Origin of the sequence: Luteibacter aegosomaticola, assembly GCF_023078475.1 — a bacterium.
GTDB classification, from domain to species: domain Bacteria; phylum Pseudomonadota; class Gammaproteobacteria; order Xanthomonadales; family Rhodanobacteraceae; genus Luteibacter; species Luteibacter aegosomaticola.
Genome location: NZ_CP095741.1, coordinates 227,469 through 338,622, shown reverse-complemented (window position 1 = coordinate 338,622; position 111,154 = coordinate 227,469). Strand labels below are relative to the sequence as shown.

111 protein-coding genes and 2 tRNA genes (1 of these 113 running past the window's edge) are annotated in these 111,154 nt (G+C 64.5%); 56 read left to right on the top strand and 57 right to left on the bottom strand.

All coding sequences use genetic code 11. The annotated features are described in order from the left end of the window. The first annotated feature begins 107 nt into the window (after positions 1–107). Together aceB and aceA are read left to right on the top strand one after the other, a co-directional pair. Entirely contained in the window at positions 108–1,706 is a 1,599-nt protein-coding gene (aceB, locus tag L2Y96_RS01560) for a malate synthase A (protein WP_247331370.1), read from the top strand. Positions 1,707–1,730: 24 nt separating this feature from the next. Further along, positions 1,731–3,020, top strand: coding sequence for an isocitrate lyase (gene aceA / locus L2Y96_RS01555; RefSeq protein ID WP_247331368.1), 1,290 nt, complete (start codon positions 1,731–1,733; stop codon positions 3,018–3,020). A gap of 13 nt (positions 3,021–3,033) precedes the next feature. Here aceA and L2Y96_RS01550 read toward each other — a convergent pair whose 3' ends face one another. Beyond that, positions 3,034–4,821, bottom strand: a complete 1,788-nt coding sequence (locus L2Y96_RS01550; protein ID WP_247331366.1) for a cation:proton antiporter — start codon at positions 4,819–4,821, stop codon at positions 3,034–3,036. Positions 4,822–5,144: 323 nt separating this feature from the next. Here L2Y96_RS01550 and L2Y96_RS01545 point away from each other — a divergent pair, with 323 nt between their 5' ends. Continuing rightward, positions 5,145–5,738, top strand: coding sequence for a DUF6338 family protein (locus L2Y96_RS01545; RefSeq protein WP_247331364.1), 594 nt, complete (start codon positions 5,145–5,147; stop codon positions 5,736–5,738). A gap of 200 nt (positions 5,739–5,938) precedes the next feature. Here the strand turns inward: L2Y96_RS01545 and L2Y96_RS01540 are convergent, their stop codons facing one another. The 3 genes from L2Y96_RS01540 to L2Y96_RS01530 form a co-directional block, all read right to left on the bottom strand. After that, complete coding sequence (locus L2Y96_RS01540; RefSeq protein WP_247331362.1) at positions 5,939–6,286, bottom strand: GFA family protein; 348 nt, start codon at positions 6,284–6,286, stop codon at positions 5,939–5,941. Positions 6,287–6,435: 149 nt separating this feature from the next. Beyond that, on the bottom strand, positions 6,436–7,935 hold the full coding sequence (locus tag L2Y96_RS01535; RefSeq protein WP_247331360.1) for a YifB family Mg chelatase-like AAA ATPase: 1,500 nt from the start codon (positions 7,933–7,935) through the stop codon (positions 6,436–6,438). A 179-nt stretch (positions 7,936–8,114) separates the two neighbouring features. Further along, complete coding sequence (locus tag L2Y96_RS01530; protein ID WP_247331359.1) at positions 8,115–8,369, bottom strand: accessory factor UbiK family protein; 255 nt, start codon at positions 8,367–8,369, stop codon at positions 8,115–8,117. A 178-nt stretch (positions 8,370–8,547) separates the two neighbouring features. Between L2Y96_RS01530 and glnK the strand changes: the two genes are divergently transcribed. Then, a complete protein-coding gene (glnK, locus tag L2Y96_RS01525) occupies positions 8,548–8,886 on the top strand; it encodes a P-II family nitrogen regulator (RefSeq protein ID WP_247331357.1) in 339 nt (112 codons plus the stop codon). 13 nt (positions 8,887–8,899) lie between these two features. Here glnK and L2Y96_RS01520 read toward each other — a convergent pair whose 3' ends face one another. After that, positions 8,900–9,451, bottom strand: coding sequence for a CcdC protein domain-containing protein (locus tag L2Y96_RS01520; RefSeq protein ID WP_247331355.1), 552 nt, complete (start codon positions 9,449–9,451; stop codon positions 8,900–8,902). Positions 9,452–9,566: 115 nt separating this feature from the next. Next, positions 9,567–10,307 carry a 2,3-diphosphoglycerate-dependent phosphoglycerate mutase gene (gpmA, locus tag L2Y96_RS01515; RefSeq protein WP_247331353.1) on the bottom strand — a complete coding sequence of 247 codons (741 nt, stop codon included), beginning with the start codon at positions 10,305–10,307 and terminating at the stop codon, positions 9,567–9,569. A gap of 148 nt (positions 10,308–10,455) precedes the next feature. Between gpmA and L2Y96_RS01510 the strand changes: the two genes are divergently transcribed. Beyond that, complete coding sequence (locus L2Y96_RS01510) at positions 10,456–11,109, top strand: DUF4097 family beta strand repeat-containing protein (RefSeq protein WP_247331351.1); 654 nt, start codon at positions 10,456–10,458, stop codon at positions 11,107–11,109. A 25-nt stretch (positions 11,110–11,134) separates the two neighbouring features. Here the strand turns inward: L2Y96_RS01510 and hemF are convergent, their stop codons facing one another. Together hemF and L2Y96_RS01500 are read right to left on the bottom strand one after the other, a co-directional pair. After that, on the bottom strand, positions 11,135–12,037 hold the full coding sequence (hemF, locus tag L2Y96_RS01505) for an oxygen-dependent coproporphyrinogen oxidase (RefSeq protein WP_247331349.1): 903 nt from the start codon (positions 12,035–12,037) through the stop codon (positions 11,135–11,137). A gap of 90 nt (positions 12,038–12,127) precedes the next feature. Further along, the gene (locus tag L2Y96_RS01500; protein ID WP_247331348.1) at positions 12,128–12,829 is read right to left on the bottom strand and encodes a YdcF family protein; all 702 of its coding nucleotides are present in this window, start codon (positions 12,827–12,829) and stop codon (positions 12,128–12,130) included. A 77-nt stretch (positions 12,830–12,906) separates the two neighbouring features. Between L2Y96_RS01500 and L2Y96_RS01495 the strand changes: the two genes are divergently transcribed. The 4 genes from L2Y96_RS01495 to L2Y96_RS01480 are packed head-to-tail and all read left to right on the top strand — an operon-like array spanning position 12,907 to position 17,271. Continuing rightward, positions 12,907–14,097 (top strand): beta-ketoacyl-[acyl-carrier-protein] synthase family protein, encoded by a 1,191-nt coding sequence (locus tag L2Y96_RS01495; RefSeq protein ID WP_247331346.1) that lies wholly within the window; start codon positions 12,907–12,909, stop codon positions 14,095–14,097. After that, positions 14,094–14,894, top strand: a complete 801-nt coding sequence (locus tag L2Y96_RS01490; RefSeq protein ID WP_247331344.1) for a beta-ketoacyl synthase chain length factor — start codon at positions 14,094–14,096, stop codon at positions 14,892–14,894. The genes L2Y96_RS01495 and L2Y96_RS01490 overlap by 4 nt, the downstream gene beginning before the upstream one ends. Further along, the gene (locus L2Y96_RS01485; protein ID WP_247331342.1) at positions 14,891–15,652 is read left to right on the top strand and encodes a glycosyltransferase family 2 protein; all 762 of its coding nucleotides are present in this window, start codon (positions 14,891–14,893) and stop codon (positions 15,650–15,652) included. Before L2Y96_RS01490 ends, L2Y96_RS01485 begins: the two co-directional genes overlap by 4 nt. 23 nt (positions 15,653–15,675) lie before the next feature. Continuing rightward, positions 15,676–17,271 (top strand): NAD(P)/FAD-dependent oxidoreductase, encoded by a 1,596-nt coding sequence (locus L2Y96_RS01480; protein WP_247331340.1) that lies wholly within the window; start codon positions 15,676–15,678, stop codon positions 17,269–17,271. Between the two features lie 10 nt (positions 17,272–17,281). Here L2Y96_RS01480 and L2Y96_RS01475 read toward each other — a convergent pair whose 3' ends face one another. From L2Y96_RS01475 to L2Y96_RS01460, 4 genes are all read right to left on the bottom strand, one after another. Then, positions 17,282–17,737 carry a hotdog family protein gene (locus tag L2Y96_RS01475; RefSeq protein ID WP_247331338.1) on the bottom strand — a complete coding sequence of 152 codons (456 nt, stop codon included), beginning with the start codon at positions 17,735–17,737 and terminating at the stop codon, positions 17,282–17,284. Next, the gene (locus tag L2Y96_RS01470; protein WP_247331336.1) at positions 17,730–18,677 is read right to left on the bottom strand and encodes a lysophospholipid acyltransferase family protein; all 948 of its coding nucleotides are present in this window, start codon (positions 18,675–18,677) and stop codon (positions 17,730–17,732) included. Before L2Y96_RS01470 ends, L2Y96_RS01475 begins: the two co-directional genes overlap by 8 nt. After that, complete coding sequence (locus L2Y96_RS01465; protein WP_247331335.1) at positions 18,674–18,985, bottom strand: ApeI family dehydratase; 312 nt, start codon at positions 18,983–18,985, stop codon at positions 18,674–18,676. The genes L2Y96_RS01470 and L2Y96_RS01465 overlap by 4 nt, the downstream gene beginning before the upstream one ends. A 62-nt stretch (positions 18,986–19,047) precedes the next feature. Beyond that, positions 19,048–19,320 (bottom strand): phosphopantetheine-binding protein, encoded by a 273-nt coding sequence (locus L2Y96_RS01460; protein ID WP_247331333.1) that lies wholly within the window; start codon positions 19,318–19,320, stop codon positions 19,048–19,050. 177 nt (positions 19,321–19,497) lie between these two features. Between L2Y96_RS01460 and L2Y96_RS01455 the strand changes: the two genes are divergently transcribed. Further along, positions 19,498–20,484, top strand: a complete 987-nt coding sequence (locus L2Y96_RS01455; protein ID WP_247331332.1) for a chorismate transformation FkbO/Hyg5 family protein — start codon at positions 19,498–19,500, stop codon at positions 20,482–20,484. Here the strand turns inward: L2Y96_RS01455 and glmU are convergent. The 13 genes from glmU to queD form a co-directional block, all read right to left on the bottom strand. Then, positions 20,481–21,860, bottom strand: a complete 1,380-nt coding sequence (gene glmU / locus L2Y96_RS01450; protein WP_247331330.1) for a bifunctional UDP-N-acetylglucosamine diphosphorylase/glucosamine-1-phosphate N-acetyltransferase GlmU — start codon at positions 21,858–21,860, stop codon at positions 20,481–20,483. The genes L2Y96_RS01455 and glmU overlap by 4 nt on opposite strands. A gap of 88 nt (positions 21,861–21,948) precedes the next feature. Then, a complete protein-coding gene (locus L2Y96_RS01445; RefSeq protein WP_247331328.1) occupies positions 21,949–23,031 on the bottom strand; it encodes an AsmA family protein in 1,083 nt (360 codons plus the stop codon). Between the two features lie 102 nt (positions 23,032–23,133). Beyond that, positions 23,134–23,559 carry a F0F1 ATP synthase subunit epsilon gene (locus L2Y96_RS01440; RefSeq protein WP_247331326.1) on the bottom strand — a complete coding sequence of 142 codons (426 nt, stop codon included), beginning with the start codon at positions 23,557–23,559 and terminating at the stop codon, positions 23,134–23,136. A gap of 42 nt (positions 23,560–23,601) precedes the next feature. Then, a complete protein-coding gene (atpD, locus tag L2Y96_RS01435; RefSeq protein ID WP_247331324.1) occupies positions 23,602–25,014 on the bottom strand; it encodes a F0F1 ATP synthase subunit beta in 1,413 nt (470 codons plus the stop codon). A 75-nt stretch (positions 25,015–25,089) separates the two neighbouring features. Further along, on the bottom strand, positions 25,090–25,998 hold the full coding sequence (atpG, locus tag L2Y96_RS01430; RefSeq protein WP_247331323.1) for a F0F1 ATP synthase subunit gamma: 909 nt from the start codon (positions 25,996–25,998) through the stop codon (positions 25,090–25,092). Positions 25,999–26,060: 62 nt separating this feature from the next. Next, positions 26,061–27,611, bottom strand: coding sequence for a F0F1 ATP synthase subunit alpha (gene atpA, locus L2Y96_RS01425; RefSeq protein ID WP_247331322.1), 1,551 nt, complete (start codon positions 27,609–27,611; stop codon positions 26,061–26,063). A 58-nt stretch (positions 27,612–27,669) separates the two neighbouring features. Then, on the bottom strand, positions 27,670–28,203 hold the full coding sequence (locus L2Y96_RS01420; protein WP_247331320.1) for a F0F1 ATP synthase subunit delta: 534 nt from the start codon (positions 28,201–28,203) through the stop codon (positions 27,670–27,672). Positions 28,204–28,205: 2 nt separating this feature from the next. After that, entirely contained in the window at positions 28,206–28,676 is a 471-nt protein-coding gene (locus tag L2Y96_RS01415; protein ID WP_247331318.1) for a F0F1 ATP synthase subunit B, read from the bottom strand. A gap of 85 nt (positions 28,677–28,761) precedes the next feature. Next, complete coding sequence (gene atpE, locus L2Y96_RS01410; RefSeq protein ID WP_247331317.1) at positions 28,762–29,049, bottom strand: F0F1 ATP synthase subunit C; 288 nt, start codon at positions 29,047–29,049, stop codon at positions 28,762–28,764. Between the two features lie 76 nt (positions 29,050–29,125). Beyond that, entirely contained in the window at positions 29,126–29,965 is an 840-nt protein-coding gene (gene atpB / locus L2Y96_RS01405; protein WP_247331315.1) for a F0F1 ATP synthase subunit A, read from the bottom strand. Positions 29,966–29,968: 3 nt separating this feature from the next. After that, positions 29,969–30,334 carry an ATP synthase subunit I gene (locus L2Y96_RS01400; protein WP_247331313.1) on the bottom strand — a complete coding sequence of 122 codons (366 nt, stop codon included), beginning with the start codon at positions 30,332–30,334 and terminating at the stop codon, positions 29,969–29,971. A gap of 170 nt (positions 30,335–30,504) precedes the next feature. Further along, a complete protein-coding gene (locus L2Y96_RS01395) occupies positions 30,505–30,831 on the bottom strand; it encodes a phasin family protein (RefSeq protein ID WP_247331311.1) in 327 nt (108 codons plus the stop codon). Between the two features lie 115 nt (positions 30,832–30,946). Next, positions 30,947–31,300: a 6-carboxytetrahydropterin synthase QueD gene (gene queD, locus L2Y96_RS01390; protein WP_247331310.1), complete on the bottom strand. Its 354-nt coding sequence runs from the start codon at positions 31,298–31,300 to the stop codon at positions 30,947–30,949. Positions 31,301–31,510: 210 nt separating this feature from the next. Here queD and L2Y96_RS01385 point away from each other — a divergent pair, with 210 nt between their 5' ends. Then, on the top strand, positions 31,511–32,110 hold the full coding sequence (locus L2Y96_RS01385) for a response regulator transcription factor (protein ID WP_247331308.1): 600 nt from the start codon (positions 31,511–31,513) through the stop codon (positions 32,108–32,110). A 207-nt stretch (positions 32,111–32,317) separates the two neighbouring features. On the opposite strand, the gene L2Y96_RS01380 is transcribed toward L2Y96_RS01385, so the two are convergent. Continuing rightward, positions 32,318–32,394, bottom strand: a tRNA-Met gene (locus L2Y96_RS01380). 139 nt (positions 32,395–32,533) lie between these two features. On the opposite strand from L2Y96_RS01380, the gene L2Y96_RS01375 reads away from it, so the two are divergent. From L2Y96_RS01375 to L2Y96_RS01335, 9 genes are all read left to right on the top strand, one after another. Then, positions 32,534–33,079 carry an RNA pyrophosphohydrolase gene (locus tag L2Y96_RS01375; protein ID WP_247331306.1) on the top strand — a complete coding sequence of 182 codons (546 nt, stop codon included), beginning with the start codon at positions 32,534–32,536 and terminating at the stop codon, positions 33,077–33,079. A gap of 115 nt (positions 33,080–33,194) precedes the next feature. Beyond that, positions 33,195–33,398, top strand: a complete 204-nt coding sequence (locus L2Y96_RS01370; protein WP_247331305.1) for a (2Fe-2S)-binding protein — start codon at positions 33,195–33,197, stop codon at positions 33,396–33,398. Positions 33,399–33,500: 102 nt separating this feature from the next. Continuing rightward, positions 33,501–33,983, top strand: coding sequence for a bacterioferritin (gene bfr, locus L2Y96_RS01365; protein WP_247331303.1), 483 nt, complete (start codon positions 33,501–33,503; stop codon positions 33,981–33,983). 117 nt (positions 33,984–34,100) lie between these two features. Beyond that, positions 34,101–34,850 carry a DUF6776 family protein gene (locus L2Y96_RS01360; RefSeq protein ID WP_247331301.1) on the top strand — a complete coding sequence of 250 codons (750 nt, stop codon included), beginning with the start codon at positions 34,101–34,103 and terminating at the stop codon, positions 34,848–34,850. Next, positions 34,831–35,256, top strand: coding sequence for a bactofilin family protein (locus L2Y96_RS01355; protein ID WP_247331300.1), 426 nt, complete (start codon positions 34,831–34,833; stop codon positions 35,254–35,256). The genes L2Y96_RS01360 and L2Y96_RS01355 overlap by 20 nt, the downstream gene beginning before the upstream one ends. 57 nt (positions 35,257–35,313) lie before the next feature. Next, positions 35,314–35,679, top strand: coding sequence for an iron-sulfur cluster insertion protein ErpA (erpA, locus tag L2Y96_RS01350; protein WP_425492500.1), 366 nt, complete (start codon positions 35,314–35,316; stop codon positions 35,677–35,679). A 13-nt stretch (positions 35,680–35,692) separates the two neighbouring features. Beyond that, the gene (gene nudC / locus L2Y96_RS01345) at positions 35,693–36,679 is read left to right on the top strand and encodes an NAD(+) diphosphatase (RefSeq protein WP_247331296.1); all 987 of its coding nucleotides are present in this window, start codon (positions 35,693–35,695) and stop codon (positions 36,677–36,679) included. Between the two features lie 47 nt (positions 36,680–36,726). Beyond that, the gene (locus tag L2Y96_RS01340; protein WP_247331295.1) at positions 36,727–37,593 is read left to right on the top strand and encodes a cobalamin biosynthesis protein; all 867 of its coding nucleotides are present in this window, start codon (positions 36,727–36,729) and stop codon (positions 37,591–37,593) included. 129 nt (positions 37,594–37,722) lie between these two features. Next, on the top strand, positions 37,723–39,744 hold the full coding sequence (locus tag L2Y96_RS01335) for an RICIN domain-containing protein (RefSeq protein ID WP_247331293.1): 2,022 nt from the start codon (positions 37,723–37,725) through the stop codon (positions 39,742–39,744). Between the two features lie 38 nt (positions 39,745–39,782). Here L2Y96_RS01335 and L2Y96_RS01330 read toward each other — a convergent pair whose 3' ends face one another. The 7 genes from L2Y96_RS01330 to L2Y96_RS01300 form a co-directional block, all read right to left on the bottom strand. Then, complete coding sequence (locus L2Y96_RS01330) at positions 39,783–41,657, bottom strand: MFS transporter (protein ID WP_247331291.1); 1,875 nt, start codon at positions 41,655–41,657, stop codon at positions 39,783–39,785. A 46-nt stretch (positions 41,658–41,703) separates the two neighbouring features. Then, positions 41,704–42,987, bottom strand: a complete 1,284-nt coding sequence (purD, locus tag L2Y96_RS01325) for a phosphoribosylamine--glycine ligase (protein WP_247331290.1) — start codon at positions 42,985–42,987, stop codon at positions 41,704–41,706. 39 nt (positions 42,988–43,026) lie between these two features. Next, the gene (locus L2Y96_RS01320; protein WP_283248858.1) at positions 43,027–44,385 is read right to left on the bottom strand and encodes an AMP-binding protein; all 1,359 of its coding nucleotides are present in this window, start codon (positions 44,383–44,385) and stop codon (positions 43,027–43,029) included. 19 nt (positions 44,386–44,404) lie between these two features. Beyond that, complete coding sequence (gene tsaC, locus L2Y96_RS01315) at positions 44,405–44,968, bottom strand: L-threonylcarbamoyladenylate synthase type 1 TsaC (RefSeq protein WP_425492638.1); 564 nt, start codon at positions 44,966–44,968, stop codon at positions 44,405–44,407. A 7-nt stretch (positions 44,969–44,975) separates the two neighbouring features. After that, positions 44,976–47,510, bottom strand: coding sequence for a DNA topoisomerase I (locus L2Y96_RS01310; RefSeq protein WP_247331286.1), 2,535 nt, complete (start codon positions 47,508–47,510; stop codon positions 44,976–44,978). Between the two features lie 96 nt (positions 47,511–47,606). Beyond that, on the bottom strand, positions 47,607–48,743 hold the full coding sequence (dprA, locus tag L2Y96_RS01305) for a DNA-processing protein DprA (protein ID WP_247331284.1): 1,137 nt from the start codon (positions 48,741–48,743) through the stop codon (positions 47,607–47,609). Between the two features lie 111 nt (positions 48,744–48,854). Beyond that, positions 48,855–50,009 (bottom strand): LysM peptidoglycan-binding domain-containing protein, encoded by a 1,155-nt coding sequence (locus L2Y96_RS01300; protein ID WP_247331283.1) that lies wholly within the window; start codon positions 50,007–50,009, stop codon positions 48,855–48,857. A 207-nt stretch (positions 50,010–50,216) separates the two neighbouring features. Between L2Y96_RS01300 and def the strand changes: the two genes are divergently transcribed. The 3 genes from def to rsmB are packed head-to-tail and all read left to right on the top strand — an operon-like array spanning position 50,217 to position 52,975. Then, positions 50,217–50,720: a peptide deformylase gene (gene def / locus L2Y96_RS01295; protein WP_247331281.1), complete on the top strand. Its 504-nt coding sequence runs from the start codon at positions 50,217–50,219 to the stop codon at positions 50,718–50,720. An 18-nt stretch (positions 50,721–50,738) separates the two neighbouring features. Further along, positions 50,739–51,668, top strand: a complete 930-nt coding sequence (fmt, locus tag L2Y96_RS01290; RefSeq protein ID WP_247337232.1) for a methionyl-tRNA formyltransferase — start codon at positions 50,739–50,741, stop codon at positions 51,666–51,668. After that, positions 51,665–52,975 carry a 16S rRNA (cytosine(967)-C(5))-methyltransferase RsmB gene (gene rsmB, locus L2Y96_RS01285; protein WP_247331280.1) on the top strand — a complete coding sequence of 437 codons (1,311 nt, stop codon included), beginning with the start codon at positions 51,665–51,667 and terminating at the stop codon, positions 52,973–52,975. Before fmt ends, rsmB begins: the two co-directional genes overlap by 4 nt. Here rsmB and L2Y96_RS01280 read toward each other — a convergent pair. Beyond that, the gene (locus L2Y96_RS01280; protein WP_247331278.1) at positions 52,945–54,072 is read right to left on the bottom strand and encodes a glycosyltransferase; all 1,128 of its coding nucleotides are present in this window, start codon (positions 54,070–54,072) and stop codon (positions 52,945–52,947) included. The genes rsmB and L2Y96_RS01280 overlap by 31 nt on opposite strands. Before the next feature lie 129 nt (positions 54,073–54,201). Here L2Y96_RS01280 and L2Y96_RS01275 point away from each other — a divergent pair, with 129 nt between their 5' ends. The 4 genes from L2Y96_RS01275 (at position 54,202) to L2Y96_RS01260 (ending at position 58,841) form a co-directional block, all read left to right on the top strand. After that, entirely contained in the window at positions 54,202–55,458 is a 1,257-nt protein-coding gene (locus L2Y96_RS01275; protein ID WP_247331277.1) for an O-antigen ligase family protein, read from the top strand. Between the two features lie 3 nt (positions 55,459–55,461). Further along, complete coding sequence (locus L2Y96_RS01270; RefSeq protein WP_247331275.1) at positions 55,462–56,463, top strand: glycosyltransferase; 1,002 nt, start codon at positions 55,462–55,464, stop codon at positions 56,461–56,463. Positions 56,464–56,577: 114 nt separating this feature from the next. Next, positions 56,578–58,521, top strand: coding sequence for an ArnT family glycosyltransferase (locus tag L2Y96_RS01265; RefSeq protein ID WP_247331273.1), 1,944 nt, complete (start codon positions 56,578–56,580; stop codon positions 58,519–58,521). After that, the gene (locus tag L2Y96_RS01260; protein ID WP_247331271.1) at positions 58,518–58,841 is read left to right on the top strand and encodes a tetratricopeptide repeat protein; all 324 of its coding nucleotides are present in this window, start codon (positions 58,518–58,520) and stop codon (positions 58,839–58,841) included. The genes L2Y96_RS01265 and L2Y96_RS01260 overlap by 4 nt, the downstream gene beginning before the upstream one ends. Here L2Y96_RS01260 and L2Y96_RS01255 read toward each other — a convergent pair. Continuing rightward, the gene (locus L2Y96_RS01255; RefSeq protein WP_247331269.1) at positions 58,816–59,721 is read right to left on the bottom strand and encodes an LpxL/LpxP family acyltransferase; all 906 of its coding nucleotides are present in this window, start codon (positions 59,719–59,721) and stop codon (positions 58,816–58,818) included. The two genes, L2Y96_RS01260 and L2Y96_RS01255, sit on opposite strands and share 26 nt — an antisense overlap. Positions 59,722–59,801: 80 nt before the next feature. On the opposite strand from L2Y96_RS01255, the gene dtd reads away from it, so the two are divergent. The 4 genes from dtd to L2Y96_RS01235 all read left to right on the top strand — a co-directional run bounded on the left by dtd (position 59,802) and on the right by L2Y96_RS01235 (position 63,249). Then, positions 59,802–60,278 carry a D-aminoacyl-tRNA deacylase gene (gene dtd, locus L2Y96_RS01250; RefSeq protein ID WP_247331267.1) on the top strand — a complete coding sequence of 159 codons (477 nt, stop codon included), beginning with the start codon at positions 59,802–59,804 and terminating at the stop codon, positions 60,276–60,278. A gap of 113 nt (positions 60,279–60,391) precedes the next feature. After that, on the top strand, positions 60,392–62,263 hold the full coding sequence (rpoD, locus tag L2Y96_RS01245) for an RNA polymerase sigma factor RpoD (RefSeq protein WP_247331266.1): 1,872 nt from the start codon (positions 60,392–60,394) through the stop codon (positions 62,261–62,263). A 94-nt stretch (positions 62,264–62,357) separates the two neighbouring features. Further along, complete coding sequence (locus L2Y96_RS01240) at positions 62,358–62,807, top strand: helix-turn-helix transcriptional regulator (protein WP_247331264.1); 450 nt, start codon at positions 62,358–62,360, stop codon at positions 62,805–62,807. Between the two features lie 31 nt (positions 62,808–62,838). After that, complete coding sequence (locus L2Y96_RS01235) at positions 62,839–63,249, top strand: VOC family protein (RefSeq protein ID WP_247331262.1); 411 nt, start codon at positions 62,839–62,841, stop codon at positions 63,247–63,249. Between the two features lie 457 nt (positions 63,250–63,706). On the opposite strand, the gene L2Y96_RS01230 is transcribed toward L2Y96_RS01235, so the two are convergent. Genes L2Y96_RS01230 through L2Y96_RS01215 form a run of 4 tightly spaced genes read right to left on the bottom strand, consistent with a single transcriptional unit; the run spans position 63,707 to position 67,880 of the window. Then, a complete protein-coding gene (locus tag L2Y96_RS01230) occupies positions 63,707–64,105 on the bottom strand; it encodes a DUF2894 domain-containing protein (protein WP_247331260.1) in 399 nt (132 codons plus the stop codon). Continuing rightward, positions 64,095–64,745 (bottom strand): OmpA family protein, encoded by a 651-nt coding sequence (locus L2Y96_RS01225; RefSeq protein WP_247331258.1) that lies wholly within the window; start codon positions 64,743–64,745, stop codon positions 64,095–64,097. The genes L2Y96_RS01230 and L2Y96_RS01225 overlap by 11 nt, the downstream gene beginning before the upstream one ends. Then, positions 64,742–67,162, bottom strand: a complete 2,421-nt coding sequence (locus L2Y96_RS01220) for a DUF802 domain-containing protein (RefSeq protein ID WP_247331257.1) — start codon at positions 67,160–67,162, stop codon at positions 64,742–64,744. Before L2Y96_RS01220 ends, L2Y96_RS01225 begins: the two co-directional genes overlap by 4 nt. Before the next feature lie 10 nt (positions 67,163–67,172). Next, a complete protein-coding gene (locus L2Y96_RS01215) occupies positions 67,173–67,880 on the bottom strand; it encodes a DUF3348 domain-containing protein (protein ID WP_247331255.1) in 708 nt (235 codons plus the stop codon). Positions 67,881–68,036: 156 nt separating this feature from the next. Between L2Y96_RS01215 and L2Y96_RS01210 the strand changes: the two genes are divergently transcribed. The 9 genes from L2Y96_RS01210 (at position 68,037) to L2Y96_RS01170 (ending at position 78,140) form a co-directional block, all read left to right on the top strand. Next, positions 68,037–68,567: a hypothetical protein gene (locus tag L2Y96_RS01210; RefSeq protein ID WP_247331253.1), complete on the top strand. Its 531-nt coding sequence runs from the start codon at positions 68,037–68,039 to the stop codon at positions 68,565–68,567. A 34-nt stretch (positions 68,568–68,601) separates the two neighbouring features. Continuing rightward, positions 68,602–68,677 (top strand) — tRNA-Ile (locus L2Y96_RS01205). 163 nt (positions 68,678–68,840) lie between these two features. Then, entirely contained in the window at positions 68,841–69,872 is a 1,032-nt protein-coding gene (locus L2Y96_RS01200; RefSeq protein ID WP_247331251.1) for an SPFH domain-containing protein, read from the top strand. A 4-nt stretch (positions 69,873–69,876) separates the two neighbouring features. Then, positions 69,877–70,815 carry a diacylglycerol kinase catalytic domain-containing protein gene (locus tag L2Y96_RS01195; RefSeq protein WP_247331250.1) on the top strand — a complete coding sequence of 313 codons (939 nt, stop codon included), beginning with the start codon at positions 69,877–69,879 and terminating at the stop codon, positions 70,813–70,815. A 153-nt stretch (positions 70,816–70,968) separates the two neighbouring features. After that, positions 70,969–71,766 (top strand): hypothetical protein, encoded by a 798-nt coding sequence (locus L2Y96_RS01190; RefSeq protein WP_247331248.1) that lies wholly within the window; start codon positions 70,969–70,971, stop codon positions 71,764–71,766. A 93-nt stretch (positions 71,767–71,859) separates the two neighbouring features. Next, positions 71,860–73,050, top strand: a complete 1,191-nt coding sequence (locus L2Y96_RS01185; protein WP_247331246.1) for a M48 family metalloprotease — start codon at positions 71,860–71,862, stop codon at positions 73,048–73,050. 716 nt (positions 73,051–73,766) lie between these two features. Next, complete coding sequence (locus L2Y96_RS01180; protein ID WP_247331245.1) at positions 73,767–75,410, top strand: multicopper oxidase family protein; 1,644 nt, start codon at positions 73,767–73,769, stop codon at positions 75,408–75,410. A gap of 181 nt (positions 75,411–75,591) precedes the next feature. After that, positions 75,592–77,628 carry an alkaline phosphatase family protein gene (locus L2Y96_RS01175; RefSeq protein ID WP_247331243.1) on the top strand — a complete coding sequence of 679 codons (2,037 nt, stop codon included), beginning with the start codon at positions 75,592–75,594 and terminating at the stop codon, positions 77,626–77,628. Positions 77,629–77,699: 71 nt separating this feature from the next. Continuing rightward, on the top strand, positions 77,700–78,140 hold the full coding sequence (locus L2Y96_RS01170; protein WP_247331241.1) for a DUF3617 domain-containing protein: 441 nt from the start codon (positions 77,700–77,702) through the stop codon (positions 78,138–78,140). Positions 78,141–78,219: 79 nt separating this feature from the next. Here the strand turns inward: L2Y96_RS01170 and L2Y96_RS01165 are convergent, their stop codons facing one another. From L2Y96_RS01165 to L2Y96_RS01155, 3 genes are all read right to left on the bottom strand, one after another. Beyond that, positions 78,220–79,038 (bottom strand): alpha/beta fold hydrolase, encoded by an 819-nt coding sequence (locus tag L2Y96_RS01165; protein ID WP_247331239.1) that lies wholly within the window; start codon positions 79,036–79,038, stop codon positions 78,220–78,222. A 141-nt stretch (positions 79,039–79,179) separates the two neighbouring features. Beyond that, positions 79,180–80,628 (bottom strand): DUF1254 domain-containing protein, encoded by a 1,449-nt coding sequence (locus L2Y96_RS01160; RefSeq protein ID WP_247331237.1) that lies wholly within the window; start codon positions 80,626–80,628, stop codon positions 79,180–79,182. Between the two features lie 117 nt (positions 80,629–80,745). Beyond that, complete coding sequence (locus L2Y96_RS01155) at positions 80,746–81,840, bottom strand: hypothetical protein (RefSeq protein WP_247331236.1); 1,095 nt, start codon at positions 81,838–81,840, stop codon at positions 80,746–80,748. Between the two features lie 189 nt (positions 81,841–82,029). Between L2Y96_RS01155 and L2Y96_RS01150 the strand changes: the two genes are divergently transcribed. Genes L2Y96_RS01150 through L2Y96_RS01140 form a run of 3 tightly spaced genes read left to right on the top strand, consistent with a single transcriptional unit; the run spans position 82,030 to position 84,206 of the window. Continuing rightward, a complete protein-coding gene (locus L2Y96_RS01150) occupies positions 82,030–83,610 on the top strand; it encodes a Gfo/Idh/MocA family protein (protein ID WP_247331234.1) in 1,581 nt (526 codons plus the stop codon). Positions 83,611–83,622: 12 nt separating this feature from the next. Next, positions 83,623–83,964, top strand: a complete 342-nt coding sequence (locus tag L2Y96_RS01145; protein ID WP_247331232.1) for a YciI family protein — start codon at positions 83,623–83,625, stop codon at positions 83,962–83,964. A gap of 14 nt (positions 83,965–83,978) precedes the next feature. Continuing rightward, positions 83,979–84,206: a DUF3820 family protein gene (locus L2Y96_RS01140; RefSeq protein ID WP_247331231.1), complete on the top strand. Its 228-nt coding sequence runs from the start codon at positions 83,979–83,981 to the stop codon at positions 84,204–84,206. Between the two features lie 27 nt (positions 84,207–84,233). Here L2Y96_RS01140 and L2Y96_RS01135 read toward each other — a convergent pair whose 3' ends face one another. After that, positions 84,234–85,298: a LacI family DNA-binding transcriptional regulator gene (locus L2Y96_RS01135; RefSeq protein WP_247331229.1), complete on the bottom strand. Its 1,065-nt coding sequence runs from the start codon at positions 85,296–85,298 to the stop codon at positions 84,234–84,236. A gap of 294 nt (positions 85,299–85,592) precedes the next feature. On the opposite strand from L2Y96_RS01135, the gene L2Y96_RS01130 reads away from it, so the two are divergent. The 10 genes from L2Y96_RS01130 (at position 85,593) to L2Y96_RS01085 (ending at position 96,056) form a co-directional block, all read left to right on the top strand. Beyond that, a complete protein-coding gene (locus L2Y96_RS01130; protein WP_247331227.1) occupies positions 85,593–86,783 on the top strand; it encodes a Gfo/Idh/MocA family protein in 1,191 nt (396 codons plus the stop codon). Continuing rightward, positions 86,780–87,985: a nucleoside permease gene (locus tag L2Y96_RS01125; RefSeq protein ID WP_247331225.1), complete on the top strand. Its 1,206-nt coding sequence runs from the start codon at positions 86,780–86,782 to the stop codon at positions 87,983–87,985. The genes L2Y96_RS01130 and L2Y96_RS01125 overlap by 4 nt, the downstream gene beginning before the upstream one ends. A gap of 14 nt (positions 87,986–87,999) precedes the next feature. Next, on the top strand, positions 88,000–88,872 hold the full coding sequence (locus L2Y96_RS01120; RefSeq protein WP_247331223.1) for a sugar phosphate isomerase/epimerase family protein: 873 nt from the start codon (positions 88,000–88,002) through the stop codon (positions 88,870–88,872). Between the two features lie 9 nt (positions 88,873–88,881). Further along, a complete protein-coding gene (locus L2Y96_RS01115) occupies positions 88,882–90,573 on the top strand; it encodes a GMC oxidoreductase (protein ID WP_247331221.1) in 1,692 nt (563 codons plus the stop codon). A 10-nt stretch (positions 90,574–90,583) separates the two neighbouring features. Next, positions 90,584–91,174, top strand: a complete 591-nt coding sequence (locus tag L2Y96_RS01110; RefSeq protein WP_247331220.1) for a gluconate 2-dehydrogenase subunit 3 family protein — start codon at positions 90,584–90,586, stop codon at positions 91,172–91,174. A gap of 1 nt (position 91,175) precedes the next feature. Beyond that, on the top strand, positions 91,176–92,231 hold the full coding sequence (locus tag L2Y96_RS01105; RefSeq protein WP_247331218.1) for a sugar phosphate isomerase/epimerase family protein: 1,056 nt from the start codon (positions 91,176–91,178) through the stop codon (positions 92,229–92,231). Positions 92,232–92,233: 2 nt separating this feature from the next. Next, complete coding sequence (locus L2Y96_RS01100; RefSeq protein ID WP_247331216.1) at positions 92,234–93,139, top strand: hydroxypyruvate isomerase family protein; 906 nt, start codon at positions 92,234–92,236, stop codon at positions 93,137–93,139. 20 nt (positions 93,140–93,159) lie between these two features. After that, entirely contained in the window at positions 93,160–93,936 is a 777-nt protein-coding gene (locus L2Y96_RS01095; RefSeq protein WP_247331215.1) for a 3-keto-disaccharide hydrolase, read from the top strand. A 162-nt stretch (positions 93,937–94,098) separates the two neighbouring features. Beyond that, positions 94,099–94,467 (top strand): BlaI/MecI/CopY family transcriptional regulator, encoded by a 369-nt coding sequence (locus tag L2Y96_RS01090; RefSeq protein ID WP_247331213.1) that lies wholly within the window; start codon positions 94,099–94,101, stop codon positions 94,465–94,467. Between the two features lie 140 nt (positions 94,468–94,607). Further along, positions 94,608–96,056 (top strand): M56 family metallopeptidase, encoded by a 1,449-nt coding sequence (locus tag L2Y96_RS01085; RefSeq protein WP_247331211.1) that lies wholly within the window; start codon positions 94,608–94,610, stop codon positions 96,054–96,056. A 5-nt stretch (positions 96,057–96,061) separates the two neighbouring features. Here the strand turns inward: L2Y96_RS01085 and L2Y96_RS01080 are convergent, their stop codons facing one another. From L2Y96_RS01080 to L2Y96_RS01070, 3 genes are all read right to left on the bottom strand, one after another. Beyond that, on the bottom strand, positions 96,062–96,676 hold the full coding sequence (locus tag L2Y96_RS01080) for a trimeric intracellular cation channel family protein (protein ID WP_247331209.1): 615 nt from the start codon (positions 96,674–96,676) through the stop codon (positions 96,062–96,064). Then, on the bottom strand, positions 96,666–98,243 hold the full coding sequence (locus L2Y96_RS01075) for a glycoside hydrolase family 30 protein (protein ID WP_247331208.1): 1,578 nt from the start codon (positions 98,241–98,243) through the stop codon (positions 96,666–96,668). The genes L2Y96_RS01080 and L2Y96_RS01075 overlap by 11 nt, the downstream gene beginning before the upstream one ends. 153 nt (positions 98,244–98,396) lie before the next feature. Then, positions 98,397–98,933, bottom strand: a complete 537-nt coding sequence (locus L2Y96_RS01070) for a carboxymuconolactone decarboxylase family protein (protein ID WP_247331206.1) — start codon at positions 98,931–98,933, stop codon at positions 98,397–98,399. 120 nt (positions 98,934–99,053) lie between these two features. Between L2Y96_RS01070 and L2Y96_RS01065 the strand changes: the two genes are divergently transcribed. Then, positions 99,054–99,965: an AraC family transcriptional regulator gene (locus L2Y96_RS01065; protein ID WP_247331204.1), complete on the top strand. Its 912-nt coding sequence runs from the start codon at positions 99,054–99,056 to the stop codon at positions 99,963–99,965. Here the strand turns inward: L2Y96_RS01065 and L2Y96_RS01060 are convergent. Beyond that, positions 99,928–100,641 (bottom strand): type 1 glutamine amidotransferase, encoded by a 714-nt coding sequence (locus L2Y96_RS01060; RefSeq protein ID WP_247331203.1) that lies wholly within the window; start codon positions 100,639–100,641, stop codon positions 99,928–99,930. The two genes, L2Y96_RS01065 and L2Y96_RS01060, sit on opposite strands and share 38 nt — an antisense overlap. Before the next feature lie 26 nt (positions 100,642–100,667). Next, entirely contained in the window at positions 100,668–101,930 is a 1,263-nt protein-coding gene (ptsJ, locus tag L2Y96_RS01055) for a MocR-like B6 salvage transcription factor PtsJ (protein ID WP_247331201.1), read from the bottom strand. 187 nt (positions 101,931–102,117) lie between these two features. Here ptsJ and L2Y96_RS01050 point away from each other — a divergent pair, with 187 nt between their 5' ends. After that, positions 102,118–102,843 (top strand): YggS family pyridoxal phosphate-dependent enzyme, encoded by a 726-nt coding sequence (locus tag L2Y96_RS01050; RefSeq protein WP_247337229.1) that lies wholly within the window; start codon positions 102,118–102,120, stop codon positions 102,841–102,843. A gap of 12 nt (positions 102,844–102,855) precedes the next feature. Further along, positions 102,856–103,083, top strand: a complete 228-nt coding sequence (locus tag L2Y96_RS01045) for a cytoplasmic protein (RefSeq protein ID WP_247331199.1) — start codon at positions 102,856–102,858, stop codon at positions 103,081–103,083. Here L2Y96_RS01045 and L2Y96_RS01040 read toward each other — a convergent pair. The 9 genes from L2Y96_RS01040 to L2Y96_RS01000 form a co-directional block, all read right to left on the bottom strand. Further along, positions 103,080–103,781 carry an NYN domain-containing protein gene (locus tag L2Y96_RS01040; RefSeq protein ID WP_247331197.1) on the bottom strand — a complete coding sequence of 234 codons (702 nt, stop codon included), beginning with the start codon at positions 103,779–103,781 and terminating at the stop codon, positions 103,080–103,082. The two genes, L2Y96_RS01045 and L2Y96_RS01040, sit on opposite strands and share 4 nt — an antisense overlap. A 175-nt stretch (positions 103,782–103,956) precedes the next feature. After that, entirely contained in the window at positions 103,957–104,397 is a 441-nt protein-coding gene (locus tag L2Y96_RS01035) for an SRPBCC family protein (protein ID WP_247331195.1), read from the bottom strand. 101 nt (positions 104,398–104,498) lie between these two features. Further along, positions 104,499–105,224, bottom strand: coding sequence for an SEL1-like repeat protein (locus tag L2Y96_RS01030; RefSeq protein WP_247331193.1), 726 nt, complete (start codon positions 105,222–105,224; stop codon positions 104,499–104,501). Positions 105,225–105,327: 103 nt separating this feature from the next. Then, positions 105,328–106,755 carry a TolC family protein gene (locus tag L2Y96_RS01025; RefSeq protein WP_247331191.1) on the bottom strand — a complete coding sequence of 476 codons (1,428 nt, stop codon included), beginning with the start codon at positions 106,753–106,755 and terminating at the stop codon, positions 105,328–105,330. Next, positions 106,752–107,633: an HlyD family secretion protein gene (locus L2Y96_RS01020; protein ID WP_247331189.1), complete on the bottom strand. Its 882-nt coding sequence runs from the start codon at positions 107,631–107,633 to the stop codon at positions 106,752–106,754. The genes L2Y96_RS01025 and L2Y96_RS01020 overlap by 4 nt, the downstream gene beginning before the upstream one ends. After that, positions 107,626–107,784: a DUF1656 domain-containing protein gene (locus L2Y96_RS01015; protein WP_247337226.1), complete on the bottom strand. Its 159-nt coding sequence runs from the start codon at positions 107,782–107,784 to the stop codon at positions 107,626–107,628. The genes L2Y96_RS01020 and L2Y96_RS01015 overlap by 8 nt, the downstream gene beginning before the upstream one ends. 62 nt (positions 107,785–107,846) lie before the next feature. Beyond that, positions 107,847–109,883, bottom strand: a complete 2,037-nt coding sequence (locus L2Y96_RS01010) for an FUSC family protein (RefSeq protein ID WP_247331187.1) — start codon at positions 109,881–109,883, stop codon at positions 107,847–107,849. A gap of 6 nt (positions 109,884–109,889) precedes the next feature. After that, the gene (locus L2Y96_RS01005) at positions 109,890–110,351 is read right to left on the bottom strand and encodes a MarR family winged helix-turn-helix transcriptional regulator (protein ID WP_247331185.1); all 462 of its coding nucleotides are present in this window, start codon (positions 110,349–110,351) and stop codon (positions 109,890–109,892) included. A 72-nt stretch (positions 110,352–110,423) separates the two neighbouring features. Continuing rightward, a protein-coding gene (locus tag L2Y96_RS01000; protein WP_247331183.1) for a bestrophin-like domain crosses the window boundary here: on the bottom strand, positions 110,424–111,154 show its 3' portion. 37 nt of this gene lie beyond the right edge of the window; the window shows 731 of its 768 coding nt (coding positions 38–768); its start codon lies off the right edge, out of view; it ends in the stop codon at positions 110,424–110,426.

Here is a 111,154-nt window from a genome sequence, read left to right as displayed (position 1 = left end):
AATTCGGCATTAGCGTTATTAATGATATGAATTGAAACATATGCTTTGTCAACATGATGCTATCGGCCGTAGCGTGAACTCCAGACCCGTAGCTGGAGGCAGCACCCATGGCCGTTCCCAAGAGCGTCATCAATCCCCTCGCTGGCGTCAGCCTGCACGGGGCCGACGAAGCATTCGCTGACGTCCTTACCCCGGCCGCGTTGGCTTTCGTAGCCGACCTGCACCGCCGCTTCGATAGCCGCCGTCTCGCCCTGCTGGCAGAGCGCACTGCCCGGCAGCTGCGCTACGACGCCGGCGAGCTCCCGGATTTCCGTACGGACACCCAGGCGATTCGCGACGGCGAATGGAAGGTCGGCGACATCCCCGCCGTGTTGCAGGACCGCCGCGTGGAAATCACCGGCCCCGTGGAACGCAAGATGATCATCAACGCGCTGAACTCGGGTGCGAAGGTGTTCATGGCCGACTTCGAGGATTCGAGCGCCCCGACCTGGACGAACCAGGTGGAAGGTCAGCGCAACCTGCGCGATGCCGTCGAAGGGACCATCGAGTTCACCAACGCCGAAGGCAAGCGCTACAGCGTGGGAGAGAACCCGGCCGTGCTCGTGGTGCGCCCGCGTGGCTGGCACCTTCCCGAACGCCATGTCGAAGTGGATGGCGATGTCCTCAGTGGCTCGCTGCTGGACTTCGGCTTGTTCGCCTTCCACAACGCTGCCGCGCTCTTCGCACAGGATCGCGGCCCGTACTTCTACCTGCCCAAGCTGCAGTCGATGGAAGAAGCCGCGCTGTGGGACGACGTCATGGCGCATGCCGAGGAGGCGCTCGCTCTTCCGCGTGGTTGCATGAAGGCAACGGTGCTGATCGAGACCCTTCCGGCCGTGTTCCAGATGGACGAGATCCTGCACGCGTTACGCACGCGCGTTGTCGGCCTCAACTGCGGCCGCTGGGACTACATCTTTTCGTACCTGAAAACGTTCCGCGCACATGCCGACCGGCTCCTTCCCGAACGCGGCCAGGTGGTGATGACCGTGCCGTTCCTGAAGGCGTACTCAGAGCTGCTCATCAAGACCTGCCACCGCCGCGGTGCCTTCGCCATGGGTGGCATGGCAGCGCAGATCCCGATTCGCGGCGATGACGAAGCGAACGACGCCGCGATGGCCAAGGTGCGCGCCGACAAGCTCCGCGAAGTCACGGCAGGGCACGACGGCACGTGGGTAGCCCACCCCGCGCTGGTCCCCGTCGCCATGGCGATCTTCGACGAACACATGCCGACACCGAACCAGCTGCACGTGACCCGCGATGACTTGATCGCGAAACGCGATGCACTGATCGCGCCGGCGAACGGCACGGTGACCCGTGGCGGCTTCGACAACAACGTGGAGGTGTGCCTGCGCTACACCGCCGCGTGGCTGGAAGGCCAGGGCTGCGTGCCGATCCACCACCTGATGGAAGACGCCGCCACCGCCGAAATCGCACGCGCCCAGCTTTGGCAATGGCTCCATCACGGCCCCGTGGAGTTCAGCGACCACGCGCCGATCACGATGCCGCTGTTCGACCAGGCACTCACTGCGCACGCCCACCGACTGCGCGGGTCGTCGCTCCCCGGCGCCACGCGCGCCGACGAGGCCGCCGCGCTGATCCGTGCCCTGACCCACGCGAATGAACTGCGCGACTTCCTCACCCTACCCGCCTACGAACAGCTGGCCTGAATCCGATTCCCAAGGAGTACGACGATGAAGACGCACACCGCCGAACAGATCACGCTCGACTGGAAGAACAACGATCGCTGGAACAGCGTCGAACGTCCCTATAGCGCGGACGATGTGGTCCGCCTGCGCGGCACGGTCCAGGTGGAATACACGCTCGCCCGCCGTGGCGCCGAGCGCCTGTGGCGTTCGATCCATGAGCGCCCCTACGTGAATGCGCTCGGTGCGCTGACAGGCAACCAGGCCATGCAGCAGGTGAAGGCTGGGCTCCAGGCGATTTATCTCTCGGGCTGGCAGGTCGCTGCCGATGCGAACACCGCCGGCACCATGTATCCCGACCAGTCGCTCTACCCCGTCGATTCCGTACCGAACGTGGTCCGCAAGATCAACAAGACGCTGCTGCGCGCCGACCAGATCCACCATGCCGAGGGCAAGGACGGTCTGGATTGGCTGGTACCGATCGTCGCCGATGCGGAAGCTGGCTTTGGCGGCGTGCTGAATGCCTACGAGCTGATGATGCACATGATCGAATCGGGCGCAGCCGGCGTGCATTTCGAAGACCAGCTAGCCAGCGCGAAGAAGTGCGGCCACATGGGTGGCAAGGTGTTGGTCCCGACACAGGAAGCCGTGCAGAAGCTCGTCGCGGCGCGACTCGCCGCCGATGTCGCCGGCGTGCCTACACTGATCGTGGCGCGCACCGACGCCATGGGTGCTGGCCTCGTCACGTCGGATATCGACGACAACGACAAGCCATTCCTTACCGGCAAGCGCACCGTGGAAGGCTTCTATGAAACCGAACAGGGCATCGACCAGGCGATCAGCCGTGGGCTGGCGTATGCACCGTATGCCGACCTGATCTGGTGCGAGACCTCGACGCCGAGCATGGATGAAGCACGCCGCTTCGCCGAGGCGATCCATGCGAAGTTCCCGGGCAAGAAGCTCGCGTACAACTGTTCGCCCAGCTTTAACTGGAAGAAGAACCTCGACGAGAAGACCATCGCGAGTTTCCAGGATGAACTGGGCAAGCTGGGCTACGCCTTCCAGTTCATTACCCTGGCCGGCTTCCACGCGCTGAACTACTCGATGTTCCAGCTGGCCCGCGGCTACCGCGACCACCAGATGGAAGCCTACGTGGCCTTGCAGGAAGCCGAGTTCGCCGCGGAGAAGGATGGCTACACCGCGGCGAAGCACCAGCGCGAAGTGGGAACCGGCTACTTCGACCGGGTGAACCAGGTGATCTCGGGTTCGCTGAGTTCGCTGTCGGCTCTCTCCGGTTCCACCGAAGAAAGCCAGTTCCACCCCGCCTCGGCGGCTTGATCGTAGCGGGCGGTCAGGGCGCCGGAGGGACTAGCGCCAGGACCGTCCAGCCCGCCTTCGGCTCAAGCGGATGCTGCCCCGTGGCGATACGGAGTTCGCCACGGGCTTCCACACCAAACAGAGGTACGACCTCACTGCCGTATTGCTCAGTGAAGCGGGACCAGTCGAACGCTTCGCTCAAGCGCGTCGTCTTGATACGCCACCCGGCCTGTAATAGTTCGTCGAAGCGCGCATGCGTCATGTCTTCAGCGAATAGGGCCGGCGCCAGCAAGCTACCCGCCAACGAGACGCGGCCATGGCTTTCTTCCGGGGAGAGGTTGCGCAGGCGGAAGACCTTTTCGCGACCGAATTCTTCGCGGTAATGCACGCTCACCAACGAGTTGAGCTCGCGATGTGTCGACATCGCCATGAGGTGGCCGATGCCCGCGAGATCGAGGCTCCGGTCCGCCGCCTGCGAAGCGGGGTTACCAAAGAAGGTCGCAAGGCCTTCCATGCGCGCGGTGCGGATGCCGTGCCAGTCATCATCGGCCACGACGACACGCAGCCCGTCGATCGCATGCAACGCCCGCGCGATCTCCAGTGCAACGCCATTCGCGCCATACACCAGGACACCGCGGGGCTCCGGCTCCGCTACGCGCAACCAGCGCGCGAGCGGCCGGGCGGTTGCGCCCTGGAAGACGACGGTGCCGATAATCATGAGGAAGACCAGCGGCACGAGCCTATCGGCGCCGACCATGCCGGTGCCTTCGAGGCGTATGGCAAACAGCGCCGATACCGAGGCCGCCACGATGCCGCGCGGTGCGACCCACGCGACCAGTGCGCGCTCCCGCCACGTCAGCCCACTGCCGATGCTGGAGATCCAGACCGTGAGCGGACGAATCACGAGCTGCGCAACAGCAAAGATCAACAGACCGGCTAGCAGCGTGCCATCAGGCAGCGGCCAGTTCAGGCGCGCGGCGAGCAGGATGAACAGCGTGGAGACAAGCAGCGTGGTCAGGTGCTCCTTGAAGTCCATGATGTCGTCGATATGCACATCGCGCATGTTGCCCAGCGCGATACCCATGATCGTCACTGCGAGCAGACCCGATTCGTGGGCGATCGTGTTGGATACGCTGAAGGCCAGCAACACCGCAGCGAGCGTGCCGAAGTTCTGCAGGTATTCGGGTATCCAGTGACGGCGCAGCAGGTTGCCGTGGACGAACGCGGCGACGGCGCCTACGGCGGCACCACACGCCACGGTGCCGAGGAACACCTGCAACGAATGCCCTTCGCGGTGCGAAGCAATCGCCTCATAGACGAGCACCGCAAACAGCGCGCCGATCGGATCGATGACGATGCCTTCCCAGCGCAGCACGTTGGCGATACGGGCGTTGGGCCGCACGGTACGCAACATGGGCGCGATCACCGTAGGCCCCGTGACGCAGGTCAGCGCACCAAACAGAAAGGACAGCGCCCACCCCAGGCCACCGATGTAGTGCGCGGCCGTCGCCAGCAAACCGAGCGCGATAACCGCCCCATACGTGACGAGGCCACGCACGGCATGTCCGATCCCCTTCAATTCGTGGAAGCGGAGCGTGAGGCTGCCTTCGAACAGGATGACGGCCACCGCCAGCGAGACCACGGGAAACAGAAGCTCCCCCATGACCTTGTCCGGCTGGAGCAAGCCGGTGACCGGGCCGGCCACGATGCCCGCAAGCAGCAGGAAGAGGATGGCCGGTAAGCGCACGCGCCACGCCAGCCACTGGCAGGCGAACCCGATGCCAAGCATCAAGGCCAGGAGCAGTCCAAGTTCGATATGCATGCAGACCCTTGAATACGCGCAAAAAAATCGGCCTTCACCAAGATGGTGGGCCGATGAATTAGAAGCTTATAGAAGGGGATGTGAAGCTAAAGGCCGGCCCCGGTGCTGGCGCGGGGGGAGGGAGGGGTATCCAGCACCGGAGCAAGGCAGGCAGCCATTAGCGAACCGCCTAGTACAGAATTCTCCTCCTCCCCTACCCCATTTGTCAACCAGTCAGTACATGAAATAAGTATTAACTCTGACGGGGGATGTCGGCATGGGCTGTTGCCAGTCGGCGCCGCATGCATAGCATGGGTAGTCCGCCCATCAACCGGAACGGACGCATGCCGGAAATCTCTCAGGAAGTCGTCACGCTGCTCCAGTACCTCTTACCGGGGTTCGCGATGGCGGCTGTGTACTACGGACTGACATCTCACCCACGGCCGTCACAGTTCGAGCGCGTCGTGCAGGCACTGCTGTTCACCGTCGTTGTTCAGGCGCTGGTCGACGGCATCGGGTTGATCATCGTGCGATGCGCACCTGGCGCCGCCGCGATCTGGACGACTGAAGCAGATCTTGTCGCCAAGCTGATCGTGGCTTCACTCGCCGGTATCGCGGTCAGCGCACTATCCAACAGCGATGCGGTACACACGAAACTTCGCAAGCTCGGTATCACGCATCGTTCCGCATATCCTGGCGAATGGCACACCGTATTTGCCCTGCGCCGACGCCTCGTTATCCTTTACCTAAAGGATGGATCGTGCGTTGCTGGCTGGCCGGCAAAATGGCCGCCAGACGCGCAAACTGGGCACCTTTACCTCACACATTGCGCGTGGCTGGTGCGGCGCGCACCGATCTACGGGGGTGAAGTTGAGGGCATTCTCATAAGTACGACCGACATCGTGCATGTCGAATTCATCAATGGAGAAAACGCATGACGTTATTCAACACCGATCCCCCCGAGGAGCCCACTCGACGCCTGACACGTATGCACAACTTTAATCCACCACCGACGTTCCCTCTTCCGGCGTGGCTGCAGGAACTTCGCGATCAACGTGCGCAAACCAAAGGCCCCATGAATCCGGTCCCCGAAATGCTCCCCAAAGCGTGAGGCGATGGCGGCAGCGGCTACCTCGGCTCAATCCAACGCCGAACCCGCCGTCGCCCGCACCGGAATACCTACAGGGTCGCAGCCTTCCAGGCAGTAGACGTTAACGCCGTAGTGGTTCGGCGTGATCCGCTTCCTGTGGAAGGTGTAGATCCCGCAGACCTTGCAGAAGAAGTGTCGGGCGGTGCCCGTGTGGAACCGGTACTCGGTGAGCATCGCCTCACCCGCGAGCAGCCGGAAGCGGCTCTCATGCACCTTGACCATCAGCGCATTCTTCTTGCGGCAGATCGAGCAATCGCAGGTGGTCAACTCGGGGAAATCCGTTTCGATTTCGAAGCGGATCTCGCCGCAGTGGCAGGTGCCCACGTACGTCTTCATGAAACGCATCGTCATTGACTGAGCCCCGTGACCGATCACGCCGGTGACCGCGCCGGCGGATCATAGCAATCGGAAACAACCGGCATCAGTAGCTAATCGGCAGATACGCGTGTCGCCCGGATACGCGCGGCGCCGGGTGCCCTACCCGATCAGAACCGCCGGTAGTGCATCGCCTCGGCGAGATGTACCTGCTCGACGCAGCCGGTGCCACCTTCGATATCGGCGATGGTGCGTGCCACGCGCAGGATGCGGTGGTAGGCACGGGCCGATGCGCCCAACTTGTCGAGCGCGCTCTCCAGCCATTCGCGCTCTGCGGGCGGCAGCGCACAGTCACGCTCAAGGTTCACGACACTGAGATCCGAGTTTGGCTGGCCTGCCCGGAGCAGCGCCTTTTCGCGCGCGGCGATGACGCGCTTGCGCACCGTGGCGCTGTCGTCATCGTGCGGGCCGCGCGGCGTGGAAAGCTCAGCGATCGGTACACGCGGTACTTCGACGCAAAGATCGATGCGATCGAGCAGCGGCCCGGAGATCTTCGCTTTGTACCGCGCGACCTGGTCGGGCGTGCAACGGCATTCGTGCTGCGGGTCGCCCTGGAAGCCACACGGGCACGGGTTCATCGCAGCGACCAGCTGGAATTCCGCCGGGAAGGTCGACTGGCGGGCCGCACGCGAAATGACGATCTGCCCCGATTCGAGCGGCTCGCGCAGCACTTCCAGCACGTGGCGGCTGAACTCGGGCAGCTCGTCGAGGAAGAGCACGCCATTATGGGCGAGCGAGATTTCACCGGGGCGCGGTGAAGAGCCCCCGCCGACCAGCGCCGGGCCGGAGGCGGTGTGGTGCGGCGCCCGGAACGGACGGCGGCGCCAGCCTGCGGGATCGATCGTTTCGCCGGCCAGCGAACGGATGGCGCAGCTTTCCAGCGCCTCGGATTCCGTCATGCCGGGAAGGATGCCCGGCAGCCGCTCGGCGAGCATGGTCTTGCCCGTGCCAGGTGGCCCGATAAGAAGAAGGTGGTGACCGCCAGCGGCAGCGATTTCCAGCGCGCGGCGGGCCTGGTGCTGGCCGCGCACATCGCGCATGTCCGGGCCACCGGGTGGCACGTCATCAAAGTCGGGCGAGACGGCAGCCGTGAGTTCGCCATGGCCGCGCAACCAGGCGCAGACCTCGGCCAGACTGTCGGCAAGCAGCACATCGCCCTCGCCGATCAGCGCCGCTTCGGCGGCGTTGGCGCGGGGGACAACGATGCGCCGGCCGCAACGGCGGGCGCGGATGAGGGCGGGCAGGATGCCCGGCACCGGGCGCAACTCGCCCGAGAGCGCCAGCTCACCCAGGAATTCACAATCGTCCAGGCGTTCGCGAGGCACCTGCGAGCCGGCGGCCAGGATGCCAAGGGCGATCGCCAGATCGAACCGGCCGCCGTCTTTCGGCAGCTCGGCAGGGGCAAGGTTCACCGTGACCCGGCGGCTGGGGTATTCGAAAGCGGTGTTCTGGATGGCGACGCGGACACGGTCGCGTGCCTCGCGGACGGCTGCCTCGGGCAGGCCCACGATGGAAGTAGACGGCAGGCCGCCGGAGAGATGCACTTCGACGACCACCTGGGGCGCCGCGACACCTTCCTGCGCGCGCGATAGCGTGACGGCGAGACTCATGACACCACGAATCGTAACCGCTTACCGATCTGGAGCGGCGAAAGGTGATGATCCAGCTTGGACTGGGCTCGCATAACGCACTCCTTTGCGCGGGTTCGGGGTAAATAACCGCCCCCGACCGCTCTCGGGGTGAGGGTGACGGATCGGGGGCGGTCCCGGGACCTTGCGGCCGTCCTTGTTTACTGGCCGCCAGGCGTGGCGCCGGCCTCTAGGCTGGCGACGCGCCTTTCCATGATTTCGAGCCTTTCGCGTGTCCTCGCGAGTACCTGGCTCTGAACGTCGAATTCCTCTCTAGTTACGAGGTCGAGGCGGCGTAGTCCTTGCGCCAGAATATCTTTGATGTTGGCGTGCAGATCCTCACGCGCTTGCGCCAACCCTGGCGGAACCAACGATGCCAACCGCTGAGCGAGTTGGTCGATACCCTGCACATCCATTCTGCTAACCCCGACGTCGTGGAAGAAATTCTAGGTGAAAGATTTGTAGGCGCTATCAGGCTTCGCCCCTACGTAGTGTAGGGTTTTTCCTACAAACGCCCCAACGAGGTCGGGGCGAGGGCCTATGGCACAATGGTCGTCCGCGTGCCGCAGCCGGTGCGCCCCAAGGAGTTGGTACATGAAACTGGTGGTCGCCATCATCAAGCCGTTCAAGCTGGACGACGTCCGCGAAGCCCTCGCCGATGTAGGCGTCCAGGGCGTGACGGTGACGGAAGTGAAGGGCTTCGGCCGCCAGAAGGGCCACACGGAGCTCTACCGTGGCGCCGAGTATGTCGTTGATTTTCTTCCGAAGATCAAGCTTGAAGTGGCCGTGGCCGAGGACCAGCTGGAGCGCGTGGTCGAGGCGATCCAGCAGGCGGCCCGTACGGGCAAGATCGGCGACGGCAAGATTTTCGTCAGCCCGCTGGAGCAGGTGGTACGGATCCGTACCGGTGAACTGGACAACGACGCCCTCTGAGGAGGGCGCCCTGTCAGGCGGCCTGGCCGAGCGCCTGGCGCTTGAAGCGGCGGTGATGGACCAGGATGCCGGCGTAGTACGCCAGGTAGTAACCGAGGGTTAGGCCTACAACCGCCGTGGTCAGGGGGCTGTCGCCCAGACCCGGGCCGTGGGCCGGTGCCGTGCCGGCATGCATCGCCGAGCCCAGGATGATGAACCGGTAGGCCATGCGCCCGACCAACAGGGCGGTAAGGCCCGCGCCCAGCCAGGGGTTGGGCGTATAGCTGTCGGCGTTACCCGCGCCAATCTCGAAGCGGGTGAGCTTCAGCCCCAGCATGGCCAGGGCGGCACCCACGATCAGGCCGGCCAACGCACCCTCCGCCAGCGCGATGCTCGCGAAACCCACTGTCAGGAGCAGGCAGGCCACAAGGGCCAGGATGCCGGTGCGAATCGCCATCTTCCGCGTATGAATGACCTGCCGGCCGAAGTTGCGGCGGATTCGGCGGTAGACGACCCAGACCATCAGGCCGCCCATGGCGACGGGAACGAGGGCGGGGGTGGCTTGAGCGGCGGCCTGGACAAGCATGGTGGGAGTCTCGCGTTTGTCGGTGTGGAGTTACCTTACCGGCGCGCCCGCGCCTGACCTATGGGCAGTCGTTACCTGACGGGGGTGACGAGTGTCAGGCGCCACCCCCATTTCATCAGGCCTTGGCCTTGCCCTGGTTGGCTACCGCGGCCATCTTCGCCGCGATTTCGTCGGCGTCGCCGAGGTAGTAGCTCTTGGTCGGCTTCAGGTTCTCGTCGAACTCGTAGACCAGCGGGATACCGTTCGGAATGTTGAGCTCGGCGATGTCGTCATCCGAGATGTTGTCGAAGTACTTCACCAGCGCGCGCATGGAGTTGCCGTGGGCGGCCATGAGCACGTTGTTGCCGGCCTTGATCGCCGGGGCCAGCACGTCGTGCCAGTACGGCAGCACGCGGGCCACGGTGTCCTTCAGGCACTCGGTGAGCGGCACTTCGGCGATGCCGTCGTAGCGCTTATCGCCGGCAAAGGACATCTCGCCCGGCTTGAGCGCCGGGGGCGGGGTGTCGTAGCTGCGACGCCAGATCTTGACCTGGTCATCGCCGTACTTGGCGGCGGTCTCCGCCTTGTTCAGGCCGGTGAGCGCGCCGTAGTGGCGCTCGTTGAGGCGCCAGTCGGTGACCACCGGGATCCACATCAGGTCCATTTCGTCCTGGACGTGCCACAGGGTGCGCACGGCGCGCTTCAGGTACGAGGTGTGGGCCACGTTGAAGGAGAAACCGGCTTCCTTGAGCAGGCGGCCGGCCTCGCGGGCCTCGGCCACGCCCTGTTCGCTCAGGTCGACATCGGCCCAGCCACTGAAGCGGTTCTCGAGGTTCCAGGCCGACTGGCCGTGGCGGATCATCACAAGCTTGTACATGGCGTCCAACGATGCGAGGGGAAAATCCGATGGTGGAACGCCGGCCCGGAGGCGTCAACTCCGGGGCCACCCCTGCCGCAAGTCACGCTAAACCTTGCGACGCGCAGGCGCATCCTAGAGGTCCAGTCCACCCGTGGAGCAAAACACCATGCGTCTTACCCTGATGGCAGCCCTGATCGCCGTTTCCCTCTCCGCCACGGCCTTCGCGTCGTCTGACGACATCAGCAAGGTCAATGGCACGGCCAGCGTCGATGCGGGCGCCCATGCTGGCGACGTCAGCACGGTAAACGGCTCGGTCCGCATCGGCGACAAGGCGGTGATCGACAAGGCCAGCAGCGTGAATGGCTCGGTCGACCTGGGCGATGGCGCCACCGCCAAGACCGTGCACACCGTGAACGGCAGCCTCACCTTCGGCGAACACGCCGTGGTGGAGGGCGAGGTCTCCAACGTCAATGGCCGCGTCAAGCTCGAGAACGGCGCGAACATCAAGGGCCACCTGGCGAACGTCAACGGCGACATCTCGCTCGACCACGCCCACGTCGGCGACGGCATCGAGACGGTGAACGCCAACCTCACCGTCGGCGACAGCTCGAAGGTCGAAGGCGGCATCGTGGTGAAGAAGCCGAACATGGGCTGGCACACCAGCGACAGCCGCCCGCCGACCATCATCATCGGCCCGCACGCCGTGGTCACCGGCACCATGACCTTCGAGCGCGAAGTAAAGCTCTACGTCAGCGATACCGCCACGGTCGGCAAGATCGAAGGCGCCACCCCGCAGAAGTTCAGCGGCGCGGCCCCGTAAGACGTGAGCCGAAGCGGTGTAGCGATTACACCCAATCCCGGGGCTTAAGGTACTCAGCAAGCCGAGCCTCGGCGCTCTCGGGCGCCGGGGTGTAGCCATATTCAAAGCGCACGCGCGGCGGCAGGCTCATCAAAATCGATTCGGTGCGCCCACCCGACTGCAGGCCGAACAGCGTGCCGCGGTCGTAGACCAGGTTGAACTCCACGTACCGCCCGCGGCGGTACAACTGGAACTCGGTCTCGCGCTCACCATAAGGCGTGTCCTTGCGCCTCTCCACGATCGGCAGGAACGCATCGAGGAAGCCCTGGCCCACGTCACGGGTGAAGTCCATGCAGCGGTCGAAGCCCCCTTCGTTCATGTCGTCGTAGAACAGGCCACCGACGCCACGCGTCTCACCGCGATGCTTCAGGAAGAAGTACTCGTCGCACCACTTTTTATAGCGGTCGTAGACATCGTCGCCATAAGGCGCGCAGACGTCCCTGGCCACGGTGTGCCAGTGCCGTACGTCCTCGTCGAACGGGTAATAGGGCGTGAGATCGAAGCCGCCGCCAAACCACCACACCGGCTCGGCGCCTTCCTTCGACGCTTCGAAGTAGCGCACGTTGGCGTGCGTTGTGGGTACGTACGGATTGCGCGGGTGGATCACCAGCGACACGCCGGTGGCGATGAAGCTGCCACCCACGAGGTCGGGCCGGTGCGCCGTGGCGCTCGGCGGCAATGGGGAGCCCGATACGCGTGAGAAGTTCACGCCCGCCTGCTCGAACACGGCACCGTCGCGCAGCACGCGCGTACGGCCGCCACCACCCGCCGCGCGGGTCCACGCGTCTTCTTCAAAGCGTGCCTTGCCATCCGCCTGCTCCAGGGCGGAGCAGATACGGTCCTGTAGCCCGCGCAGGAACGATTCAGCGATATCGGCTTGTTCGGACATGATGGCGCGTGGCCTCTTGGGGAATGGGCGCAAGCTTAGCAAGGGCGCCTGCCGGGCCCGCTGCGGCACGCGGCCGCGTACCACTGACGCTCAGGAAAGCCGCGCGACGACGCGCTGGTTGCCGGTAAGCCGGGCCCAGCGAAAGCCCATGTCGATCCACATGAGGTAGCCCGCCTCCAGCGCCATCCGCCGCACGTAGCGGTAGCCGCCCGGGAATGCGGGCTCCGCGGCTACGGGCGTCGCTTCGAACGCCAGGCGCCGCGCGAGATAGAGGCAGCGGGCCAGGTGGTAACGGCTGGTGACCAGGGCAACGGCGGGGACTCCGCCCTCGCGACGAAGGATGTCGCGGGCATGACGCAGGTTCTCCAGCGAATCCACCGATTCCTGCTCAAGCATGAGCGGTACGGCGGTTGGCCAGCCGTTGCCATGCAACCAGCGGCGGCCCGCTTCTGCTTCGCTGAGGGAGCCACCATCGCTGCGGCCGCCCAGGAGCAGCACCTTGGGCGTGAGCCCTTCGAGCGCGTTATCGCGAGCACGGTCCAGCCGGCTGATGAAATCCGACTCGAGCTGGCCACCGACGAGCTTCCGGCCGAAGACCAGTAGCGTGCAGGGCGCCTTCGTGCGTACCGGGCTACCCGTCGCGATCCGCCACACCCGGATGAAATGGGCGACGTACAGCAAGCCAAGGCTCCCCACGAAGGCCAGCAACGTGATGCCTGCGGCCACGAGGATGTCGCCATCGCCCAGGTAACGCCACGGCCCGCGGCGCATCGTTTTGGGTACCCCGTTCACGGCATGTAGCTTCCTTGGGTTCATTCACGCGGCGCTGGATCGCAAAAAAGTATAGGCTCCCCGGCATGCCTCATCCAATGTCACCCCTCGCTATCACCGCGTTCACCGCCACATCGGCGCTGGGCCGCGGCCTCGAAGCCCACGCCAAGGCCATCGCTGAATCCACCGGCGGCCTCGCTCCCAACGATATTTCCACCACGCCCCTGCCCTGCTGGATCGGCCGCGTTGCCGGTGTCGAGGCGGAGCCCTTGCCGCGTGAGTACGCCCAGTGGGAGTGCCGGAATAACCGCCTGGCCTGGCTCGCGTTGCGCCAGGATGGCTTCGTGGACGCGGTGCGCGCGGCCCGCGAGCGGTACGGCGCCTCTCGCGTTGCCGTGTTGCTCGGCACCTCCACCGCCAGCATCGGCGCGACCGAGGAAGGCTATCGCCGCCTTGAACAAGGCGCGATGCCTGCCGACCTGCACCGGCCCGCGATCCATACACCGCATTCGCTGGCGGGCTTTGTCGCCAGCGTCTTCGATCTCGAGGGCCCCTGCCTCACCGTGGCCACCGCGTGCTCCTCGAGCGCCAAAGTGTTCGCCAACGCCGAGCGGATGATCCGCCTGGGGCTGATCGATGCGGCCATCGTCGGCGGCGTCGATACGCTGTGCGATAGCGTGCTGTTCGGCTTCAACTCGCTGGAACTCGTATCCAGCGAACCCTGCCGCCCCTTCGATGCCGACCGCAACGGCATCTCGCTGGGCGAGGCCGGTGGCTTCGCCCTGCTGGAGCGCGCTACGGATGGTGTCGTGGCACCGCTGCTGATCGGCTACGGCGAAGCGAGCGACGCCCATCACATGTCCACGCCGCATCCTGAAGGCCTTGGTGCGGAATTGGCGCTGCGTGATGCACTGGCGCGTGCCGGCATCGAAACGGGCGATGTGGACTACATCAACCTGCACGGCACCGCGAGCCAGAAGAACGACGAAGTGGAAGCCGCCCTGGTTGCACGCAGCTTCCCGGCACGTACCCGAGCCAGCTCCACCAAGGGCTTCACGGGCCACACGCTGGGCGCCGCAGGCATCCTCGAGGCCGTGCTCACCCTGCTCGCCATGCGCGATGGCGTGGTGCCCGCGAACCTCGGTGCCAGCACACCTGACCCGCTGTGCGGGCCGCAGATGGCGTGGCAGGCCGAGAAAGCCTCCATGCGTATCGCATTGAGCAATTCGTTTGGCTTCGGCGGCAACAACGCCTGCCTTGCCTTCGCCGCCGCGGGAGCACTCTCATGAGCGCCGCGTTGACGGTTTGGGTGAAGGGCATCGGCTTGTGGGCACCGGGCACGCCGACGTGGCACGCCTTCCGCGAAGTCGTGACAGGCGAAGGCGCACCGGGCGCGACCGAGCGCCCCGTCGCCGACGTGCTGCCGCCCAACGAGCGCCGCCGCGCGCCCGAGAGCGTGTTGCTTGCGGCCGCCGCCGCGGGCCAGGCCGTGGCGATGAGCGGGCTCGGGGCGGAGACGTTGCCCTGCGTCTTCGCTTCCGCCCATGGCGATCAGGTGATCACCGATTACATGTGCGAGACGCTGGCCACCGCACCGGCGGAGCTGTCGCCGACCAAGTTCCACAATTCGGTACACAACGCGCCTGCAGGCTACTGGACCATTGCCACCCACTGCCATGCCGCCTCCAGCGCCGTCACCGGTGGCGAAGAGAGCTTCGGCGCCGGCCTGCTTGAAGCCGCGACGCTCGCCATTGCCGACGACCGCGACGTGCTGCTCGCCAGCTACGACATCGCCGGCACCGGCCCGCTGGGCAGCATGACCAGCACGACCGGTCCGTTTGCATCGGCACTCGTGCTGTCGCCGCGGGCCGATGGCGCGGCGATCCGCCTGGACATCACGCCGGAACCTGGCAACAGCGGGCGCGAGGCCAGTGGTGATGATTGGCTGGACGGCATCACCGCGAGCAACCCGTCGGCGTACGCCGTACCCCTGTTCAAGGCACTCGCCGCAGCCCGCCCGGCCGTGCTGCGCGTAGCCGCGGCGCGCGGGCTCGACCTTGATATCAATGTCGACGCCGTCCCATGAACGCCGCCGGCAACCGTTACTGCGTGCTGATCCCCTGCCTCAACGAGGCACGGGCGATCCAAGGCGTGGTCAGTGACGCGTTGCTGTTGGGCATGCCGGTGATCGTGGTCGATGACGGCTCGGACGACCAGACGACGTCCATCGTCTCCACGATGGACGTCACCCTGCTGCGCCATCCAGCGCGCCGGGGCAAGGGCGAGGCGCTGCGCACGGGCTTTCGCGAGGCCATACGCCACGGTTTCGATGGCGTGCTCACCATGGATGGCGACGGCCAGCACCACGCAGCGGATATCCCCGCCATGCTGGAAGCCAGCCGGCTGCACCCGGGCGCCATCGTGATTGGCGCCCGCCTGCTCGCCAAAGAACAGCAGCCCCCGGGGCGACGCCGTGCCAATGCCGTCGCCGACTGGGGCATTTCGTGGGCTTGTGGCAGGCCGATCGCCGATACGCAGAGCGGGCAGCGCTTCTATCCGCGCTCCGCGCTCGATCTGGTGGACCTGCCTGCGGAACACTTCGTTTTCGAAGCGGCGGTACTGATCACGGCATGCCGTGAACGTGGCATCCCCGTCGTTTCGGTGCCGATCGCGTCGCGCTACGAAGGCGCTTTCCGCATCAGCCACTTCAATCCGGTGCGGGATGTCACCCGCATCACGACATATACCATCGGCCGTGTGTTCCACTATGGGCACATAGTCGATAGTTACCGGCGCTCGCGCGCCACGCCAACGATTATTGGCAACAACACAACAACACATTGATAAGTAGCAAAGGGGTGGAAGGGATGGACCACAAGCCGCACGATGCCGTCATCCTCGGGGGAGGCCTGGCAGGGCTCTCACTGGCGATGCAGCTCAAGCGTGAATACCCGGACATGGACATCGTGGTGCTGGAACGGCACACGCGGCCCTTGCCCGAAGCGGCCTTCAAGGTCGGCGAATCCACGGTGGAAATTGCCGCGCACTATTTCGGCGATACGCTGGGCCTGCTGGATCACCTCGAATCCGAGCAGATCCGTAAGTTCGGTTTTCGCTTTTTCTTCTCGGATGGCAAGGATGACCTCGCCGATGTGACCGAGCTCGGTGTGAGCGCCGTGCTGCCTACGCCGAGCTACCAGATCGATCGCGGCATCCTCGAAAACTTCATGGGTGATGAAGCGCTGCGCCGCGGCATCGATTTCCGTGAAGGCATCACCGTGCGCGGCTTCGATATCGGCAGTGGTGACGCGCCGCACACGATTCGCTACAAGGGCCCCGAGGGTGACGGCGAGCTCAGCGCGCGCTGGCTGCTTGATGCCAGCGGCCGCGCAGGCCTCATGCGTCGCAAGCTCGACCTCACCCGCGATAACGGCCACCACGCTAACGCCGTGTGGTTCCGTATCAATGACCGCCTGGCGATCGACGGCTGGTGCGAGGACCCGGAGTGGAAGGATCGTTGCCATCCGCCGGAGCGCTGGCGCTCCACCAACCACCTCGTTGGTCCGGGCTACTGGGTATGGCTGATCCCGCTCGCCTCGGGCGCACATTCCGTCGGCATCGTGGCCGATGCGAAGACCCAGCCGCTCGAAGCCATGAACACCTTCGAGAAAGCCCTCGCCTGGCTATGGGAACACCAGCCGGTGCTGGCGAAGCAGGTGGAAGCCCGCCAGGACAAGCTGCTGGACTTCGCGTTCTTCCGCAACTTCTCCTACGGCTGCTCGCGCATGTTCTCGCCGGACCGTTGGGCGCTCACGGGCGAGGCCGGCGCGTTCCTCGACCCGTTCTACTCACCGGGCAGCGATTTCATCGCCATCACCAACACCTACATCACGAAGCTGGTGGGTCTGGACCGTCGCGGCGCGGCGCTCGCCTCGAGCGCACGCCTGTTCGAGCGGCTGTTCTTCTCGTTCTACGACAGCACGCTGCGCATGTATCGCGGCCAGTACAACCTGTTTGGCGATCCGGAAGTGCTGCCGATCAAGGTGATCTGGGATTACGCGTACTACTGGGGCGTGCTGTGCCAGATCGTGTTCCAGGACCGCCTGGGCGATGCGGAATTCATCGCGCACATGGCACCCGAGCTCACGGGCAGCGCGGAGCTCAACATCGAGATGCAGGCGTTCTTCCAGCGCTGGCACGCGGTGTCGGCCAAGCGCAATCATCGGCACATGATGGATCAGCGCGACCTGACCTGGTTCGCCGACATGAACCGCACGCTGCACGATGTGCTGGATGATGAGTCGCTCGCGGCACGCCTGCGCAACAACGTGCAGATGATGCGTTTGCTTGCTGCCGGCATCATCGAACGTTCCGCGGCGCTTTACCCCGAACTGATGGCCGACCACGCTCACCTGGTCGATATCGAAGGCACGCGAACGAAGCTGTTCGATCTCGTCGCCTGATCGAGGCGCGTCAGGCCGGGTGGATCACCGCCGCCCGGCCGCTCGCGATCTCGCGGCCTTCGTGTTCGATACGGAAGGTGTACTGCGCGCCGGCGTCGTCGGCGAGCAGGCACTCCGCGAACACATCGAGGCGGCCGGCGAGGTCATCCACGCGATCCACCGCAAGCTTTACCCCGCGCAGGCTCACCAGCATGCCGGGGCGCGGCTGCGTCGCGCCGGAGGCCTTCGCCCGGAGCGCGCCGTGAACCGCGGTGGCCTGGGCGCCGTATTCGGCGAGGTGGACGGCGTGCAGGCCATGCTCGCCACGCAGCGGATGCGTGGGGGCGGTGTGTGCGGTACTCACCGCATGGATCGTCGCGTCATCGAAGGCGACCACGCCATCGAGCAGGCACATATCGCCCGCGTGCGGAACGAGCGTGGCGAAATCCGCCTTGCCGATCGTAGGGGGCGCGAGAGCGTCAGGCATCGGCTTGCTGCACCGGTTGTGGCGCTGGGGCGGCTGCGTGTGCGCTACCGCCTTCCTGCCAGAAATCGTAGAAGTTGAACCAGTTGAACGGGTACATGCGGCAGTAGTGTTCCAGCCGCGACGCGTACCGGCCCATGATCTCTTCGAGCGCTTCCGCGCGCCGGGCGCGCGGGATGTCGATGCTTTCGGCGAAGGGTTCGAAGATCAGCCGGTAACGATTGCCACCGAGGTAGATGCCGAAGCAAAGCACCACGGGGATCTTGAGCGCTGACGCGAGCAACCACGGCCCCACCGGAAAGGAGGCCGGTGTTCCAAGGAACGGAACGGCGCGCGACGCTTCGTGCGGATTGCCGCGGTCGGCAAGCAGCGCCACCATGCCACCCTTCGCGGCGCCCTCCGCCATGGCGAGCGCCACCGAGGTGCCACCCAGCGAGGCGTCGATCACGGCAGCGCCGACCTCTGGTGCCAGCGCCTCGAGCAACGCAGTCAGCGCGGGTGTTTTTTGCTTATCGAGCACGACGCGCAGCGGCACGTCCGGGCGGCGCTGGCCAATTGCGCGTAGCGCTTCGAAGCTGCCCTGGTGCGAACCGAGCAGCATGGCGCCGTTGCCCTCGGCCAGGCAGGCATCGAGCTCGGGCACGCCTTCGGCTTCGACGACGAAATCGCGCTCACCGCGGGCCAGGAAGAACATCCGGTCGAGCAGCGTGGCAGAGAACATGTGGATGTGATGGAACACATCCGCGTTGGTTACCGGCCTGTCGAGCACGCGCGCGAGATACATGCGCGAGGCCAGCCGCTCGGCGGGCCGGCGCAGGAAGAAGTACAGCGTGATCGGCCACAGCAACAGCCGCGCGACGCGGCGGCCGAGCCCTAGCCCGATCGTGCGCAGCAGCCAGATAGCGAAGAAGCCACCGCCTTCGCGTTGCTTCCAGTGGCTCATACGCTGCCCTCCAGCGTGCCACGCAGCAGCGTGGTCTCGCCGCGGCGGACGACGAAGCGATAGCGGCGTTCTCCGGCCTCGGTCAGTTCGAGCACCGCGTCTTCATCGGGCAAGAGCGGGGCTACGAACTTCGCATCGATCACCTGGCGCACCGATGCCCCGCGCCACGCCTGCAGCGCATGCGCCGCCTGCTCGAGGATCAGGACGCCGGCCACGATGGGCCGTCCGGGGAAATGCCCGGCGAAACTGGGGTGGCCCGCCGCGAAGCGGAAGGCCTGCACGTAGGTATCAGCGGCGATGTCGGTCATGGTCGTGTGCCCGGTTTGCGCAGAGCAAACCACGGCAGGGATCAGCGTGACCTGAACGGCCGTCAGGCAGCCGCGCGGTGCTGTTCGATGTGCTCGGACAGGGTGCGCAGGCTCGTGAAGATGGTGCGGTTGTCGGGGTTATCCGACTTCAGCTGGAAGCCATAGCGCTTCGACACCGCAAGGGCGATTTCCAGCGCGTCGATGGAATCCAGGCCCAGGTCGCCGCCGAACAGGGGCGCTTCCGGGTCGATGTCAGCAGGCTGCACGCTTTCCAGGTTCAGGCTGGTGACGATCAGTTCTGCGAGTTCTTTCTGTGCTTCGGTCTGCGTTGCCATGGTTTTCTCAGGTCCCCAAATCAAGCTTGCCTCCCCCCGGATGGCAGCGGCGGCGGAGTGTAACACAGGGCTTTTCAAGCACCTGCGAGGCTACATTCAGGGACGTGAAGACGCGGCCATGAACGCCCCGGCGCTTCGCAGGATATGATGGCGGCCAGCGTTTACATGGAAGCCTCAATGCGCCCAGCCAGCGACATGCGCGAGCGAGCCACGCCCGCCGCCAGCCCTTCACCGATCGTGACCTACCGTGCGCCCTTCACAGGCGCCCTGCCGCCCGGCACCCTGGCCGCGTTCGGCTTTGGCACCTCAGCGCCCGTCGTGGACGATCCGCGCTGGCTGAACGTCGCGCTGGAGCCGTTGGGCGACGCGCCGGTCGAGCTGTGGACCGTGGAAGGCGAGATCACCTGCGGCCGCGAAGGCGACCTGCGCTGGTCGCGTGGTGGTGGCTGGCTCTACGCCGCGGTCGAATGTGAAGAAGCCGCTTTCGGGGGCCCCGAAGGCGCCGCGACGCACGCCTACCAGCTGCTCTCGTCCTTCGTGGCCGGCGCGCCGGAATGCCATGTGCAGCGCATCTGGAATTACCTCGGCGCGATCAACACGGGCCCTGGTGACGACGAGCGCTACAAGCAGTTCTGCACCGGCCGTATCAACGGCATGGGCGAGGTCTTCGCCAAGGGTTTCCCCGCGGCCTCGGCCATTGGCCACCACGCCAGCAAGGGCTTGCTGCAGGTGTACCTGATGGCGACTGATCGCCCGGGCACCCGCGTCGAGAATCCGCGTCAGGTCAGCGCATGGGAATACCCACGCCAGTACGGCCGCACGCCGCCCAGCTTCGCGCGCGCCACCTTCCTGCCGGCCAACGATGTGCTGGCCATTTCCGGCACGGCTGCCGTCGTCGGCCACGCCTCCGCGCACGCTGGCGACCTCGCCGCCCAGCTGGCTGAAACCCGCCGCAACCTCGATGCGCTGCTCGCGCATGGCGGCGCACCGGAAGGGTTCAATGCACATGCGCCGCTCAAGGCGTACGTGCGCCACCGTGAAGATGCCGCGGCCGTGAAGGCGTTCGCGGAAGCACATTGGCCGGAAGCGCCCCTGCTCATCGTCCACGGCGACATCTGCCGCGAAGAGCTGCTCGTCGAAATCGACGGCTGGCGCTACCGCTAAGGCGTTTTCTTGGTGGGACGGTGCCAGCCGGCGATCGTGGTCTGGCGGGTGCGGGCCAGCGTGAGTTCGTTGGCGGGCGCGTCGCGAGTGACAACGGTGCCGGCGCCGATGGTTGAGCCGGCGCCGAGCGTCACCGGGGCCACGAGCGAGCTGTTCGAGCCGACGAACACGCCATCTTCGATGGTGGTGCGGCTCTTGTTCACGCCATCGTAGTTGCAGGTAATGGTGCCCGCGCCGATGTTCACCTTGCTGCCGATCACGGCATCACCAAGATAGGTGAGGTGGTTGGCCTTCGAGCCGGCCGCGATCACCGCGTTCTTGGTTTCGACGAAGTTGCCGATGTGCACGCCTTCCGCCAGATCGGTGCCCGGGCGCAGGCGCGCGAACGGCCCGATCGTGCACGGGCCGTGCGTGACCACGCCATCGAGATCGCAATGGGCCAGTACGACCGTGCCAGCGGCGAGCGTCGCGTTGCGGATGCGCGTGAAGGGGCCGATCCGGACGTCGTTGCCGAGTTCGACCTCACCCTCAAGAATCACGTTCACGTCGATTTCGACATCGGTGCCGGTGGTGACCTTACCGCGTACGTCGATGCGCAACGGGTCCGCAAGGCGCACACCGGCCACGGCCAGCTGGCGCGCCATGCGCTCGCGATACATCGCTTCCAGGCCGGCCAGCTGCCACGGATCGTTGGCGCCCGACGCATCCACAGGATCGCAATCGACGCACGCGGCGGGCGCGCCTTCGGCCGCGGCCATCTCGAACACGTCGGTGAGGTAGTACTCGCCCTGCGCATTGTTGTTAGTGAGAGCTTGCGTCCACGCGAGCAGCCGCTCGGCATCGCCTGCGAGGATGCCGGTGTTGATCAGGTCGATCGCACGCTGCGCGGCACTCGCATCCTTTTCTTCGACGATCTGCCGCACCTTGCCGTCGGCATTGAGCACGACGCGGCCATAGCCGGCGGGATTGAGCAGGCGGGTGGCGAGCATGGCCAGGCCGGCATCGCCAGCCACCAGTGCAGAGAGCACTTCGCTGCGGATGAGCGGCACATCGCCGTAAAGCACGAGTACGCGGCCTTCCAATTTGCCGTCGGCCTGCAACGCTTCGAGCGCGGTGCGCACGGCGTGGCCGGTGCCCAGCCGCTCGCGCTGCTCGATCCAGCCGAGCGCGGCATCCGCGGCGAACGCGCGCCGCACCTGCTCGCCATTGTGCCCATAGACCACATGGACACCGGCGGGGCCAAGCGCCCGTGCGGCCTCGATGACATGCGCCAGGAGCGGCCTGCCGGCGAGCGGCATCAGTACCTTCGCCGAGGCGGATTTCATGCGCTTGCCCTCGCCAGCGGCGAGGATGAGGACGTGTAGCGGTGCGGTCATGGGCTTGCCTGCCAGGTTGCCAGGGCAGCACTGTCGCGCGTTTGGGGGCGCCGTGCCAAGTCCATCGTTCGCACTAACCGGGCCGGCGCTATTCCTTGTCCGCTTCGGGCCGCGCCGTCAGGTGTTCCAGGTTGGGCTTGTAGGCTTCGACGAACGCGTTGCGCAGGATCCCGATGATGGCCTGGCTGGTGGACATGTTGCGGTTGTCGATAGTGCCGGAAATGGGTACGCGCGTGGCGAACTGGTCCTTCGACTGGTTCTTGAACACCTTCGACACGCCCTCCGCCACCGCTTCGTAGGCAAGCTTGAGCGGGCCCTTCTTGTCCTGCTCCACATCCTGCTTCCAGCTGAAGATCTTCAGGCCGTGGAAGAGCGGCTTGGCGTAGCCATCGAGCTTGCGATCCTTTGCCTGCAGCTCCATCACGAAGTCGCCTTCACCCGCGGCAAAGTCGAGCCCCGAATACGCCCGCACCAGGTCGTTGGCGCGCACGAGCTTGATGCCGTGCACGGTAAGCTCGTAGCGGAAATCCCCGGCCTTCTCGAGCGGATCGAACTCGGCCTTCGCCTGCAACGGCGCATCGCCCAGGATATGCGCCGTGACGTCGAGATGCGCCACGCGTGCACCGCCTTCGCGCTGCACGTTGGTGAGGTTGGTGACCGTGCCATTCACGTCGGTCATCTTCAGGTCCACCTTCGGGCTCGACACGAAGTTATGGAAGGTGACCGTACCGTTGGTGACGCGCAGCTCGTCGATACGCGTAGGCACGATGGCACGCAGCTCGGCGCGCCAGTCCACGCCTTTACCCGTCTGCGAATCGCCCTCGCCCCGGCCATCCACGAAGTTGAGCGTGGGCTCGTAGAACTCGACCTTGCCGCGCAGGTGGCCGCGCGTGAGCGCTGGCCAGCTCAACGAGATATCGGTGCGCTCCGCATCGAACAGCGGCACAGGCAACGATCCTTCGGTCTTGGCGATGCGCATGTTGTCGATCGAGTACGCGCCGCGCCAGAGGTGGATATCGATGTCTTCGATATGGCCCGAGTAAGCGCCCATGTGAGCCAGCCTGGCATTGAGTTGGCCGAGGACGATATAGGGCAGCGCCACACGCGCCGCGATCAGGACGATCGCAAGGGCGAGCAGGACCCACAGGCTGCGGCGGTAACGGACATGCATAACCGGCAGTGTGGAATGCGCGAGGTCATCACGGGATGAAGACGGGCCATAAAAAAACCCCGCCGGAGAGCGGGGTTTCTTGCGAAGCGAACGGCGAGACGCTTAGTGCTTGAGCGTCTTGCGCAGGCGCTCCAGCGCCTGGAGCTGGGCGAGGGCTTCGGCCAGCTTGGCCTGGGCCTCGGCCACGTCGAGCTGCTCACCACGGTTGGCCAGGGCGGCCTCCGCTTCTTCCTTCGCCTTGAGGGCCGCGGCCTCGTCGAGGTCGGACGCGCGAGCGGCCGTATCGGCGAGGATCGTGACCACCTGCGGCTGCACCTCGAGGATGCCACCGGAGACGTAGAACTGCTGGCGGTCACCGTTGGTGCCGACAACATCCACGTGGCCCGGCTTCAGGCGGGTGATGAGCGGTGCATGGCGCGGCGCGATACCCAGCTCGCCAAGCTCACCGGTGGCGACCACGAGCGTGGCTTCACCGGAGAAGATCTCGGCTTCGGCACTGACGATGTCGACGCGGATGGTATGGGTCATGGGCTTCTATTCCGTGCGTGGGGGAAGGGGCGATGAAGGCGCTTACGCGGCCTTCTTCGCACCCATGTCCTCGCCCTTCTTGATGGCTTCGTCGATGCCGCCGACCATGTAGAACGCCTGCTCCGGCAGGTGGTCGAGGTCGCCGTCGAGGATCATCTTGAAGCCGCGGATGGTTTCCTTCAGCGCGACGTACTTACCCGGCGAGCCGGTGAACACTTCGGCCACGTGGAACGGCTGCGAGAAGAAGCGCTCGATCTTACGGGCGCGCGACACGGAGGCCTTGTCTTCCGGCGAGAGCTCGTCCATGCCCAGGATGGCGATGATGTCCTTCAGCTCCTTGTAGCGCTGCAGGGTGCCCTGCACGCGACGGGCGATGTCGTAGTGCTCCTGGCCGATGACCGAGGCATCGAGCTGGCGGCTGCTGGAAGCCAGCGGATCCACGGCCGGGTAGATACCCAGCGAGGCGATATCGCGGCTCAGGGTCACCGTGGCATCGAGATGCGCGAAGGTGGTGGCCGGCGACGGATCGGTAAGGTCATCCGCGGGAACGTACACGGCCTGGATCGAGGTGATCGAGCCGGTCTTGGTCGAGGTGATGCGCTCCTGCAGGACGCCCATTTCCTCAGCCAGGGTCGGCTGGTAACCCACGGCCGACGGCATACGGCCGAGTAGCGCGGACACTTCGGTACCGGCCAGCGTGTAGCGGTAGATGTTGTCGACGAAGAGCAGGACGTCCTTACCCTTGCCCGACGCGTCCTTCTCATCACGGAAGTATTCCGCCATGGTCAGGCCGGTGAGCGCGACGCGCAGGCGGTTGCCCGGCGGCTCGTTCATCTGGCCGTACACCATCGCGACCTTATCAAGGACGTTGGAGTCCTTCATCTCGTGATAGAAGTCGTTACCTTCACGGGTACGCTCACCCACGCCGGCGAACACGGACAGACCCGAGTGCGCCTTGGCGATGTTGTTGATGAGCTCCATCATGTTCACGGTCTTGCCGACGCCGGCGCCGCCGAACAGGCCGACCTTGCCGCCCTTGGCGAACGGGCACATCAGGTCGATGACCTTGATGCCGGTTTCCAGCAGCTCGCTGGCTGCGGCCTGCTCGTCGTACGACGGGGCTTCACGGTGGATGACCCACTGTTCCTTCTCGCCGATCGGGCCGGCTTCGTCGATCGGGTTGCCGAGCACGTCCATGATGCGGCCGAGCGTGGCGGTACCGACCGGCACCTTGATGCCTTCGCCGGTGTTGCGGGCGATCAGGTTGCGGCGCAGGCCGTCGGTGGAACCGAGCGCGATGGTGCGCACGATGCCGTCACCGAGCTGCTGCTGCACTTCGAGCGTGATTTCGGTGCCATCGATCTTCAGTGCGTCGTAGATCTGCGGTACCTGGTCGCGCGGGAATTCGACGTCGACGACCGCGCCGATGATCTGAACAACTTTGCCCTGGCTCATGGAATGCTCCGGATGAATCTTTCTAAGGTTCTGTTCGGGCGCCGCAGGTGCGTCGCCATCGCTTGTACTGTTCGGTCAGACCGCGGCGGCGCCGCCGACGATTTCCGAGATTTCCTGGGTGATCGCTGCCTGGCGCGCCTTGTTGTAGACGAGCGTCAGTTCACCGATGACCTTGTTGGCGTTATCCGACGCGGCCTTCATGGCGACCATGCGCGCGGCGTGTTCGCTGGCGAGGTTCTCCAGCGCGGCCTGGTACACCACCGACTCGATGTAACGCGTCATCAGGTGCTCGAGCACCGTGCGCGCATCGGGTTCGTAGATGTAGTCCCAGTCGTGGGTCTGCTCGACCTTCACGCCCTTCGCGGCATCGCCTTCGGCGCTCTCGAGTTCCTTCGCCACCAGCGTGACCGGAAGCAGGGCTTCGATGGTCGGCTTCTGCACGATGGTGTTCACGAAGTCGTTGTAGACCAGGAACACGCGGTCGAGCTTGTTGGCGCTGTAGGCATCGAGGACAACCTTGATGACACCGATCAGGTCTTCGAGCTTCGGCTTCTCACCCAGGTGGGTTGCCGTGCCGATCAGGTTCACGCCCTTGATGCGGCGGAAGAACTGCACGGCCTTCTGGCCAACCGCCACCACATCGATCTCGGCGCCCTTGCCCTGCCACTCGCGGATCGACGTCAGCGTGCGGCGGAAGAGGTTCGAGTTCAGGCCACCGGCCAGGCCACGATCGGTCGAGACGACGATGAAGCCGACGCGTGCGACGTTCTCGCGCTCAGTGAGGAACGGATGGGTGAAGTCGGTGCTGGCCTGGGCGACGTGGGCGATGACCTTGCGCATGAGGCGCGCATAAGGACGCGAGGCCTTCATCAGGTCCTGCGCCTTGCGGATCTTCGACGCCGAGACCATTTCGAGCGCACGCGTCACCTTGCGCATGTTCTGCGTGCTCTTGATCTTGGTTTTGATTTCGCGGCCGCTTGCCATGGCTTACTCGTCTTTAAGGGGTGACGCAGCGGGGCGGCGGAACCGCCCCGCGTGGGTATTGCTTACCAGCTACCGGTCTTCTTGAACTCGTCGGTGCCTGCCTTGAAGGTGGCCTCGATGTCCTTGTCCCAGTCGCCGGTCTCGTCGATCTTCTTCATGAGGTCGCCGTTGTTCTGGCGGAAGAAGGCGTGGAGCCCCTTCTCGAACGCGAGCACCTTGTTGACCGGCAGGTCGTCGAGGTAGCCCTTCTCGGCAGCGAACACCGACAGGCCCAGCTCACCGATGGAGAGCGGCGAGTACTGCGGCTGCTTCATCAGTTCGGTGACGCGCTGGCCGCGATCGAGCTGCGCGCGGGTAGCGGCATCGAGATCCGAAGCGAACTGCGCGAACGCAGCGAGCTCGCGGTACTGCGCGAGGGCGAGCTTCACGCCGCCGGAGAGCTTCTTGATGATCTTGGTCTGGGCGGCACCACCGACGCGCGACACCGAGATACCGGCGTTGACGGGCGGACGGATACCGGCGTTGAACAGATCGGTCTCGAGGAAGATCTGGCCGTCGGTGATCGAAATCACGTTGGTCGGCACGAAGGCCGAGACGTCACCGGCCTGGGTTTCGATGATCGGCAGCGCGGTGAGCGAACCGGTCTTACCCTTCACTTCGCCGTTGGTCATCTTCTCGACGTATTCGGCGCTGACGCGCGAAGCGCGCTCGAGCAGACGCGAGTGGAGATAGAACACGTCACCCGGGTAGGCTTCGCGGCCCGGCGGGCGCTTGAGCAGCAGCGAGATCTGGCGGTAGGCCACGGCCTGCTTGGACAGATCGTCGTACACGATGAGCGCGTCTTCGCCGCGGTCACGGAAGTACTCGCCCATCGCGCAGCCGGAGTACGGCGCGACGTACTGCAGGGCAGCCGCTTCGGAGGCCGAAGCCACGACGACGATGGTGTTGGCCAGCGCGCCGTTCTCTTCGAGCTTGCGCACCACGTTCGCGATGGAGCTGCGCTTCTGGCCGATGGCCACGTAGATGCACTTAATGCCCGAGTGCTTCTGGTTGATGATGGCGTCGATCGCGACAGCCGTCTTACCGGTCTGGCGGTCGCCGATGATCAGCTCGCGCTGGCCGCGGCCGATCGGGATCATCGAATCGATGGACTTGTAGCCCGTCTGCATCGGCTGGTCGACCGACTGGCGCCAGATGACGCCCGGGGCGACCTTCTCGACCGGGCTGGTGCCCACGGCGTCGATCGGGCCCTTGCCGTCGATCGGGTTACCCAGCGCGTCGACGACGCGGCCGAGCAGGCCCGGGCCGACCGGCACTTCGAGGATGCGGCCGGTGGTCTTGGCAGCATCGCCTTCGCGCAGGTGCTGGTATTCACCGAGCACCACGGCGCCGACCGAGTCGCGCTCGAGGTTCAGCGCGAGGGCGTAGGTGTCGTTCGGCAGTTCGATCATTTCGCCCTGCATCACGTCGGCCAGGCCGTGGATGCGCACGATGCCGTCGGACACGCTGATGATCGTGCCTTCGTTGCGTGCCTCGGCACCGAGCTTGAACTGCTCGATGCGGGACTTGATCAGCTCGCTGATCTCGGACGGATTCAGAGTGGTGCTGGACATGGTCGGTTCCTTGGGTTGCGCCGCTCTCACGGCACCCGGTGGTATGAGAAGCTCGTATTCAGTGCGTCAGCACGCTGGCCAACCGCTGCAGGCGGCCGCGCGCGGACCCGTCGATGACCTGTTCGCCGGTGTCGATGACGACACCACCGAGCAGCGCCGGATCGACGTGCGTATCCAGTTCGATCTCGCGCTTGAAGCGGCGCTTCAGCGAAGCACGCAGTGCTTCGGCCTGGGCATTGTCGAGATCCAGTGCGCTGGTGACCTTGACCTTCAGGGTCGACTCCGACTCCAGCTTGTACTGGTCGTAGAGCGCAGCGATTTCCGGCAGCAGGGCCATGCGGTTGTTGTCAGCCAGCTCCTCGAGGAAGCGGGCGTACGGCGCATCAGCCGCGGTGCCTTGCGGAAGGTGGATCGCGACGAGCTGCTGCGGCAGCACGCGCGGATCATTACCGAGGCCCGCGACCTGGGGGTCGGCAGCCACGGCGGCGGAAAAATTCAGCGCTGCCGACCATGCGGCAAGCGCACCGGATGCGTGCGCTACCTCAAAGGCAGCGCGCGCATACGGACGGGCGAGGGTGAGCGCCTGGGCCATGATCAGATCTCGGCAGCGAGCTGGTCGAGCAGCGCCTTGTGGGCCGCCGGGTCGATTTCACGCTGGACGATCTTTTCCGCACCCTTGATGGCGAGCGAACCCACCTGCTCACGCAGCTGTTCACGTGCACGCTGGGCCATCGTGGCGATCTCGTCCTGGGCCTGGGCCTTCAGACGGTTGATCTCCTCGGTAGCTTCCACGCGGGCCTTCTCGATGATGGCGTTGGCCTGGGCCTGTGCCTTGTCGATGATGTCCGTGGACTGCACGCGGGCCTGCTTGATCTCGGCCGCGACCTTGGCGTCGGCGTCCTTGAGCTCAGCGCGGGCGCGCTCAGCGGCGGCGAGCCCCTCGGCCACCTTCTTTTGACGCTCTTCAATGGCACCGTTGAGCTGGGGCCAGATGAACTTGGTGGTGAACCAGACCAGGATCGCAAAAGAGATCATCTGGCCCAGGAAGGTCATGTTGATTTCCATGATCTCTCCGAAGTACTCCGAACGCTTGTGTACTGACGGCCGCCGCGGCGCTTAAGCCGCGGCGACAGGACGAACGAACGGCTGATTAGCCGCCGATGGCAGCGCGGACGACGCCGACCAGCGGGTTCGAGAACGCGAAGAGCAGCGCCACGGCGAGGCCGATAATGAACGCGGCGTCGATCAGGCCGGCGAGCAGGAACATGCGGCCCTGGAGCAGCGGGACCAGTTCCGGCTGGCGAGCAGCCGACTCGAGGAACTTCGAGCCCATGATGGCGATGCCGAGACAAGCGCCGAGGGCGCCGAGGCCGATGATGACGCCGATGGCGATGGCGGTCATGCCCTGCACGTGAGCGAGAAGCGAGGCGAGTTCCATGGTGATCTCCTGGATAAACGAATTACGAAAGGTTGGAAAAGGACGAACTTAAAAAGTGGAACGTCGGTGCGGTGAGTTAGTGATGTTCCCGCGCCGTGGCGATGTAGACGATCGTCAGCATCATGAAGATGAACGCCTGGAGGGCGATGATCAGGATGTGGAAGATCGCCCAGGCCGTGTTGAACACGACGCCAGGCACGAAGCTGATCCAGCTCACCATCAGACCGGCAATCAGCATGAACACCAGTTCGCCGCCGTACATGTTGCCGAACAGTCGCATGGCGAGCGACACGGGCTTCGACAGGGTTTCGACGACGTTGAGAAGGAAGTTCGGGATCACCAGGACGATCTTGGCGATCGGGTTCTCCGCGTGGAACGGTGCGGTCAGCAGCTCCTTACCGAAGCCGAAACCGCCCTTGGCCTTGATGCCGTGGCCGATGACGATGAACAGCACGGCGACCGACAGGCCGACGGTGGTGTTGATGTCGGCGGTGGGGACCATGCGGAAGTAGGTGTGGTGGGCCGTTTCGGCACCGGCGAACGTGTGCACCAGCCAGCCGGCCAGATCGACCGGGAGCAGATCCATCGCGTTCATGAGGAACACCCACATGAAGATGGACAGCGCCAGCGGCGTGACCGTGCGACGGTCGCCGTGGAAGGTGTCCTTCACCTGAGTATCGACGAACTCGATGGCCAGCTCGACCAGGGCCTGACCCTTCGACGGAACGCCCGAGGTGGCCTTGCGTGCGAACAGCCAGAACCACAGGCAGAACGCGGCGCCGAGGACGAACGAGACGATGATCGAGTCAGCACGGAGGTTCCAGAACCAGAAATGATCGGCGCTGAAATTCACCGTCATGTGTTCCAGATGGTGCTGGATGTATTCGGTTAGACCGCCCTGCGGTTCGCTAGCCATGCCTCAACCCTTGAATCTGAATGCAAATATGTTGACCGCGTAGCCTGCCACCAGGCCGACCAACGCCGGCAAGAATGGCAGCTTCCACTGAACCAGGATGAGCAGCAGTCCACCGATGAGGATGATCCAGCGAAGGATCATGCCCACGAGGAACCGCATGAACGTTGCCCCTGCCCCGCCCAGCGCGCTGAACGCTCGCGCAGCAAGCAGCGCGGTGGCGAGAGCGACGATCAGGGCACCTGCAAATGCGGCCAGTCCGGCGGCGCGCCCTTGCAGGCAGAAAGCGAGTCCCGCAACCACAGCCACCGCCAGCTGCGTGAAAACCACGCGCATGGCAAGGTGACGACCAGTGGCAAGACTGTTGAGCAACGCGAGGCTCCCGTGGTTTCGCTCGAAGGCGGCACCAGATGGTTCAACGGGCCACGGTTTAATCTGGAAAAGTATACCAGTGCCGTAAACGGCGGGACAAGCGACGAAAGTCCATAACCACCCGCCGGCGCGACGATCCGTCGCGTCGTTGGCGAGTGGGCGGCAGCAGGTCAGGCCCTGGCGGGCTGGCCCACCAATGCGCCGAGGGATGTGGCGGTTTCCACGGCCACACCCATGATGTCGCCGGCGGCCGTTGCGGCACGCTCGACACCTTCCCGCTGCAGGTCACCGCCCCGCGCGATCAGCGCGCGCATCGCGTCGGCATCCTGCGCCTGCATGGCGTCCGCCATGAGGCCGGTCGCCGCACGCGCATGGCCCTCAAGGGCCTGGAGGTGCAGATCCGCCACGCGTTCCATGCCGCGCCAGGCCAGCGCCTGTGCGGCAGCAGCCTGTTCCACGAACTGGGCAAGGTCAGCGTAAGCGTTTACGTGCGCCATCGGGGATAACCGTCGGGGAAACGGGAAGGTGCCGGAGTGTAGACCCGTCTGTTGCAAGGCAGCAACCATATTTTATTGCGATGACAGCTTTTGCCTTGCCGATTAAGCGCTTCGGTTACGGGGCGTACTCGGCGCCCGAGGTGCAGGTTTCATGCACCACGACCTTGCAGAGGAGCGGCACCTCCGGGCGCAGGCGCTCGAAGATCCAGCGCGCGAGGTTCTCGCTCGTGGGGTTCTCGAGGCCCTCGATGTCATTGAGGTAGTTGTGGTCCAGGCGCTCGTACAGCGGCTTGAATCGCGCCTTGAGGTCGCCGAAGTCCATCACCCAGCCAAAGACGGGGTCGATCGGTCCTTCCACATGGAGCTCCACATGGAAGGAGTGCCCGTGCAGGCGGGAGCACTTGTGCCCCTCGGGCACGTTCGGCAGGCGGTGGGCCGCCTCGATATTGAAGGTCTTGAAGATACGCATGGGGATAAGAATGGGCCGTTGCTGCCATCTAGTGTAGCGGACCGGGCAAACCTGACCCGGCGCAAGGAACCTTCACGACGCAGATCGCACTTTCGGTCATCCGCGGGCCGGGTTCATGGACTTTTCATCGCCCAACGGTTGCAGTGGTAACTAGCTTGGCGGCGCGAGGGGGCGCCGCCCACACCAGATGGTTCACAGAAGGAGGCATCGATGTGCCTTGGCCGTGAGTCTGTCGACCAGCCGCAACCCTGCGCGCTGGCCGAGGGCGTGTTTTCCGCGTTACCCATGCCGTGTGTGCTGTGGCCGTCCAGCGGCGGCCGCGCCGTGATGGTCAACGCCGCATTCCGTCGCGAATTCGGCATATCCACGGGCAGGGCGGGCCCGGGCTGGTTAAAGAATCACCTCACCCCGACCGACGCGCCCGACGAGTTCATCTTCCGCGACAGCCATGCCGCGCCCCGCCGGTACCGGGTGACCAGGGAGCTCCTGGACATCCCACCCGTCGCGCTGCAGGCGGTGTTTCTCATGCCGCTGGGCGAGGAGCCCATGCCGGTGGAGGCCGAGCCTCCGACACTTGCCAGCCTGCCACCTGGCGTATCCCTCACCCGGCGCGAGTCCCAGGTTCTCGACGGCATCATGCGCGGCAAGCTGAACAAAGTGATTGCCAGCGAGCTGAAGATCAGCCCTAAAACGGTGGAGCTGCACCGCTCCAACCTGATGGCCAAGCTGCGGGTCCATAACGTGATCGAGCTGGCGAGGGTGGTGCTGGATACCCCCGTCGCCGAACCGGAACCAGCCATCCCGTCGTAGGAGCCCACCCTGTGGGCGACATCTTTCGCGAAAGAGCCGCTGGCCCTGCGGCGGCCGCACCGTCGTAGGAGCCCACCCTGTGGGCGACGTCTTTCGCGAAAGAGCCGCTGGCCCTGCGGCGGTTGTACGAAAGATGTCGCCCACAGGGTGGGCTCCTACGGCAAGAAAAAAGCCGCTCCGGTTGCCCGGAGCGGCTTTTTCTTTTCCTGGTGGCTAGAGGCGGGCTCGAACCGCCGACCTCAGCATTATGAGTGCCGCGCTCTGACCAGCTGAGCTACCTAGCCGTGAAACCTGGTCGTCCGCGGGCTAGCCGCGAAGGCCGGGCAGTTTAATCGGGGCTGGCTCGCCGATCAAGAGGCGCCTTGAAGCGACTTCTCGCGCTGTGGTTGAATCGACCTAACGCGAAAGGTTCGCGGAGGCTGAATGATCGACGCAGATGGCTATCGACCGAACGTGGGGATTGTCCTCCTCAACGCCGACGGCCGCCTGTTCTGGGCGCGCCGGGTCAATCGCGACGGCTGGCAGTTCCCCCAGGGCGGCATGCGCAGCGACGAAACGCCCCTGGAAGCCATGTTCCGCGAGCTGGAAGAGGAAACCGGCCTCCTGGCGCATCACGTCGAAGTGCTGGCCGAGACCCGCGGCTGGCTGAAATACCGCCTGCCCAGCCGTTTCGTGCGCCACCACCAGCGCCCTACCTGCATCGGCCAGAAGCAGGTCTGGTTCCTGCTGCGGCTGACCGGCAGTGAGGATGCTCTCAAGCTCGATGCCTGCGAGAAGCCGGAGTTCGACCTCTGGCGCTGGGTGGATTTCTGGTACCCGGCCAACCACGTGGTGAATTTCAAGCGCCAGGTCTACGAGCGGGCCCTGCGCCAGTTCGCACCCATGGTGGAGAGCGTGTGCAGCGTCGAGGTGGGCACCTGCCCCCAGCAGGCTGAGCTTCTGCGGCAGGCCCGGGAGGCCGGGCAGTAGCGCCAGTTTCCCCCGAGCGCCTCGCCATAGCGCGCAAGCGCACTCCTACACGAGCTGAACGCCTTCACATTTGTGTTGTTGACAATCGTTCGCATTCGCGTTCGAATTCGCACCCATGTACATCTGCATGTGCAACGCCGTCACCGACCACGCCATCCGCCGCCACGCGGCCGAGGGCGTCGATACCTTTGCCGAGCTTCAGGCCCGCACGGGCTGCTCGGATTGCTGCGGGGCTTGTGAGCCCGAGGCGCGGCAGTGCCTGCGGGATGCGCTTGAGGCGCGGCCTGCGGTGCTGGGGTTCCTGCCCGTCGTGGCTTAAGGCCTGCCAGCAATCGCGGACGCAAACCGTCTTCATTCTCGTTACGTCATCGTCTTTCCGGGCGCCGTATAGTCGCGTCTGCATTCAAGGGAGAGACGCCACATGAAGGGCGACGCGAAGGTCATCGAATACCTCAACAAGGTCCTCTACAACGAGCTGGCCGCCATCAACCAGTACTTCCTGCATTACCGCATGTTCAAGGACTGGGGCTACAACGAGCTGGCGAAGCACGAGTACGAGGAATCCATCGAGGAAATGAAGCACGCGGATAAGCTCATCGAGCGGATCCTCTTCCTCGACGGCCTGCCGAACCTCCAGCACCTGGGCAAGCTGCGCATCGGCGAGAACGTGGTTGAGTGCCTCCAGGGCGACCTCGACCTCGAAATGATCGCCACGAAGGACCTGCGCGAGGCTGTCGCCTACAGCGAAGGCATCCACGATTTCGTGAGCCGCGACCTGTTCAAGTTCATCCTGGGCCAGGAAGAAGAGCACATCGACTGGTTGGAAACCCAGTTCAGCCTGATCTCGGATATCGGCCCCGAGCGCTACATGCTCAGCAAGGTCGGCTCGCTCGACAAGCACTGATCCACGAAAGGCCGCCGCGAGGCGGCCTTTTTCGTTGAACGCGGCAGGGTTCCTTGACCATTCGGAAACACAGGGGCTATACCATCCCCCCTTCACGTTTCTTGCACGGACCCGCCCATGGCGCCACGCCTCCCGCCACGCTTCGTCGTGCGCACGCACGATGCGGCCCGCGACCGCCGGACGAAGGTCCTGTGGGGCGCCGGCTGGCTGGCGAGCGTTGCGCTGGCGGCCGGCCTGACCTGGGCACTGGCCGGCAACGGCTCCAGCCCCACGGCCCCCGGCCGCACGGGCGCCCGCCAGCTCCGCGCCGACAACGACGACCTGCGCCAGCAAGTGGCCAACCTGCAGCGCGCCGGCCAGGTGGCGGATATCGCCACCAAAGAGCTCAAGAAAAATCTCGCTGAGCGCGACGAGGAGATCAGCGGGCTGCGGACCGATCTGGCGTTCTATTCCCGCCTCGTGGGCAGCAATGGCCAGCGCGACGGGCTGAAGATCCAGGGTGCGCGGGTCACCGCCGTGCCGGGGATGCCCAATGCCTGGAACCTTGTCGTCACCCTCACCCAGAACGCCCGCCGAGGCGATCTGGTCAAGGGCAACCTCACCGTCTCGGTCGAGGGCATCCAGGGCAGCAAGGTCACCACGCTCGCCGGCCCGGCGCTCGGCCAGTCGGCCGCCTCCACCGGCGTCCCCTTCTCTTTCAAGTACTTCCAGCAAGTCCAGGCCAGCTTCACCGTGCCCGCGGGGTTCAAGCCCACGCGGCTGCGCTTCAGTGCGGGCGCCGACGGGGGTGATAACGCCACCTCAGCCATCGCCTGGGCCGATGCCACCCGAACCGACGAGGTCACCGATGTTCAGCAGCAACCGTAAAAACGCGGCCCCTTCCGTGGGCGCCGCCACCAGCCTCATCGCCCGTGGCATGACCATCCGCGGCGACGTGCACTTCTCCGGCGCCCTGCACCTTGATGGCACGGTGGAAGGCGCCATCCATGCCGATCCGGGCAGCGACGGCGTACTCACGGTGAGTGAGACCGGGAGCGTCACCGGCCGCATCGAGGTACCCCATGCCGTCATCAATGGCGGTGTCACTGGCGATGTCGTCGTCGCGGAACGGCTCGAACTCGCGCCCCTCGCCCGTATCGAGGGCGATGTGCACTACCAGGTGCTGGAAATGGCCGCCGGCGCCCAGGTGAACGGGAAGATGATCCACCGGGGCCCTGTTACGGTGCGCCAGCTGGCTCAGCAGGCGATCGACGCCGCCCCGGCCCTCACCTAAAGGCTTGACCTACGGGCGAACGGCGCCATTATGGGCGGTATGAATAACCCATTCCCCATGGCTCCGACAGGCGCACCGGATTACCGGTCGGCTGGCGCGCCGCTCATCTTCACCGAGGCGGCCGCCCGCAAGGTGCACGAGCTCATCGAAGAGGAAGGCAATCCCGGCCTCAAGCTGCGCGTGTACATCAGCGGCGGCGGCTGCTCGGGCTTCCAGTACGGGTTCACCTTCGATGAGGACCAGGCCGAGGATGACCTCGCCGTTTCCCGCGAAGGCGTCACGCTCGTCGTCGATCCGCTCTCGCTGCAGTACCTGACCGGCGCGGAAATCGACTACGCCGAATCGTTCAGCGGCTCGCAGTTCGTCATCCGCAATCCCAACGCGAAGACGACCTGCGGTTGCGGCTCGTCCTTCAGCGCCTGATCGGCCGGGCTGCGTGAGCGTCGAGCAGGAGCGCGACAAGGCCGCCGCCACCCGCGCACGCGAAAATGTCTTTGCCGGCATCGCGATCGATCGCATGGCGGAACGCCGCGACGATCGCCTGTGGGTGGAAGAAACCGAGCGCGCGCCCTCTACGCGGTTCCTCGTACTCGATACAGAAGGGCAGGCGTTCGTTACCGCGGATGCCGATGCGCCGCACTGGATGCTCCCCGCCATGCGCGACGAGCGCTTCGGCGATGTCCCCTCGACCTTGCTGGGACTGGCTGACGGCCGCGCGTGGTTCACGCTGGTACTCGATGAAGCCCACGCGGAGCTCTACGCAGGGATGACCGGTGCGCGGCGCATGTCGTTGCGTGACGCGGGCCTGCTCTTCGAAGCGTTCGAGGCGGGGCTCTTCGCCTTCGCCAAGGGCGTCACGCATTGGCAGCGGCAGACGCGCTTCTGCACCCTGTGTGGTTCACCGACCATCGTGGTCGCGGCGGGCCACCGCGTGCAGTGCACGAATCCGGATGGCGCTCACCTGCATTTCCCCCGTACGGACGCGGCCATCATCGTCATCGTCGAACACGGCGATGCGTGCCTGCTTGGCCGCCAACGCGGCTGGCCGGCGGGTCGCTATTCCACGCTCGCTGGTTTCATCGAACCGGGCGAGTCGCTCGAAGATGCGGTGAAGCGCGAGGTACGCGAGGAATCCGGCGTGGAGGTACTGCACGCCACGTACCACTCCTCGCAGCCCTGGCCCCTGCCCGCCTCGCTCATGGTGGGCTTTACCGCCGTGGCGGCATCCCGCGACATCCGCCTGCGCGACGACGAGCTGGAAGATGCGCGCTGGTTCACGGTGGATGACATCGTGCAGGGCATGGCTTCCGGCACGCTGGGCGTCCCGCCACCGCTCTCCGTGTCATACCGGCTCATCGAGCATTGGCTGGGCCTGCGCGGCGTCAGCCTGGCCGAACTGATCGCTAGCGCGCCCAAGCGGTAAGCGTTCGCCTACAATCGGGTCAACGTCCCGTTGATCGCGCTCTTGCCATGGCCTTACGACTGCTCGCCGTCCTCATCGCCCTCGTCATTGCCTGGAGCGTGCCGCAGCTGGCGCGCTGGCGCGACGACCGCTGGTTTCGCAGCTGGGTGAACCGCCTTGGCGATATTTCCGGCAGCGGCCGCGTTGCCGTCGTGCTCATCGTCCCGGCCATCGCGTGCGCGATCGTCGCAGGGATTCTTTACGCCCTGCCCCTGTTCGACCTCGCCTGGCTGCTCTTCGCCGTCGTGGTCCTGGTGTATAGCCTTGGACCGCGCGAAATCGAGAGCGATATCGATGCCATTACGCGGGCTACCGACACCCTCCGCCGGGACGAAGCCGTCGCCCGCCTTCAGGTCGACGCCGACCCGCTGCCGTGGTTCGCGCCGGCGCTGGTCGAAGCCGCCTTCTACGCCGCCCTGCGTCGCCGTTTCGGCGTGCTGCTGTGGTTCTTCCTGCTCGGCCCGGCCGGTGCCCTCGGCTACCGCCTCGCCCAGACCCTCGGCCGTGATGCGTCCGTCGCACTGGATGCCGAGGCCCGCACCACCGCCCAGCGCGTGGCCGATGCGCTGGACTGGATCCCGGCGCACCTGATGGTATTCGCCATGGCCCTCGTCTCCGACTTCGACGCCGTCATGGGCGCATGGCGGTTCTGGCACAAGCAGTCCGGCAGCCCGCGCTCGCGGCTCGACCCGGATTTCCTCGGCGCTGTCGCCCGCGCGGGCGTGGATGCGGACGTGGAAGCCGGCGATGGCTATGCGCAGGATGTGAGCGACCCCATCGCGGAGCTTGAAGATGCCCGCCGCGTTATCCGGCGCGTGCTAGTGGTATGGCTTGCCGTTGTCGCGGTGGTGGTACTGGCCGCTTGGTTTGCCTGATCGACGCGTAGGCGGATGCCTACGGAACACGTAGGCATAGTGAGGTGTTTAGCGGGTACATCGCTGACGCGGTGACGAGCGATAGCACGTCACCATGGCGATTCCCCCACATGCCAAGGAAAGGCAAACATGCAACTTCGATCATTGGCCTTCGCCATCGCGACGGGCCTGGCACTCACTGCGCACGCCGCACCACAGAGCATTCCCCCGGAAACCACCAGCGCCGTACGCTTCCTTCGGCTAGCTGACGTGCCTACGGCACTTGCCTCGACGGGACGCGATCCCACGCGGTGGGAGACCACCGTGGATCTCCACGGACTGACGTATGCCGAGGCCGCACGCCTGCGCAGCCCGGTGATCGCCTGGATCGCCAACGCATCGCTAGCCGACACCGAGGTGCGCTCGCTGGCGAGCGAGGCGATCCGCCATGGCCTCGGCGTACTCATCACACTGCAGGCCGGTGAAGCGCGTCGTGATGCCTCTACGTTCGGGATCGGCGCGAGGGGGAATACCGCGCTGTACCACCGTGGGGCCGACGGCATACTTGATGTGCTCACACTGGCGGACCACGTTCCGGATATGGCGGCAGCGATGCGCCTCTGGCCAGCGCCGGCGCGCGTTACCCGGCAGGCGGCTTCGATACAGCAAGCGGACACCATCCAGGCAGCCATCCCCGACGAAGTGCCCCATGTGCAGTTCCGCATCCACCCGGAGAGCGCGAACGGCAGCAGCGTGGCGCACCACGTTACCGTGCTCCGTGACGTGACCACGTCGCGCGATGAGAAAGTCGTGATCGTCAAGGCCCGCGTGGAGGCGGTGCCGGCGGAGAACGGCGTTTCCGATCGCAGCCTCAGCCACTACGAATCGGACGGTGCCGGTGACGTCCTGACCATCCCCGATAGCTTTACCGCACGCACCATCATTGGCTGGGACAGCAATAACGAAGCACCCGACGTGCGCCTCGAGCGCGTCATCCCCGATGACTCGCCCGATGTGAACCGCATAGTCGAAAAATCGAGTGGCGTGAGCACATCGTATGGAGTGAGCTCTTCATCGACCGCCGAAGATACCCTCAAGGGACTAGGCATCTCCGCCATCGGCAAGGTACCCCTGCAGTTTTCGCTCGACCGGACCTACAACGACACAACGAGCGTATCCATGGTCACGCAGTCGTATTACACGGCGCAGTCCGAAGAGGATCTCGGTAAAGCACACGGGGCCGCGTGGCGCTTCCGCCTCGCCAACGACATCGCAGGCGACGCAAGCTATTTCAACACGCCTGGCGCCTATACCGTCGATACGTCAAAGACCACGCCCATGATGCGCAAGGCGTCCACGGAGCTTCTATCGGTGTGGCGCGTGCCGGGCGATTTCGAAGGCCGCCTGTGGATCGGGTCAAGCGCATCGGTGGAGAACCGCCGCTATTCGCACAACCGTTCCTGGGGTACCCGCCTGGACCCCAGTTCCGACACGACGCCCGATGGTGACCCGCCGCACTGGTGGTTCTGGACACGCGGTGAAGATCCCTACGCTGATTTGCGCCGGGTGCCAGCACAGCCCGCCCAGGTCTTTTCCATCGATCTGGATTCTCCGTACCTGACCTCATCGCCGACGGTGCTGATTCAGTCCAGCAGTGGCGCCGGTGATTGCCTGATGCAGGTGACCGCCGATGCACAAGGCGGAACCCTCGCCATGGCACCCTGCGACGCGGCGGAGGGCAACCGTGCGCAGCAATGGAACATGGACAAGGAAGGCCGCTACCGCAACCGTGTAAGCCAGCAATGCCTGGACCGCAGCCCTGAGGGCAAGGCGGCCACGGCACCCTGCACGTTACGGCTCAGCCAACGCTGGCGCTGGGCAGCGGATCGCGTGATGGCCATGACCGATGGCGGGACCATGCAACGTCTCGAGCTGCGCGATGGCACCGCCATGGTGTCGTTCGACCCCGCGCGCCACGATGCCGTGGTCCTCAACGCCCATAACGCACTGCTTCCACCCTGGAACAACTACCCGCTGAAGCCGGCGCCAGGCAGCACCATCCCCACGCTGACCACCGAAGCCCCGCCCGTGCCTGAGTCGTACTACGAGTACCGCGAGGTACCTTCCGCCGAGCGCTGGCTGACCATTCCGCTACGCCGTTCCATCCAGTAAGCCGAAAGGCCGCCGGCATGGTCACCGGCGGCCCCTCGTCAGGCGCTATCGCCGCGTAGTTCGCTCACCCTCGCCTCCAGCACGGCAGCATTGGCAACGCCGACGGGCAGCGCCGCGCCACCGACCAGTTCAATGCGTGACCAGAACCGCCGCGGCAGGCGCGCGCGGCGTAATGCGCCATCACGCCGGCTGAAAATGCTCCCCCACATGCCGCGAAGGGCCACGGGCACCACCGGCACCGGGCGTCGCGCAAGGATACGATCGATGCCGGGCCGGAAGGCGGCGATCGCACCATCGCGCGTGAGGCCGCCCTCAGGGAAGATGCAGACCACTTCGCCGGCCGCCAGTGCCTCGTCGATCTGCTCGAACGCCTTCTCCATCAACGCCGCGTCTTCGTTGCGGCCCGCGATGGGAATGGCCTTCGCCGTCCGGAAAATGAAGTTCAGCACCGGAATATTGAAGATCTTGTAATACATCACGAACCGCATGGGCCGGCGCACGCATGCCATCAGGATCAGTGGATCCATGAAGCTCACATGGTTACAGACAACCACCGCCGCCCCTTCGTCCGGCACGTTGTTCAGCCCATCGACGCGCACGCGATACAGCGTATTCACCACGACCCAGGTCATGAAGCGCATCATGAATTCGGGTACGAGCGTGAAGATGTACACGGCCACGGCGATGTTCACGACGCCCGTCACGAGGAAGATGGTCGGCGTATCCAGCCCCATGGCCGTAAGACCAATGCCGAAACCGGACGCGATACAGATCAGCAGCGCATTGACGATGTTATTGCCCGCGATGATGCGCGACAGGCGATCGCGCGGGGCGCGGCTCTGCACGAACGCGAAAAGCGGCACGACGTAGAAGCCGGCGAACGCGCCGATCAACGTAAGGTCCATGGCCGCGCGCCACGCCCCGGGCACCGACAGGAACGCACTCCACGTCAGGGATGCTCCAGCCGTCACGGCTGGCCGCGCGAAGTAAAGATCGATCGCGAACACAGTGAGGCCGAAAGCGCCCATCGGTACGAGACCGATTTCCACGCGCTTGCGTGAGAGCTTTTCGCAAAGCAGCGACCCGACGCCCGTGCCGAGGGAGAACAGGGTCAGCACCAGCGTATTCACCGAACCATCGCCGCCCAGGACGTGGCGCGTGTAGTTCGGTAGCTGCGCGATCATGACCGTGCCGAAGAACCAGAACCACGAAATACCCAGCACGGCGTTGAACACTGCGCGGTCCTCATGGGTCAGCTTGAGCACGCGCCATGTTTCGGAGAGCGGATTCCAGTTGAACCGGAGATCGGGTGCCGTCGCAGGCGCGGCAGGGATGGTGCGACACGCCAGATAGCCCGCGATGGCAATCACGATCGTAGCGGCCGATGCCGCCGTCGTGCCGTAGCCGGCAATCAGCATCAGCGAGTTACCGACGATCATGCCGATCAACATGGCCAGCTGCGTGCCCGTTTCCACCAGCGCATTGCCACCGACCAGCTCACTGCGCTCCAGCGCCTGCGGCAGGATCGAATACTTGATGGGCCCGAACACCGTGGAGTGCACGCCCATGAGGAAAAGGACGAGCAGAAGCAGCGAGATGTGGTGGGTATGGAAACCGATCGCCGCAATCGCCATCGCGGCGATCTCAAAGAGCTTCACGAACCGGATAATGCGCGTCTTCTCGAACTTCTCCGCAAGCTGGCCGGCCGTTGCGGAGAAGAGAAAGTACGGGAGGATGAACAGCGCGGGAGCCAGGTTCGTATACAACGACACCTGGCTATCCGGCAGCGCCATCTGGAAAGCCACCAGCATGACCATCGCGTTGCGGAACGCGTTGTCGTTGAACGCGCCCAGCGCCTGGGTCCAGAAGAACGGCGCGAAGCGGCGTTTGCCGAGCAGGGAAAACTGAGACATTCCGTTGGCTATCCTGGCAGTGTGGCCGCAGTGTAGCCGAGCGGTGTTACCCGCGTGCTAGCGCCCTGTGTGCAATGTCGTGGCGGAAAAAGGCATCCGCGAACGTGACCTTTTCCAGCGCGGCATAAGCCCGGGCGCGCGCTTCGACCAGATCATGACCAAGCGCGCAGACCGTAAGGACGCGGCCACCAGCGCTCACGGGGCGCCCCTCGCCATCGGTGGCGGTACCTGCGTGGAAGACCTTCACATCGGCCCCGAAATCGGTGTCGGCACCGGTGATCACATCGCCGGCGCGAACCTTGCCCGGGTAGCCGCCAGCGGCAAGCACCACACCCAACGACGGGCGGGGATCCCACTGCGCCTGGACACGGCCGACATCGCCATCGAGCGCCGCTTCGATCAGGTCGACCAGGTCGGACTGCAGGCGCAGCATGATGGGCTGGGTTTCCGGATCGCCGAAGCGCACGTTGAACTCGATGACCTTGGGCGCACCGGCCTTGTCGATCATGAGCCCGGCGTAGAGGAAGCCGGTGAACGGGGCGCCATCGGCCGCCATGCCCGCGAGCGTCGGCTCGATGACCTCGCGCATGACGCGGGTGGAGACCTCATCGGTCACCACCGGCGCCGGCGAGTACGCGCCCATGCCGCCGGTGTTCGGGCCCTGGTCGCCGTCGTCGCGGCGCTTGTGGTCCTGGCTGGTGGCCATCGGCAGCGCGCGCGTGCCATCGGCGATCACGATGAAGCTGGCTTCCTCGCCTTCGAGGAACTCCTCGATGACGACGCGCGACGAGGCATCACCGAACGCCTTGCCGCCGAGCATGTCGTTCAGGGCTTCCTCGGCCTCGGCCAGGGTCATCGCAACGACCACGCCCTTACCGGCGGCCAGGCCATCGGCCTTGATCACGATGGGCGCGCCCTTCTCGCGCACGTGCGCCAGCGCCGGCTCGAGATCGGTGAATACGGCGTAGTGCGCCGTGGGGATCGCGTGGCGGGCCAGGAAATCCTTGGCGAAGGCCTTGCTGCCTTCCAGCTGGGCGGCCGCGGCACGCGGGCCGAAGCAGCGCAGGCCTTCGGCGGTGAAACGATCGACGACACCGGCGACGAGCGGCACTTCCGGGCCGACGACCGTAAGGCCCACGCCTTCGGCCTTGGCCAGGGCGACGAGGCCGTCGAGGTCGGTGACCGCGACGGGAACGTTACGCAGGCCCGGCTCGGTGGCCGTGCCGGCGTTACCCGGGGCCACGATGACCTCGTCGACGCGCGGCGACTGGCCGAGCTTCCAGGCCAGGGCGTGTTCGCGGCCGCCGCTACCGATGACGAGGACTTTCATGGGGATCTCCGGTTCGTGGACCGGCGATTGTAACCCGGCCTAGTGGCGGACCAGCGCCAGCAGCGCGCCACGCGGCAGTTTGCCCGTCTCATTACGCGGCAGCGCCTCCACGACGCGCAGCGGGCGCGGCAGGAAGACCGGATCCATGGCGACGCGCAGCGCGGCCAGCACGGCCTCCGCCGTGAGCCCTGGGGCGACCACCAGGCCGGCGATGCGGCGCACGCCGAAGGCATCCGGCTCATCGAGCTGGAACAGCACGCCGTCCTTTACGCCCTCGATGGCGAGCAGGCGGCGGTTGAGATCACCCAGCGAGGCGCGCTTGCCCGCGATCTCGAGCAAATCGGTGTTGCGGCCACACAGGCGGAACCGGCGGCCTTCCCCGTGCAGCGTGACGATATCGGCCAGGGCCATCGGCTCGGCGAGCTGGGGGGCGTCGACCAGCGTGCCGTCCGGCTGCGAGTGCAGCGTGACGCCGTCATAGAGCGACCACTCCTCCTCCACCGCGGTCCGCCGACTGGCGAACACGCAGGTTTCGGTCGAGCCGAACATTTCGCAAAGCGGTGCGCCAAAGAGACGCTCGGCCTCGGTCGCGAGCTCCACGGGCATCGGCGCGGTGGCCGAAACGAAGGCCGCCAGCGAGGGAAGTTGTACGCCGGACTCCACGAGGGCGCGGAGATGCACCGGCGTGGTGACCAGCACGCGCGGCTCGGGCATCGAGGCCAGTGCGCTGGCGATATCGGCGGGGAAGAACGGCCGGCCGGCGTGGATGCTGACCTCGGACATCAGCGGCATGACCACCGACATCTCCATGCCGTACATGTGCTGCGGTGGCACCGTGGCGACGACATCGAACGGGCCACCGATGACCCGTTCCAGCATGCCGATGTTGCCCAGGTTGCTGGCGTGGAAGCTGCCCCAGGTCTTGATGTTCGGCTTCGGTTTGCCGGTCGAACCCGAGGTGTAACCAATGGCCACCACGGCATCGGCCGATACCTGGGGCACATCGCCATAGGCAGGGGCCACGTCGCCCAGCTCCGGGATACGCAGGTAGCCGGCAGGCGCCGGATCGAGCGCCAGTTCACCGATGGCGTAGCAACCCGGGTGGTTGCCCATCACTTCATCGACCGCATGCGGCGCGCGCGAGGGAGGCAGCAGGTTCACCTGACCGCGCAGCACGAGCGCCGTAAGCGAAACGAGGAAGGCATAACGGTCTTCGCAGAGGTTTACCGCGCCGACGGCCTCGGGCAGGAGCGCGGCCACCTGGCGAACGTGCGCCAGGAAGGTCGCGGCCGTGACCGCCTGGCCATCGCGCCAGGCCACCGTGCGTGACGGTGCGCCGGCCAGCAAGGGCAGCATCGGTGCGCTTTCGCGCGCGGAGCGTTCGTAAACAAGCGACACGTGGTGTTACCCCCTTCCTTTAGGCGCGGATGATCGCGCCGGTCAGGGCGTCGCGAATCACGGTAGGCCGATCCAGGCCACCCAACGGCGCGTCGAGCGCGGCCGGCAGGCGTCCTTCGAAATAGCGTTGCAGCGTGGCGACATCGCGCGCGGGCGGCTCACCGTGCGGGTTCGCACTGGTCGAGACCAGCGGCGCGCCAAACGCGCGGCACAGGGCGGCGGCAGGCTCGTGCGAGGTCACGCGCAGGGCGATGCCGGCGTGCGCGCCAGCGACCCAATCAGGAACCTTCGCACTGCGCGGGAAAACCCAGGTATTCGGACCCGGCCATGTCGCATGGACCTGGGCCATGACCGCTTCCGGCACGGCGGCGAGATCGATGTACGGTTCCACCTGGGCGAAATCCGCGGCGATCAGCAGGACCCCCTGCGTCGCCGGGCGCTCTTTCAACGCGAAGAGCCGCTCGAACGCCGCCTGGTCGTGCGGATCGCAACCGAGGCCGTACACCGCCTCGGTCGGATACGCGAGCACACCGCCCTCGCGCAGGAGCGCGGCCGCCGCGTCGACGCTGGCCAGGTCGAACAGCCGCACGTCAGGCCGCCGGCGTCTTCTTTGCCGCGGCCTTCTTGGCGGCGGTTTTGGTGGCGGTCTTCTTCGTCGCAGCCTTCTTTGCCGTCGACGTCTTGGCCGCGGCCTTCTTCACGGCCGTCTTCTTCGCCGTGGTTTTCTTCGCGGCCGCTTTCTTCGTCGCCGTCTTCTTGACCGCCGCCTTCTTCGCGGCCGGCGCCTTCTTGACGGCGGCCTTCTTGGTCGCGGTCTTCTTGGCAGCCTTGCCACCGCGCGGCTTCTTCACCGGCGCCGCAGCGAGCAGTTCGACGCACTCGGCTTCGGTCAGCGTCTTCGGCTCGCGATCCTTCGGAATGCGGGCGTTCTTTTCGCCATCGGTGATGTACGGCCCGTAGCGGCCGTTCAGCACCTGGATGCCGTTGCCAAAGTCGAGGATGGTGCGGTTGGCGATCGCCTCGAGCTTCTCCTGCACCAGCTGCAGGGCGCGCGGGAGTTCGATCGTGTACGGATCGTCTTCCGCCTTGAGCGACGCGTAGATGCTGCCCTGCTTCACGAACGGGCCAAAGCGGCCGATGCCCACGGTGACGTCTTCGTCGGCCTCGGACTTGCCGAGGTTGCGCGGCAGCTTGAACAGCTCCATCGCCTCGTCGAGGGTGATGGTGTGCATGCTCTGGCCGGGGCGCAGGCTGGCGTAGGTGGGCTTGTCCTCGTCGTCCTTGGTGCCGATCTGCGCGTAGGCGCCGTAACGGCCCAGGCGCACCGAGACGGGCTTGCCCGTCTTCGGGTCGGCGCCGAGTTCGCGCGCGCCCGTGGCTTCGCTGCGGTCGACGCTTTCGGTCTTGTCATCCACCAGGGTCTTGAACGGCTGCCAGAAGCGCTCGAGCAGCGGCACCCATTGCTCCTCGCCACGGCTCACCGCGTCGAGTTCATCCTCGAGACGGGCGGTGAAATCGTAATCGACGTACTGGGTGAAGTGCCCCGACAGGAACTGGCTGACCGCGCGGCCCACGTCCGTGGGGCGGAAACGACGGCTATCGAGCATGACGTACTCACGGCTGATCAGCACCTGGATGATGCTGGCATACGTGGACGGACGGCCAATGCCGTATTCCTCGAGCGCCTTCACCAGGCTCGCTTCGGAGTAGCGCGGCGGCGGCTCGGTGAAGTGCTGGTCGGCGACGATGGCGGAGACCGGCACGCGATCGCCCGTGGCCAGGCGCGGCAGGCGGCGGTTCTCGTCGTCGTCTTCGTTCTTCTGATCCTTGCCTTCCTCGTAGACGGCGAGGAAACCCGGATCGATGACCGTGGTACCGGTGGAACGGAAACCCGAATCGCCGACCGGGAACTCCACCGAGACGGTGTTCATGGTGGCGTGGATCATCTGGCAGGCGACGGTGCGCTTCCAGATCAGTTCGTAGAGCTTGCGCTGGTCGTCGTTGAGGAACGACGCGACGCTGCGCGGAATACGCATGGCCGAGGTGGGGCGCACCGCCTCATGCGCTTCCTGGGCGTTCTTCGACTTGGACTTGTAGACCTGCACGGCGTCGGGCAGCGCGCCCTTGCCATATTCGCGCCCGATCAGGTCGCGAAGCTCGGCAACGGCATCGTCGGACAGGGCGACCGAGTCCGTACGCATGTAGGTGATAAGGCCGACATTACCCTCGCTGCCCAGCGAGACGCCCTCGTAGAGGCCCTGCGCGACGCGCATGGTGCGGCTGGTGGAGAAGCCCAGCTTGCGCGCGGCCTCCTGCTGCAGCGTGGAGGTGGTGAACGGCGGAGCCGGGCGGCGCTTGCGCTCGCGGCTGGTGACGTCGCCCACGGTGAACTGGCCGGCGGCCGCCTTGTCCAGGGCGGCGCGCGCCTTGTGGGCGTCGGCTTCGTTGGTGAGATCGAACTGCTCGAACTTCTTGCCATCCAGCTTGACCAACCGAGCGTCGAACGCGCCATCGGCGTGGGTCAGGTTGGCCTGGATCGTCCAGTATTCGCGCGCCTTGAAGGCTTCGATCTCGAGCTCGCGCTCGACGATCATGCGCAGGGCGGGCGACTGCACGCGGCCAGCGCTAAGGCCACGCTGCACCTTGCGCCACAGCACCGGCGAGAGGTTGAAGCCGACCAGGTAATCCAGCGCGCGGCGCGCCTGCTGGGCATCGACCAGGTCGTGGGAGAGCTTGCGCGGGTTGGCCACGGCCTCCTTGATGGCCTTCGGCGTGATCTCGCTGAAGACGACGCGCTGGACATCCTTGCCCTCGAGCAAGCCGCGCTCCTTCAGGATCTCGCTGATGTGCCAGGAGATGGCCTCGCCTTCGCGGTCCAAGTCGGTCGCGAGATAGATGCTGCTGGCCTTGCTGGCCGCCTTGGCAATGGCATCGACGTGTTTCTCGTTGCGGTCGATGACCTCGTAGGCCATGGCGAAGCCGTGGTCCGGATCGACCGCACCCTCCTTCGGCCGCAGGTCACGCACGTGACCATACGAAGCCAGCACCTGGAAATCGGTGCCCAGGTACTTGTTGATCGTCTTGGCCTTGGCCGGCGATTCGACGATGAGGAGGTTCTTTGCCATGCGTTCGCTATTCCGAAATCCGCTAGAGCAAGTGAACCCTAGCCGGTGTCTATATTTAGTTGGAAACACACCCTCGTGTTGCCTGTCAAGCGGCGATTAACGCACCACCCGCTGGTACCGGTTCCCCGGAAGGCTAGCAATCTCGCCCTCCAGCTCCAGCATCAACAGCATCGAAGACAAGGCACCCGGGGAGAGGGCCGTGCTGCCCACAAGGGCGTCCAAAAGGACGGGATCGTAACCCATGGCGTCGAGGAGGCGGCGATATTCCTCATCGTCCCGCCAATCGAAGGGCCCTTTTTGCCGCTTTGGCGCCCCGGGTTGGGGCTCAAGCGCCAGCCGGGCCCGGAGATCGGCGGCCAGCTCGAGGGCGGCCGGGCCGAGGGCCGCCAGAATCTCATCGCTGCGCTGGACGAGCCGCGCCCCATCGGCGATGAGCGAGTGGCAGCCTTCGGCCAGGGGGTTATGAATCGAGCCCGGCATGGCAAAGACCTCGCGCCCCAGCTCGCCCGCCTGGCGAGCCGTGATCAGGGATCCCGACTTCAGGCCCGCCTCGACGACCAGGACGCCCAGGCTGAGACCGGCGATGATCCGGTTGCGCATCGGGAAGTTCATCGCCCGAGAGGGCGTTCCCGGCGCGAATTCGCTAACGATGGCGCCCTGTTCGGCGATTCGCCGGGCAAGCGCATGGTGCTTGCTGGGGTATACGACATCGGGACCGGTACCGATCACCGCGATGGTGGGCTCCCCCGCATCGAGAGCGCCGGCGTGGGCCACCCCGTCGACTCCATCGGCGAGGCCGCTGGTCACCAGCAGGCCGCCCGTGGCCAGCTCGCTGGCGAAGCGCCTGGCCGTCGCCAGCCCCGGCGCCTGCGCGCGCCGGGCGCCCACGATGCCGATCTGGGGGCGTAGCAGCAGCGCGGCATCACCCTTGACGAAGAGCGCCGCTGGCGCGTCGGAGAGCCCTTCCAGCTGCGGCGGGAAGTCCTCGTCGGTGCAGCGGAGCAGGCGCTGGTCGCTGCCCTGCAGCCACGCCATATCGCGCGCCAGGGCAGCCTCGTCCGGCGCGGCCAGCCAGGCGCGCGTATCGGCGGGTAAGCCCTCGGCGTGGCGCTGCAGCCAGTCGACGAAGCCCGAAGCCCCGCCGCGCAGGGCCAGGCCCTCGCGGAGGCGCCGGCCGCCAAAGCCAGGGGTACGGATCAGGAGGAGCCAGTCGCGGAGTTCAGAGTCGGTCATGCGCACAGTCTAGGCGGCGTCCGGCAGGCGTGTGCCCGCCATGCGTTGTCAGCGAAGGCCCATAAAAAAGGGAGGCCGAAGCCTCCCTTTCAACCCACGTGGTCGTGCGCCTTATTCCGGCAGCACGAGCTTGTCGCCGCGGCGGACGGGGCGCAGCGCGTCCATCACGAGGGCGTAGCTAACGTGGTCGAACGTCTTGAAGACCATGAGGTGGCCACCGAACTCGTCCGGCAAGGTCGCCGAACGCGAGGTGCCGCGACGGTTGTAGTTGCCGCTGACCTCGTCGGTGATCGTTTCGCCCTGGCTCATCACGGTGAACGTGGTGCCGTTATCGATGCCCTCTGCCGAACCGGCGGAAATCGAGACCACCTGGTGGCGGCCGACGCCGTAGCGGGCTTCCGTCAGGCCGATGATGCGCGGATCCGTCGGCATGGCCTTCGGGGCATGCGGGTAGAAATACGGGTCGTACGGCTTGTCGTCGACGGGCATGAAACGATCGCCCTTGCGGATTTCCAGCGTGGAATCCACGACCACGAGGCTGGTGATGTCACCGTTGGTGGCGAGCACCTCCGCCGTTCCGATGACCGACACCTCGACGCCCGCATCCTTGCCGGTACCGTTGTGGGTATCGTGCAGGGTGTCTTCGCGCCACGGGCTCGGGGCCATCGAGACGTCGCTATCGAGGTCGTCGGCCACGAAGGAGCCATGGCTCGGCTCGTTCAGGGCATCCAGGTTCCCCGTGTCCTCGCCATGGTCGCGGAACCGATGGGTCGGGCGCACGATCGCCCAGCGCTGGCCGGGGGTCGCGCTATTGAGATCACGGGCATACACCTTGTTGCCCGGTACACCACGCAGGGCGGCTTCTTCGAAACCGACCACGTAAGGGGCGCTCTCGACGCTATCGGCGTCCATCACGCGCATTTCCTTCAGGAACGTGCGCAGTTCGGACAGCGGGATGGCCGGGATGGCGTCTTCTTCGGTGCGGATGCGCGGCTGCAGGCCCACGCGCGGGGCGCCGCCGAACATGCTGAGGTTCAGCACATCGCCCGGATAGATCAGGTGCGGGTTGCGAACCTGCGGGTTGGCCTGCCAGATTTCCGGCCAAAGCCACGGTTTGCTAAGGAATTTCGCAGAAATGTCCCAAAGCGTGTCGCCCTTGCGGACCGTGTAGGTATCCGGCGCATTCGGGCGCAACTGGGCCGCTGCCGCATAGACAGCCACAGTGAAAAACATGCCGCCGAGCAGCATGGCGAACTTCTTGATCATGGCGGGTTTTCCCCCTTCCCCGGTTCTGTCGCGAGTGTAACCGAATCGTTAACGGGCACAATATCTGACCACGCTCGCCGGGCCCTCGGCGTCAGCGTAGAATGTGTGGGCATCCTACAGGGTCGAAGCGCTTGGTTTTCGCCGACTTGCCCGCAATTTTCCGGGCATGGCGCGCCTTCCCGGCCCGCAACCGTTCAAGGTGACACCGTGTCCACCCTTACCATCCTCGAATTCCCCGATCCGCGCCTGCGCACCGTCGCCGCGCCCGTGACCACGTTCGACGCCGAGCTCAAGCAGTTCGTCGCCGACATGTACGAGACCATGTACGCCGCCAACGGCGTCGGCCTCGCCGCGACGCAGGTAAACGTGCACAAGCGCGTGCTCGTCGCCGACATGAGCGAGGGCGGCGACCACCCGATGGTCCTGATCAACGCCGAGATCCTCGAAAAGGACGGGCAGCAGGTCTACCAGGAAGGCTGCCTGTCGTTCCCGGGCATTTATGCCGACGTCACCCGCGCCCTCAAGGTGAAGGTGAAGGCCAACGATGTGGATGGCAACGAAATCATCGTGGAAGCCGAAGGTCCGCTGGCCGTCTGCATCCAGCACGAGATGGATCACCTTGCCGGCAAGGTCTTCGTGGATTACCTCTCGCCGCTCAAGCGCAGCATGCTGCTGAAGCGGATGGAAAAGCAGCGGAAGGCCAGCGCCTGATCCATGGCAGCCCGTCCCTTGCGCGTGGTGTTCGCGGGCACCCCGGAGTTTTCCGTCCCCTGCCTTGAAGCCTGCCGTGCCTCCGGCGCGGAGGTCGTCGCCGTCTACACCCAGCCCGACCGGCCCGCCGGCCGCGGGCGGAAGCTGGCGGCTAGTCCGGTGAAGGAAGCCGCCCTGGCGGCGGGCATCCCGGTGGAACAACCGGAATCCTTCAAGGCGGAAGCCGACCGAGCGCGGCTCGCCGCCTACGCGCCCGACCTGATGGTGGTCGTGGCCTACGGCTTGATCCTGCCCCGCAAAGTGCTGGCCATTCCGGGCCTCGGCTGCTGGAACGTCCACGCTTCGCTGTTGCCGCGCTGGCGCGGTGCCGCGCCGATCCAGCGGGCAATCCTCGCGGGCGATGCGGAGAGCGGCGTCGATCTGATGCAGATGGAAGCGGGCCTCGACACTGGCCCGGTGCTTATCGAGCGTCGCACCCCGATCACCGGCGAAGACACGGGCGGCAGCCTGCACGATCGTCTTTCCGCCCTGGGTGCCGATGCGCTGGCCGAAGGCCTCCGCCGCACCATGGCTGGCGAAACGCTGGTCGCGCAGCCACAGGCCGACGAGGGCGTCGCATACGCCCACAAGCTCGACAAAGCCGAGGCACGCCTGGATTTCAGCCAGCCCGCCGATGCCCTGGCACGCAAGGTCCGTGCTTTCGACCCCTGGCCGGTCGCCGAGGGCGATGTCGCCGGTGAGCGCCTTCGCATCTGGGCCGCACATGCCATCGAAGGCAAGCCTGGCGCCGAGCCGGGCACCGTGCTGGCGGCAACACGCGCGGGCATCGATATCGCTTGCGCGGAAGGTGCGCTGCGCCTCACTGCCATCCAGCGCGCTGGCGGTCGGCGCATCGGCGCTGCGGATTACCTCAATGCCCGCCCGGAGCTGAAGCAGGCGCTTTCGTGAGCAAGCCGCCATCGGTTCGGGCGCTCGCCGCTGAAGCGCTCGCAAGCATCGCCCTGTCGGGCCACTCGCTACGCGAAGCAGCCGACCGCGCGATGCCCAAGCTGGCGGATCCGCGCGACCGCGCCCTGCTTACCGCCCTGCTTAACGAAGGCGCCCGATGGTGGCCTCGGTTCGACGCCGCGCTCGATCGCCTGCTCGACAAACCGATCCGGCGTAACGAACCGGTGATCCACGCTCTGCTCGTCACCGGCCTGGTGCAGCTGGAAACCCTGGAAATGCCCGGCTATGCCGCCGTCGCCGCCACGGTCGAAGCCGCGCGCGAACTCCGCCGGCCGCGCCTTGCCGGGCTGGTGAACGCCGTGTTGCGCCGCTGGCAGCGTGAGCGCGAGTCCCTCAACGCTGCGCTCGATGCCGCACCGGCGACCCGCCACGCCCATCCGGCGTGGCTCGCCAAGGCGATCGCACGCGACTGGCCCGGTCAGGCCGAGGCGATCATGGCGGCCGCCAACCAGGAGCCCCCGCTTATGCTGCGGGTGAACCGCCGCCGCGCCACGCGCGAAGCGGTCGCCGCGGCGCTTGCCTCGGCAGGCCAGGAGGTCACGCTCCATCCCTGGCTCGCCGACGGCCTGGTCCTGCCTCACAGCACCGACGTCACCCGTCTGCCCGGCTTCGCCGAAGGCCACTTTGCCGTCCAGGATGGCGCGGCTCAGGTGCCCGCCGATCTCCTGGATGCCCGGCGCGATCAGCGCATCCTCGATGCGTGCGCTGCTCCCGGCGGCAAGGCCTGTCACGTGCTGGAGCGCGCCGATGTGTCGTTGCTGGCCGTGGAATTCGAAGCGGCCCGCGCGACACGTATCCGCCAGAACCTGGAACGGTTACACCTGAAGGCCGAGATCACCGTGGCCGATGCGGGCGACAGCGCGGCGTGGTGGGATGGCCAGCCGTTCGACCGGATCATGATCGATGCGCCCTGCTCGGCGACCGGCGTCATTCGCCGCCGTCCCGACGTGCGCCTGCACCGGCGTGCGGCTGATATCGATGCGCTGGTGGCTCAGCAGTCCCGCATCCTCGCGGCCTGCTGGGAGACGCTGGCCCCGGGCGGGCGCCTGCTCTACGTCACCTGCTCGCTGCTTCGCCAGGAAAACGAAGGCGTGGTCGGCGCGTTCGCCGCCGGTCGCGATGACCTGACGATCGTGCCGTTCACCTTGCCGGTGGGCCAGGCGGCCGCGATCGGCTGGCAGGTATTGCCGGGCGACGGCGACCTCGACGGGATGTATTACGCCCTGCTCGAGAGAAGGCCGGCGTAAGCCTGCTCCGTGGCATCCACGAAGTGTTCCAGGCCAAACGCAGCTTCCGCGTGCTGACGGGCGGCATGACCCATCGCCGGGAGCGTGGCACGCTTCGCCCACAGGCCACGCAGCGCCGCCGCGATAGCCTCACGGTTGCGCGCGGGCACCACCCAGCCATCGACATCCTGGCGGATGTTCTCGGGTAGCCCCGCGTAGTCACTGACGAGAACCGGCTTACCCATCGCCATCATTTCCCTGCAGGCGAACGAGATCGTCTCCACGTCCCACGACAGGACGAAACCCGCATCAAGGCAGGCGACCATGGGCCGCACGTCGTCCAGCCGCCCCGTGAAGTGGACGAGGTGGGCAATACCCAGCGACTCGATATGGGCCAGATCTTCCGCGCCCGGCAACCCGCCCGCCAGTACGACGCGGAAGCGCTCGCGCTCGCCGGGATCCAGCAGCGCCAGCGCGTCGATGAGATCCATCCAGCCCTTGTAGCGTGCCGTGCCGGCGTTGCTTCCGATCAACAGGGCGGCACCTTCACCGGCGGGCGCCAGCCAGGTCGCGCGCTCCGGCGGTGCGGGTGATACGGGCGCAAACCGATGAATATCAACGCCATTGAACACGGTGGCGAGATGGCAACGCGCATACGGCGAGCCCTCGAGCTGGCGCCGCACATACTCACACACGGCAATGACCATGTCCGTGCCGAACCGGGCGCGCCAGGCATGGCCGAGACCGGTCATGGGCTTGGAGTTGTGCTTGGTGAGGACGATGGCGGGGCGACGGCGGAGGCCGCGGACGGCCGCCATGACGAGCCGGTGGTCGGCCGAACCATTCACATGGACGATGTCGACCTCGTGCTCGCGCAGCCAGCCGGCCAGGTGGCGCAGCGCACGTCGGCGTGCGGCGAGCTTGCCAAGGCCATTCGGAAACGGCTGATCGACCACGGTCACGCCATCCAGCGCCTGCGCCTCACGATGGAGGCGGCTTCCCGGAGGAGCGGCCACGGCTACGGTGTGCCGCCCCGCCAGCCCTCGCGCCAGCGCGACCACATAGGTGGTGTGGCCGCCGCCGTCGCCAGCGTGGAAGTTCGTAAACAGGACCTTCATGCCCGACCTTTGCGGTAACTGAATTGCGGCCGGACCACCGTGCACTCACGGAGCGGCATTCCCGATCCGGTAAAGTACCATGGCTTGCGGGCCCGGCCCGCAGGGCTATCCATCCATCCAAGGTGCCGAGTGCAAAATCAACCCAACGCGTGGCGCCCCTGGGTCCTGTCGCTCCTGATCGCGGTCACGCCGCTATCGTTCGCGCTTCCGTTCAAGGCCAAGGCCATCCCCGTGGCGATCCTGCTTCTGGTGGGCCTGTGGCTGATCGCCACCCAGGCGGAGACCCGCCGCGCGTATCGTCGCGCGGCGCCCGTCGTGGTGCCTGCGGCGCTCGCATTTCTGTTCTGGCTCGGTAATTGCCTGGCCCATGGCATTTCCCTGAAAGAGTTCGACGTTCCGTCACACATCCTTGCGTTCCTGCCAATCGCCGCCTGCTTCTCCGCGCCGCTGCGGCCGATCGCCCTTCGTCTGGGGCTCAGTGCTTCCGCCGCTGCGCTGGGCCTGATCTGCATGGAACAGCACTACATCGAAGGCATCGATCGCGCCTACGGCATCAATAACGGCCTGTGGGGCGCCATCGAGTTCGGCATGTTCATCCTGGTGTTGTCGCTTATCGGGGTGATCCAGGCCGCCCGTCTTGAATTGCGCCCGGGCGAACGCGTGTTGCATGGCGTGTTTGCTGCCATGGGCTTCTATGGCGCGTTGCTTACGCAGAGCCGCGGCCCCCTGCTCGCGTGCATCCCGGTGTTCGTGGTGTTGGTTTTCATCCAGGGGCGGCGCACGAAGCGTTGGCGGGAAGCGCTGGCCGTGCTCGTGCTGGGCATATCCGTGGTGGGCATCGCCACGACCACCCTGCATGGCGAGGTCGCCGAGCGGTTCGCGCGGGTCTCCGAGGAAGTCTCCACCTACAGCGAGAGCGACACGACGGGCGCCGTCCGCGAACGGCTCGAGATGTGGCGCAATGCCGGCTCGGCCGTCGCCGAACACCCGCTCACCGGTGTGGGCCTGAATCAGTTTGGCGCGTATGCGCGCGGCCGCATCGCCGAAGGCAAGGCTGCGGATTCCATCGAACGGTATGACCACCCCCATAGCGAATACCTGGAGTGGGCTGTCACGGGCGGCGTGCCTGGCCTGGCGCTACTGCTGGTGATGTTCGGCGCGTCGCTGTGGTTCTTCGGGCGGCATGCCATGCACCGCGACAACGGCGTGGCCATGCCCGCCTGCGCTGGCCTTGCGGTCACCGGTATGTACGCGCTCTGCGCGCTCACCGACAACGTGTTCTACCGTGCCATGCCGCATTCGCTGTATTTCTTCCTTACCCTTGGCCTCGCCGTTTACATCGGGCGCATGCTTGGGCTGCGGCCACCATTGCACAGGGGCCATTGAGCCATGGCATCGATCAACCTCATCGCCTGGGACAATGGTCGCGGGCTCACCCACGATATCCGCCTGTTTGAGCAGACGCTCCGCGACCTCGGCCACGATGTCACGGTAACGCGCACCCCCCAGCGAGCCCACGGCCTGCCTTGGCGCGCGTGGGGCCAGAAGCTCGCGATGCGCCTGCGCTGGCTGGTTGGCAAAGGGCCGTTCCGCTACGACCTGGGCCTGACGATCGAGCACGTGCATCCCGGTTACCTGGGCATGTCCCGTCGCAACGCCTTCATCCCTCACCCCGAGTGGATGAGCCGCCGTGACCGGCGCCACCTGCACCGCTTCGACGTGGTGTTGTGCAAAACCGATAGCGCGATGAAGACGTTTGGCGAGCTGGGCCTGGCGACGACGCAGATTGGCTTCACCAGCACGGATTGCCGCCGCGAGGGCGTGCCCCGCGACCGCGCCTTCCTGCACCTTGCCGGCGGCAGCCGCATGAAGGGCACCGAGCGCCTGCTCGAGGTGTGGCGCCGCCACCCGGAGTGGCCGACGCTGCACCTTTACCAGTCGCCCTCCGTCGCTGCGCCTGACCGGCCGCCCGCAGCAGCCAACCTCGACCACCAGGTGACCTTCCTGGCCGACATCGAGGAGATTCGCCGGCTGCAGAACGCGCACCTGTTCCATCTTTGCCTTTCCGAGGCCGAGGGCTGGGGGCATTACATCGTCGAAGCGATGAGCTGCGGTGCCGTGGTGCTGGGCACCGATGGCGCGCCGATGAACGAGCTGGTGACCGATGCGCACGGCATACGCGTCGCCGCACACGAAAACGGCACGATGAACGCCGCGACCCTGTGGAAGTTCGATGAATCCGCACTCGAAGCCTGCGTCGAGCGCATCATCCGCATGTCCGACGATGAAGCCTTCGGGCTGGGCGACGCCGCCCGGCAGTGGTTCGTGGCGAACGAGGCCGCGTTCCCGGCAAAGCTGGGCAAGGCCATCGACGCCCTGACCGCGCGCTGAGAGCCGTCCCCCCGCCCTAGACGTACCGGCGACAAGGCAGGCTGTACCAATAAAGTCAGCTATTCTCGCGACCGTGCGTTTAGAATTCATGATCCCTTAACGGTAACGACGCCCTTGTCCAACAGCGCCTATACCCGCTCGGAACATATTCGCGCCTTGTGGCCCTGGCTGCCGCTATGGGCCGCCATGGCCTTGCTGGCCATTTTTTCGCACGGCCCCATGCCGATGTTCTCGACGCGCACGCTGGCCGTCGCGTGGGATATGTGGGCACACCATCAGTGGCTCGTGCCGCACATCAACGGCGAACCCTATAGCGAGAAGGTGCCGCTGCTGTTCTGGATGATCCATGCGGGCTGGGCCATTTTTGGCGTCAGCGATGTATGGCCCCGTGTCCTCGAAGTGATCTTTGGCGGCACGCAGCTCGTGCTGGCATCGCTGCTGGCCGCCCGCCTGTTTCCCGCACGCCCCTGGGTAGCGAAGGCAACGCCGTGGCTGCTCATGGCGTTCGCGTACGCCTTCCTGTTCGGCCTGCAGATCATGTACGAAGTACTGCTCTGCGTATGGGTGCTGGCCGCGCTGCTCTGCCTTACCCCGACGGCGACACGCGCTGCGCCGCGCTGGTGGCTGTTCGGGCTGGTGGTGGGTGCCGGCCTGCTGACCAAGGGCCCGGTGATGGCCCTGCATGTCCTCTTCCCCTTCCTGCTCGGCCCGCTGTGGAACACCTGGGCGCGCGATAACAAGGGGCGCTGGTACGGCATGGGCTTCCTTGGCCTGCTGATAGGCTTTGCCATCCTCATTGCCTGGGCGATACCGGCTGCGGAAGCCGGTGGCGAGGCGTATAAGCAGCGCCTGTTCTTCACCCAGACCGCCGGACGCGTCGTCGATAGCCACGCCCACGATCTGCAGAATCATGCCCACCCGGCGTGGTATTACCTGCTGTTCCTGCCGGTCATCGTCTTCCCGCTGAGCGGCTGGCTGCGCGGCTTCGTCGCGCTCCCGGCCACACTGTTCCGCAAACCGTGGCGGCCGGGCGCATCGGCGGCCATCGTGTGTGCCGCAGCCGCCTTCGTGCTGCTGCTGGTATCGGCGGTGGCGCACTTCCCGCCAGTGATCGACAAGATCCTGGTGCTGCTCTTCGTCGTACCGCTGTTCGTCGCCCTCATGCGCCAGCCGCTGGAACCGGGCCTCCGCTTCCTGGTGTGCTGGCTGCTGCCGACGTTCCTGGTGTTCTCGCTGATCTCGGGCAAGCAGCTGTATTACGTACTGCCCGAACTCGGCGGCGTGACCATGCTGGTAGCCGCCTGCGTCGCCGATCTGCGTGAGCGCCATCCCAAACTGGCGAACCACTGGGCCCTGGGCACCTGGCCGCTGTCGCTCGGCGCATTCCTGCTGGCGATCGCGTTGTTCGCCATGCCGGCGGTCGTGCCGACGCGCTTCCCCGACAACATCTGGCTCACCGGCATGGCGCCGTACGCCCGATTCTTCGGCGTGGTGTTCATTGTGCTCGGCGCGCTGCTCCTGCTGCGCGGGCGCGGCGAGATGCGCCGGCTCGCATTCGCCGGGCTCATCGGTACCGTGGCGCTCAACGCGCTGTTCACCCTGGGCCTCTGGTATCGCTATGACCTGACGCCCGCCTCGCTCTACCTCGCGCAGGCCGATAGCGCTGGCAGGCCTATCGCCAATCTCGGTGTGTCCTACAACGGTCAGTACCACTTCGCCGGGCGGCTCATGCACCCCATCGCGAAGATCAAGGTACAGCCCGGCATGGCGGCCTCTGCGGACGACGATGACGACGACGATGTCGTGCACGATGGCGACAGCCTCGACGATTTCGCCCGGCACCATCCGGATGGCCTGATCATCTCGTACGCCAAGCACCCGCCGGCGGAAGCGTATCGGTTTGCACGCCTGGTGCAGCCGTCGCGCACGGGCTGGCTCATGATCTGGGATGCGGCCACCCTGGATGCCCTGCAGGACGGCCGCGTGCCGGCCGAGCCGAGCGTGCCGACCCAGCTTTACCCGCTCGACTACTGGCGCACCCGCGCCGCCGTTCGATGACCGACCCGCTCATCGAACGGCTTCGCGCCCAGATCGGCGGCGTGCGCGATGGCGCGCTGCTGCGCTTCTCCATAGGCAATGCGCTACTCGGCGATGGCCAGTACGAGGCCGCGGCACACGCATTCCGCGAAGCGCTGGTGTTCGATCCCACCTATTCCGCGGCGTGGAAGCTACTGGGCAAGGCCCTGCTTGCCGTGGACGATGAAGCCGGAGCAGCGGCGGCGTGGCGCGAAGGCATCGAAGCCGCCACCACGCGCGGCGACATCCAGGCCAGCAAGGAAATGACCGTGTTCCTTAACCGGCTGTCGCGGAAGGGCTGACCTTGTAGGGATCCGGCCGGTCGTGGGCCGTGAAGCGCTTGTAGTGCCACTGGTACTGCGGGAAGGCGAGTTCGACGCACTGCTGCACGCCGCGATTCAGCGCCGCGCAGGCCACCTTCATATCGGCATCGGCCACGCCCTCGGGCGCGGGCAGCACGTGGATGCGAAAGCCCTGGCCCTCGGGCAGGCGCTCGGCAAAGCTGAAGAGCACGGTGGCGCCCGTTCGCGAGGCAAGCCGCGGCAGGAGCACCATCGTGAGTGCATCAACGCCGAAGAACGGCGCGAACTCCCCCTCGCCTTCGCGCGGCTTCTGGTCGGGCAGGATGCCTACGGTGCCACCGGCGCCGAGGCGCTTGAAGAGGGTGCGGACACCGGCGCCTTCCGCGCGCACCTGCTCCGGGGCCAGCTTGCCACGCACCTTGCGCAGCAGGGCCTCGATCGCCTGGATACGCGGTGGCCGGTACAGGATGGCCATGGGCGTCTTGCTGCACAGCCAGTAGTTGAGCAGTTCCCAGCAGCCCAGGTGGGGCGCAGCGATGATCACGCCCTTGCCCGAGGCCAACGCCGCCTCGAACAGCTCGCCACCCACGACCTCGCGGACCAGGCCCAGGGCCTTGTCCGACCCGCCGCCCCAGATCGCGGCGATCTCGGTGGCGCCCTTGCCCTCTTCTTCCATGGTCTGGCGCAACAGCGCCTCCCGCGCGTCAGCCGCCAGCTCCGGCCGGGTCAGGCGCAGGTTGGTCGCCGTATAGCGGGCACTACGGGATTTCGAACGCAACGAGCGCCGGCCAATCCAGGCACCTATGGCGTGGACCGTTCGAAGGGGCAGCAGGCTGACAAGGCGTAGCAGGAGGTAAAGGACGTAGATGTCTGGGCGCATGCTCGAATTTTAGGAGATGGAAGATGGGAAGTGGGCTCTCTTCCCTTAAGCTACCGCGGTCCCTAGCCGCTACAGCCCTCATGATTGCACTGATCCAGCGTGTCGAATCCGCGCGCGTCGATGTCGATGGGGAGACGGTGGGCGCCATCGGCGCCGGCCTGCTCGCGCTCGTCGCCGTGGAACCTGGCGATGGCGAGCCCCAGTGCCAACGCATGCTGGAGCGCCTGCTCGGCTACCGGATCTTTTCCGACGCCGAGGGCAAGATGAATCTCGGTCTTGGTGAGACGGGTGGTGGCCTACTGCTGGTCAGCCAGTTCACCCTGGCGGCGGATACCCGAAAGGGCATGCGCCCCAGCTTCACCACGGCTGCCCAGCCCGAGGAAGCCCGCCGCTGGTTCGACCGGCTGGTGGCCCTGGCACGCGATGCCCACCCCCCGGGGGTGGAAACCGGGCGCTTCGGTGCCCATATGAAGGTTCACCTGATCAATGACGGCCCGGTCACCTTCCGGCTTGAGGTCACTCCCACCCCCACCCCGACGCAACCGCCCGGCCTGTAAGGCATTCTGGCGCGATTCTTGCGTCCCCCGGATGGGGCCAATCCACTTGAAAACTGGTCAAAAAATCATCAAATGACTATACTGATCGGTTCCTGTAACCCGCGGCGGTCGGCATGACTAACAAAGCTCACGAGCAACAGTCTGAAATCAAGCAGCTCATCTCCAAGGGCTTGGAGCAGGGCTACCTGACGTACGCCGAAATCAACGACCACCTCCCCGACGACATCGTCGATCCGGAGCAGATCGAAGACATCATGGCGGTGCTCAAGGGCGTCGGCATCGAAGTCCACGATTCCGCACCCGACACCGACACGATCAGCGATGGCGGCGCCCCCGGCTCCGGCACGGATGACGAATCCGCCGCCGAAGAAGCCGTGGCCCTGCTGTCCGCCGTCGATTCCGAAGTAGGCCGCACCACCGACCCGGTCCGCATGTACATGCGCGAGATGGGCACCGTGGAGCTGCTGACCCGCGAAGGCGAAATCGCCATCGCCAAGCGCATCGAAGAGGGCCTGAACCAGGTCCAGACCGCGCTCGCCTCGTTCCCGCTCACCATCCAGCTCCTGCTCGAAGAATACGACCAGCACCTGGAAGGCAAGCGCCGCCTCAGCGAAATCCTGGCCGGCTTCGCCGACCTGGAAGCCGCGGCGGATGAAGCCCAGGCTGCCGCCGCCGAGTCCGATTCCGACGCCTCCGATGCGGACGGCGAAAACGACGACGACGACGATTCCACCGACGGCGGTGGCGACGACGAAGAAGCCGGCCCGAGCGGTCCGGATCCGGAAGAAGTGAAGCGCCGCATGGAAGAACTGCGTTCGCTGCACGGCAAGTTCCAGAAGTCGGCACCCAAGGCCGAGATCGCCGACAAGAAGGTCGCGAAGATCCGCGAGCAGATGTCTGAGGCGTTCCTCAACCTCAAGCTGCCGTCGGCGCTCATCGACAGCTTCGTGCGCAAGCTGCGTGAAGTGGTGAACGATATCCGTTACCACGAGCGCATCCTGATGGACATCTTCGTCAAGCAGGTGAAGATGCCGCGCGCCGAGTTCCTGAAGAGCTTCCCGTCGAACGAAGGCAACCTCGAGTGGGCCGCCGAGCTGTCGCGCAAGCGCCAGAAGTGGTCGCCGAACATCAAGAACTTCCGCGAAGCCATCGATGGCGAGCAGGAGAAGCTGGCGCAGATCGAGCGCACGCTGTACCTGCCGCTCACCGACATCAAGGAAATCAACCGCGCCATGTCCGTGGGTGAGGCGAAGGCTCGCCGCGCCAAGAAGGAAATGGTCGAGGCCAACCTGCGCCTCGTGATCTCCATCGCCAAGAAGTACACCAACCGCGGCCTGCAGTTCCTCGACCTCATCCAGGAAGGCAACATCGGCCTGATGAAGGCCGTGGACAAGTTCGAATACCGCCGCGGCTACAAGTTCTCCACGTACGCCACGTGGTGGATCCGCCAGGCCATCACCCGTTCGATCGCCGACCAGGCGCGCACCATCCGTATCCCGGTGCACATGATCGAAACGATCAACAAGCTCAACCGCATCTCCCGCCAGATGCTCCAGCAGTTCGGCCGTGAGCCGACGCCGGAAGAACTGGCGAAGGAAATGGAGATGCCGGAAGACAAGATCCGCAAGGTCCTGAAGATCGCGAAGGAGCCGATCTCCATGGAAACGCCGATCGGTGATGATGAAGATTCGCACCTTGGCGATTTCATCGAGGACACCAACGCCAGCTCGCCGATCGAATCGGCGACGGAAACGGGCCTCATGGAAACCGTGCGCGACGTGCTTGCTGGCCTCACCCCGCGTGAAGCGAAGGTGCTGCGCATGCGCTTCGGCATCGATATGAATACGGATCACACGCTGGAAGAGGTCGGCAAGCAGTTCGACGTCACCCGCGAGCGCATCCGCCAGATCGAAGCCAAGGCCCTGCGCAAGCTGCGCCACCCGAGCCGCTCGGAGACGCTGCGGTCGTTCCTGGATATCGATTGATATCCGCGGACACCGTGTGATTTGAAAAACGCCCGCGAAAGCGGGCGTTTTTTTGGCACTTGAGCGGGCCATGCGCGCCTGCCACGATCAGCGCATGCCCAATCCTGCCGATCCGTCGAAGCAGCTTCGCGACCTCGCCCGCTTGCGGCGCGTCCGCGACCGTATCGATCGGGAGTATGCGCAACCACTGGATGTCGAATCCCTGGCCGTCGGCGTGCACATGTCGGCGGGCCACCTCAGCCGGCAGTTCAAATCCGCTTATGGGGAATCCGTCTACAGCTACCTGATGACGCGCCGGGTGGAGCGGGCCATGGCGCTGCTCCGGCGCGGCGACATCAGCGTCACCGACGCATGCTTCTCGGTCGGCTGCTCATCCCTCGGCACCTTCAGTACGCGCTTCTCCGAACTCGTGGGCATGTCGCCGGCAGCCTATCGACGCGAGCAGGCGGCTGCGACTGAGGGGATGCCGTCGTGCGTGGCGCGGGTCGTGACGCGTCCCGTCAGGAATCAAGAAGCGGCGGCGCCGAAGGACGACCTAGACTGAGTCCACTGCTTCTAACCACACGGAGACCGTCATGGACATCACGATCAACGCCAGCTTCCTCGCCCAGAACGACCCTGATGCCGCCCTCGCCTTCTATCGCGACACCTTGGGGTTCGAAGTTCGCAATGACGTCGGCTACGGCGGGAAGCGCTGGATTACAGTCGGGCCGGTAGGCCAGCCGCAGACGTCGATCGTGCTCTACCCACCGGAAGCGAGCCCGGGCGTAACCGACGATGAGCGCCGCACCATCGCCGAGATGATGGCCAAGGGCACCTTCGGGATCATCCTGCTGGCCAGCAAGAACCTCGATGCGACGTTCGAGCAGTTGCAGGCGCGAAATGCAGACATCGTGCAGGAGCCGACGGACCAGCCATACGGTGTGCGCGACTGCGCGGTGCGCGACCCAGCCGGCAACATGATCCGTATCCAGCAGGCGGCTTGACCTTGTAGGAGCGCGCTTGCGCGCGATCGCGCGCAAGCGCGCTCCTACACCACAGGCGATTTTTCTTGTAGGGGATCGCTGATTGACGGCAACTCGTTGGAACGCCATCATTGCGTCAACCCACCCGTTGGTTTCGATCGACGGGCCGCACGCCACCACTCTGTTGGTGGCGTTGCCTTTTCTAAGGCAACGAAAGTGCAAATACGCATCCAGGAAAACGAGCCCTCCGGCTCGTAAAAACAGAAGGCCCACCTTTCGGTGGGCCTTTGCTGCTCTAACCTAGCGTCATCACCAGTAAGAGTGGCTGGGAGAGGACGTCCTAGGGCGGCGCGGCTGAGTATACGCACGGGCGATCGAAGGGAAAACCGTGGCTCAGATGAGCCTTGAAACACACGCGTCGAAGGCTTCCAGAATGCGGTAGGAGCGCGCTTGCGCGCGATCGCGCGCAAGCGCGCTCCTACAAGGTAGGTTTCTTTGGCTTCGCGCGCGCCTTCGGCTTCTTCGTGCCGATCGTCGCCGGGCGCGGTGCTTCCTTAGCTGCTGGCGCGGCGGCTACGGTCAGGCGTTCCATCCACGTCAGGTCGTCGACGTACGAGAGGAAGTGCTGCAGGTAGCCTGGTGAGAGTTCGCGCATCAGCTCCATCGCGCGATGTACCAGCGCGGCGGAATTGAGCGGGCCGGTGCTTTCCATCTCAGGCATATGCAGCTCAGCTTGTTGCAGCTGGCTGCGCGTGCGTACGCGGTCCCACAGTTTGCGGACGCGTGCGAGCTCGGCGTCGAGATCGACGGCCGGGCTTTGCTGGGCCGTCAGGTGGCCTAGCAGTTCGCCGATAGGGCTGGCGGACTTACGGTCCATGCGCCTTCGCGTCCGTGGCGGATTGCCTCGGGATGGGTGCAATCTCTACACGGCGGTTCTTCGCACGGCCTTCGTCGTCCGCGTTCGAGCTTACCGGCTGTTCGGCACCGAAGGCCGCCGCGAATACCGATGACGACGGGACGCCTTCGCTGATCAGAGCACGCGTGACAGTGAGCGAACGCTCGGCCGAGAGCTCCAGGTTATCGGCGAAGCGGCGGTTGCCTTCGTGCACCGCCTGGTCGTCGGTGAAGCCGCTCACCATCAGGATCTCATCGCGCGACTTCAGATACGTGGTGAGCGGGCCTGCCAGCGTCTTCAGCAGTTCACGGCCTTCCGGCTGGAGCTGATCCGAGTTCAACGCGAAGAGCACGTTACCGCTGATACCAATGCGGCCGTTGACCAGCGTCACGCGGCCGGACGCAAGCGGCGCGGCAAGCGCCTGCTCCAGCGTGACGCGTCGCTGCTGCTCTTCCTGGCGCTGCTTCGTTTCCTGCTCAAGCTTGCTCGTGAGCTGCAGCTGCATGCCGATGACGCCCACCAGGATCAGGACGAACGCACCGAGCAACACCGACATCAGGTCGCCAAAGGCGGCCCAGATCGGTGCGTTCGATTCGCCCTCGATGTCCAGCTCGTCACTCATGCCTTGGCTGCCCCGTTCTTCTTCGACGCGAGCTGCTGCATGTCTTCGAGGATCTGCTTCTGCGAGAGCACGCTAAGGTCGACGACTTCGCGCGCCTGCGCCACGTAGTAGGCGAGCTGCTCATCGCTGCGCACCAGCGAGCGATCAAGCGCTTCGCCGATCTCCTGCAGACGAGCCAACAGGGCTTCGTTCGACTGACCGAAGACCTGCACGGCGCTACCGAAGCTCTCGCCCAGGCTGGCGACATTCTCGGCACTACCGGTGATGCGTTCGGCCACGCCTTCGAGCTTGCCGGTTTCGCCTTCCACCTGTTCGATGAAGCGCGTACCGACGCGCTCAAGCAAGTCGGCCGACGTGGTGACCAGGCCATCAATCGCAGCGCGCTGCTCGGTCGAAGCGTGGTTCACTGCGTTCAGCAGGGTCTCGACCGTCTCGAGCAAACGGCCGCGCTCTTCGAGCGTCGCCGTGTCGCGCGCCATGCTGTCGGAGAGCTTCTGGCGAAGTTCGGCAACGACATCGGCAGCCGCCTTGGGTGCCTCTGCCGCCGCATCGACCAGCCGCGAGATTTCCGCGATGGTGGCGCTCGCGTGGGTTTGTGACTGCGAGGTGATGTCGTTGGCGACCTGCGCCAGGGCATCGCGCATGGCGGCCTGCTGAGCGGCGGCATCGTCGCCAGCCTGCTTCCAGTGCGCCATAGCGCCTTCGCTCGCGCGATCCCACTGGGCCATGGTGGCATCGCCGGCCCGGGCCCACAGGGCCACGGCGTCGTCACCTGCACGGTTCCACTGTGCCATCGCGTCATCGCCCGCGCGGGTCCACTGCGCCGTTGCGTTCTCGCCAGCCTGGTTCCACTGAGCCGTCGCCGTTTCGCCTGCGAGCTTCCACTGGGCCGTGGCGTCGTCGCCCGCCTGCTTCCACTGTGCGGCGAGTGCGGCCGACATGCTTTCCAGTGCGTTCGTCCACGCAGCGAGGCGCTCGGCGTCGCGCGATTCCAGCGTCGCCTGCAGATCGCCGTGTGCCTTGTGCACGGTATCGACGAGCGCCACGGCCTGCGCGGCGTACGCCGTCGAGGCAGCATCCATCGCTTCCGCGTGGCGCGTGACCAGCGCGTCGTTCGTCGCGCCCTGCTGGCCGACTAGCGATTCGATCGACGTGACCTGCTGGTGGACAAGGCCCTCGATCGTCGTGACCTGTTGGCTCACGAGACTCTCGATCGTCGAGGACTGCTTCGACAGCGCCTCGGTCCACGCGTCCGTCGATGCCTTGGCCGACGCATCGAAGCGATCGGCCACGCTATCGATCATGCGGGACGAGCCCTGTTCGAAGCCGGTGGTGAACGCTTCAAGTGAGGCGCGCAATTCCTGCGCCTGGGTTTCGTTCGCCGTGCGCTGTGCGTCGACAGCGCCCTGCCATGCCGACGTCACGTCCGATGCCGTCGTCGCGAAACCGGCCTTCAATCCATCCAGCTGACGCTCGACGGCCTTGTTGACGCTATTGTGCAGCGCTGCAGTTTCGCGTGCGATACCGGCCATCGTCGTTTCAAAGATCGGCTGCAGCGCGGCGCTGGCAGCACGTGCGCTATCGGCCACACCCGCCTTCAGCGATTGCTCGACCGAGGAAGCCAGCGTGGCAAACGTAGCTTCCGCCTTCGCATGGAACGCATCCTGGCTATCGGCATGGCGCTGGCCACTGTTCGCGCTCTGCGTTTCGATCGTCGCCATCATGGCCTGCAAGCGATCGATGAGCGCCGGCATCAGTTCGGTCTGCTGCTGCAGCAACGCGAACGACGCCTCGCGCTGGTACGCCTGCGAGAACACGCGCAGCGTGGTCGCTGCCTTCAGGTCGAGCGCCTGCACTGCCTGCACGCGCTCGCGGCGCACCAGGGCGGAAAGCAAACCGAGCATGGCCGAGGTGGCTACACCGGCGATCGAGGTGCCGAAGGCAAAGCCAAGGCCCTTCACCGGCGCGGCGAGCGAGCCGCGGATCGCCTGCAGATCAGTGGCGCTTTCCAGCGCGATGCCGGTGCCACGCAGCGTCGCCATCATGCCGAGCAGCGTGCCGAGCATGCCGAGCAGTACGAGCAGGCCAACGAGGTAGGGGGTCAACGCCGGCGCAGGGAGCGCGGCGCGCTCACCTTCCACCCGCAGGCGCACCGCATGACGCAGGCTCGGGTGCAAACGCCCCAGCCATTCGCCCAGGCTCGCCGGGGTCGCGGAGAGATCGGCCACGGCCGCATCCAACGATGCGGTTGCTTCGCGGAAGCGGTACAGCTCGATCGCGCCAGCCACGTAGCCCAGCGCAATCATCGCGGCGACGAGCGCACCGAGCGGGTTGGAGCCCACGTAACCCACGCCAACCCAGCACACGATGGCGAGGCCGGCCGCAAACACGGCAAAGGGAAGGAAGTTTCTGCGCATGACTTACCAGTTATGAGCCGTGAAGGGCGGCGAGCAGCCCTTCCAGCGGTTGAAAACGTACATCGAGTTCCGCGAGCAGGATGTCCTGCATCTCGCGGATGAAGAGATCGAGCCAGATGCCGGTGGTACCGGCGGCTTCCTCGGCGCTCTTCCTCGCCTTTTCAAATCGCGCCTCGAGCAGCGCGGGCACACCGCCCAGCAGGCGCTGCTCGCGCGGGCTGAGCGCCCCTTCCATCACGCCATCCAGCTCGGCCAGGCGGGCGAGTTCGGGAGAGGCCATGGAGAGGTGATCGCGCAGCTCACCGCGAAGCTTGCCGGTGGTGCCCTGAATCGAACGTTGCATCAGCAGGTAGCGCTCGCGGAGCGCGGAGTAATCGACCTTGTGGTCGGGATCCCCCTCCACCGCACCGGCACGGGCGATGGCCCGGCTGCGGGCACGGGCCCAGGCCTGCTCTTCAGTAATGGCTTCGACCAGCGCGGCCCGGGCCCCGGCCAGCAAGGCGTCACTGGGTGTTTCGCCCGCCGGGGGCTCTTCCAGCGGGGCCACTTTGCCGTCCAGGGCCGACGAGAGGGCGATCGACTGCGTCCAGCTAAGCCATTGGCTCAGCCGGTCAGGCAGGGATCCGCTGGGCTGGCCGGCGTCGACCTCCCCCATTCGCGCCATCAGGCGCACAAAGGTCGATCCCCGGACAGCGGCTCGTGAGTGGGCTTGCGCCATGCTAAGTCGCTAAAAAACGGACAGTTTACCCTAAGAGCATGACTTGCTGGCCGGCCTTCGGGTATCAGTTGCCGGGAGACTGCTCCTGACCGCGCTGGCGCGGCGCCATGGACTGCGATCTAATCCGCTGAGGGGAATCTCAGGCTAAGGAGCATCATGAAAGGGATTGTGCGCATTGTCGTGCTCGCGCTGATCGCGTTCGGCCTGTACGCCGGCTACCAAAAGGCCCGGATGGCGTATGACCGCCACGAGCTCGATAAGGGCGCTACCGCCAGCATCGACAAGCTGCCTCCCGGCCAGCAACGCATCGGTTCCATGGCTGCCTACCTCGGCTTCTACTGGGCCAACGATACGCTGCTACCCAACCTGTGCAGGGAGCAAGGCGTCGATCTGCAGACCTATCCGACGGCGTTCCACGAGCGCTACGGGCAAGACCATGACCGCGTGCACGACGCCTTCAGGGCCCAGGGCCAGAGCGAGCAGCAGCTTGCCGCGGCGATGAGCGGCCTGAGCGGACCACGCACCGCCTTCGTCGGCCTGCTCGAGAGGATTGGCGACAGGTTTGGCAAGGACGCGACCGTGGCCCAGGGCTGCGCCGTCGTGCAAAAGCGACAAAACATCGCCCTCGACTTCATGAACTTCGAGGCACTATTCCCTACCGTCTGGCGGCGCATGGAGCTTCCCTGACGCTGACGATTGGGTACACTCCCCGTCCGCATACGGGCCTATAGCTCAACGGTTAGAGCAGGGGACTCATAATCCCTTGGTTCCAGGTTCGAATCCTGGTGGGCCCACCAATGCGCGTTGTCGTCGTAGTCGTTTCAGTCCTCGTCACGAGGCGACCCAAGGTTAGGGAGCACGCCATGGACGCGGTGTGGGAGCACGGAATACGCATTCGCGTCGGGACCTTCGCCAAGGTCCATGCACGCCACCAACCAACCTAACCAGGGAAGTACGATCATGTTTGGCTATCGCTACGTCAAAGCCAGTCCGAGCACATACGTCATCCAGTACAAGAACGGCAAGGCAGTGCGCGAAGGCACCGGCCTGACCTTCTGGTATTTCGCGCCTAGCGCGACGCTGGTCTCGATCCCGCTGGAAAGCGTGGATGCGCCTTTCATGTTCCAGGAAGTCAGCAGCGACTTCCAGATCGTGACCGTGCAGGGGCAGGTCACCTATCGGGTATCCGCTCCGACCACGCTCGCCAGCCTCATGAACTTCACGCTCAAGCCTGATGGCACCTATGCGTCGGAAGACAGGAGCAAGCTACCGCAACGAGTAGTGAACGCCGTGCAGGTGCAGTTGCGTTCGGTGCTTCAGGGTCAAACACTCCAGGAACTACTGCGCGGGTCCGATCACCTGGTCCAGGTTGTCCGCCAGGGCCTCCAGCACGCGGATGGCCTCGCCAGCCTCGGTCTCGAACTGATTAACCTCTCTATTCTTGCGGTCAAACCCAATCCTGAGACCGCCCGTGCGCTTGAGGCCGAGGTCCGCGAACAGATCCTCAAGCAAGCCGATGACGCGACCTATCTGCGCCGGAACGCCGCGATCGAACAAGAGCGGGCCGTCAAGGAAAACGAACTCAACACCGAAATCGCCGTAGAGACCAAGAAGCGCCAGATTCGCGAAACGCAGCTTGAGGCTGAGCAAGCCGTGTTGGCAAAGCGGCAGGCTATTCAGGACCAGGACATGGCTGGCCGGATCGCACTGGAAGACAAGAACAAGAGCCTCACCGCTTTGCGCGCAGAAAACGCACAGACCGAAGCGGACGCGAAGGCATACGCGGTGGCCGCCACCATGAAAGCCGTCCAGGGGATCGACCCGAAGGTGCTTCAGGCACTGATGGTTGGACAGGCGGAGCCCAGCGTGCTGATCGCGCAAGCCTTCCAGGAGTTGGCTGAAGGCGCCGGGCGGATTGGCGAACTCAACATCTCGCCGGACCTGTTGCAGCAATTGACCCAGCCTCGAGCCAAGGTGCCGGCGAAGGCCTGAGGCGATGGATCCGTTAAGCCAGCGAATCGTACTGGTGACCCGTAGGACGCGGCTGGAGGAGTTGATCGTACGCTTCAACACGATCGAACAGGCGCGCTTCTACGTCGAGCATCTGGGCGCCGACTTTTCAGACTATGAGGCCGAGCACCAGGTCTACCTGGAAGCCGTACGAACCGCGCATTCGACCTTGGCGCGCTTCGGCCGTATCCACCAGCTCGATCGTGGATTCCTGTCCAACTACCTCTTCGCGCCTGACGCCCTGGTGGTGGTGCTCGGGCAAGATGGCCTCGTCGCGAATACCCTGAAGTACCTCAAGGATGCGCAGCCGGTCATCGGGGTAAATCCGGACCCGGCGCGTTGGGACGGCGTGCTCCTTCCCTTCGCCGTCGCGGACCTGTCGACCGTGGCAAAAGAGGCCATTGCAGGGAAACGGCGAGTGAATCGCGTCACCATGGCACGGGCAAGCCTGAGCGATGGGCAGGAGCTTTACGCGGTCAATGATCTTTTCATTGGTCCGCGCTCGCACGTATCCGCGCGCTATCAGATTCAGCAAGGAGGCCGCTCCGAGACACACTCCTCCAGCGGCATCATCGTATCGACGGGGCTGGGTTCAACCGGGTGGTTTCAGAGTTTGTTGGCCGGTGCCGCCGGCGTTGCAGGGCAAGCGCTCGCAGGACCGATCCAGGCCATGCGCGAGCACGGCTTCGCATGGGATGCCGACCATTTGCAGTTCACAGTGCGCGAACCGTTCCCAAGCCGCACGACACAGGTCGAGCTGGTTTTCGGGCAGGTGACCGATAGAGCGCCATTGCAACTTGTCTCGCAGATGGCGGGCTACGGCGTGATCTTCAGCGATGGGATCGAGGCCGATTTCCTGGAGTTCAATGCCGGGATGACTGCGACCATCAGCGTGGCGGAAAGATACGGTCAACTCGTGAACTGACACAGCTGCGCATCTGTCGACTTGAGTGTTCCGCAGGCAAAGCTTGTGACGCAGCGATCGGGCGCGTCGCCATCAAACGCTATGGCCAAAAACGTGCCCGGATCGTCACGCGGCCGGCATGGACACGCGATATGATGATCGATCTCAAGGAGTGTGGTTATCGAGCCGATGAATCCATCCTGCCAGATCAATCGCGCTCCGCTGCTGACTCTCGCGACAGTCTTCTGCGCTGCATTAGCTATCGGTCCCTGCTCGCACGCAGCCCCCGTATCGAGGCCCACGTGGCCAAGCAGCTCGCTCGCACAGCGCGATTTCGTCACGGATAAAATATTTGTCGATCGCATGACGAGCCCTGGCCGAGTGTGGCTGATATCCGCCAGTACAAACGGCGTTGCCCACGCAGTCGAGTTCTTCAGCGGGGAGAAAGTCGCGTCTGTTCAGGTCGATCTTGACGGCAAGCGAATCACGTTCTCCGATGGCCAAGGGCATAGCTACAACGCCGTCAAAGCGCGAGCCTTGACGGTATCCCTGAGCGACCCTTCAAGCTACGCGGGGTGGCAGGAAGGTGAACGAGGGCACGAGGCTATTCTTGGCGCCCAACTCGCTCACGATGCATCCGACGGCCACTCCCATTCGGCCGAATCGTCACCGGCCTCAGCGGCTAACTACTTCAACGGAGAGGCGTCCTGTGAGCCGACGCCCTATGTCGTACGGACGCAAGGATCTACGTATCAACCCAGCGAACCGGGATTCGTCGGGCGCACCAAGATTCTTGCCGACTTCGACAAGGCCAGGTCTTGCTGGACGAGCAAGCCATTGCAGGCCGTGAATCTCGAAGACAATACGTTTCTCCTCGTTACCCAGGATCGAGTTTTCCGCATTGAATCCAGGAACCTCATGCCTGCAGGCTCAGCACCAGATCTGAAGACGATCGATATCAAGGAGAAATAAGGTGGGCGCAACGTTCGTCACCCTCCCAATTGGCACGGTTGCCTAAGACCTGTGCCGCAGAGAGAATGGGTTCAGGGGAATGGCGGAGGCCAGATGATGCTAGCTGTGCAGATGGACCTGCTTAACGCGGTTGGGCGAATCAATGACATGGCAGTGGCGTGGAATCACGTTATCGATCTCGTCTGGGTCGTCAATCGCATAGCTGTTCTGACGCTTTTCATTCTCGTCCTGGCAACTGGCTGGAGCTCGATACGCTACGGCTGGCTCCATCGCCTCTTCCGCGGGCGAAGCTACCCTTCACTGGTGGCGTACGGCTGGGTTCTGGCTCTCCTGTGGTGGGTAGTCCAGCTGCCGGGCAATTTCTACCAGCATGCGAAATACCCCGCGCCCGATGCTGATTCTTTCGGCGGATGGCTCACCGGGCAGATCGGATCGCTCCTGCCCGTTATGCTGGGTATCGCCGTCCTGGCATGGTTGCCCTATCGCCTCTTGCGCTGGAGTCCGCATCGCTGGTGGCTCTGGTTGGGCGCTGCATCCGCACCGGCGTTGCTCGCCGTGTTCGTGCTCCAGCCGGTATGGACGGTACGCGCATCTGGGCTGCATCCGCTGCAGGACACGTCGCTCAGCGCGGAGATCAGGGCACTAGCTGCACGATGCGGGATCGCCCACCCGCAGGTCGTCGTCGGCGGTGATGACACGCATGTGGTCGGCTTAGGCGGAGCAAGTGCCATCGTCCTGCAATCGGATCTGCAGAAGGTCGAGAATCCAGCCCAGATACGCTTCACGATCGCACACGAACTGAAGCACTACGTGGAAGGCGACAACTGGAAAGCCTGGGTCATATCCGTGGCGCTCGTGCTGCTTATCGGCGGGACATTCCACTTCGCCGGCCGCCCACTAACCAGGCGATGGAAAGATCAGTTCGGGTTCGACGAGATTGCCGATCCGCGATCCCTGCCGCTACTGGCCGTCTGCGTTGTGCTGGTATGGACGGCGATTCTTCCGCTGTTCTTGTCGTACAACCGGCATATTGAGCGCGACGCCGACCGGTTTGGCCTGGCGCTTTCAGGTGAGGAGCACGCAGCTGGAGCCTTGTTCCGGAGCTGGAAGGATGAATTGTCGCTGCCAGATACGGATGTTTTTGGCCGGCTGATTCGCGCCAACCATCCGTCAACATCTGAGCGGATACGCATGGCGGAGACCTTCGAGCCGTCGGAGGGCGACTTGCCGGAATTGTGCGTGCGTGGGCAAGCGCTGCCATCTAACGGAACCGCTTCGCCTTAACAAGCTGCGGATTGATCGCAGGTACGCGCCAGGTCGAGGCGAAGCCGCTGCGCAAGCTGCGCCACCCGAGCCGTTCGGAGACGCTGCTCTTGTTCCTCGATATCGATTGATATTTACGCAAATCCGGCAAGAGAATCCGCCCTATAAAGCGGGCGCTTTTTCGTCCGGCGCGACACGACTGGCGCCGCAGAGGAAACACGCGGTTTAATGCGCCCACGCCGGGCCACGAGCTGGTTCACATAGCACCCGGCACCGAGCGGCCGATGCCGCTGCCACTATCGGACCTTGGGAATCCGTTTCACATGGAGAACATAGCGTCCTATCTGCTTATCGCAGTGTTCATCGCGTTCTCCCTCGCGAGACTCCTTCGACGACAGAGACGTCCGCAGAGCACACACTACACCTGTGCTCGTTGCCGCAAGGCCTTCCCACACGACCGCCGCACCATTGGCGCGTGGCGAATGGGCAAGGAACGCTTCTACTGCGGCCCGTGCCATCGAGCGTGGCTCGCGACGCAGCCTCGGCGGCCGGCAGAAGCTCGCGGGATGCCTGAACAATCGAGTGGGTGTTTGGGCGTCGTGCTTTGGCTGTCGCTTCCTGTCGGTCTCGTCCTCGCATGGTCGATGCGATAGGGACGACGCCTGCGCATTGAAATATCTCTGTCATCCACCCAACCTACGTTCAATCGTTCGACAGTCAACGAACGATAACTCCCCATGGACAATTCCCGGCGCCGTTTCCTGGGCGTCGCCAGCGGGTTAGCTGGCGCATGCGTCTTCGTCGATACCTTGCGGGTGGCCCAGGCGATGGATATGCCGATGGCCATGCCGATGAAGCAACGTATGGCCATGCCGGGCCTGGCGGCGCCGAACGTGCCGCTCGTGAATCCGGTGACCATGGCAAAGTTCGTCGATGCCCTGCCGGTGCCACGGATCGCGTTGCCCACGGGCACGCGTACCCATGCCGAGTTCGGAAGCCGGCAGCTACCCTTCTACCGGATGCCGATGCAAGCATTCAGTGCGAAGGTGCATCGGGATCTGCCGCCAACACCGCAATGGGGTTACGCAGGCTCCACGCCAGGCCCCACGATCGTGACGCGCCGTGGCGAGCCGGTGCTGGTGGAATGGGCTAACGAACTCCCCACCCGGCATTTCCTGCCGATCGATCACGGTATCCATGGCGCGGAGAAATCCAAACCCGAGGTCCGCACCATCACCCATGTGCACGGTGCGCGCGTCTCTGCACCGAACGACGGCTGGCCTGAAGACTGGTACGTGCCGGGCAAATCGCTGGTCGCCCTTTACCCGGGCGACCAGGACGCCACGACCCTGTGGTACCACGACCACGCCATGGGCATCACGCGGCTGAACATCTATGCCGGCCTGTTCGGCAGCTTCCATGTGCACGACGACGACGAGAAAGCACTGGGTCTGCCCTCCGGCGAATTCGACATTCCATTGATGCTCTACGACCGTCTGCTCGCCAAGAGCGGCAAGCTTTACTACCCGATATCGGACGACCCAGAAGCGCCTTGGGTGTCCGAATGCCGCGGTGACGCCGTGCTGTGCAACGGCAAGCTGTATCCGTATCTCGACGTGGAACCGCGCCGCTACCGCTTTCGGTTAACCAACGTAGCCAACACTAGCTTCTTCAACCTGTCGCTGTCACACGGTAAGCCGTTCCAGCAGATCGGCAGCGACCAAGGGCTTCTGGCAGCACCTACCGATCGCCTGAACATCGAACTCTACCCGGCCGAACGGGCCGAGGTGATCGTCGACTTCAGTGCTTATGCGGGCCAGTCCGTGCAGCTGCGCCACCAGGCCGATGGCATCGTCGAGTTCCGAGTTCGTGCCAAAGGTCGCAGCGATACCTCAGTGGTCCCGGCTTCGTTGCGGCCAGTCCAACGCATCGATCCTTCCACGGCGGTGCAAGACCGCGTGCTTGCACTGGGCGAGCAAGACGATTCCGGCGGCAATCCGATGACGATGCTGCTCGATGGAAAGATGTGGAGCGATCCCATCAGCGAAAAGCCAAAAAAGGGCACGGTGGAAACCTGGACGTTCGTCAACGTCACGGGCGACGCGCATCCCATCCACCTTCACCTCGTGCGCTTCCAGGTGCTGGAGCGTCGCCCGTTCGATCTCTTCGCGTGGAACGCCCGCAAGGAACTGAAGTTCACCGGGCCATCGATACCACCGGCCGCGCACGAAGCCGGCTGGAAAGACACCGTGCGTTGCGACCCCGGGATGGTCACTCGCATCATCACGCGCTTCGACGGTGAGCCAGGCAAATACGTCTGGCACTGCCATTACCTCGAGCACGAAGACAACGAAATGATGCGCCCCTACGAACTCGTCTGAAAAAACGATTGTTCGTAGGATCTTGCGTTGACACGTTAACGTCATCACGCTCTCGCGCATTGTCGCCACCATGCCAACGATTCGTCACATGCGGGGCAGATGCTCTCGGCGGTCGACGGGCCAACCAAAACCTTAGTCGATAAGCATCAGGGGGAAGACTTCCAGTAGGGAGAAATCGCAAATGGTTACTTGGTTGCGCCGCACGCGGCTTACGCCGCTGTTGCTTGGTGCGCTTTCCGTCGGCCTTGCCGGCATCGTCAGCGCACAGGACACCACTCCACCCGACCACGATGCACAGTTCCGCAAGAACGTGCCCGTGGCTCCCTTCAAGAACCAACCCGGCCTGCCCGGCGGCGTCGTTGTACTGCACAAGCCGCCCCGCGGCCAGGACAACAGCGACAACACCGTCACCCCGATCAAGCACGTGATCCTGCTGATCGGCGAGAACCGCACGTTTGACCACGTCTATGGCACCTACACCGCGCCGAAGGGGCAGTCGGTGGACAACCTGTTGTCCAAGGGCATCGTCAATGCCGACGGCACGCCAGGTCCGAACGTGGACCTTGCCACGCAGTTCATGGCCTCGAGCACCGGCAAGTACGACATGTCGCCGAAGAAGGCCGGCAAGTACAAAACGCTGCCGCAGATGAACACCGGTGGCGCGCCCACCGCGGCACCGTTCGCTTCCGCAGCACAGGCGCAGGCGCTTGAACCGGCCCTGCCCGATGACGCCTACGACATGCTCGCTGCCGGTGGCACGGGTCTGCCGAACGGCGTGGTCGATACCCGTTTCCCGGCCAAGCTCGTCAACGCGCCGGTCGACATGCATGCGTCGATCAGCTACGACGCGTATGCCAACAGCCCCGTGCATCGCTTCTTCCAGATGTGGCAGCAGCTCGATTGCGACACCAAGGCCGCCACTGCTGCAAACCCGAGCGGTTGTCGCAACGATCTGTTCCCCTGGGTCGAAACCACCATGGGTGCGGGCAACAACGGCGCTCCGCTGCCGGCGAACTTCAACGACCAGACCACCGGTGAAGGCTCCACCGCCATGCAGTTCCTCAACATGGCCCAGGGCGACGCGCCCTACTTCAAGGAACTGGCCGAGAAGTATGCGCTGAGCGACAACTTCCACCAGTCGGTGATGGGCGGCACGGGTGCCAACCACATCATGCTTGGCTACGGCACCTTGATCTACTACGCCGACGCCAACGGCAACCCGGCCACCCCGCCGGAAAACCAGATCGAGAATCCGGACGCGCAGTTCGGCACAAATAACTGGTGGGTGCAGGACGGCTACGGTGGTGGTTCGTACGTCGAGTGCGCTGACGAAAGCCAGCCGGGCGTGAAGCAGATCAAGAACTATCTGCGCTCGCTGGCGTACCTGACGTTCAAGGGTACGGACTGCAAGCCCAAGGCCTATTACCTGGTGAACAACTACAACCCGGGCTATATGGGTGACGGCACGCCGGCTCCGCTGGGTGACGACCAGTTCACCATCCCGCCGACCACACAGGAAAACCTCGCGCTGCTGCTGGAGAAGCACAAGGTTTCGTGGAAGTACTACGGCGAAGGCTTCGGCGGCGGCAAGGAAGACGGCGAGGCCGGCACTTTCTGCAACATCTGCGATCCGTTCCTGTACTCCACCCAGGTCATGACCAACCCGGACCTGCGTGCCAAGAACCAGGACATCAACGACCTGTACGACGACATCCAGAACAACACGCTGCCGGCGGTTTCCATCGCCAAGCCGGACGGCATCCTCGATGGGCATCCGGCCTCGTCGAAGCTGGATCTGTTCGAAGGCTACGTGCGCAAGATCGTCGAGATGGCCAAGGCCAATCCGAAGGTGTGGGACGACACCGTGATCATGGTGACCTTCGATGAAGGCGGTGGCTACTACGATTCGGGTTACATCCAGCCGGTCGACTTCTTCGGCGACGGCACGCGCATCCCGCTGCTTGTGGTGTCGAAGTACTCGACCGGCGGCAAGGTCGTGCACACGTACTACGACCATGTCTCGTTCGACAAATTCGTCGAGGCCAACTGGGACCTGAAGGATCAGATTTCCGCCCGCAGCCGCGACAACCTGCCTAACCCGGTCTCGTTCAAGCAGCATCCGTACGTGCCGGTGAACGCGCCGGCCATCGGCAACCTCATGGACATGTTCAACTTCGCCAGGAAGGATGTCCGCGATACCGCTGCGATCGCCGACTGATCGCTGACGGTTCACTCGATAACAACCGTGCCCGCGAAAGCGGGCACGGTTTTCGTGTTGCAAGGAGTCGAATGATGTTGAAGCGTTTGCTGCTCACCCCGCTTGCCGTTGCCGCGTTTGCCCTCGCCATGATGGCGATCACACCGGTACGCGCGGACCCCGGTGACTTCGGCGCCATGCCCGGCTTGTGGAAGATCCTGTTCCGACACGTGGCCAACGGAAAGGCAGGCGCGCCCGAGGTGCATTGGCATTGCGTGGATGAAGGTGCCGATCCCTGGGCCACGTTCGCTGCGTGGACGCCGGCGGAGGGCGAGTGCACTGCCACGGACCAGCAACGCCGCAGTACCTCGCTGGCATGGAAGCTCACGTGCAAGGGCGGATCGGCGGCGTCGGCCCATGTGGATTTCGATAGCGCGAAGCACTACACCGGCAGCGTCACGGTCGAAGGCCGCGGCGAGATAACGCAGGTGGAAGGCACGCGTTACGCAGCGTGCACCAGTCCGCAGGATTGATGCTCGCTCGGTTCCGAGTGGCGTCCTTACCGAACGCCACCCGGATTGCATCATCGCGCTGGCTCTGGCCAGCGCCCCGTCAGGATTTGATAAACGCGAGAAGATCGGGATTAAGCACATCCGCATGCGTGGTCAGCATGCCGTGCGGGAATCCCGGATATGCTTTCAGCGAGCCCTTCGCAAGCAAGTCGACGGCACGCGGCACCGCACTCGCGAACGGCACGATCTGATCATCTTCGCCATGCATGACCAGCACCGGCACCGTGATCTTCTTCAAATCATCGGTGTAATCCTCCAGCCAGGAGGCGACGGTCTCGTAGTGGGCGTGGGCACCGCCGGCCATGCCCTGGCGCCACCAGTTGGCGATCACCGGCTCCGACGGCGTGGCGCCGGGGCGGTTGAATCCGTAGAACGGCCCCTCCGGGACGGCCCGGTAAAACGCCGACCGGTTGCCGAGCATGCCGGCCCTGACCTCGTCGAACCACTCCTGCGGATGACCGCCTGGGTTCGCGTCGGTCTTCAACATGTTCGGCGTCAATGAGGCCACCAGCACTGCCTTGGCGACCCGGTCCTGGTGGCGGGCGACGTAGCGCGCCACTTCACCGCCACCCGTGGAGTGCCCGATGTGGATGGCGTCGCGGAGGCCGAGGTGTTTGGTCAGTGCAGCGAGGTCGGCAACCCAGTGATCCATGTCGTTGCCCGTGCTGACCTGCTCGGACCGCCCGTGCCCGCGCCGGTCATGCGCGATTACCCGATAGCCGTGGTGCAGGAAGAACATCATCTGGGCATCCCAGTCGTCTGCCGACAGGGGCCAGCCATGGCTGAAGACGATCGGCTGACCGGATCCCCAGTCCTTGTAATAGATCTGTACGCCGTCTGGTGTGGTGATGGTAGGCATCGCTGGTACCTCCTCAAAGACAACGATTGAAGTAGGGTGCGCCGCTAGGCAAGGAGCATGCTGCCAGCGGCTTCCCTCGTCGTCTTGTTCCAACTACCCCACCTCGGCCTTGCTTATTGGATGGACGTCTCGTGCAGCCGTTCAGCGAATCTGCTCGAAATCTCCCGGCTTCCAGCTCCCGTCGAAGGCAGACTGCTCCGGCCCGTAGACGCGGAAGTAGACGAACCACCCCTTACCCGGAAGGGTTTTGATCCACTGGCCTTCGTGCCCCTTCGGAGGCGTCGGTCCGAAGTAGAGGTCGGCGGTTCCGCCTTTCGCCGAGGCGGCATCCTTCAGTTCGAACAGTGAGCGCAGCGCGGCTTTGCCCTGGTCCGTAATGACCTGGCTGCGTGTCTCCGTGTCGTAGACCGTCACCGACCAGAACAGCTTGTCGGGTACGGGCAAGGGCACGCTCAACTTGTACGACTTGCCGCCATCGAGATAGACACCGTCGCTGTCGCGCACGCCGAGCCAGTACACCGAGCCGGCGCCAGCTCCGCGGCGAAACATCGATGGCGAAGCGCCAATGGCCTGGTAGAACCAAAGATCACGCGCTTCGAGGTCGGTATACGAAGCTGTATCGAAGTTCCCGTTATCAGAAATCAGGCCGGCCCATTCCCACTTCCGATCCGGCCATACAACACGATCGGGGCGCCGATCCGCGAATGACTGCACGCGCATCTGTGCGTTTGCTTCACGGGCTGCCTGGGTGAGGATGCGCTTCATGCGCTCATCCGGTTTGAATGGCTTGCCCTTGGCGATACCCAGCGCAGCCAGCTCACCGTAGAAATTGCGGTAGGCATCGAATGCCGGCTCGCGATCAATGACCCTGGCCAACACTTCCCAATACGCCAGGTTGTCTTCCCACTTCAACGGCGTGGTGTCCTGCGGCTTGGGTGTCAGGTCGGCCCAGGTTGGGTCGGTCCAGCCGGCGGGTGGATTCAGTGGGCGCACTTTCACCGTCTTGATGCGCTGGATGGCAGCCTGTACGTCGCCGCCGACGGGGAGCGAGCGGACGCCGACCAGAAGGAAGTCCGAAGACGAGTGCCACACGTGATACCCGTCGGGAATGGGTCCCTTGTAGTCCGGTGGCAACAGCAGGTGCTTACCGCCCTTGCCAGCATCCGGACCGGGCATGCCCATGTCGGCAACCCAGCGCTGATTCACGTCGATGGCAACGACGATGAGCGGCCCCGCGGGAATCTCGACAGTCATGGGACCCTGACTCAAGTCCAGCAACACCGGGGCATACGGCGTATCGGAATTGAGCGTGTAGCCCACATGCCTGGGCTTGGTGTCCAGGGTGCCGAATGCCTTGTTTACCTTGACGCCAATCTTAAGGTTGCCCTCGAAGATGGCCTCCCCCGACACCGTGGGATAAAAGAACTTGTAAGCCTCGATAGCGCGATTAAGGTCCGCCGCGTCGTAGGCCGCCTGAATCGTCTGCTTATCGGGATAACCCCCATTGAACTTATAGTGCTGCGCCCACGCGGGGAGCAGACCGGCAACGCACAGCGTTCCTGCGGCCACAAGTTTCGGCAAGCGATGCATGGTCGGCGTCTCGGTTGGGATCGTGCTTTATCGCAGCACACGAGAGCCGGGCGGGCTTCGGAAGGGGTACGAGGGGATTTTGGGTAGAACTACCTACGTGGGCTTTGGTCTCGGGTGTTAGCCACCGGATTGAAGGAGCGACCTCATTTCTTTGAGCCAGGGTTTCAGGCGGTTGATATCGTCGAACACGCGAAGGTTGCTCTCGAGCATCTGAACGAATTGGTTCAAATGAGCGAGGTTTTCGTTGAGCGCGCGCTTGATGATCTTCGGCGAAGTGGGTCCTACGGACCTTAGGCCACAACGTCGTTGAAGGTCGCGCTCCACGTCGACAATCTCCCTGTCGAGCCCATCGAGCTGTTCCTTCAGAACCGCATTCCATCGATTCAGGCGATCTGCATTCACACGGTCAAGCGCCGCCTGATCGATATGCTCCAGCTCGAGCTGGATTTCCAGAAGATCCAGCAAGCTCCGCCTGGCGTACGCGAGGTTCACCCGCTGCATCAGTGCAGCCTTTCGCTCACGTTCGACCGGATCGGCTTCGCGATCGGGGTGCAACGCGCTCGCCAGTTTCCGGTAGACCTCGCGAAGCGACACGTGCACGTCGGCCTCTTCAACGCGAGTACGCTCCTCGGTGGCCTTGCGCACACGCGCCTTGTTGCGCTTCGCCTGGGCGTCTTCGCGCGCCTGACGCTCCTGTTGCTCGCGTCGTTCCTGCTGATCGAGTTGGGCCTGGATCTGGCGCAAGAGGTCCTCCGGCGACGCTCCCTCGCCATCCTTGGGAGAGTCGGCATCGAACGCGGGCTTGAACGCGCTAGCGATGGTCGCCTCGACCTTCACCGCGACAGCCGGATCCGACGGGTTATAACGGCCGACGATTTCCGCAACGACGGGATCATCGACGGACATAAGCACCTGATCGGCGAAATACGTGATCAGTTCTCCGATGATCTGGCGATCGGCCTTGGTCAGCCCTTTCATGTCGTGCGACTGATCGAGGCGAAGGACCATCTGCGTGCTGATGTCGTCGAGTTTCTTGCGACGCGGAACGAACTCACCGTGGTATTTGCGGTTGAATTCGCCGCTGTACGCCTCCCATTCGGCCAACTTCGCGCGGCGCTCCTTGATCTTGATGACCAGCGCGTTGAACGATTTCTCGCCCGTCGACACCGGCCGCAAGCTCTCGACGATCGGCTTATCGGTCACGGCAATCACTTTCTTGACCATAAGGCGAATTCACAAGGCGAAGTGGGGCGAACGCATTCTACCGCGCCGGATTGGCCGTCCATTTGCACGAATGCATATTGCATGAAACAAAATTCTACGTTAAGAACTCGGGCTGCCTTCCTGGATCCGGGACATCGTCCCGACCGCTTACTGATAGCCAGATGGAGATCGCAGCGCATGTCGGACGAGTCGAAGATCGATAACGAGACACAGGCCTCCCCCTCGGGGAACACGCCGAACGACACTCAGGGGAACGTCAAACTCACACGTCGCAACTTCCTCGCCGGCACGGCCGTTGCCGCGACAGGCCTGCTGATCGTCCCGCGCCATGTGCTCGGCGGCACCGGCCATACGGCCCCGAGCGACCGGCTGAATATCGCTGGTGTCGGTGTCGGCGGCATGGGCGGCAACAATATCCGCGCGCTGGCGAGCGAGAACATCGTGGCCCTGTGCGACGTGGATTGGGGCTATACCGACCGCAACTTCCGCAAGATGTTTGCCGGCCTGAGCCAGGCCCAGGCGCAGCTCGACAAGGCCCCGACGGCGGCCAAGCGCAAGGAAATCCAGGATCGAATTGCGCTGACCAAGCAGCTTTCGCGCAAGTACGACTCGATCAAGCGTTACACCGATTACCGCCAGATGCTCGACCAGCAGAAGGATATCGATGCGGTCGTCATTGCCACGCCAGACCACCTGCACGCGGTGATCGCCAGTGCCGCCATGAGTCTCGGCAAGCACGTTTACGTGCAGAAGCCGCTGACGTGGTCGGTTTTCGAAGCCCGTGAAATGGCAAGGAAAGCCAGGGAAAACCCGAAGCTCGCCACGCAGATGGGTAACCAGGGCCACTCGACCGACGATACCCGGTTGATCCACGAATACATCGATGCCGGTGCGATTGGCGAAGTGCGCGAAGTGCACGCCTGGACGAATCGCCCGCTGGGCTACTGGCCGCAGGGCATTCCGCGGCCGCAGCCCGTGGCGCAACCGTCCGCCACGAGCTGGGACATGGACGCTGTGAACGCGCGCCTCGCCAACGCCATGGCGGGTAACTATCCCAAACCGCAAGGCCTTGAATGGGATCTCTTTCTCGGCCCCGGTCCCGTCGTCGAATACCACCCGCTCTATCACCCGTTCAACTGGCGCGGCTGGGTCGACTGGGGCATGGGTGCCCTCGGTGATATGGGTGCGCACCTCATCGATTCGCCGTTCTGGTCGCTGGACCTGGGCTTCCCGACATCGATCGAGACGGTCTCGACGCCGTTCAACAACGCTTCGTACCCCACGGGCACGATGACGTACTACGACTTCCCCGCGCGTGGCGACAAGCCGCCGGTTCGCCTGACCTGGTACGACGGCAACTTGCTGCCTCCCGACCTGGAAGCGCTCGGTGCCGGCCAGATGCACGACGGCGGCACGCTCTACGTCGGCAGCAAGGGCAAGCTGGTGCACGAAACCTACGGCGATAACCCGCGCCTTCTGCCGCAATCGCTGCACGATTCGGTGGGCACGCCTCCGCAGAAGTTCGCGCGTATCAAGACCTCGCACGAGATGAACTGGGTCGATGCCTGCAAGGGCAAGGGCAAAACCACGTCGCCGTTCGAGTACGCGGCGCAGCTTACGGAAGTCATGCTGCTCGGCGTCGTGGCCCTGCGCACCGGCCACCGCATCGAGTACGACGCGCAGAACATGCGCGTCACCAACATTGCCGAAGCCAATCAGTTCCTTAGCCGCGACTACCGCACAGGCTGGTCGCTTTAAGAGGGCACCATCATGGCCAAGTACCTGATCTCCTTTCCCAGCGCGGCGATGGTCATACCCGACGACGCTTGGGAAGCGGTGGGAAGGGATGCGCATGCCGTGATCGATGAAGCAAAGGCCGCCGGCGTGTATGTGTTCGCCGGCGGTATCGACGAAAGCGTAGCGCCCGTCCTTGTCGCAGCCGATGGCTCGGTCACGGAGGGTGGTTACGCATGGGCGCCCTCGCTCGATGGCGGCTTTGCCGTGCTGGAGCTTCCCTCGCGCGAGGACGCCGTGGCCTGGGCCGGGCGCATCGCCAAAGCCTGCCGGTGCGCGCAGGAACTGCGTGTGTTCCAATTCGACCCGCAGTCCTGAGCGAAGAAAGATCCTTGAAGCCCGAAGACCTCCAGAGCCTCGTAACCGTCGCCATGCCCTACGGGAAATACCAGGGCCGCCTCATCGGCGACCTCCCGGGCGCCTACCTCGCCTGGTACGCCCGCAAGGGGTTCCCGCAGGGAAAGCTAGGCATGCTGCTCGCTCTGTCCCTCGAACTCGATCACAACGGCCTCAGGGGCTTGCTCGATCCCCTGCGAGCGGCACGCCAGGCCGCCCGCTGACACTCGAGGTACTCGCCCCTGCCGCCGTTACCGCGGCCCGGTCGATCCGCGCACCACCAGTTCCGCCGACAACACCCGCTTGCGCGGCGGCACCTCCGGATCGTTGAGAATCTCGATCAGCATGGTCATGGCTTCGCGTCCCAATGCGTTCTTTGGCTGCGAAACGGTCGTCAACGGCGGCGAGGTGTAACGCGAGAAGCGGATATCGTCGAAGCCGACGACGGAGACATCTTCGGGAATGCGTAGCCCACGCGAGGCCAGGGCGCGCATGGCGCCGATCGCCATTTCGTCGTTGGAGCAGAAGATGGCGCTGAAGGACTGGCCCTGCGAGAGAAACAGCTCCACGGCTCGCTCACCCGCTTCCGCGGAGAAGTCCCCGACGGCCGTTAGCGCGGGGTTCGCTACGATCTTCGCGCGCTTCAGGGCCATGTGGTAACCCTGCTCGCGATCGACACAGATGGGGCTCGACGAAGGCCCGGCGATGAAGGCGATATCGCGATGACCCAGCGCCACGAGGTAATCGACGGCCGTGGCAGCCGCGGCGACGTTATCGACATAAACGCTCGAAATGGCGCTGTCTTTGACGTATTCGCAGGCGTTCACGAGCGGCAGTCGGCCCTCCATGGGAATCGCCGGTATGCGGTGGAACATCGTGATGATGCCATCGGCCTGTCGCGCCGCGACCATATCCGCGTAGGTCTGCTCGCGCACCAGGTTGCTCTGCGTCTCGCCTAGCAGCACGGAGTAGCCGTTCTCGTAGGCAACCTGTTCGATACCGCGGATCACTTCCGAGAAGAACGGATTGGCGATGTCAGGTAACAGCGCCACGATCAGGCGCGTACGCGCCGTGCGCAGGTTGCGTGCGAGCGCGTTGGGCGTATAGCCGAGGCGGTTAACGACCTCGTGAATGCGCAAGCGGGTCTTCTCGCTCACGATTTCCGGACGCTGCAGTGCGCGCGAAACAGTTGCGACTGAAACTTTCGCGATCGCTGCAATTTCCTTCACCGTGTGCACGCGCGCAGGCTGCGGCGCAACATTGGCCTTCTGGCCTTCGACGCTTTGCCGCTTACGCTTTGATTCCTTAGCACTCACGCGATGTCCGTCCCTTTGCCTGCCCGTGGGCGATGCCGTGAATTTGTTGCATCGCAGTGTAATCGATTACATAAAACCGTTGCAGGGCTCTTCACCCGTCTGATACATATCTTGGCATGTTCAGGTCGCTGACCCACCAGACGACCCGGGGAAATGACGAATTCGGTGCAGGTATAGGGCTTCGGGCCTTCCTGCCGTCCGGATGTAATCGAATACATTTTCGGCGGCGTTAGCCCGTCGGGGGATAAACATGGCAAGCCAGTCGAATTCGACAAGCGCCAGGGTACCCAACTGATGAAGTTGGGCATGGGACTCGTCGGCCCAGGCTTTATCGCCGCGCATCACCTCGATGCCGTGCGGCGCCTGGGCACGGTGGAGGTGGTCGGCATCGCCGGCTCCAGCCTCGAATCCGCGAAGAAGCGGGCACGCGAACTCAACGCGGGCCACGCGTACGCCGATTACCACGAACTACTGGCCGATCCCGCGATCGATGTGGTGCACAACACCACGCCGAACCATCTGCATCGTGAGGTTTCGCTTGCCGCGCTTCGTGCCGGCAAGCACGTCATCTCCGACAAGCCGCTGGCTGCGACGATGGAGGAAGCACGCGAGCTTTACGAAGCTGCATGCGAAGGCAACCTCGCGCATGTGGTGACGTTCAACTACCGCGGCTACCCGCTCGTGCAGCAAGCCCGCGCGATGATCGCCAAGGGCAAGATCGGGCCGAGCGTGTTCGTGCACGGTTGCTACCTGCAGGATTGGCTCACCGATGAGCGCGCGTACACGTGGCGCCTCGATCCCAAGCTGGCCGGTGCCAGCTCGGCGCTCGGCGATATCGGCTCGCACTGGTGCGATCTGGCCGAACACGTCACGGGTGCACGCATCACGGCCGTGCTCGCCGATCTGCACACGGTGGTGCCAGTACGCGAAGTGCCCGCCAGCTCGGCCAAGGCTTTCTCGGGTGCTTCGAAGCAGCCGGCCAAGCGGCGCAAGATCACCAGCGAAGATGTCGCTACGGTGCTACTGCGCTTCGACAACGGCGCACGCGGTTGCGTCACGGTCGGCCAGGTGCTTCCGGGCCACAAGAACGATCTGCGCCTGGAAGTGAACGGCCGCGAAGCCTCGCTTGCCTGGCGTCAGGAGCAGCCGAACGAACTATGGATCGGCCACCACGCCAAACCGAACACCGTGCTCACGCGAGATCCGGCGCAACTTGATCCTTCTGCCCGTGGTTACGCGCACTTGCCCGCTGGTCATCCGGAGGCCTGGGCCGATGCGTTCCGCAACATCGTTGCCGATGCGTACGCCTGGATCCGCCGCGGCGCGAAGCCAGAAACGAAACCCGATGCCCTACCCACGTTCGCCGATGGCTACCGCAACAGCCTCGTGGTGGACGCGATGTTGAAGAGCCATGCCGCCGGTGGCCGGTGGCATGCGGTCGACGACCTACTCGAATCCACACGTACAACGAGGAAACGCGGATGAAATGGCGCCTTAGAGTGATGATGCTGTTCGAGTTCGGGATCTGGGGCGCCTGGTACGTCACCGTCGGCACCTGGCTCGGCAAGACGCTGCACTTCACCGGCACCGAGATCGGCGCCGTCGCGGGCACCACCGCCGTCGGCGCGATTATCTCACCGCTGTTCGTCGGTCTTCTCGCCGATCGCCTCTTCGATACACGCCGGGTGCTCACCCTGCTGCACCTGATTGGCGCTGTCCTGCTCGCGGTGGCCGCGCAACAGACCAGCTTCACCATGGTCTACGCACCGCTGTTGGCCTACAGCCTCTGCTACATGCCCACCCTGGCGCTCACCGCGTCGCTGGCCATGCGCCACATCAAGGATCCGCAGGAAGAGTTCGGCGCGATCCGCGTGTTCGGCAGCATCGGCTGGATCCTGGTCGGCCTGGCGGTCGGTGCATGGGGCGTGGAAGCCACGGCATCGCCGCTGCTCCTGGCGGCCGGCCTTTCGGTGGTGATGGCGGGCTACTGCTTCACCCTGCCCCCGACCCCGCCGCTTGCGCGCAACACGCGTTTCGAACTTAAGCACGCGTTGCCGCTTGAATCCCTCCACTTGCTGCGTGAGCGTTCGATGGCGGTGTTCGCCCTCGCTTCGTTCCTGATCTGCATCCCGCTGCAGTTCTACTACGCCTTCACCAACCTGTTCCTCAACGAGGCTGGCGTGGTCAATGCCGCCGGCAAGATGACCGGCGGACAGATGTCGGAGCTGTTCTTCATGCTCCTCATCCCCTGGTTCTTCCGCCGCCTTGGCGTGAAGTGGATGCTCGCCGTTGGCATGCTCGCCTGGGTCGTGCGTTACGGCATGTTCGCCTTCGGCGGATCCGGCGAACTGATGTGGATGCTGTGGCTCGGCATCGTCCTGCATGGCGTCTGCTTCGACTTCTTCTTCGTCGTGGGCCAGATCTATATCGATCGTGAAGCGCCTCCTGCCCTGCGCGCGGCGACCCAGGGCCTCATCACCTTCCTGACCTATGGCCTCGGCATGTTCGTCGGCTCGTGGCTCTCCGGCATCGTGGTCGAGACCTATACGCGCGCCGACGGGACGCATGACTGGCACGGTATCTGGATCGTTGCCGGTGCCTTCGCCGCCGTCGTCTTCGCTCTCTTCGTCTTGCTGTTCAAGGATCGCAAGGCCCCCGCAGCCGCCGCCGTCGTCGGCTCCCACTGATTCGGAATACCCACATGATGAATCGCAGGCAATTCCTCGCGCGCACCGCGCTCTGTGGCACGGCGCTAGGGCTTGGCCTCGGCGCGCCGGGAAAACTTCTCGCCGCCGCCTCGAAAGGCAAGGGGCTGGGCATCCAGCTTTACATGGTGCTCGATGCGTACCAGAAAGACCCCGCTGGCACGCTCAAGACGCTGAAATCGATTGGCTACACGGAAATCGAAGCGATCATCACCAGCACCGCCGAGACCCTGCGCGATCAGCTGAAGGCTGCGGGTCTCGCCTGCCCCAGCATGCACTTCGATAGCCTGGGCTTCGATCCGGGTATCAAGGCAGCGCATACGCTCGGCTCGCGGTACATCGTGAGCAGCATGCTCCCCGCGATCATGGCGAAAGAGAAAGGCGGCGGCGATCCCACCTACACGCTCGACGACGCCAAGCGCACGGCCGACTATGCCAACCGTCTCGGCGCGAAAGCGAAGGCCGAAGGCCTGCAGTACGCGTACCACAACCACCACGCCGAATTTACCGACGTCGGTGGCGGCAAGGTGTTCTACGACGTGCTGCTCGCGGAGACCGACCACAAGCTGGTGCAGTTCGAACTCGACTGCGGCTGGGTCCACGCGGGCGGGAAGAACCCCACCGATTACTTCAAGGCCAACCCCGGCCGCATCCCGCTGATGCACGCGAAGGACTTCCTGCCGGGTAACGCCAAGGATTATCCCGGTGCCGAACTGGGCCGCGGCACGCTCGATTACAAGCCGATCATGGCCGCGGCGGACGCCGCCGGACTGAAGCATTGCTTCGTCGAACAGGAAGGCCCCTTCGCCCGGATGGGCTCGCTCGACGCCGCGCGCGTTGACTTCGACTACCTGCGCCCGCTGCGCTGAGGAATACGCATGGAAAAGAACACATTCGACGCCATCGTCGTCGGTACGGGCGTGAGTGGCGGCTGGGCCGCCAAAGAGCTCACCGAGAAGGGCCTCAAGACGCTCGTGCTCGACCGCGGCCCCATGGTCAAGCACCTCGACTACCCCACCGCCATGAAGGCGCCGTGGGAGCTGCCATACGGCGATGAGGCGACGCAGGCGGACATTGCGCGCTGGCCGAAGCATACGCGCCCGTCGTTCTATGGGATCACCCAGTCGACCAAGCACTGGTTCGTCGACGATATCGATAACCCGTACGAAGAGACCAAGCCGTTCGACTGGTTCCGTGGCTACCACGTCGGCGGGCGCTCACTGATGTGGGGCCGCCAGAGCTATCGCCTTAGCCAGATGGACTTCGAAGCCAACGGCAAGGAAGGCGTGGGCGTGGACTGGCCGATCCGCTACGAGGATATCGCTCCGTGGTACGACTACGTCGAGCACTTCATCGGTGTCAGCGGCAACAACGATCACCTGGCGCAGTTGCCGGACGGTAACTTCCTGCCGCCGATGGACCTCAACTGCGTCGAGAAGGACTTCCAGGGCAAGCTGGATAGCAAGTTCAACCGCAAGCTCATCATCGGCCGCACCGCCAACCTTTCTGCGCCACTGAAGCACGATCAGAGCCCGCAGCGCGGCACCTGCCAGTACCGCAACCTGTGTATGCGCGGCTGTCCGTTTGGCGGTTACTTCAGCAGTAACTCGTCGACGCTGCCCTCCGCCGAGCGCACGGGCAACATGACGATGGTGACCAACGCCATCGTGTACGAGCTGATCTACGACAACGACAAGGGCAAGGCCACCGGCGTGCGCGTGCTCGATGCGGAGACCGGACACCAGACCGAGTACTTCGCCAAAGTGATCTTCATGTGCGCGTCGACCTTCGGCACCGCACACATCCTGATGAATTCGACCTCGACCCGCTTCCCCAATGGCTTCGGCAACGACAGCGGCGAGCTCGGCCACAACATCATGGATCACACGTTCGGCACCGGCGCGCGCGCCATGGTCGAAGGCCATGAAGACCGCTACTACTCGGGCCGCCGTCCCACCGGCTTCTACATTCCCCGCTATCGCAACGTCGGCACCGACAAGCAGAAGTACCTGCGTGGTTTCGGCTTCCAGGGTGGCGCGGGCCGCCAGGACTGGACCCGTCTCGTCCAAGAGCAGTTGCTTGGGCAGGAACTCAAGGAAGCGGCCCAGGAGCCGGGTCCCTGGTACGTCTCGATGATGGGCTTCGGCGAGATGCTGCCGTCCCACAAGAACGTCGTGACGCTGGATCGCAACCACAAGGACAAGTACGGCATGCCCGTGCTGAACTTCGATGCGGCGCACCAGGAGAACGAGAAGATGATCGGCAAGGCCATCATCGACGACGCGATGGAGATGCTCTCGGGCGCGGGCTATAAGGACGTGAGCCACTTCACCATGAACGCCAACGTCGGCGCCGGCATCCATGAAATGGGTACCGCGCGCATGGGCCGCGATCCGAAGACCTCGGTGCTCAACGGCTGGAACCAGATGCATGCCTGCAAGAACGTCTACGTGACCGACGGCTCGGCCATGGCCTCGTCCGGCTGCCAGAACCCGTCCCTCACTTACATGGCGCTGACCGCACGTGCGGCCAAGCATGCCGTGGAAGAACTCAAGCGCGGCAATATCTGAGGAACTCGCCATGAATCGTCGCGAATGGTTGAAAAACATGTCCGCCCTGGCTGCCGGCGTTATCGCCGGCCCGTCACTGCTGGCGGTGTTCGATGCACACGCCGCAGCGCAGAAGCCCGGTGCAAAACCGCAGTTCTTCGATCCCGCCCAGTACAGCCTGGTGGGCGGCGTCGCGGATATCGTGATTCCGCGCACCGACACTCCGGGCGCGGTCGACGCGGGCGTGCCGTTGTTCATCGATCAGCTGCTGAAGGCCGTCTACGCCAAGCCTGACCAGGCACGTTACCTCGCCGCCATGGCCGCCTTCGACAAGGCCGGTGGCAAGCCTTTCCTGCAGCTCAGTGAAGCGCAGCGCAAGGCGCTGGTCACCAAGCTGCATGCCGAAGGCCTTGCTGTTCCCCATGGCGGCACGTTGCCACCTGCAGCTGACTTCGTGTTCATGACCAAGAAGCTCACGATGCTCGGCTTCTTCCTGTCGCAGCCGGGTTGCACGCAAGTCCTCCAGTACGATCCGGTTCCCGCCGCGTGGAAGGCGGATATCCCGCTGGCCCAGGCCGGTAACGGCAAAGCCTGGGCCGTCGAGGCCGAGCTGAAGATCTGACATGAAGACACTCAAGGGCCCAGCCATCTTCCTGGCGCAGTTCGCTTCGGACGAGGCGCCGTTCAACACGCTGCCGGACATCGCCCGCTGGGCGTCGTCGCTCGGCTTCGTCGGCGTGCAGATCCCGTCCAACGATGCCCGCCTGTTCGATCTTGAGAAGGCGGCAGCGAGTAAGACGTACTGCGATGACATCGCCGGCGTGCTCGCCGAGCACGGCGTGGCGGTGACTGAACTCTCGACGCACCTGCAAGGGCAGCTCGTCGCCTCGCACCCCGCGTACGATCGGTTGTTCGACGGTTTTGCTCCCCCAGCGCTACGCGGCCATCCGCAGGAACGCCAAGCATGGGCGGTGCAGCAGCTCAAGCTCGCCGCCAAGGCGAGCCAGCACCTCGGCCTGACAGCGCACGCCACCTTCTCCGGTGCACTGGCCTGGCAGCTGTTCTATCCGTGGCCGCAGCGCCCGGCGGGTCTCGTCGACGAAGCATTCGCGGAACTCGGCAAGCGCTGGAAGCCGATCCTCGATGCCTTCGATGAAGTCGGTGTCGATGTCTGCTACGAACTGCACCCCGGTGAAGACCTGCACGATGGCGCGACGTTCGAGCGCTTCCTAGATGCCGTCGATCATCATCCGCGCGCCAATATCCTGTTCGACCCGAGTCACATGGTGCTGCAGCAGATGGACTACCTGCAGTTCATCGACAACTACCATGAGCGCATCCGCGCCTTCCACGTGAAGGACGCTGAGTTCCGCCCCAACGGGCGCTCGGGGGTTTACGGTGGTTACCAGAACTGGATCGATCGCCCCGGCCGGTTCCGTTCGCTTGGCGACGGCCAGATCGATTTCGGCGCCATCTTCAGCAAACTCGCGCAGTACGACTATCCCGGTTGGGCCGTGCTCGAGTGGGAGTGCTGCATCAAGGATGCTCAGCAGGGTGCGAAGGAAGGGGCACCCTTTATCCGCGACCACATCATCAAGGTCACCGAACGCGCTTTCGACGATTTCGTGTCGACAGGTAGCGACCGTACGTTCAACCGCCAGATCCTGGGGCTCGAATAAGCATGCGTGACGATGTGACCAACCTCAGCCGGCGCAACGCGCTGGGATGTCTTGCGACCGCAGCAGCGTTAGCCGGCGCAGCGCCCCTTCTCGCTTCCGCCACGTCCGCTACCGGTAAAGGGACTTCGCCGTCAAAAGGCGGCGGCCGGCTCAAGCAGTCGTTGAGCCGCTGGACCTCCAAAGCGCCACTACCTGAACTGTGCACGCGCCTGAAGTCTCTTGGCTTCGTCGGCGTCGATCTGCTCTATGCGGATGAATGGTCGGTGGTACAGGACCACGGGCTGGCGGTGTCGATGGGCTATCCCGCCAAGCGGGATAACTTCATCGAGTTCGGCTTCAACGATCCGGCGAACCATGCCCAGCTGATCAAGGAGATCGAGACCACGATTCCCCTGGCCAAGCGCGCAGGCGTGACCAACCTCATCACGATGTTCGGCAACCGGAAGGATGGCATCGACGATCAGCGGGCGATCGATAACTGTATCGCCGGACTGTCGAAGATCGCGCCCTACGCGCAAGAGAATGGCATCACCTTGCACCTCGAGCTGCTGAACAGCAAGGTGGACCACCACGGCTACCAGGGCGACCACACCGCATTCGGTGTCGCGGTCACCAAGGGTCTCAACTCCCCGAACGTGAAGCTGCTCTACGACATCTACCATATGCAGATCATGGAAGGCGATGTCATCCGCACTATCCGCGACAACATCCAATGGATCGGCCACTTCCATACCGGTGGCGTACCCGGTCGCCACGAGATCGACGGTACGCAGGAGCTGAACTACCACGCCGTCGCCATGGCGATCGCGGACCTCAACTACCAGGGCTTCATCGCGCACGAGTTCTCGCCCGCGCGCCCGGATCCCTTCGCATCGTTTGCCGAAGCATTCAAGATCTGCACGGTCTGACATCCCCCAAGGAACCCCCTATGAAGCGCTTCACGCCTCCCGCCCTTGCCCTTGCAACGCTCGCCATGGTCGGCGCATCGTGCGCCGTCGCGCAGGATGACCCCAAAGCCACCGAGCAGTGGGAACCCGTGCCGAAGGTCGTGACGCCGGGCGCGAAGGAGAACGCGCCGCCTTCCGACGCGGTCGTGCTCTTCGATGGGCATAGCCTCGCTGGTTGGGAAGCGTCGAAGGATCACTCTCCCGCCGGCTGGAAGGTGCACGACGGCATCGTGACCGTCGACAAGACGACCGACAACATCCAGACCAAGCAGCATTTCCACAGCTACCAGCTGCATCTGGAATGGCAGATCCCGAAGGACATCACGGGCGAAGGCCAGGGGCGCGGCAACAGCGGCGTCTTCCTCGCCTCCACGGGCCCCGGCGATGAAGGTTACGAAGTCCAGATCATGGATTCGTTTGAGAACAAGACCTACGTCAATGGCCAGGCAGCGAGCATCTACAAGCAGGCAGCGCCTCTCGTTAACGCCGCGCGCCACCCGGGTGACTGGCAGACCTACGACATCATCTGGACAGCACCGGTCTTTGCTGCCGACGGCACGGTGAAGACCCCGGCGTACGTCACGCTCTTCCACAACGGCGTGCTGGTGCAGAACCACACCGAGCTCACCGGCGAGACTTTCTACATCGGCAAGCCGAAGTACAAGGCCTATACCGATGCGCCGATCAAGCTGCAGGCGCACGGCGACCATTCCCAGCCGATCAGCTTCCGGAACATCTGGGTGCGGCCGCTCGATTGAGCCGCTGAAGGGCAGTCAGTCGGGCCATACGTGCCCGGCTGAGCGCCCAGCGATGCGTAGGCACCCAATGTGGACTGTTTTTCTACTACTAATATAGTTGACACGGCCGCCGGACCGGCGTACATCCACTAGGTATTTAGTAGATAGTGCCGGGAACCATTTATGAAGATCTCCCTCACCGACCGTGAGGCGGACATCATGCAGGTGCTTTGGGAACACGGCCCCTCGCTGGTGGCGGATGTTCGCGAGCGCCTGAGTGACAAGCTCGCCTACACCACGGTACTGACGGTGCTGCGCACGCTGCAGGCGAAGGGGTACGTCAGTTACGAGGAGGAAGGGCGCGGCCATCGCTATTTCGCGAGCGTCAAGCAACAGGCCGCACGCAAGAACGCCCTTCAGCACCTGACCGAGAAGCTCTTCAAAGGCTCGACGGAACTGCTGTTCACGCAGTTGGTCTCCGATCAGAAGCTGAGCCCCGAACAGATCCGTCGTATGCGCAAGCTATTGGCCGAGCGGTCCGATAAGGAATAGCCGCGATGCTGGCCTGGATGATCTACGCCGTGATCGTGGCCATCGCGCTTGGCGCCGCGGCCATCATCGCCGAGCAGGCCGCCAGGCGTCGTCGCCGCCCCAGCCGATGGCCCTGGATGATAGCTATCGCTGCCTCCGTGATGCTGCCGGTGGTGATGGCCAACGTAACGCTTCCGCTACCTGCCTTTCCCGGAGCCGCTACGCCTGGGACAACCGTAGCGGCCACTAAGCCTTTGGTCCTTCGCGATACAACAACCATCCCGCTGGCCGCGCGCGTCATCGACTGGAGCGGCACGAAGTCCTATACGGCCTCGACCCCGGCCAACCGTTTTGCCTGGGATATCTGGCTGGCAAGCTCGGCCACGCTCGTTCTTTTCCTTGGCATCAGCACGGCATCGTTTCATCGAGGCAAGCGCAAGTGGAAGCCAGGGCAATTGTGCGGAACGCCCGTGCTCGTGTCCGACAGCGTGGGTCCTGCGGTGGTCGGATTGATTTGCTCGCGCATTGTCATACCGGCCTGGGTCATGGAGGAGCCGCCGGAGCAGCAACGCTACGTCCTCTCCCACGAACAGTCGCACCTGAAGGCGCGTGATCCCCTCATGGTCGCCACTGCAGTCGCCCTCCTGCTGTCGATGCCGTGGAATCCCGTTCTCTGGTGGCAGTTTCATCGTCTCCGCTGCGCTATCGAAGTCGATTGCGATGCCCGGGTGCTGCTTGGTGGCGGAGACATCGGTAGCTATTGCGAAACGTTGATCCAGGTCGGGGAGAACCAATCCGAGTACGCGCCCACCATTACGGCGATGTCGGAGTCCATGTCGTTTCTGGAAACGAGGATAAGGCTCATGTTGGCGAAGCCTCAGAAATGGGCACGCGCGTCCGCGTTCATCCTGGTCAGCATCGCGCTTGGCGTGGCGGCTTTTGCCGCCCAGATCACGCCACCAGGCGACCATGCGTCGACCAAGGGTGCCACCGTATCCGTCGACACAGCGATTCTTGATTCGTACGTGGGCACCTACGAGCTGAGCGATATCTCGTCGATCACGATAAGGCGCAAGGGCGATACACTGACTGTCGAGCCGATCGGACAGGCTGCCGCTGCTGGCGTCATCAACGTAACCACCCTCGACGAGACGCACTTCTTCGTGGAACCCGTGGATGCCACGCTGGAGTTCGTGAAAGAGCCCGATCAACGCGTTGACACCGTCATCGTGCGCGTCCACGGGCAGCCTTTCGCCAAGGCACCGCGTGTCGACGAGACCACGGCGAATGGCATTCGCGAATCGCTTGCCGCGCGGGTCCGGAACCAGACACCGTACCCTGGCAGCGAAAAGGCCTTGCTGGTCGTCCTCAGCAACCGCGCAGATAGCGAAGGCATGAGCCCCATGGCAGCGCCTTTCGACCAGTACACGCACGACTCACTCGTGGGCTACTACGCCAAACTGGGCCCCGTGACGTCCTATCGGTTCAATGGCGTCACTGATTACGGCTGGGACAGCTACGACGTTCAACATCAGAATGGCGCGCAGCAGGCATTCCTGATGCTGGACAAGCATGGGCTGATCGTTAGCGCCTTCGTGCGGCGCCAGTAGCCGGACTATGCGACGCGCGGCAGGTGCCACCCGTAGTGAACGGCCACCAGGCGCAATCCAAAACACAAGGCAAAGCCCGCCATGGCCGCTGGTGCTGGCGGGTAACCAAAGCGACGCCCGGCGACGACCGCCGCTGCACCGAGCAACGCCGCCGTCGCGTAGATATCCGCGTTCAACACCATGGGCACCCGGGTCAGCAGAAGATCACGGATGACACCGCCGCCGCATCCCGTGATGGCGCCCATCAGTACGGCGCTGAGTGGGCTGATATCGAACTCGACGGCTTTCTCTGCGCCCGCGACGGCGAACACCGCCAGGCCGGCCGCATCCAGTACGGTCATGAGGCCAGGCGGAATAGCATCCATCTGGGCGTGGAGTAGAAACGTGATCAAGCCAGCCACGAAGGCGAGCACCGGGTAGCGCCAGTCACGCAACGCGCTCGGCGGAGTGGCGCCGATGAGCAGGTCGCGAAGAATGCCGCCGCCGAGCGCCACGATGAAGGAGAGCACCAGAACGCCGAGAAGGTCGAGGCCTGCGCGCATCGCCACCCCAGCACCTTCGATGGCAAACACCGCAGTACCGACGAGATCGGCAACGAGAACGACGCGGCTACGGACCATACGCTGCCTCCACGCCTGGGTTCCGGCCCTTGTTCAACCAAAGCAACGCGCGGCGAACCCAGGTCGCAGCCGGCGCCTGGTTCCAAACAAACGTGGCGACACTTTCCGCCGGCATGTCGTACGCGAAGCTCTGGTTACCCTGTGCGACCGACACACGGCGAGTGTGCTTGTTGATGTTCACCATCACCATGACGATGGAGCCATCCGTTGAATTCTGGAAGGCGACGTTCGCGATGTGTTTGTCGGCATCGGTGTCAGTTGATTTGACGCGTACCGCACCGGGTTCAACGAAGCGGCTGAAATGCGCGATGGCATAGTACTCATCGTTGCGCGTGACTTCGCCCGTCTGCGAATTGATGGTGATGAGGCCCTTGCACAAGCGGCACCCACCAAACTGCGGCCCGTGGCGTTCATCGAGCGCCAGGTTCCAGTAGATCACGCCACGCGCCCATTGCCGCGTACCTGTAACCAGTAGGTTGCGTGAAAACCACAGCAGCTCACCATTCATATCGAGCGGCCAGTCGCCGCCGGTGCACTCGGTGATGTACGTATCCTTGTCGGGATGCGCGCGGTGGACCTTGCCCTGCTCGTAGGGGCTGCCTTCATAGCAATGCCATGCCACGCCATCGACGTACTTCGCTGCTCCCGGATCGGCCAGAACGGCAAGCGGCTGCGCCGGAACCGCCCAGTTGTGATCCCACTCGAGGATGCGCGTCTTAGCCGTGCGGGCAGCCAACTTAGGCCCCAGCAGTTTGATAACCGCGATGCGCGTGGCTGGGTCCATCACCATGCCGGGATAGCTCACCGGCGAGTAAAGGGGCTCGTTCTGGAGTGTCAGGGCGAAGATGGGGATACCGTGGCTGCGATACACGTCGACGTACTTCGCAAGATAGTCGGCGTAGGCTTCGTAGTACTGCGGATTCAGCTCGCCGCCGAGCAGGTTTTCGTTCGCCTTCATCCACGCCGGCGCCGTCCATGAGGACGACACGATGAGCAGCCCGGGATTGACCGAAAGCGCCTGGCGCACGACGGGGATCAGGTAATCGAGGTTCGGCGCTGCCGTGAAATGGCGCAGGGATTCGTCCGTCTGCCCGAACGGCATGTCATCCAGCGTGTACACATTCAACGAGAAGTCGGATGAGCCGATCGTCAGGCGCATCGTGTTCATATTGAGGTTGGGTGGCTGGCCGTACAGCTCGTTGAGCAAATCGCGGCGCTGCTGCGCGCTCATGCGGTTCTTGATAAGCCACGCCGACGCATCTGTCATCGACGCGCCGAAGCCGTCCATGACCTGATGGCGTGTCGCGAGATCGACAACCACGTCGGCATCATCGGTGCCGCGGGCCGTTAGTGCGATGTCGCTTTGCGGAGCCAGCTTCAGGCGGTGGTCGGCCGTACTCACCCAGACCTCGACGGTGGGAAGCATGCGCAGGATCGACGACGCAGGAAGCACCACGGCCGCCGGTTTGCGATAGCGCGGGGCATATAGCGCCACGGCCGTCAGCAGGACGATGAGGCTAACGAAGATAGCGATGATGCGGCCGGTTGCCGCCCTCCCCTCAGCCATGGCTTGCGCACGTCACGTGGATCACGGTGGTTCCAGGCCTTTCGCTAGCTACCTCAATGTGACAACAGCATAACCAAGCCGGGCGGGGCCCGATAGGCAAAAAGACCCCGGTACACGCGCTTCCGTACACCGGGGAACACGGCGACGCCAGGTTTAGCGCAGCTTTACGCCGGGGAAATCGACCGGCACGTCGAAAGCGACGTTGACGTAGTTGGTGAACAGGTTGAGAGCGACGTGCGCCAGGATCTCGACGACCTCTTCGTCGCTGTAGCCCGCCGCACGCAGCTCTTCCACGTCGCCCGCCTGGAGCTGGCCACGGCCTTCCACGACGCGCAGCGCAAAGGTCAGGGCCGCCTGCGTCTTGGGGTCGTCCGAGTGACCAACCTGGGCGGCGACCATGTCGGCGCTCGTCGATCCCGCCTTGCGCCCAAGGGCTGTGTGCGCCGCGAGGCAGTATTCACAGGCGTTGCGGTTGGCGACGGCCACGGCGATGAGTTCGCCGAGCTTTGCCGGGATCACACCGCCGCCGAGCGCGCCGAAGGAGCCCCACATGCTGGCCAGCGCCGCTGGCGAATTGGCGACCACCTTGAACATGTTCGGGGTGGCGCCGAAGGCGCCGTGGATGTCGGTCAGGAGTGCCTTGCGCTGGGCAGTGGCGGTGTTCGGGTCGATCAGCGGGATGCGGGACATAGGGTGTGCTCCAGGTAACAGGTCAGACCGCCCGGGTTGGGCGGGTGAAGCCATGCTATGAGCCTTAACTGGACGAAAGATGTGGATTTCTCCGCATCGGTTGTCATATCGTCCACACGCATGAGCACGCCAGCCACCGACATCGCCGCTCCCCTCGATCGCCTGTCCGACATGCTCGACCGGTTCCGCGTGCGCGCATCGCTGTTCCATGCCGGGCCGCTGTGCGGCCTCCACGTCTTTGACGCTCGCCCTGGCCGCGCCTTCATGCATGTGCTGCGACGGGGAACGCTGGAGATCCGCCATCCGAAGGGCCTGGCCATCGCCCCCACGGTGCATCTCTCGGAGCCCACGCTTCTGCTTTATCCGCGCCCCCTGCACCACGAGTTTCTCAACCCACCGGTCGATGGTTCGGATTTCGCCTGCGCTACGCTGGATTTCGAAGGCGGCGGCCAACATCCCATCGTGCAGTCCCTTCCTGCCTTCATGGCCATTCCGCTTGCGGCGATCGACGGGCTGGAGGCCTCGCTGGACCTTTTGTTCAGCGAAGCGGACCAGGTACGTTGCGGCTTCCGCCCCCTGGCCGACCGTCTGTTCGAGGTGGTGCTCATCAAGCTGCTCCGCTGGATCGTCGATCATCCGGCCGACGCGGGTGTACGCGAGGGCGTGATGATGGGGCTTTCCGACCCGCGCCTTGCGCGTTCGTTGGTAGCTCTGCACCGGGCACCCGAGGCCACATGGTCAGTCGAACGGATGGCGGATATCGCCGGGATGTCGCGCAGCGCCTTTGCTGCAACCTTTCGCATGGTGACGGGCACCACGCCAGCCGCCTACCTGCTTGACTGGCGGGTCAGCATGGCGGCCACGTTATTGCGCGCCGGCTGCGCGGCAAAGCAGGTGGCTATCGACGTCGGCTTTGCCGATTCGGCCACGCTTTCGAAGGCGTTCCGCAAACGCATGGGCGTTTCACCCCGGCAGTGGGCAACGGAAGCGACAGCTAGCGGGCAGCCGCCGCCAGTGCATCCAGAAAGCTGAAGAGCTGGCGGTTCATCGCATCGAAGTGGTTGGCGCGGAGCGTCGCCGGGGACTGCACGTAGGGATGATGGGCCTTGGCACGCAGCTCGTCCTCGGACGCAGCGATCAACAGCTCGACGACCTCGGGCGTGAACTCCATATGGCACTGGAAGCCGTAGACGCGGGGCATGTATTCCACGATCTGTCGTGGGCAGCCTTCGCTGGTCGCCAGCACCGATGCGTCCGCGGTCAGCCCCGGCATATCGCCGTGCCAGTGGCCCACCTCCAATGATGTCGTGAAGGACGCCAGCTTGGCGTTTGCCCTGCCCGCGTCGGTCAAGGTGATCGCAAAGTTGCCGATCTCGGTTTCCGGGCTGCGTGCATGGGCTACGCCTAGCGCCTCACCAATCAACTGCGCACCGAGGCAAACGCCGACAACGGCTTTGTTCGCGGCAATGGCCTCGCGAATCAACGCCTGCTCAGCAAGCGAGTCGAAGTGTGCACATTCCTCGCGCGTCGTGGCAGGCGACTGGGGCCCGCCCATCACGATGAGCAGATCGAACGCATCCGCGCCGGCAGGCAACGGTTCGTGTAGATACACGCGGCTATACGTCGCGTGGAAGCCGCGATCGCCCACCCAGGTCTCATACGCACCAGGCGCTTCAAAAGCCTCGTGGATAACAAAGTGAACGCGCATGGTGGAGAGCTCCAGGAGACGAAAGGTCAGGAAAGGCTTGAGAGGATGGCCGCGAGATCACGGGCGAAGTCGGTGGCTTCGTCCGGCTGCAGGGTAGATATCGTGACGCGCAACCCATCGCCATCCGGCGCCACACCGAACGCGTCGCTGCCACGGACCAGCCAACCGCGCTTCGCGAGTTCTGCCGCGACCTGCTGATTTCCCGCTTTCAATGGGATCCAGATGTTGAGGCCATCCTGCCTTTCGGGCACGGCGATGCCTTCGACGGCCAATGCACTCACCAGCAAGTCACGACGCCTGGCATACGCATCGCGTGCCTCCGCAATGAAGGCCGTTGCCTCTGGCCCGAAGAGCGTACGCTCGACGACATCCTGCAAGAGGTGGCTGACCCAGTTCGTGCCGGGCGCAAGGCGAAGCCGAAGTCGCTTCGACGTATGCGCATCGCTAGCCACGAAGGCGAGGCGGAGGTCGGGACCAAGCACCTTCGATACGGAGCGCACGAGCGCCCAACGCTGGGCATTCTTCGGAATCACGCTGTGGTACGGCGTACTCGACAGAGCGGCATAGTGATCATCGACGATCACCAACACCTGGGGATAACGGGCGAGCACGCTTACCAGTTTCTTCGCCCGACGCGCAGAGAACCCATAACCGGTCGGATTGTGCGCGCGCGGCGTCACGATCACCGCCCGGGCGCCCTGCTCAAGCGCGGCTTCGAGCGCGTCGACACGCATGCCCTCCGCATCGACACCGGCCGGAACTACCTCAAAGCCCGCGGCATGCATCGTGTTCAGGCTACTCAGGAAGCACGGCGCTTCGAGGATCACCTTGTCGCCAGGCACGAGATGCGCGGATAGCAGGCGCTCGATGGCATCGACAGCGCCATGGGTAAGGTTGAACTCGAAGTCGCCGGGGCAGTCGATTGCGAGCGACGGCCGGCAAGCCGCTTCCAGGCCTGGGTTGATCACCGCCTGCCCATACAAGCGCGGAGCATTCCGTTGCGCTGGCCACGCGGCAGTCGGATCAGGCAACCATGCCGGATCGGGATTGCCGCTTGCCAGATCGCGCAACGACGATCCGGGCGACACACCCTCCTGCTCGCCAGCATGGTCCTGATCGCGGATCACCGTGCCATTTCGTCCCAGCGCCACGGCGATGCCCGAGGTAACGAGCCGCCGATAGGCAGATGCGACCGTGTTGCGGTTGACCTCAAGCTGCTCGGCGAGCCCGCGAACAGGCGGCAGCACGTCGCCCGGGGCCAACTTGCCCGCCTGAACGAGCAGTCTCACGGAGTCAAAGATTTCTGCGGCGCTGGTACCGGTGATAGGCATGGGCTTCAAAACAGTGCTATGTTTGTCCTATGACAATCATCGTACACCGTTTCCCGTGAACTTCCCAGTCATCGATTCGACCCCGCCTACGGCCACGCAGCATGCGCTGCACGGTCGTTACGCCACGCCCGCGACCGCCGCCGACATGCAGGCGAACATTGATGAAGTGCAACGACGGATCGCCGCCGCGTGTGCACGCGCGGGCCGTGCGCCCGATAGTGTGCGCCTGCTGCCCGTCAGCAAGACGGTGAACGATGAGCGGCTAGCCATGGCCTATACCTGCGGCTTGCGCCTGCTCGGCGAGAACAAGGTGCAGGAGGCTCACCGAAAGGCGGAAGCGATGGCTGGCCTTGGCGATCTGCAGTGGTCGATCATCGGGCACCTGCAGACCAACAAAGCGAAAGTGGTGGCGAAGTTTGCGAGCGAATTCCAGGGGCTTGATAGCCTCCGCGTCGCCGAAGCATTAGACCGGCGGTTGCACGTCGAAGGGCGGAGTCTCGACGTCTTCGTCCAGGTAAACACCTCGGCGGAGCACAGCAAATATGGCCTCCCTCCCGATGAAGTCGAAAGCTTCATCCGCGCACTGCCCGCGTATACGGCGTTGCGCGTTCGCGGCCTGATGACGCTCGCGGTGTTCTCGTCTGATGCTTCCCGCGTACGTCCTTGCTTCCAGCGCTTGCGCGCCCTTCGCGATCGCCTGCGACAGGACGCGCGCCCGGGCGTGGCACTCGACGAGCTTTCCATGGGCATGTCAGGCGACTACGAAATTGCCATCGAAGAAGGTGCGACGATCGTCCGCGTGGGCCAGGCGATCTTCGGCGCACGCCCTCTCCCCGATAGTTATTACTGGCCGACCGACACTGAATCCTGAGATCACCTCGTCATGCGCACCTACCGACTCACCCTCCATCAACACGGCCGCCTGCTCGGACACTTCGATACGTCCTCGCCTGGCACGCTCGCATCCATACAGGCGATCGCCAATCGGTTCCCCTTGGACGACGGCTTCACCCACGCATTCTTCGTCGCAGAGGACGAACAACGCATTCTTGAAGTGGCCGACGGCCGCATCCGCGTGATCAGCTCGGAACCGCGGTTTGCTCCGATTTAGCCATCACCATCTATCAGGCCCCTGCTCCCACGCACGGCGGTCGATGGCCTAGGGCAGGTTGTGCGGAGGCCGTCGACGTGCTCCTGAAGGCCGTCGGGGATATTTGCCCAGAGCGGATCGAGTACAAAGTCGACCCCCTCACGCCTCGCCTGCTTGGCTGCAGGAATGAAATCCGCATCGCCCGCCATGAGAATGATCTGATCCACACGCTTCTTGAGCGCAAGGGTGGTGACGTCGATACCTATGCGCATATCGACCCCCTTCTGCCGCGCATCAGGTACGACATGTGTTGCTTCGAGATCGTCGAACGCGAGAGCGCCCTTGAGAAGTTTCTCGATTGCATCCGGCTTGATGGTCCATCGCACTTGCTTCGATAGGTGACCGAACCGCAAAGCAACCTTACGTTTGACCCTGAGGTGCTTATGCAGCTCAAGACGGAACGCCGCCTCGTCCGACTTACCGAAGTCCACAGCCCGCTTGGTTAGAGGGTGGTGAAGCTTGTTGCCAAGCGGAGGGCAATCGTAGAAAAAGATCCGATACAGCTCTCTCCTCGGAAGCCCACGGCCTTGCGAGAGATGCGCAACCGCCCACCGGTGCGCGCATTCAGCAGCACGCGCAGCGTTCCAGAAGTTGTGCGGTTCAATTCTACGAAATCGCTTAACGAAGTAAGCGCCATCGATCAGTATCGCTGTTGGCATCCTTGCCAGCTCCGTCATCCTTGACGCAAAAAAAAGCCCAAGGGCTCGGCCAGTCCGGGATGAGATAGGACGGCTTACTGCCAAGGGCGTGATGGGCGGAGTATGTTCGCGACGGAGAAAGGATGCAAGGGCTCCGTGAATTTGCCTTTTGCACGCACTACGCGCGCGAAGACTCTCAGCCCGGGATCTCAGGTTCGACAAGCAGCGTGAGCAACTGCAGCGATTCCTGCCAGCCTAGGTAGCACATTTCCACGGGGATGGCGTCGGGGATGCCTTCCTGCGTGATGTGCAGGTCGACGCCCATGGCGAGCTTTGTGATCACTACCGTGGTAACCATCTGCCCCGGCAGGTTCGGATCGTCGAAGACATCGGTGTAGCGCAGACGCTCGCCCGGCACGACTTCGAGGTATTTGCCGCCGAAGGCGTGGCTGTTGCCGCTCGTGAAATTGCTGAACGACATCTTGAAGGTGCCACCGACCTGGGCATCCAGGTGGTGGACCTTGCAGGTAAAGCCGTGCGGCGGGAGCCATTTCGGCAGCGCGTCCGCATCGGTGAAGGCCTTGAACAGGCGCTCGGGGGTGGTGCGGAGGACGCGATGTAGCGTGACGGTACCCATGATCTTCACCTCAATGTGTTGGCAGAGGACATCCCTCTATCCCTGCGTCGAACGGCACCCGCCGTTTTCGACATGCCTGGGTCCGTCAGGCTAAACCAAATTCACTGTGGCGTGCTTGAGGACTGCGGCACCGCCTGCAGCGGCCCCACGGAAACGTGCCCCGTCCAGTCCTCAAAGACATTGTTGGCCTGCTTGTCGACGAACTGCACCACCTGGTTCGCCGGGGGGCAGCTCGACGGCACCTGGCCGGTCGCCAGGTCACGGAAATCCTGGCTGCCCGCCATGCAATAGCTGCTGCCTGCCTTGTCTTTCAACATGGCCATGCCGTCGCGGTAGCGTGTCTCGGCGCGCGGGGCGGCGACCGCATCTGCGTAGGTGCGGCGCATGTCGGCGAGGTAAGCCTCGGCACGGCGGAGTTCGTCCGGCTTGAGTACGGCCTTGAGCTGATCGCGGGGCTGCACGAAGCGCGGCGTGTTGCGCTCTGCCGCTAGCGTGAACCAGGCGTAGGCGAGGGGGCGATCCATCGGCTGGTGGTCGCCGTTGAGCGCCATGATGCCAAGTACGTACTGCGCCGGCTTGCTCGCCCAGCCGGCAGCTTCCTTGAAGAAGCGCTGCGCGGCCTCGGTGTGCTCGGTACCGTAGTTCTGCGCGCCGAGGCAGTAGTAGTAATCACCCGGCAGGAATTTCTCCATGCCGATGGCGCATTTTGCGTCCGAAAGTTGCTGGTTTGTGACATGGTCCGGCGCGTCATCGGCGTGTACCGCCGCACCAGCCATGAGAAAAACCGTGAGGCACATGGCCTTCACTACCCGCATCGCGTTCTGCATGACCTGCTCCATTGGCGTCGCTGGCTCCCGTTCCAGCCTTCCCGCGGCGCATGGTTTATCACTTTGCGCAGCGCAGCGATACGACAATATTTTGCGAGGCGCCTCAGGCGCCGTCCTGCCAGCCTCCGCCCAATGCATAGAACAGGTGGATGCGCGCTTCCGACACGGCCGACTCTGCGTCCGTCAACGCGGTCTCCGCGGCAACGCGCGTACGTTCGGCGTCCAGCGCGCTGAGGTAAGGCGTGCGGCCAGCGTGGTACAGATCGGCGGCTTGCTTCGATGCGGTCGTCGCCTCACCCAATGCCTGCCGCAGCGTTTCTTCACGATCCAGCGCGTGCGCGTAGTCGCTCAATGCCGTCTGTGTTTCCTTCAGAGCCTGGATCACGGTCTGATCGAACGATGCCAGCGCGACATCAGCACCGGCCTTCGCCACTTCGACGCGCTCCTTGGCCGAACGCGTCGGGATCGTCCAGCTGATCAGCGGGCCAATGGACCAGTAACGCTGTGGTGCCTGGCCGTAGTCCGCGAGCAAGCCGTTGGTGCCCAGACTCGCGCCGAGCGATACGCTCGGATAAAGCTCGGCGGTGGCGACGCCAATACGTGCCGTCGCCGCGGCGAGCTTACGCTCGGCTTCGCGGATATCCGGCCGGCGCTTCAGCAGCGCCATGCCATCGCCTACCGGTATCGGCTGCTTCGGCTCCGGCACGACAGAACACGATTTCGCTGCATCAGGGATATCCCCAGGCACATGCCCTAACAACGCGGCCAGAGCGTACTGGGACGCTTCATGGCGCCGCTGCAGTGGCGGCAAGGCGGACCTGGCGAGATCGAGCTGCGCGGTAGCGCGGGTGACGTCCAGACGATTGCCTAGTCCCGCGTCGAACAGCCGCTTCGCGACATCGGCGCCGCGCTGCTGGACCTGCACCGTGCGATCGGCGATTTCCAGATCATGTGCTGACTCACAGATGCCCACATAGCTCGACGCGACCTGTGCCGCGACCGTCACACGCACCAGATCACGCGCCGCCGTGGCGGCTTCGGTATCAGCGGAGGCGGCTTCGACGCCGCGCTGCAACTTACCGAACAGATCGAAATCGTAGGATGCCTCGATACCCGTCACGGCGACGTTGAACGTCGGCAGCTTGTCCTGCTCCAGATACGACTGCGCCGAAATCAACGTGCGTTGCGCGGTCGCGCTGGTCTTCGCTGTCACCTCGTGTTCGGCCTCGGCAGCAGCGAGCATGGCGCCGGCCCTGCGCAGGTTGGCGTCAGCCACGCGCAGGCCGATGTTGGCTTGCAGCGCCTGGCGTTCTAGCGCATCGAGGGTGGGATCGTCGTACAGCCGCCACCAGTCATCGCGCAGCACGCCTCCCGCATCGACGGCATGGCCCGGCTCGGCGAGGAAAGCGCCGTTCGCGCGTGGATCCTTGACCATCGCGTTGTCCGGCACCTTGTAGTCAGGGCCGACGGTGGTGCACCCCGCGGCGACCAACGCCGCGGCGAGCGCGCTGAGGGCAACACGCCACTTCATGACTTCGCCCGCTCCCGCGTGTGCACGGTCACCGTGGCCGTACGGCCTGCGACCAGCAACAGATCAGGCGAGATCTCGTCAATGCTGATGCGCACCGGGATGCGCTGGGCTAGGCGCACCCAGTTAAAGGTGGGATTGATATCGGGCAGCCCCTGCGTGCTATTGGCGCGCTCACGGTCGGCGATACCCGCCGCCACGCTCTGCACCTTACCGTGCAGCACGCTCTTCTCGCCCATCACCTGGATGGTCACGGCCTGGCCCGGCTGCACGCCATGCAGGCGCGTCTCTTCGAAGTAGCCATCCACATGGAATGAATGCCCATCGACCATCGCGAAGGGCGCATGGCCCGCGCTGACGTAGTCGCCAATGCGAACGACACGATCGTTCAGCACGCCATCGGCTGGCGCCTTCACCACCGTGCGGTCGAGGTCGAGCCGCGCGGTATCTGCGGCCGTCTCATCGGCGTGCAGCCGAGCTTCGGCAGCGGCCAGCTTCGACGTCACCTGCTCGGCGGTTTCGCGAGCGACAAGATCACTGACTGCCTTGTTACGCGCGTCTTCGCGGCGTAGCTCAGCAACCACGGAGCGCTGTTCTTCCACGGCGGCATCGGCGCGGCGCACGGCGAGCTCGAAGCGAGCCCGGTCCACCACGAAGAGCGGCTGGCCCTGCTTCACCGCATCGTTGTCATGCACGTAGACGTCGGTGACCAGGCCTGAAACATCGGGCGAGACCTGCACGGTATCCGCACGGATGTGCGCATCGCGCGTCCACGGCAGGTCGTCGTAGGCGTGCCAAACGTGGACGCCGGCGCCGATGGCCGCTATGACGACAGCCAATGTGACGACGGTAGGAAGGACCCTGCGAGCGAGATTAACCACGAGCCACCTCCGGCATGAGGGCGAGCACGCCTGCCAGCGCCAGCACGTACACCGCGAGATTGAAGAGCGCGGGATGCCATATCCACGCGTAAAAATGCGTCTTGCCCAGTGCGAAGCGCACCAGGCTTTTCACGGCATAGGCCGCGGCCATGACGGCCAGGAGCGTGGGGATATACACGCCATAGAGGCTGAACTCGCCGTAGAGGGGGATGTTCACTGGGGGAGGCTGGAAAGTTGGGGTGAAAGGGGTTGGGTATCGGGCTGTGCTGCGGGCGGTAGCGCCAGCAGGGAAAGGCGGTAACGAAGCAGCGCTGCCGCGGCATCGCCATGCTCGCTTGCGAGCTCGACCATGGCATCGTCGATCGCCACGAGCAATTCAACGGGCGGCGCGAGCGAGGCACGTGCGTCGAGGCACGCGCGGAAGTAACGCTGGCTGGCTTCCAGCACGGCGTCGACCGGGCGGATGCCACGTGCGCTGTGCTCACGCAGATCGATCAAGGCGACGCTTACGCGCAGGTCGCGCACCGCATCCATATGCGACAGCGGCCGCCCTGTGGTCAGCGCAAGCCGTGGCATCCATTGCGCGGTGCGGTCCACGATGCGCGACAGGGCCGCCTTGCGATCGATCCGCAACTCCCGCCGCGACAGCGCCATCTGCTCGCGCCAGTTCGCCAGGGCCAGCCGGCGCGCGCCAATCTGCGCACCGAACGGACGCGTTGCAGCGGTCCACACCGCGGCAAACGCGAGGCCGCCGAGCGCGGCGAGGCTGCTGTTCGCGTAGTCCTCGAAGTTCGCCGCTGAATTGTTGTGCAAGGCTATACCGCTGATCGTTTGCGAAGTCACCAGCAGCACGCCCATGTTGAACGCAGGACGCCCTGTAAGCGTGCCGACCAACAGCAGTGGCGGCGCCAGCGAAAGGGCTACCCCGGTGAATGTCGTCACCTGGGGAAAGATATAGAACAGGTACACGAGGCCCGCGGCGACGCTGATGACTTGCCAGAGCAGGAAGCGGCCAACGAGTGCCGCGGGTGCGTCGGAGGCGGCAAAGAATGCCGTGGACACCGCAACCAGCACGACGCCCGCTGCGCCGCCCGGCCAGCCACTGTGCAGCCACGCCAGGGCCGAGATGACGAAAGCCAGCGCCGGTGAGAGCGCCGCGTGCAACATCATCACGTGATCGTAGAAGCGGCGGCTTTCGTCGGGCACGGCGTCGCGATAGGCCAGCGCCGGCGTCATCGGAAGCTTGTCGACGAACGCGTGGTGAAGCATCAGGCAGTCCTGCCACAGGTCGACGAGATCGCGCAGGCGCTCCGTGGCGTTGGCTACCGGTAGCGTCGCGGCGCTCGGGGCACCTTGTGCTTCGCGTAATGCGGCGATCCGCTCACGCAGAGCGTCCCCCATCGCAGGCGCACCTTGAACGCCCTGGCGTAGCCAGGTGATGACATCGGCCAACAAGGCATCGCACGCATGAGCCGCCACCCCCTTGCTATCGCCCACGAACGCCAACGCATCGGCAAGCGACGCGACCTGCGGAATCAGCATGGTCATGCGGAAGCGCACCTGCCGCGCTTCGCTTGCCTCGTTGCGGCGCGTGGCGTCGTGACCGAGATGGGTGATCAATGCATCCAGCGAGGCGATGTCGCTAAGCAGGTTGAATCGCAGCGGTGGCGTGGTTCGCCGTGCGGGGTCGGTCAGGCGGCGGACCGCCCAGGCCGAGGCGTCCTTCATCAGCGCGGCGAGACGCTCGTGGAACACAGGGCCAACGCGATCGGGCAGCAACACCGTGCTGACCACGCTGGCACACACGATACCCAGCAGGATCTCTTCGGTACGCGCCACCGCCGTATCGAAGACGGTACCCGGCGCAATGATCGCCGAGACGGCGATCAGCGGCGTGGTGTACGACGAGAGCAGGAACCCATAGGCGCTGGGCTTGTTGTCACGCAGCGAGAGGTACAGCGCGACCACGCTCCACGTACCCATCGCAAGCACCAGCGTGATCGGGCTCGAGGCGAAGAGAGAGACAAGGCACACGGCCATGGCCGCGCCGAGCACGGTACCGAACGCGCGATACACCGACTTCGAGCGCGTGGCACCGGAGAGCGGATGGGAAACGATGTAGACGCTGGCGAACGACCAATAGGGATTAGGCAGCGGTATACGCAACGCGATGTAGAACGCGAGGATCGCCGCAAGGAATGCCTTCCCCGAATAGAGCCATTCGGAGGCCGTGGGTAGCGTAAGACGCATAAGGGTTCAGGCTTCGCCGTCGTCCTGGCCATCGAAGACCAGCGCCGCGTTCAGCGCCTGGTGTACGCGGAGCGCGGCGCGCACGTCTTCTTCGGAGACCCCCGCCAGGATCTCGCGGCGCATCTGCACCATGCGCGCTTCCATCTGCACCGCCATGGCCTCGCCCGCTTCGGTGAGCCATAGCGTCTTGGCGCGGCGATCGGCCGGGTCGCTTTCGCGGCGCACGAGGCCTAACTCCACAAGCTTGTCGATGGTGCGCACGAGCGAGGGGCCGGTCACGCCGATCTGGTCGGCCAGCGTCACCTGATTGATGCCGCCGCCTGAGCGGCCCACCAGCAGCATGGGTACCACCGTCGCGGAGGTGACCTCGAAATCGCCCAGGCGCACGTCCAGCATCCGCTGGAAGCGGCGGCTGGTGGCAAGCGCAAGGGTGGTCAGCTGCATGTGCAGCCGGTCGAGGGGCGTCATGGAATAAAGCATAGCATGCTAATAATTGCAGCAACAATATCCCATGGCGAAATCGCGGGCCAGGGCGTTCAGCTACGGCTTGCCCAACTCTTCGGCCGCCTGCTGCAGCGGCACCCCTGAGACCCGCAGCAGGCCGGTGTACGGGGCCTCGAGCTCCATGACCAGGAAGATCGAGCCCGAGAAGGCCAGCGCGGCGCAAAACAGGACGATGCGTACCGACGGGTTATGCATGGCAAAGATGCCCATCCCGATGAAGATCAGGACGATCCAGGCCGTGACCACGGCCAACAGGGGCAGCGGCTCGGAGGATTTCTCGTGTTCGGAGGTGAGGATGCGCTCGCGGGCGAGCGTGGCCGAGCACTCCAGGGCGCGGTGCTGGAACCACCACTGGGCCTCGGTCTGCGGTTGCAGGGCGAGGATCTTCCGCTGGAGCAGCGTGATGATGCTCAGGCTGGTTTGCGGCAAGCGGAAGACGACCTTCTTCATCTCCCCATCCGGCGCCACCCTCGCTGTCGCCCGATCGAGGAAGGTCCGCAGGTCCGCACGGATCGGCGTGGTTTCCGGCCCATACCCCGATAGCGCCCGATCCAGCAGCAAGGTGGAGGTGGCGACGCCGACGATGTCGTCGTTGGCCCGGTCGAAGGTCGCGCGGGCCGAGGTCACCATGAAACCGAGCACCAGCGCGGCAAGCGTGGCCATCATGCTGAGCCCGAACTGGGCGGACTTCTGCGCCTCGTACACACGGTGCGCTTCCGGCATACGGCGCGCTATCCATTCGCCCAGGAACAGGCTTGCACACGCGA

What these genes read in the sequence shown, in the direction of transcription:
- aceB (WP_247331370.1), top strand. Translation starts at nt 108, where the DNA reads ATGGCCGTTCCCAAGAGCGTCATCAATCCCCTCGCTGGCGTCAGCCTG.
- aceA (WP_247331368.1), top strand. Translation starts at nt 1,731, where the DNA reads ATGAAGACGCACACCGCCGAACAGATCACGCTCGACTGGAAGAACAAC.
- L2Y96_RS01550 (WP_247331366.1), bottom strand. Translation starts at nt 4,821, where the DNA reads ATGCATATCGAACTTGGACTGCTCCTGGCCTTGATGCTTGGCATCGGG.
- L2Y96_RS01545 (WP_247331364.1), top strand. Translation starts at nt 5,145, where the DNA reads ATGCCGGAAATCTCTCAGGAAGTCGTCACGCTGCTCCAGTACCTCTTA.
- L2Y96_RS01540 (WP_247331362.1), bottom strand. Translation starts at nt 6,286, where the DNA reads ATGAAGACGTACGTGGGCACCTGCCACTGCGGCGAGATCCGCTTCGAA.
- L2Y96_RS01535 (WP_247331360.1), bottom strand. Translation starts at nt 7,935, where the DNA reads ATGAGTCTCGCCGTCACGCTATCGCGCGCGCAGGAAGGTGTCGCGGCG.
- L2Y96_RS01530 (WP_247331359.1), bottom strand. Translation starts at nt 8,369, where the DNA reads ATGGATGTGCAGGGTATCGACCAACTCGCTCAGCGGTTGGCATCGTTG.
- glnK (WP_247331357.1), top strand. Translation starts at nt 8,548, where the DNA reads ATGAAACTGGTGGTCGCCATCATCAAGCCGTTCAAGCTGGACGACGTC.
- L2Y96_RS01520 (WP_247331355.1), bottom strand. Translation starts at nt 9,451, where the DNA reads ATGCTTGTCCAGGCCGCCGCTCAAGCCACCCCCGCCCTCGTTCCCGTC.
- gpmA (WP_247331353.1), bottom strand. Translation starts at nt 10,307, where the DNA reads ATGTACAAGCTTGTGATGATCCGCCACGGCCAGTCGGCCTGGAACCTC.
- L2Y96_RS01510 (WP_247331351.1), top strand. Translation starts at nt 10,456, where the DNA reads ATGCGTCTTACCCTGATGGCAGCCCTGATCGCCGTTTCCCTCTCCGCC.
- hemF (WP_247331349.1), bottom strand. Translation starts at nt 12,037, where the DNA reads ATGTCCGAACAAGCCGATATCGCTGAATCGTTCCTGCGCGGGCTACAG.
- L2Y96_RS01495 (WP_247331346.1), top strand. Translation starts at nt 12,907, where the DNA reads ATGTCACCCCTCGCTATCACCGCGTTCACCGCCACATCGGCGCTGGGC.
- L2Y96_RS01490 (WP_247331344.1), top strand. Translation starts at nt 14,094, where the DNA reads ATGAGCGCCGCGTTGACGGTTTGGGTGAAGGGCATCGGCTTGTGGGCA.
- L2Y96_RS01485 (WP_247331342.1), top strand. Translation starts at nt 14,891, where the DNA reads ATGAACGCCGCCGGCAACCGTTACTGCGTGCTGATCCCCTGCCTCAAC.
- L2Y96_RS01480 (WP_247331340.1), top strand. Translation starts at nt 15,676, where the DNA reads ATGGACCACAAGCCGCACGATGCCGTCATCCTCGGGGGAGGCCTGGCA.
- L2Y96_RS01475 (WP_247331338.1), bottom strand. Translation starts at nt 17,737, where the DNA reads ATGCCTGACGCTCTCGCGCCCCCTACGATCGGCAAGGCGGATTTCGCC.
- L2Y96_RS01470 (WP_247331336.1), bottom strand. Translation starts at nt 18,677, where the DNA reads ATGAGCCACTGGAAGCAACGCGAAGGCGGTGGCTTCTTCGCTATCTGG.
- L2Y96_RS01465 (WP_247331335.1), bottom strand. Translation starts at nt 18,985, where the DNA reads ATGACCGACATCGCCGCTGATACCTACGTGCAGGCCTTCCGCTTCGCG.
- L2Y96_RS01460 (WP_247331333.1), bottom strand. Translation starts at nt 19,320, where the DNA reads ATGGCAACGCAGACCGAAGCACAGAAAGAACTCGCAGAACTGATCGTC.
- L2Y96_RS01455 (WP_247331332.1), top strand. Translation starts at nt 19,498, where the DNA reads ATGCGCCCAGCCAGCGACATGCGCGAGCGAGCCACGCCCGCCGCCAGC.
- glmU (WP_247331330.1), bottom strand. Translation starts at nt 21,860, where the DNA reads ATGACCGCACCGCTACACGTCCTCATCCTCGCCGCTGGCGAGGGCAAG.
- L2Y96_RS01445 (WP_247331328.1), bottom strand. Translation starts at nt 23,031, where the DNA reads ATGCATGTCCGTTACCGCCGCAGCCTGTGGGTCCTGCTCGCCCTTGCG.
- L2Y96_RS01440 (WP_247331326.1), bottom strand. Translation starts at nt 23,559, where the DNA reads ATGACCCATACCATCCGCGTCGACATCGTCAGTGCCGAAGCCGAGATC.
- atpD (WP_247331324.1), bottom strand. Translation starts at nt 25,014, where the DNA reads ATGAGCCAGGGCAAAGTTGTTCAGATCATCGGCGCGGTCGTCGACGTC.
- atpG (WP_247331323.1), bottom strand. Translation starts at nt 25,998, where the DNA reads ATGGCAAGCGGCCGCGAAATCAAAACCAAGATCAAGAGCACGCAGAAC.
- atpA (WP_247331322.1), bottom strand. Translation starts at nt 27,611, where the DNA reads ATGTCCAGCACCACTCTGAATCCGTCCGAGATCAGCGAGCTGATCAAG.
- L2Y96_RS01420 (WP_247331320.1), bottom strand. Translation starts at nt 28,203, where the DNA reads ATGGCCCAGGCGCTCACCCTCGCCCGTCCGTATGCGCGCGCTGCCTTT.
- L2Y96_RS01415 (WP_247331318.1), bottom strand. Translation starts at nt 28,676, where the DNA reads ATGGAAATCAACATGACCTTCCTGGGCCAGATGATCTCTTTTGCGATC.
- atpE (WP_247331317.1), bottom strand. Translation starts at nt 29,049, where the DNA reads ATGGAACTCGCCTCGCTTCTCGCTCACGTGCAGGGCATGACCGCCATC.
- atpB (WP_247331315.1), bottom strand. Translation starts at nt 29,965, where the DNA reads ATGGCTAGCGAACCGCAGGGCGGTCTAACCGAATACATCCAGCACCAT.
- L2Y96_RS01395 (WP_247331311.1), bottom strand. Translation starts at nt 30,831, where the DNA reads ATGGCGCACGTAAACGCTTACGCTGACCTTGCCCAGTTCGTGGAACAG.
- queD (WP_247331310.1), bottom strand. Translation starts at nt 31,300, where the DNA reads ATGCGTATCTTCAAGACCTTCAATATCGAGGCGGCCCACCGCCTGCCG.
- L2Y96_RS01385 (WP_247331308.1), top strand. Translation starts at nt 31,511, where the DNA reads ATGTGCCTTGGCCGTGAGTCTGTCGACCAGCCGCAACCCTGCGCGCTG.
- L2Y96_RS01375 (WP_247331306.1), top strand. Translation starts at nt 32,534, where the DNA reads ATGATCGACGCAGATGGCTATCGACCGAACGTGGGGATTGTCCTCCTC.
- L2Y96_RS01370 (WP_247331305.1), top strand. Translation starts at nt 33,195, where the DNA reads ATGTACATCTGCATGTGCAACGCCGTCACCGACCACGCCATCCGCCGC.
- bfr (WP_247331303.1), top strand. Translation starts at nt 33,501, where the DNA reads ATGAAGGGCGACGCGAAGGTCATCGAATACCTCAACAAGGTCCTCTAC.
- L2Y96_RS01360 (WP_247331301.1), top strand. Translation starts at nt 34,101, where the DNA reads ATGGCGCCACGCCTCCCGCCACGCTTCGTCGTGCGCACGCACGATGCG.
- L2Y96_RS01355 (WP_247331300.1), top strand. Translation starts at nt 34,831, where the DNA reads ATGTTCAGCAGCAACCGTAAAAACGCGGCCCCTTCCGTGGGCGCCGCC.
- erpA (WP_425492500.1), top strand. Translation starts at nt 35,314, where the DNA reads ATGGCTCCGACAGGCGCACCGGATTACCGGTCGGCTGGCGCGCCGCTC.
- L2Y96_RS01340 (WP_247331295.1), top strand. Translation starts at nt 36,727, where the DNA reads ATGGCCTTACGACTGCTCGCCGTCCTCATCGCCCTCGTCATTGCCTGG.
- L2Y96_RS01335 (WP_247331293.1), top strand. Translation starts at nt 37,723, where the DNA reads ATGCAACTTCGATCATTGGCCTTCGCCATCGCGACGGGCCTGGCACTC.
- L2Y96_RS01330 (WP_247331291.1), bottom strand. Translation starts at nt 41,657, where the DNA reads ATGTCTCAGTTTTCCCTGCTCGGCAAACGCCGCTTCGCGCCGTTCTTC.
- purD (WP_247331290.1), bottom strand. Translation starts at nt 42,987, where the DNA reads ATGAAAGTCCTCGTCATCGGTAGCGGCGGCCGCGAACACGCCCTGGCC.
- L2Y96_RS01310 (WP_247331286.1), bottom strand. Translation starts at nt 47,510, where the DNA reads ATGGCAAAGAACCTCCTCATCGTCGAATCGCCGGCCAAGGCCAAGACG.
- dprA (WP_247331284.1), bottom strand. Translation starts at nt 48,743, where the DNA reads ATGACCGACTCTGAACTCCGCGACTGGCTCCTCCTGATCCGTACCCCT.
- L2Y96_RS01300 (WP_247331283.1), bottom strand. Translation starts at nt 50,009, where the DNA reads ATGATCAAGAAGTTCGCCATGCTGCTCGGCGGCATGTTTTTCACTGTG.
- L2Y96_RS01280 (WP_247331278.1), bottom strand. Translation starts at nt 54,072, where the DNA reads ATGAAGGTCCTGTTTACGAACTTCCACGCTGGCGACGGCGGCGGCCAC.
- L2Y96_RS01270 (WP_247331275.1), top strand. Translation starts at nt 55,462, where the DNA reads ATGGCATCGATCAACCTCATCGCCTGGGACAATGGTCGCGGGCTCACC.
- L2Y96_RS01260 (WP_247331271.1), top strand. Translation starts at nt 58,518, where the DNA reads ATGACCGACCCGCTCATCGAACGGCTTCGCGCCCAGATCGGCGGCGTG.
- L2Y96_RS01255 (WP_247331269.1), bottom strand. Translation starts at nt 59,721, where the DNA reads ATGCGCCCAGACATCTACGTCCTTTACCTCCTGCTACGCCTTGTCAGC.
- dtd (WP_247331267.1), top strand. Translation starts at nt 59,802, where the DNA reads ATGATTGCACTGATCCAGCGTGTCGAATCCGCGCGCGTCGATGTCGAT.
- rpoD (WP_247331266.1), top strand. Translation starts at nt 60,392, where the DNA reads ATGACTAACAAAGCTCACGAGCAACAGTCTGAAATCAAGCAGCTCATC.
- L2Y96_RS01240 (WP_247331264.1), top strand. Translation starts at nt 62,358, where the DNA reads ATGCCCAATCCTGCCGATCCGTCGAAGCAGCTTCGCGACCTCGCCCGC.
- L2Y96_RS01235 (WP_247331262.1), top strand. Translation starts at nt 62,839, where the DNA reads ATGGACATCACGATCAACGCCAGCTTCCTCGCCCAGAACGACCCTGAT.
- L2Y96_RS01230 (WP_247331260.1), bottom strand. Translation starts at nt 64,105, where the DNA reads ATGGACCGTAAGTCCGCCAGCCCTATCGGCGAACTGCTAGGCCACCTG.
- L2Y96_RS01225 (WP_247331258.1), bottom strand. Translation starts at nt 64,745, where the DNA reads ATGAGTGACGAGCTGGACATCGAGGGCGAATCGAACGCACCGATCTGG.
- L2Y96_RS01220 (WP_247331257.1), bottom strand. Translation starts at nt 67,162, where the DNA reads ATGCGCAGAAACTTCCTTCCCTTTGCCGTGTTTGCGGCCGGCCTCGCC.
- L2Y96_RS01215 (WP_247331255.1), bottom strand. Translation starts at nt 67,880, where the DNA reads ATGGCGCAAGCCCACTCACGAGCCGCTGTCCGGGGATCGACCTTTGTG.
- L2Y96_RS01210 (WP_247331253.1), top strand. Translation starts at nt 68,037, where the DNA reads ATGAAAGGGATTGTGCGCATTGTCGTGCTCGCGCTGATCGCGTTCGGC.
- L2Y96_RS01200 (WP_247331251.1), top strand. Translation starts at nt 68,841, where the DNA reads ATGTTTGGCTATCGCTACGTCAAAGCCAGTCCGAGCACATACGTCATC.
- L2Y96_RS01195 (WP_247331250.1), top strand. Translation starts at nt 69,877, where the DNA reads ATGGATCCGTTAAGCCAGCGAATCGTACTGGTGACCCGTAGGACGCGG.
- L2Y96_RS01185 (WP_247331246.1), top strand. Translation starts at nt 71,860, where the DNA reads ATGATGCTAGCTGTGCAGATGGACCTGCTTAACGCGGTTGGGCGAATC.
- L2Y96_RS01180 (WP_247331245.1), top strand. Translation starts at nt 73,767, where the DNA reads ATGGACAATTCCCGGCGCCGTTTCCTGGGCGTCGCCAGCGGGTTAGCT.
- L2Y96_RS01175 (WP_247331243.1), top strand. Translation starts at nt 75,592, where the DNA reads ATGGTTACTTGGTTGCGCCGCACGCGGCTTACGCCGCTGTTGCTTGGT.
- L2Y96_RS01170 (WP_247331241.1), top strand. Translation starts at nt 77,700, where the DNA reads ATGATGTTGAAGCGTTTGCTGCTCACCCCGCTTGCCGTTGCCGCGTTT.
- L2Y96_RS01165 (WP_247331239.1), bottom strand. Translation starts at nt 79,038, where the DNA reads ATGCCTACCATCACCACACCAGACGGCGTACAGATCTATTACAAGGAC.
- L2Y96_RS01160 (WP_247331237.1), bottom strand. Translation starts at nt 80,628, where the DNA reads ATGCATCGCTTGCCGAAACTTGTGGCCGCAGGAACGCTGTGCGTTGCC.
- L2Y96_RS01150 (WP_247331234.1), top strand. Translation starts at nt 82,030, where the DNA reads ATGTCGGACGAGTCGAAGATCGATAACGAGACACAGGCCTCCCCCTCG.
- L2Y96_RS01145 (WP_247331232.1), top strand. Translation starts at nt 83,623, where the DNA reads ATGGCCAAGTACCTGATCTCCTTTCCCAGCGCGGCGATGGTCATACCC.
- L2Y96_RS01130 (WP_247331227.1), top strand. Translation starts at nt 85,593, where the DNA reads ATGAAGTTGGGCATGGGACTCGTCGGCCCAGGCTTTATCGCCGCGCAT.
- L2Y96_RS01125 (WP_247331225.1), top strand. Translation starts at nt 86,780, where the DNA reads ATGAAATGGCGCCTTAGAGTGATGATGCTGTTCGAGTTCGGGATCTGG.
- L2Y96_RS01120 (WP_247331223.1), top strand. Translation starts at nt 88,000, where the DNA reads ATGATGAATCGCAGGCAATTCCTCGCGCGCACCGCGCTCTGTGGCACG.
- L2Y96_RS01115 (WP_247331221.1), top strand. Translation starts at nt 88,882, where the DNA reads ATGGAAAAGAACACATTCGACGCCATCGTCGTCGGTACGGGCGTGAGT.
- L2Y96_RS01110 (WP_247331220.1), top strand. Translation starts at nt 90,584, where the DNA reads ATGAATCGTCGCGAATGGTTGAAAAACATGTCCGCCCTGGCTGCCGGC.
- L2Y96_RS01105 (WP_247331218.1), top strand. Translation starts at nt 91,176, where the DNA reads ATGAAGACACTCAAGGGCCCAGCCATCTTCCTGGCGCAGTTCGCTTCG.
- L2Y96_RS01100 (WP_247331216.1), top strand. Translation starts at nt 92,234, where the DNA reads ATGCGTGACGATGTGACCAACCTCAGCCGGCGCAACGCGCTGGGATGT.
- L2Y96_RS01095 (WP_247331215.1), top strand. Translation starts at nt 93,160, where the DNA reads ATGAAGCGCTTCACGCCTCCCGCCCTTGCCCTTGCAACGCTCGCCATG.
- L2Y96_RS01090 (WP_247331213.1), top strand. Translation starts at nt 94,099, where the DNA reads ATGAAGATCTCCCTCACCGACCGTGAGGCGGACATCATGCAGGTGCTT.
- L2Y96_RS01085 (WP_247331211.1), top strand. Translation starts at nt 94,608, where the DNA reads ATGCTGCCGGTGGTGATGGCCAACGTAACGCTTCCGCTACCTGCCTTT.
- L2Y96_RS01080 (WP_247331209.1), bottom strand. Translation starts at nt 96,676, where the DNA reads ATGGTCCGTAGCCGCGTCGTTCTCGTTGCCGATCTCGTCGGTACTGCG.
- L2Y96_RS01075 (WP_247331208.1), bottom strand. Translation starts at nt 98,243, where the DNA reads ATGGCTGAGGGGAGGGCGGCAACCGGCCGCATCATCGCTATCTTCGTT.
- L2Y96_RS01070 (WP_247331206.1), bottom strand. Translation starts at nt 98,933, where the DNA reads ATGTCCCGCATCCCGCTGATCGACCCGAACACCGCCACTGCCCAGCGC.
- L2Y96_RS01065 (WP_247331204.1), top strand. Translation starts at nt 99,054, where the DNA reads ATGAGCACGCCAGCCACCGACATCGCCGCTCCCCTCGATCGCCTGTCC.
- L2Y96_RS01060 (WP_247331203.1), bottom strand. Translation starts at nt 100,641, where the DNA reads ATGCGCGTTCACTTTGTTATCCACGAGGCTTTTGAAGCGCCTGGTGCG.
- L2Y96_RS01050 (WP_247337229.1), top strand. Translation starts at nt 102,118, where the DNA reads ATGCAGGCGAACATTGATGAAGTGCAACGACGGATCGCCGCCGCGTGT.
- L2Y96_RS01045 (WP_247331199.1), top strand. Translation starts at nt 102,856, where the DNA reads ATGCGCACCTACCGACTCACCCTCCATCAACACGGCCGCCTGCTCGGA.
- L2Y96_RS01040 (WP_247331197.1), bottom strand. Translation starts at nt 103,781, where the DNA reads ATGCCAACAGCGATACTGATCGATGGCGCTTACTTCGTTAAGCGATTT.
- L2Y96_RS01035 (WP_247331195.1), bottom strand. Translation starts at nt 104,397, where the DNA reads ATGGGTACCGTCACGCTACATCGCGTCCTCCGCACCACCCCCGAGCGC.
- L2Y96_RS01030 (WP_247331193.1), bottom strand. Translation starts at nt 105,224, where the DNA reads ATGCAGAACGCGATGCGGGTAGTGAAGGCCATGTGCCTCACGGTTTTT.
- L2Y96_RS01025 (WP_247331191.1), bottom strand. Translation starts at nt 106,755, where the DNA reads ATGAAGTGGCGTGTTGCCCTCAGCGCGCTCGCCGCGGCGTTGGTCGCC.
- L2Y96_RS01015 (WP_247337226.1), bottom strand. Translation starts at nt 107,784, where the DNA reads ATGGCCGCGGCCTATGCCGTGAAAAGCCTGGTGCGCTTCGCACTGGGC.
- L2Y96_RS01010 (WP_247331187.1), bottom strand. Translation starts at nt 109,883, where the DNA reads ATGCGTCTTACGCTACCCACGGCCTCCGAATGGCTCTATTCGGGGAAG.
- L2Y96_RS01005 (WP_247331185.1), bottom strand. Translation starts at nt 110,351, where the DNA reads ATGACGCCCCTCGACCGGCTGCACATGCAGCTGACCACCCTTGCGCTT.